The organism is Maribacter sp. MMG018 (assembly GCF_018100785.1).
Classification (GTDB): Bacteria; Bacteroidota; Bacteroidia; order Flavobacteriales; family Flavobacteriaceae; genus Maribacter.
Map to the genome: position 1 here is coordinate 115,344 of NZ_JAGJEC010000002.1, position 115,343 is coordinate 230,686.

General features: G+C 38.8%; 94 protein-coding genes, 2 tRNA genes and 1 other RNA gene (2 of these 97 cut by a window edge). 56 read left to right on the forward strand and 41 right to left on the reverse strand.

The window, feature by feature from the left end:
• From J8L85_RS08745 to ppk1, 10 genes are all read left to right on the forward strand, one after another.
• Window positions 1-40, forward strand: partial view of a DUF4907 domain-containing protein gene (locus J8L85_RS08745; RefSeq protein ID WP_211016531.1) — the final stretch only. Its footprint begins 323 nt before the window's first position; only the last 40 of its 363 coding nucleotides appear in the window; the start codon falls outside the window, past its left edge; it ends in the stop codon at window positions 38-40.
• Entirely contained in the window at window positions 27-1,124 is a 1,098-nt protein-coding gene (locus tag J8L85_RS08750; RefSeq protein ID WP_211016532.1) for a histidine kinase, read from the forward strand. The genes J8L85_RS08745 and J8L85_RS08750 overlap by 14 nt, the downstream gene beginning before the upstream one ends.
• Window positions 1,121-1,846: a LytTR family DNA-binding domain-containing protein gene (locus J8L85_RS08755; RefSeq protein WP_211016533.1), complete on the forward strand. Its 726-nt coding sequence runs from the start codon at window positions 1,121-1,123 to the stop codon at window positions 1,844-1,846. Before J8L85_RS08750 ends, J8L85_RS08755 begins: the two co-directional genes overlap by 4 nt.
• A 107-nt stretch (window positions 1,847-1,953) precedes the next feature.
• On the forward strand, window positions 1,954-2,493 hold the full coding sequence (gene pyrR / locus J8L85_RS08760) for a bifunctional pyr operon transcriptional regulator/uracil phosphoribosyltransferase PyrR (RefSeq protein ID WP_211016535.1): 540 nt from the start codon (window positions 1,954-1,956) through the stop codon (window positions 2,491-2,493).
• 3 nt (window positions 2,494-2,496) lie between these two features.
• On the forward strand, window positions 2,497-3,426 hold the full coding sequence (locus J8L85_RS08765) for an aspartate carbamoyltransferase catalytic subunit (protein ID WP_211016537.1): 930 nt from the start codon (window positions 2,497-2,499) through the stop codon (window positions 3,424-3,426).
• A gap of 4 nt (window positions 3,427-3,430) precedes the next feature.
• Complete coding sequence (locus J8L85_RS08770; protein WP_211016539.1) at window positions 3,431-3,763, forward strand: ribonuclease Z; 333 nt, start codon at window positions 3,431-3,433, stop codon at window positions 3,761-3,763.
• On the forward strand, window positions 3,760-4,665 hold the full coding sequence (locus tag J8L85_RS08775) for a ribonuclease Z (RefSeq protein ID WP_211016541.1): 906 nt from the start codon (window positions 3,760-3,762) through the stop codon (window positions 4,663-4,665). Before J8L85_RS08770 ends, J8L85_RS08775 begins: the two co-directional genes overlap by 4 nt.
• A gap of 122 nt (window positions 4,666-4,787) precedes the next feature.
• Window positions 4,788-5,435, forward strand: a complete 648-nt coding sequence (gene pdxH / locus J8L85_RS08780; protein ID WP_211018215.1) for a pyridoxamine 5'-phosphate oxidase — start codon at window positions 4,788-4,790, stop codon at window positions 5,433-5,435.
• Window positions 5,436-5,447: 12 nt separating this feature from the next.
• Window positions 5,448-5,933, forward strand: coding sequence for a histidine phosphatase family protein (locus J8L85_RS08785; RefSeq protein WP_211016543.1), 486 nt, complete (start codon window positions 5,448-5,450; stop codon window positions 5,931-5,933).
• Between the two features lie 3 nt (window positions 5,934-5,936).
• The gene (ppk1, locus tag J8L85_RS08790; protein WP_211016546.1) at window positions 5,937-8,003 is read left to right on the forward strand and encodes a polyphosphate kinase 1; all 2,067 of its coding nucleotides are present in this window, start codon (window positions 5,937-5,939) and stop codon (window positions 8,001-8,003) included.
• 116 nt (window positions 8,004-8,119) lie between these two features.
• On the opposite strand, the gene J8L85_RS08795 is transcribed toward ppk1, so the two are convergent.
• The gene (locus J8L85_RS08795) at window positions 8,120-8,701 is read right to left on the reverse strand and encodes a tRNA-(ms[2]io[6]A)-hydroxylase (RefSeq protein ID WP_211018217.1); all 582 of its coding nucleotides are present in this window, start codon (window positions 8,699-8,701) and stop codon (window positions 8,120-8,122) included.
• Window positions 8,702-8,807: 106 nt separating this feature from the next.
• On the opposite strand from J8L85_RS08795, the gene J8L85_RS08800 reads away from it, so the two are divergent.
• From J8L85_RS08800 to J8L85_RS08830, 7 genes are read left to right on the forward strand one after another with little or no spacing between them, the layout of a single operon-like run.
• On the forward strand, window positions 8,808-9,656 hold the full coding sequence (locus J8L85_RS08800) for an EboA domain-containing protein (RefSeq protein WP_211016548.1): 849 nt from the start codon (window positions 8,808-8,810) through the stop codon (window positions 9,654-9,656).
• Window positions 9,657-9,659: 3 nt separating this feature from the next.
• Window positions 9,660-10,568 carry a TatD family hydrolase gene (locus tag J8L85_RS08805; protein ID WP_211016549.1) on the forward strand — a complete coding sequence of 303 codons (909 nt, stop codon included), beginning with the start codon at window positions 9,660-9,662 and terminating at the stop codon, window positions 10,566-10,568.
• Between the two features lies 1 nt (window position 10,569).
• A complete protein-coding gene (gene eboC / locus J8L85_RS08810) occupies window positions 10,570-11,469 on the forward strand; it encodes a UbiA-like protein EboC (protein WP_211016550.1) in 900 nt (299 codons plus the stop codon).
• A 4-nt stretch (window positions 11,470-11,473) separates the two neighbouring features.
• The gene (locus tag J8L85_RS08815) at window positions 11,474-12,634 is read left to right on the forward strand and encodes a 3-dehydroquinate synthase (RefSeq protein ID WP_211016551.1); all 1,161 of its coding nucleotides are present in this window, start codon (window positions 11,474-11,476) and stop codon (window positions 12,632-12,634) included.
• Window positions 12,635-12,641: 7 nt separating this feature from the next.
• Window positions 12,642-13,835: a metabolite traffic protein EboE gene (gene eboE, locus J8L85_RS08820; protein WP_211016552.1), complete on the forward strand. Its 1,194-nt coding sequence runs from the start codon at window positions 12,642-12,644 to the stop codon at window positions 13,833-13,835.
• Between the two features lies 1 nt (window position 13,836).
• Entirely contained in the window at window positions 13,837-15,210 is a 1,374-nt protein-coding gene (locus tag J8L85_RS08825) for a nucleotide pyrophosphatase/phosphodiesterase family protein (protein WP_211016553.1), read from the forward strand.
• Between the two features lie 6 nt (window positions 15,211-15,216).
• A complete protein-coding gene (locus J8L85_RS08830; RefSeq protein ID WP_211016554.1) occupies window positions 15,217-15,570 on the forward strand; it encodes a transmembrane 220 family protein in 354 nt (117 codons plus the stop codon).
• On the opposite strand, the gene J8L85_RS08835 is transcribed toward J8L85_RS08830, so the two are convergent.
• Window positions 15,559-17,433, reverse strand: coding sequence for a DNA polymerase III subunit gamma/tau (locus J8L85_RS08835; RefSeq protein WP_211018219.1), 1,875 nt, complete (start codon window positions 17,431-17,433; stop codon window positions 15,559-15,561). The genes J8L85_RS08830 and J8L85_RS08835 overlap by 12 nt on opposite strands.
• A gap of 110 nt (window positions 17,434-17,543) precedes the next feature.
• On the opposite strand from J8L85_RS08835, the gene rnpB reads away from it, so the two are divergent.
• Window positions 17,544-17,857: RNase P RNA component class A (gene rnpB, locus J8L85_RS08840), an RNA gene on the forward strand.
• Here rnpB and J8L85_RS08845 read toward each other — a convergent pair.
• Genes J8L85_RS08845 through J8L85_RS08855 form a run of 3 tightly spaced genes read right to left on the reverse strand, consistent with a single transcriptional unit; the run spans window position 17,854 to window position 19,854 of the window.
• Window positions 17,854-18,390 carry an RsmD family RNA methyltransferase gene (locus J8L85_RS08845; protein WP_211016555.1) on the reverse strand — a complete coding sequence of 179 codons (537 nt, stop codon included), beginning with the start codon at window positions 18,388-18,390 and terminating at the stop codon, window positions 17,854-17,856. The genes rnpB and J8L85_RS08845 overlap by 4 nt on opposite strands.
• A complete protein-coding gene (locus J8L85_RS08850) occupies window positions 18,390-19,226 on the reverse strand; it encodes a DUF3822 family protein (protein WP_211016556.1) in 837 nt (278 codons plus the stop codon). Before J8L85_RS08850 ends, J8L85_RS08845 begins: the two co-directional genes overlap by 1 nt.
• Window positions 19,204-19,854 (reverse strand): hypothetical protein, encoded by a 651-nt coding sequence (locus tag J8L85_RS08855; RefSeq protein WP_211016559.1) that lies wholly within the window; start codon window positions 19,852-19,854, stop codon window positions 19,204-19,206. Before J8L85_RS08855 ends, J8L85_RS08850 begins: the two co-directional genes overlap by 23 nt.
• 101 nt (window positions 19,855-19,955) lie before the next feature.
• On the opposite strand from J8L85_RS08855, the gene J8L85_RS08860 reads away from it, so the two are divergent.
• The 6 genes from J8L85_RS08860 to J8L85_RS08885 all read left to right on the forward strand — a co-directional run bounded on the left by J8L85_RS08860 (window position 19,956) and on the right by J8L85_RS08885 (window position 25,208).
• Complete coding sequence (locus J8L85_RS08860; protein ID WP_211016561.1) at window positions 19,956-21,389, forward strand: ATP-binding domain-containing protein; 1,434 nt, start codon at window positions 19,956-19,958, stop codon at window positions 21,387-21,389.
• 88 nt (window positions 21,390-21,477) lie between these two features.
• Window positions 21,478-22,047, forward strand: a complete 570-nt coding sequence (locus J8L85_RS08865) for a DUF4126 domain-containing protein (protein ID WP_211016563.1) — start codon at window positions 21,478-21,480, stop codon at window positions 22,045-22,047.
• 25 nt (window positions 22,048-22,072) lie between these two features.
• A complete protein-coding gene (gene kdsB / locus J8L85_RS08870) occupies window positions 22,073-22,786 on the forward strand; it encodes a 3-deoxy-manno-octulosonate cytidylyltransferase (RefSeq protein ID WP_211018221.1) in 714 nt (237 codons plus the stop codon).
• Window positions 22,777-23,475: an HAD family hydrolase gene (locus J8L85_RS08875; RefSeq protein WP_211016565.1), complete on the forward strand. Its 699-nt coding sequence runs from the start codon at window positions 22,777-22,779 to the stop codon at window positions 23,473-23,475. Before kdsB ends, J8L85_RS08875 begins: the two co-directional genes overlap by 10 nt.
• Before the next feature lie 8 nt (window positions 23,476-23,483).
• Window positions 23,484-24,611, forward strand: coding sequence for an iron-containing alcohol dehydrogenase family protein (locus tag J8L85_RS08880; RefSeq protein ID WP_211016567.1), 1,128 nt, complete (start codon window positions 23,484-23,486; stop codon window positions 24,609-24,611).
• A 57-nt stretch (window positions 24,612-24,668) separates the two neighbouring features.
• The gene (locus J8L85_RS08885) at window positions 24,669-25,208 is read left to right on the forward strand and encodes a 1-acyl-sn-glycerol-3-phosphate acyltransferase (RefSeq protein ID WP_211016569.1); all 540 of its coding nucleotides are present in this window, start codon (window positions 24,669-24,671) and stop codon (window positions 25,206-25,208) included.
• A 100-nt stretch (window positions 25,209-25,308) separates the two neighbouring features.
• On the opposite strand, the gene J8L85_RS08890 is transcribed toward J8L85_RS08885, so the two are convergent.
• The 5 genes from J8L85_RS08890 to gcvT form a co-directional block, all read right to left on the reverse strand.
• Window positions 25,309-26,019, reverse strand: coding sequence for a YebC/PmpR family DNA-binding transcriptional regulator (locus J8L85_RS08890; protein ID WP_047244833.1), 711 nt, complete (start codon window positions 26,017-26,019; stop codon window positions 25,309-25,311).
• Between the two features lie 78 nt (window positions 26,020-26,097).
• The gene (locus J8L85_RS08895) at window positions 26,098-26,385 is read right to left on the reverse strand and encodes a 4a-hydroxytetrahydrobiopterin dehydratase (protein WP_211016572.1); all 288 of its coding nucleotides are present in this window, start codon (window positions 26,383-26,385) and stop codon (window positions 26,098-26,100) included.
• A 21-nt stretch (window positions 26,386-26,406) separates the two neighbouring features.
• Window positions 26,407-27,228, reverse strand: a complete 822-nt coding sequence (locus J8L85_RS08900; protein WP_211016574.1) for a sugar nucleotide-binding protein — start codon at window positions 27,226-27,228, stop codon at window positions 26,407-26,409.
• A gap of 1 nt (window position 27,229) precedes the next feature.
• Complete coding sequence (locus J8L85_RS08905; RefSeq protein ID WP_211016576.1) at window positions 27,230-28,144, reverse strand: glutaminase; 915 nt, start codon at window positions 28,142-28,144, stop codon at window positions 27,230-27,232.
• On the reverse strand, window positions 28,145-29,230 hold the full coding sequence (gene gcvT, locus J8L85_RS08910) for a glycine cleavage system aminomethyltransferase GcvT (protein WP_211016578.1): 1,086 nt from the start codon (window positions 29,228-29,230) through the stop codon (window positions 28,145-28,147).
• 269 nt (window positions 29,231-29,499) lie between these two features.
• Here gcvT and J8L85_RS18065 point away from each other — a divergent pair, with 269 nt between their 5' ends.
• A complete protein-coding gene (locus J8L85_RS18065; RefSeq protein WP_282103028.1) occupies window positions 29,500-29,625 on the forward strand; it encodes a hypothetical protein in 126 nt (41 codons plus the stop codon).
• 21 nt (window positions 29,626-29,646) lie between these two features.
• On the opposite strand, the gene thrC is transcribed toward J8L85_RS18065, so the two are convergent.
• Genes thrC through thrA form a run of 3 tightly spaced genes read right to left on the reverse strand, consistent with a single transcriptional unit; the run spans window position 29,647 to window position 34,354 of the window.
• Window positions 29,647-30,942, reverse strand: coding sequence for a threonine synthase (thrC, locus tag J8L85_RS08915; RefSeq protein WP_211016580.1), 1,296 nt, complete (start codon window positions 30,940-30,942; stop codon window positions 29,647-29,649).
• A 47-nt stretch (window positions 30,943-30,989) separates the two neighbouring features.
• Window positions 30,990-31,910, reverse strand: coding sequence for a homoserine kinase (locus J8L85_RS08920; RefSeq protein ID WP_211016582.1), 921 nt, complete (start codon window positions 31,908-31,910; stop codon window positions 30,990-30,992).
• Window positions 31,911-31,912: 2 nt separating this feature from the next.
• On the reverse strand, window positions 31,913-34,354 hold the full coding sequence (gene thrA / locus J8L85_RS08925; RefSeq protein WP_211016584.1) for a bifunctional aspartate kinase/homoserine dehydrogenase I: 2,442 nt from the start codon (window positions 34,352-34,354) through the stop codon (window positions 31,913-31,915).
• Between the two features lie 269 nt (window positions 34,355-34,623).
• On the opposite strand from thrA, the gene J8L85_RS08930 reads away from it, so the two are divergent.
• Window positions 34,624-36,174 carry an NAD(P)H-hydrate dehydratase gene (locus J8L85_RS08930; RefSeq protein WP_211016586.1) on the forward strand — a complete coding sequence of 517 codons (1,551 nt, stop codon included), beginning with the start codon at window positions 34,624-34,626 and terminating at the stop codon, window positions 36,172-36,174.
• A 40-nt stretch (window positions 36,175-36,214) separates the two neighbouring features.
• Here the strand turns inward: J8L85_RS08930 and J8L85_RS08935 are convergent, their stop codons facing one another.
• Window positions 36,215-36,616, reverse strand: coding sequence for an STAS/SEC14 domain-containing protein (locus J8L85_RS08935; RefSeq protein WP_211016588.1), 402 nt, complete (start codon window positions 36,614-36,616; stop codon window positions 36,215-36,217).
• Between the two features lie 206 nt (window positions 36,617-36,822).
• Window positions 36,823-39,375: an ATP-dependent Clp protease ATP-binding subunit gene (locus tag J8L85_RS08940; protein WP_211016590.1), complete on the reverse strand. Its 2,553-nt coding sequence runs from the start codon at window positions 39,373-39,375 to the stop codon at window positions 36,823-36,825.
• A 258-nt stretch (window positions 39,376-39,633) separates the two neighbouring features.
• Here J8L85_RS08940 and gyrA point away from each other — a divergent pair, with 258 nt between their 5' ends.
• Window positions 39,634-42,174 (forward strand): DNA gyrase subunit A, encoded by a 2,541-nt coding sequence (gyrA, locus tag J8L85_RS08945; protein ID WP_211016593.1) that lies wholly within the window; start codon window positions 39,634-39,636, stop codon window positions 42,172-42,174.
• 24 nt (window positions 42,175-42,198) lie between these two features.
• Window positions 42,199-43,461 carry a tetratricopeptide repeat protein gene (locus J8L85_RS08950; RefSeq protein ID WP_211016594.1) on the forward strand — a complete coding sequence of 421 codons (1,263 nt, stop codon included), beginning with the start codon at window positions 42,199-42,201 and terminating at the stop codon, window positions 43,459-43,461.
• Window positions 43,462-43,518: 57 nt separating this feature from the next.
• Here J8L85_RS08950 and J8L85_RS08955 read toward each other — a convergent pair whose 3' ends face one another.
• Window positions 43,519-44,268 (reverse strand): NlpC/P60 family protein, encoded by a 750-nt coding sequence (locus J8L85_RS08955; protein WP_211016597.1) that lies wholly within the window; start codon window positions 44,266-44,268, stop codon window positions 43,519-43,521.
• A 17-nt stretch (window positions 44,269-44,285) separates the two neighbouring features.
• On the reverse strand, window positions 44,286-45,461 hold the full coding sequence (locus tag J8L85_RS08960; protein ID WP_211016599.1) for an acetyl-CoA C-acyltransferase: 1,176 nt from the start codon (window positions 45,459-45,461) through the stop codon (window positions 44,286-44,288).
• 97 nt (window positions 45,462-45,558) lie between these two features.
• On the opposite strand from J8L85_RS08960, the gene J8L85_RS08965 reads away from it, so the two are divergent.
• The 3 genes from J8L85_RS08965 (at window position 45,559) to J8L85_RS08975 (ending at window position 47,926) form a co-directional block, all read left to right on the forward strand.
• A complete protein-coding gene (locus J8L85_RS08965; RefSeq protein WP_247656616.1) occupies window positions 45,559-47,625 on the forward strand; it encodes an HDIG domain-containing metalloprotein in 2,067 nt (688 codons plus the stop codon).
• A gap of 111 nt (window positions 47,626-47,736) precedes the next feature.
• Window positions 47,737-47,820 (forward strand) — tRNA-Ser (locus J8L85_RS08970).
• Window positions 47,821-47,851: 31 nt separating this feature from the next.
• A tRNA-Pro gene (locus J8L85_RS08975) sits at window positions 47,852-47,926 on the forward strand.
• Between the two features lie 87 nt (window positions 47,927-48,013).
• Here the strand turns inward: J8L85_RS08975 and J8L85_RS08980 are convergent.
• Together J8L85_RS08980 and J8L85_RS08985 are read right to left on the reverse strand one after the other, a co-directional pair.
• Window positions 48,014-48,514, reverse strand: a complete 501-nt coding sequence (locus tag J8L85_RS08980; RefSeq protein ID WP_211016601.1) for an MFS transporter — start codon at window positions 48,512-48,514, stop codon at window positions 48,014-48,016.
• A 12-nt stretch (window positions 48,515-48,526) separates the two neighbouring features.
• Window positions 48,527-49,363, reverse strand: coding sequence for an MBL fold metallo-hydrolase (locus J8L85_RS08985; protein WP_211016603.1), 837 nt, complete (start codon window positions 49,361-49,363; stop codon window positions 48,527-48,529).
• A 261-nt stretch (window positions 49,364-49,624) separates the two neighbouring features.
• Between J8L85_RS08985 and J8L85_RS08990 the strand changes: the two genes are divergently transcribed.
• From J8L85_RS08990 to J8L85_RS09035, 10 genes are all read left to right on the forward strand, one after another.
• A complete protein-coding gene (locus J8L85_RS08990; RefSeq protein WP_211016605.1) occupies window positions 49,625-51,901 on the forward strand; it encodes a patatin-like phospholipase family protein in 2,277 nt (758 codons plus the stop codon).
• A 212-nt stretch (window positions 51,902-52,113) separates the two neighbouring features.
• Window positions 52,114-52,644: a lipid-binding SYLF domain-containing protein gene (locus J8L85_RS08995; RefSeq protein ID WP_211016606.1), complete on the forward strand. Its 531-nt coding sequence runs from the start codon at window positions 52,114-52,116 to the stop codon at window positions 52,642-52,644.
• A gap of 217 nt (window positions 52,645-52,861) precedes the next feature.
• Window positions 52,862-55,240 (forward strand): TonB-dependent receptor, encoded by a 2,379-nt coding sequence (locus J8L85_RS09000; protein WP_211016608.1) that lies wholly within the window; start codon window positions 52,862-52,864, stop codon window positions 55,238-55,240.
• Window positions 55,241-55,260: 20 nt separating this feature from the next.
• Window positions 55,261-56,139: a DUF4249 family protein gene (locus J8L85_RS09005; protein WP_211016611.1), complete on the forward strand. Its 879-nt coding sequence runs from the start codon at window positions 55,261-55,263 to the stop codon at window positions 56,137-56,139.
• Complete coding sequence (locus tag J8L85_RS09010; RefSeq protein WP_211016612.1) at window positions 56,132-57,199, forward strand: histidine kinase; 1,068 nt, start codon at window positions 56,132-56,134, stop codon at window positions 57,197-57,199. Before J8L85_RS09005 ends, J8L85_RS09010 begins: the two co-directional genes overlap by 8 nt.
• A complete protein-coding gene (locus tag J8L85_RS09015; protein WP_247656617.1) occupies window positions 57,199-57,942 on the forward strand; it encodes a LytTR family DNA-binding domain-containing protein in 744 nt (247 codons plus the stop codon). Before J8L85_RS09010 ends, J8L85_RS09015 begins: the two co-directional genes overlap by 1 nt.
• A gap of 282 nt (window positions 57,943-58,224) precedes the next feature.
• Entirely contained in the window at window positions 58,225-58,929 is a 705-nt protein-coding gene (locus J8L85_RS09020) for a hypothetical protein (RefSeq protein WP_211016613.1), read from the forward strand.
• 38 nt (window positions 58,930-58,967) lie between these two features.
• Complete coding sequence (locus J8L85_RS09025; protein WP_211016614.1) at window positions 58,968-59,147, forward strand: hypothetical protein; 180 nt, start codon at window positions 58,968-58,970, stop codon at window positions 59,145-59,147.
• A gap of 18 nt (window positions 59,148-59,165) precedes the next feature.
• A complete protein-coding gene (locus tag J8L85_RS09030; RefSeq protein WP_211016615.1) occupies window positions 59,166-59,561 on the forward strand; it encodes a DoxX family protein in 396 nt (131 codons plus the stop codon).
• Window positions 59,562-59,569: 8 nt separating this feature from the next.
• Window positions 59,570-60,163: a hypothetical protein gene (locus J8L85_RS09035; protein ID WP_211016616.1), complete on the forward strand. Its 594-nt coding sequence runs from the start codon at window positions 59,570-59,572 to the stop codon at window positions 60,161-60,163.
• Window positions 60,164-60,852: 689 nt separating this feature from the next.
• Here the strand turns inward: J8L85_RS09035 and J8L85_RS09040 are convergent.
• A complete protein-coding gene (locus J8L85_RS09040; protein WP_211016617.1) occupies window positions 60,853-62,220 on the reverse strand; it encodes a Gfo/Idh/MocA family oxidoreductase in 1,368 nt (455 codons plus the stop codon).
• Window positions 62,221-62,609: 389 nt separating this feature from the next.
• Between J8L85_RS09040 and J8L85_RS09045 the strand changes: the two genes are divergently transcribed.
• The 4 genes from J8L85_RS09045 to J8L85_RS09060 all read left to right on the forward strand — a co-directional run bounded on the left by J8L85_RS09045 (window position 62,610) and on the right by J8L85_RS09060 (window position 73,394).
• Window positions 62,610-66,656: an ATP-binding protein gene (locus J8L85_RS09045; protein WP_211016618.1), complete on the forward strand. Its 4,047-nt coding sequence runs from the start codon at window positions 62,610-62,612 to the stop codon at window positions 66,654-66,656.
• A gap of 307 nt (window positions 66,657-66,963) precedes the next feature.
• Entirely contained in the window at window positions 66,964-69,906 is a 2,943-nt protein-coding gene (locus tag J8L85_RS09050) for a TonB-dependent receptor (protein ID WP_247656618.1), read from the forward strand.
• Window positions 69,907-69,923: 17 nt separating this feature from the next.
• On the forward strand, window positions 69,924-71,573 hold the full coding sequence (locus tag J8L85_RS09055) for a RagB/SusD family nutrient uptake outer membrane protein (RefSeq protein ID WP_211016619.1): 1,650 nt from the start codon (window positions 69,924-69,926) through the stop codon (window positions 71,571-71,573).
• A 24-nt stretch (window positions 71,574-71,597) separates the two neighbouring features.
• Window positions 71,598-73,394: a DUF3472 domain-containing protein gene (locus J8L85_RS09060; RefSeq protein ID WP_211016620.1), complete on the forward strand. Its 1,797-nt coding sequence runs from the start codon at window positions 71,598-71,600 to the stop codon at window positions 73,392-73,394.
• 246 nt (window positions 73,395-73,640) lie between these two features.
• On the opposite strand, the gene J8L85_RS09065 is transcribed toward J8L85_RS09060, so the two are convergent.
• The 19 genes from J8L85_RS09065 to J8L85_RS09155 form a co-directional block, all read right to left on the reverse strand.
• A complete protein-coding gene (locus tag J8L85_RS09065; RefSeq protein ID WP_211016622.1) occupies window positions 73,641-74,519 on the reverse strand; it encodes a glycoside hydrolase family 16 protein in 879 nt (292 codons plus the stop codon).
• Between the two features lie 76 nt (window positions 74,520-74,595).
• Window positions 74,596-75,387 (reverse strand): glycerophosphodiester phosphodiesterase family protein, encoded by a 792-nt coding sequence (locus tag J8L85_RS09070; RefSeq protein ID WP_211016624.1) that lies wholly within the window; start codon window positions 75,385-75,387, stop codon window positions 74,596-74,598.
• 101 nt (window positions 75,388-75,488) lie between these two features.
• Complete coding sequence (locus J8L85_RS09075; protein ID WP_211016626.1) at window positions 75,489-77,093, reverse strand: RagB/SusD family nutrient uptake outer membrane protein; 1,605 nt, start codon at window positions 77,091-77,093, stop codon at window positions 75,489-75,491.
• 11 nt (window positions 77,094-77,104) lie between these two features.
• Entirely contained in the window at window positions 77,105-80,179 is a 3,075-nt protein-coding gene (locus J8L85_RS09080) for a TonB-dependent receptor (protein ID WP_211016627.1), read from the reverse strand.
• 299 nt (window positions 80,180-80,478) lie between these two features.
• The gene (locus J8L85_RS09085) at window positions 80,479-83,253 is read right to left on the reverse strand and encodes a triple tyrosine motif-containing protein (RefSeq protein WP_211016629.1); all 2,775 of its coding nucleotides are present in this window, start codon (window positions 83,251-83,253) and stop codon (window positions 80,479-80,481) included.
• A 311-nt stretch (window positions 83,254-83,564) separates the two neighbouring features.
• Window positions 83,565-84,644 carry an adenylate/guanylate cyclase domain-containing protein gene (locus J8L85_RS09090; protein ID WP_211016631.1) on the reverse strand — a complete coding sequence of 360 codons (1,080 nt, stop codon included), beginning with the start codon at window positions 84,642-84,644 and terminating at the stop codon, window positions 83,565-83,567.
• 73 nt (window positions 84,645-84,717) lie between these two features.
• A complete protein-coding gene (locus J8L85_RS09095) occupies window positions 84,718-87,993 on the reverse strand; it encodes a glycosyl hydrolase (RefSeq protein ID WP_211016633.1) in 3,276 nt (1,091 codons plus the stop codon).
• A gap of 207 nt (window positions 87,994-88,200) precedes the next feature.
• Window positions 88,201-88,842 carry a DUF2238 domain-containing protein gene (locus tag J8L85_RS09100; protein ID WP_211016636.1) on the reverse strand — a complete coding sequence of 214 codons (642 nt, stop codon included), beginning with the start codon at window positions 88,840-88,842 and terminating at the stop codon, window positions 88,201-88,203.
• Between the two features lie 38 nt (window positions 88,843-88,880).
• A complete protein-coding gene (locus tag J8L85_RS09105) occupies window positions 88,881-89,450 on the reverse strand; it encodes a DUF308 domain-containing protein (RefSeq protein WP_247656619.1) in 570 nt (189 codons plus the stop codon).
• A gap of 125 nt (window positions 89,451-89,575) precedes the next feature.
• Window positions 89,576-90,472, reverse strand: a complete 897-nt coding sequence (locus J8L85_RS09110) for a 3-hydroxyacyl-CoA dehydrogenase (RefSeq protein WP_211016638.1) — start codon at window positions 90,470-90,472, stop codon at window positions 89,576-89,578.
• Between the two features lie 65 nt (window positions 90,473-90,537).
• The gene (locus J8L85_RS09115) at window positions 90,538-91,014 is read right to left on the reverse strand and encodes a DNA starvation/stationary phase protection protein (RefSeq protein ID WP_211016640.1); all 477 of its coding nucleotides are present in this window, start codon (window positions 91,012-91,014) and stop codon (window positions 90,538-90,540) included.
• Window positions 91,015-91,222: 208 nt separating this feature from the next.
• Window positions 91,223-92,494, reverse strand: coding sequence for an MgtC/SapB family protein (locus J8L85_RS09120; RefSeq protein WP_211016642.1), 1,272 nt, complete (start codon window positions 92,492-92,494; stop codon window positions 91,223-91,225).
• 29 nt (window positions 92,495-92,523) lie between these two features.
• Window positions 92,524-94,206: an AarF/ABC1/UbiB kinase family protein gene (locus J8L85_RS09125; RefSeq protein ID WP_211016644.1), complete on the reverse strand. Its 1,683-nt coding sequence runs from the start codon at window positions 94,204-94,206 to the stop codon at window positions 92,524-92,526.
• A gap of 14 nt (window positions 94,207-94,220) precedes the next feature.
• Window positions 94,221-94,595: a hypothetical protein gene (locus J8L85_RS09130; protein ID WP_211016646.1), complete on the reverse strand. Its 375-nt coding sequence runs from the start codon at window positions 94,593-94,595 to the stop codon at window positions 94,221-94,223.
• A 64-nt stretch (window positions 94,596-94,659) separates the two neighbouring features.
• Window positions 94,660-96,645: an ATP-dependent zinc metalloprotease FtsH gene (gene ftsH, locus J8L85_RS09135; protein ID WP_211016649.1), complete on the reverse strand. Its 1,986-nt coding sequence runs from the start codon at window positions 96,643-96,645 to the stop codon at window positions 94,660-94,662.
• Window position 96,646: 1 nt separating this feature from the next.
• Window positions 96,647-96,994, reverse strand: coding sequence for a carboxymuconolactone decarboxylase family protein (locus J8L85_RS09140; RefSeq protein ID WP_211016650.1), 348 nt, complete (start codon window positions 96,992-96,994; stop codon window positions 96,647-96,649).
• 262 nt (window positions 96,995-97,256) lie between these two features.
• The gene (locus tag J8L85_RS09145) at window positions 97,257-97,475 is read right to left on the reverse strand and encodes a hypothetical protein (protein WP_211016652.1); all 219 of its coding nucleotides are present in this window, start codon (window positions 97,473-97,475) and stop codon (window positions 97,257-97,259) included.
• Window positions 97,476-97,544: 69 nt separating this feature from the next.
• Complete coding sequence (locus J8L85_RS09150; RefSeq protein WP_211016654.1) at window positions 97,545-98,354, reverse strand: universal stress protein; 810 nt, start codon at window positions 98,352-98,354, stop codon at window positions 97,545-97,547.
• 47 nt (window positions 98,355-98,401) lie between these two features.
• Window positions 98,402-98,872: a hypothetical protein gene (locus J8L85_RS09155; protein WP_047244868.1), complete on the reverse strand. Its 471-nt coding sequence runs from the start codon at window positions 98,870-98,872 to the stop codon at window positions 98,402-98,404.
• A gap of 485 nt (window positions 98,873-99,357) precedes the next feature.
• On the opposite strand from J8L85_RS09155, the gene J8L85_RS09160 reads away from it, so the two are divergent.
• From J8L85_RS09160 to J8L85_RS09200, 9 genes are all read left to right on the forward strand, one after another.
• Window positions 99,358-100,632 (forward strand): ribonucleotide-diphosphate reductase subunit beta, encoded by a 1,275-nt coding sequence (locus J8L85_RS09160; protein WP_211016656.1) that lies wholly within the window; start codon window positions 99,358-99,360, stop codon window positions 100,630-100,632.
• Window positions 100,633-102,429, forward strand: coding sequence for a ribonucleoside-diphosphate reductase subunit alpha (locus J8L85_RS09165; RefSeq protein ID WP_211016658.1), 1,797 nt, complete (start codon window positions 100,633-100,635; stop codon window positions 102,427-102,429).
• A gap of 236 nt (window positions 102,430-102,665) precedes the next feature.
• Window positions 102,666-104,525, forward strand: coding sequence for a feruloyl-CoA synthase (locus tag J8L85_RS09170; protein ID WP_211016660.1), 1,860 nt, complete (start codon window positions 102,666-102,668; stop codon window positions 104,523-104,525).
• A gap of 144 nt (window positions 104,526-104,669) precedes the next feature.
• A complete protein-coding gene (locus J8L85_RS09175; protein ID WP_047244872.1) occupies window positions 104,670-105,263 on the forward strand; it encodes a Crp/Fnr family transcriptional regulator in 594 nt (197 codons plus the stop codon).
• A 68-nt stretch (window positions 105,264-105,331) separates the two neighbouring features.
• Window positions 105,332-106,210 (forward strand): pirin family protein, encoded by an 879-nt coding sequence (locus J8L85_RS09180; RefSeq protein ID WP_211016662.1) that lies wholly within the window; start codon window positions 105,332-105,334, stop codon window positions 106,208-106,210.
• 555 nt (window positions 106,211-106,765) lie between these two features.
• On the forward strand, window positions 106,766-107,029 hold the full coding sequence (locus J8L85_RS09185) for a hypothetical protein (protein WP_211016664.1): 264 nt from the start codon (window positions 106,766-106,768) through the stop codon (window positions 107,027-107,029).
• A 57-nt stretch (window positions 107,030-107,086) separates the two neighbouring features.
• Window positions 107,087-107,875 (forward strand): GLPGLI family protein, encoded by a 789-nt coding sequence (locus J8L85_RS09190; RefSeq protein WP_211016665.1) that lies wholly within the window; start codon window positions 107,087-107,089, stop codon window positions 107,873-107,875.
• 248 nt (window positions 107,876-108,123) lie between these two features.
• Window positions 108,124-110,583 carry a TonB-dependent receptor gene (locus J8L85_RS09195; RefSeq protein WP_247656620.1) on the forward strand — a complete coding sequence of 820 codons (2,460 nt, stop codon included), beginning with the start codon at window positions 108,124-108,126 and terminating at the stop codon, window positions 110,581-110,583.
• A 53-nt stretch (window positions 110,584-110,636) separates the two neighbouring features.
• Complete coding sequence (locus tag J8L85_RS09200; protein WP_157491538.1) at window positions 110,637-110,945, forward strand: hypothetical protein; 309 nt, start codon at window positions 110,637-110,639, stop codon at window positions 110,943-110,945.
• A 173-nt stretch (window positions 110,946-111,118) separates the two neighbouring features.
• On the opposite strand, the gene J8L85_RS09205 is transcribed toward J8L85_RS09200, so the two are convergent.
• On the reverse strand, window positions 111,119-111,595 hold the full coding sequence (locus tag J8L85_RS09205; RefSeq protein WP_211016666.1) for a Dps family protein: 477 nt from the start codon (window positions 111,593-111,595) through the stop codon (window positions 111,119-111,121).
• Between the two features lie 558 nt (window positions 111,596-112,153).
• Here J8L85_RS09205 and J8L85_RS09210 point away from each other — a divergent pair.
• Entirely contained in the window at window positions 112,154-114,253 is a 2,100-nt protein-coding gene (locus tag J8L85_RS09210) for a HAMP domain-containing sensor histidine kinase (protein WP_211016667.1), read from the forward strand.
• 133 nt (window positions 114,254-114,386) lie between these two features.
• Window positions 114,387-115,217, forward strand: a complete 831-nt coding sequence (locus tag J8L85_RS09215; protein WP_247656621.1) for a DMT family transporter — start codon at window positions 114,387-114,389, stop codon at window positions 115,215-115,217.
• Between the two features lie 4 nt (window positions 115,218-115,221).
• On the opposite strand, the gene J8L85_RS09220 is transcribed toward J8L85_RS09215, so the two are convergent.
• A protein-coding gene (locus J8L85_RS09220) for a hypothetical protein (RefSeq protein WP_211016668.1) crosses the window boundary here: on the reverse strand, window positions 115,222-115,343 show its 3' portion. It continues 73 nt past the right edge of the window; the window shows 122 of its 195 coding nt (coding positions 74-195); its start codon lies beyond the right edge, outside the window; the stop codon is at window positions 115,222-115,224.

Sequence of the window (115,343 nt, forward strand, 5' to 3'; positions counted from 1 at the left end):
TGGTATGGAGGGTAACAAAGTGTCGAATGGTGTTCAATAGGTCTACCTATACCAATCTATTCGTTCATATAATCGTTTGGATTTTATTTTATAGTATTTTAAGCTACCCTTTTCTTTCTGAAGGAGGTTCTTTCCCATTGTTCATGTTGCCCAGAATGGTTTCAATAATTATCCTTTTCTATATAAACTACTTTTATTTTGTGCCTAGGTTTTTACTTAATAAAGGAGTTCTTTTTTATTTGGTCCTGTCTTTGGTGTGTATCACTTTGGTGGTGATCCTTGAAAATATTCTATTGTCTCAACCACCTCCAAGGGTATTTGGTCCAATGGGCCTTAATGGTGTAGGGGCAAGATATAGGCCTTCTTCTGTTTCAAGGGCCGTTGAGCTTATAGATATGCCAAGGGGAGATTTTAGGTTTAGACCTTTCTTTGCCTCTTTTGTGCGTTTGGGTATCCCGTATTCCATTAGTTCCATATTACGTATTTATTTAGAATGGAAGAAAAATAATAATCTGCGCGAAGAGATAGAAAAAGAGAATATTAAGTCAGAACTACAGCTTTTAAAAAATCAACTGGATCCCCATTTTTTGTTTAATTCCCTAAACACCATTTATGCACTTTCGGTAAAAAAATCATTGGATACCTCGCAGGCCGTGGTTAATCTATCGGAACTGATGCGGTATATGATCTATGAGGCGGATAAGGACATGGTTCCTTTGACAAAAGAATTGGATTATATAAAAAGCTATGTGCAGTTGCAGCTTTTACGGCTGTCCGATAGTGAAAATGTGACCCTTAAGATATCGGGCGAAGATAAGGGCAGGGCCATACCTCCGCTAATATTTATTTCGTTTATAGAAAATGCCTTTAAGTACGGAACCGATTATAATGGCAAGACCTCCATTAGAATAGAACTATGTATTAGCAATGAGTCTATTCGTTTTTTTATAGACAATAAAATAGGAGTGATAAGAAAATCTGCCAAAAGCTCTGGAATCGGTCTGGAAAACGTACGAAACCGATTAAATCTTTTATACCCCAACATGCATACTCTAAATGTGTTTAACAACGGTGTCAATTATCGGGTAGAATTGGAATTAAAAAATTTAAAAACCGCAGGATGAAGTGTATATTTATAGATGATGAACCTTTGGCAATAGAAATATTGGTAGACTATTGCTCTAAGTTAGATTTCATAGAGGTTGTAGGTACCTATAGCAACCCTTTGGATGCCATTACGGAAATCCGCAAAAAAAATGTAGACCTTATTTTTTGTGATATTGAGATGCCCCAAATAAATGGTATAGATTTTATAAATTCATTGGACAATAGACCCTTGTTTATATTCACCACGGCCTATTCGCAATATGCGGTCGAAGGGTTTAATCTTAATGCGATAGATTATTTGGTAAAACCGATTCCTTATCATAGGTTTATTAAGGCAATTGCCAGGGCCCAAGAACTATTGTCCAACAAGAATGTCCCCACTACCGGAAACGTGTTTTCTAGCCATGGCGATACCAATGAATCTCAAAAATTTGTTTTCGTAAAATCTGAATACGAAAGTGTTAAGATAAATTTAGATTCGATAGAATATATACAGGGCCTTAAAGATTACCTTAAAATTCATGTTCAGGATACCAATAAGGCAATTTTGACATTGATGAGTTTTAGGGAGTTGATGAGCAAATTGCCGCCGAACCAATTTTTACGTGTGCATAAGTCTTATGTGGTGAACGTGAACCATATAAAAAAGGTGCAACGGAATAGAATCGTCATCAACGACTTTCGTATTCCGATAGGGGAGAGCCATAAAGAGGCGTTCTTCTCTATTTTGGGTATTTAGGGCCTTCGGTTTGCGGACATATTTTTTTTAAGCCTTGTGGCTTCGATATTGAGTAATTTGTTTTGAATTTCATATTTTTGTGAAGCTAAAAGCACGGATGACATACTATGGGTCAAAAAGTCTTACTCTCTTCAAAGGAAATAAATATCATCCTACATCGTTTGGCTTGTCAGCTTCTTGAAAATCACGAGGACTTTAAAAATACCGTACTTATAGGCATACAGCCTAGAGGTATCTATGTGGCACAGAGACTCGCAAAAATTCTTTCAGAGGAATACAAGGTAAAGCATATTGATCTAGGTTTTCTGGATATCACTTTTTATAGAGACGATTTTAGAAGGGGGGACAAACCCTTAGAGGCTACAAAGACCAAGATCAATTTTTTGGTAGAGGACAAGAAAGTTGTTTTAATCGACGATGTGCTGTATACCGGTCGTAGTATCAATGCCGCCTTAACGGCATTACAATCTTTTGGCCGACCTTCAGAAGTAGAACTTTTAACCTTGATAGACAGGAGGTTTAGCAGGCATTTGCCTATACAGCCCAATTATAGGGGGCGACAAGTAGATGCCATTGATGATGAGAAAGTGAAAGTAATGTGGGAAGAAAACGATGGAGAGGATATAATTTATTTGATTAATAGATAAAAAATGGGCGAACTGAGTGTAAATCACTTGCTAGGGATTAAATATTTAAAAGAGTCGGATATTCAACTCATTTTTGAAACAGCAGATCATTTTAAAGAAGTTATCAATCGCTCCATTAAAAAAGTTCCTTCGTTAAGAGATATTACCATAGCCAACATATTTTTTGAAAATAGTACCCGTACCAAACTTTCATTTGAACTTGCGGAAAAGAGACTCTCTGCCGATGTATTAAACTTTTCGGCAAGTCAATCTTCCGTAAAAAAAGGAGAGACACTAATAGATACGGTGAACAATATTCTCTCTATGAAAGTAGATATGGTGGTAATGAGGCATCCAAATCCGGGTGCCGGCATATTTCTGTCAAAACATGTGAAGGCTTCTATTGTAAATGCTGGCGATGGGGCTCATGAACACCCTACACAAGCATTGTTGGATTCCTATTCCATAAGAGAAAAATTAGGGGATGTAGCTGGTAAAAATGTGGTCATAGTCGGCGATATTTTACATTCGAGAGTAGCTCTTTCAAATATATTTGCCTTAAAACTACAAGGAGCGAACGTAAAGGTTTGTGGTCCTAAAACGTTGATTCCAAAACATATAGAATCATTAGGGGTGCAGGTTGAAATGAACTTGAGAAAAGCATTGGAATGGTGCGATGTGGCAAATATGTTGAGAATACAAAACGAACGATTGGATATTAGTTATTTTCCTACTACAAGAGAGTATACACAACAATTTGGAGTAAATAAAAACCTTTTGGACAGCCTTGGTAAAGAAATTGTAATCATGCACCCGGGTCCTATAAACAGGGGGGTGGAAATTACGAGTGATGTTGCCGACTCAAAACAGTCCATTATTTTGAATCAGGTAGAGAACGGAGTGGCAATTCGTATGGCGGTAATTTATTTATTGGCTTCAAAGATTAAACAGTAAGAAGATGATTTTTGATAAAGAAGGAACCACTACCATTGTAGACCAAGAAAAGAAAGTCATTACTACTTTTCTAAAAAATTTAGAAGACCGTTATTCAGAGGTTGAAAACGACAATCTGATTGTGAACCTTTTTTCTTTTGAAAAATTATCTGCGGGTGATGTATTGGAGTTTCTTGAGATTTCCAATAGGCATAAAGATTCGGGAAAATCGTTCGTAATAGTTACCGATAAGGTAAGTTATGATGAAGTGCCGGAAGAAATTATGGTAGTACCTACACTACAAGAGGCCAAAGATATTGTAGAAATGGAAGAAATAGAAAGGGACCTAGGCCTGTGAAATTAACGATACTTGGTTGTTATGCGGCCACTCCACGAACTTTAACGAACCCGACATCACAAGTTTTGGAAATCAAGAACCACATGTTCTTGATAGATTGTGGCGAGGGTACGCAGGTACAGTTACGGAAGCATAAGATCAAGTTCTCTAGAATTAACCATATATTTATTTCCCACTTACATGGTGACCATTTTTTTGGTCTTCCTGGACTTGTTTCAACTTTTAGATTATTGGGAAGGGATAAGGAAATGCACATATACGGACCCAAAGGAATAAAGGAGGCCGTAACACTTCTGCTGAAACTGGGAGATTCTTGGACCAATTATCAACTCTATTTTCATGAATTGACTTCTACTGAGAAAGAATTGATATTTGAAGATGAAAAAGTAACGGTCGAGACCATACCGTTAAACCATAGGGTCTATACCAATGGTTTTTTGTTCAGAGAGAAATTGGGCGAACGCAAGCTAAATGTCGATGCCGTAAAATACCACGAAATAGACAAGGCCTACTTTCAAAATATTAAAAAGGGGAAAGATGTGGTTACAGAAATCGGAGAGATAATAGCGAATTCTGAGCTTAGTTTTGATCCCGTTAAACCAAAATCATATGCTTTTTGTAGTGATACCGCCTACAGGCCAGAAATAATTCCGCAGATTAAAGAAGTGGACGTTCTGTACCATGAATCCACTTTTCTGGAATCGGAAAAACATTTGGCGGAAAAGACGAAACATGCTACGGCAAAAGAAGCCGCTGAAATAGCAAAAGAAGCCAATGTTGGCACCTTGATATTGGGGCACTATTCTACACGGTACAAATCAATATCCTTATTTAAGAAGCAGGCAGAAGAAGTTTTTGGCAATGTGCTTTTGGCCGATGATGGCAAGCATTTTGAATTTTAGATTCACCTGCACTGCAGATAGATAAAATAATCTTCGTTCCATCGAACAAAAGAGCAAGACTTGCTTTAAAAAATGAGATCTTTTCATGATCTTTGAGTATATTGTTTTTTTAAGTTTTAATGATGCAGAAAGATCTAGGGGATTACAGAAAATCATATGAAAAAAGTGCGTTGATGGAAAACAATATTTCCGACAATCCAATGCAGCTTTTTCAAACTTGGTTTTATGAAGTGGAACAATCTAACGGAGTAGATGAGCCCAATGCAATGACGGTTTCTACGATTGGTTTAGATGGTTTTCCAAAAAGCAGGGTAGTGCTGTTAAAAAAATATACCCATGAGGGATTTATTTTTTATACCAACTATAAAAGTGAAAAAGGAAGGGCTATTGCCAATAACCCGAACGTGTGCGTGTCTTTCTTTTGGCCTAACCTCGAAAGGCAGGTGATTATTAAGGGAAAAGCGGAAAAAATAGCAGAAAACCTTTCTGATGGGTATTTTGAATCAAGACCCCATGGCAGTAAACTTGGTGCCTTGGTTTCTAACCAGAGCAATGTTATTGCCTCTCGGGACGAACTGGAAGATGAACTAAAAAGACTGGAGAAAGAATTTGAGGGAAAAGAAGTGCAAAGACCAAAACATTGGGGAGGTTATATAGTAAAACCTATTTCGGTAGAGTTTTGGCAAGGAAGACCCAATAGGTTGCACGATAGAATCCGTTATAGGTTAGAAAATGGTTTAGATTGGGTAGTGGAACGTTTGGCGCCATAAAACTGGATAGGTATGAAAAATTTATTGCTTATGCGCCATGGAAAATCTTCCTGGGAACTTAATGTTGGAGATCAAGATAGAGCTTTGTTGCAACGGGGTATAATGGATGCCCATTTGGTAGGCGCTAAATTGGCGGAAGAAAACATGGCTATCGATTATGTGTTTTCGAGCCCGGCGAACCGAGCGTTGCATACGGCGATAATCTGCCTAAGAAGTTTAAAGTATCCTTTAAATAGATTAAAGATCGTTCCAGATTTGTACGACTTCTCGGGCAATGGCGTATTGGATTTTTTGAAAAGCCTAGATGATGGGTTGGATACCGTCTTGCTATTTGGTCATAACCATGCTTTTACCCATTTGGTAAATTCTTTGGGAGACAGGCATATCGATAATCTTCCTACGAGTGGTTTTGCCCATATACAATTCAATGAAGGGTCATGGAAAGATATTTCACGGGGCTCTACGATTAAAACAATATTTCCAAAGCAGTTAAAATAAATTATGGTGAAGTATAATAATCAGTACGTAAATAGAGAAATAAGTTGGTTGTGGTTCAACGAGCGTGTGTTGCAAGAGAGTGCCGATACCAAGGTGCCCTTAATAGAAAGGTTAAGGTTTTTGGGTATTTTCTCTAATAATTTGGATGAGTTTTTTAAAGTACGTTATGCCACCGTAAAAAGAATAGTAGAGGCCGGTAAAACGGGTAAAAGTGTTTTGGGAGGTGAAAAGGCCAAAGACCTGTTAGAGGAAATTACAGAGATCGTTATTAACCAACAGGCCAAAAGCTTGGTTATTTTAAAACGGATAGAGAAAGAACTGGAAAATCAGAATATATTCATTATCAAAGAGACCGAACTTAATGATAATCAGAAGGAATTTGTTAAGCGATATTTTCTTCAGAATGTGAGTCCGCAGTTAATGACAATCATACTTAACGACCTTACCCGTTTTCCGACCCTAAAGGATACAGCAGCTTATTTGGCGGTAAAGATGATTATTAAAAGTGATAAGACGAAAAAAGAAAAAAGATTTGCGCTGATAGAAATTCCAAAAGGTATTGATCGTTTTGTGGTATTGCCCAAAGAAGGTGATAAAGATTATATTATAATTCTCGATGATGTGATCAGGTATTGTCTGGACAGTATTTTTACCATGTTCGAATACGAGTCCATTTCTGCCCATATGATAAAGATTACCAGAGATGCGGAATTGGATATCGATAATGATTTGAGCAAAAGCTTTATCGAGAAAATTTCCTCTAGCGTAGAACATAGAAAAATCAGTGATCCGGTACGTTTTGTATATGATAAAAGTATTGCTAAGGATACCCTCGCCTTTTTAAAGGAGAAGATGAACATAGAGGAAACCGACAGTGTAATACCCGGTGGAAGATATCATAACAAAAGGGATTATATGGGTTTTCCCAGTCTTAATAGAAAAGATTTGTTGTATGATAGAATTACACCTTTACCTGTTAAGGGTTTAAGTATAGAAGGCAGTATTCTTGAAAGTATCGCTAAAAAAGATTATTTACAATATACTCCATACCACACCTTTACTTACATTTTAAAATTTTTGAGGGAAGCCGCTCTGGACCCAAAAGTGCGTACCATTAAGATTACGGTATATAGGTTGGCAAACAATTCGCAGGTGGCCGCATCTTTGATTAATGCCGTGAAAAATGGAAAGCAGGTAACCGTACAGATAGAGCTGCAGGCGCGTTTTGATGAGCAGGCGAATATTGAATATGCGGAACAATTACAGGCAGAAGGGGTTAAGTTGATCTTTGGGGTACCCGGGTTAAAGGTGCATAGTAAAATTTGTTTAATAGAAAGGGAAGAAGAGCAAGGCTTAAAAAGATACGGTTTTATTAGTACGGGTAATTTTAATGAGGATACGGCCAGAATTTATACCGATTATACATTGTTTACCGCCCATGAAGCAATTTTAAAAGAGCTGAATAAAGTTTTCGACTTTTTTGAGACTACTTATAAAATCAATAAGTACAAGCATCTTATCGTATCTCCACACTATACCAAGAGTATCTTTTCGAAGTTGATAGACAATGAGATCAAAAATGCCATTGCGGGAAAAGAAGCCTATATAAAAATTAAAATGAACAGTTTTACCTCTTATAAAATGGTAGATAAACTGTATAAGGCGAGTAGGGCAGGTGTTAAGATTCAATTGATTATTCGTGGTATTTGTTGTTTGGTGCCAGGTGTAAAAGGTATGAGTGAGAACATTGAGGCTATTAGTGTGGTAGACAAGTTTTTAGAACATACCCGGTTATTCGTTTTTGCCAATGGAGGTAACCCGAAAGTATATATATCTTCGGCCGATTGGATGACCAGAAACCTAGATTATAGGGTAGAGGTAGGTTGTCCTATTTATGATGAGGATATTAAACAAGAGCTTATGGATACCTTTGAAATTTGTTGGAGAGACAACCTTAAAGCGCGCGTATTTACAGAAAAACAAGACAACGCCTATCGTGAAACAACCGTACCAGAATGTAGGTCACAGTTTGAGACATATGATTATTATTTGAAAAAATTAAAATCATAGCCCGTTTTACTTATAAAAACAGAAATCGATTTTATAAAAAAACCATGGAACCTATAGCTTTTTAAGACAAGGTTCCATGGTTTTTCTTTTGTAAATGTATTTGGTCGGTTAAAAAATTAACCGTGTACCTTTTCCGATTTGCTAAGGTTTTCCATAATTTTTGCCTCATAGGTAAGAAGGTCTTGCCATTTTTTGTCCACTTCTTCGCGGTCACCGTATTGTCTGGCAAATTTTAAGAACATGGTATAATGGCCAGCTTCGCTGATCATTAGTTTATGGTAGAAATCAGCCAATTTTTTGTCCGTTAATTCTTCTGAGAGTAATCTAAAACGTTCACAACTTCTAGCTTCTATAAGGGCGGCGTACAAGAGTCTATGAACCAGTTGGGTTGTTCTGCTGCCTCCTTTAGGAAAAAACTTTACGAGCTCTAATACATATTCATCTTTGCGGTCACGTCCCAATTTTTTGCCACGGGCAATAATTAGGTCATGTACCATTTTAAAATGCCCCATTTCTTCTCTAGAAAGGGCTACCATTTCTTCAACCAGTTCTGTGTATTCAGGAAATGAGACTATTAACGAAATAGCGGTACTTGCCGCCTTTTGTTCGCAATAGGCATGGTCGGTAAGTATTTCATCAATGTTTTTTTCTACGATATTTACCCATCTTGGGTCCGTGGGAAGTTTTAGGCCTAACATCATTATTGCAACTTTAGTTTTTTAACTCTTGTTTAAAGTTGTAAAAATAAGGCTTTGTGGGTTTTAATAATTATTTTTGAAAAGGAGATTATATAATAGATACTTAATGCAGGTTAGCGAACAGATAAAAGAAGCCATAGGGTCACAGTCAAATGAGGATGCCATATTATGGTTAGATGAGAAAACTTCTAAATTGGAAACCGATAAGAACGTAAGGGATCTTTACATGTCTTACAGTTTGTTGGCATCTAAATTCGATAAAAACATACCATTAAAATTTGAGGGGGAGGTAAGTGGGGCGTTGTCCTATTTAGATTCCCATAATGCAAATTTATTGGAGGCTGCCAGAATTTATCTTCTTGCAAAAGTATTGGAGATCGATGATGGGTTTTATGGCCCTAAGGTTGCCAATATTATTCAAGTAGCAGATACTACAGAACTAGAAACATTTTTAAAGTTCTTGGTGCTTTTACCAGAACCCGAAACGTATAAATCTACGGCGGTGGAGGCGCTTAGAACCAATATTTCTGTAATTTTTGATGCCATTACCTTGAACAATCCATATCCGGCGAAGTATTTTAATGATCAGCAATGGAACCAAATGTATTTAAAGGCGGCCTTCATGGAAAGGGATCTTTCACAGATCCAATCGGTCGACGAAAGGGCTAATGCCGATCTGGCGCGTATTATTTCTGATTACGCACATGAAAGGTGGGCGGCTTCAAGAAAGATAGACCCCATGTTCTGGAGACCGGTATCTAAATTTTTGAACGATACCCTGTTAAAGGATATGCAAAGGTTATTGGGTAGCGAAGATGTATATGAGAATAGGGCGGGGGTCTTGTGCTGTTATTATTCAGAGAATAAAGAAGCATTAAAATTATTGGAACCCTACAATAATTTAAAGACAGAAATAGAAACAAACAAGTTAACTTGGAACACCTTAAAGAAATAAATAATGGAAGATAAGATGATGATAATTGATCCACACGTTCATATGACATCAAGAACGACCGATGACTATGAAGCTATGCAAAAAGCTGGTGTGGTAGCTGTAATAGAACCTTCTTTTTGGCTTGGCCAGCCAAGAACACAAGTAGGGTCTTTCCAAGATTACTTTAGTAGTTTGGTAGGTTGGGAGCCTTTTAGGGCCAGTCAATTTGGTATTAAGCATTACTGCACGATTGGTTTAAACTCTAAAGAAGCCAATAACGAAGCTTTGGCAGAGCAGGTGGTAGAGTTGTTGCCCCTGTATTTGCATAAAGAAAATGTAGTGGCCATTGGTGAGATCGGTTATGATGATCAAACACCTGCAGAAGACAAATATTTTAGAATGCAGTTAGATTTGGCCAAAGAGCTGAATATGACGGTACAGGTACATACACCTCACAGGGATAAAAAAGCGGGAACCATCAAAAGTATGGAGGTTTGTTTAGAACATGGTCTTGACCCCTCGAATGTAATTATTGACCATAACAATGAAGAAACGGTAAAAGAAGTTCTGGACCGTGGATTTATTGCGGCGTTTACCATATATCCAAAAACAAAAATGGGGAACGAACGTATGGTCGAAGTGGTAAAAAAATTCGGTAGCACCAATATTATCGTTGATAGTTCGGCAGATTGGGGAGTTAGTGATCCATTGGCAGTACCAAAAACAGCCTCTTTAATGTTGAAAAGGGGAATTGCGAAAGAAGATGTTGTAAAAACATGTTACCAAAATGCATTGGATGCCTTTAGTAAAAATGGGAAAATGAAAGAGGAACATTGGTTGAATCCAGGTGGCATAGACCAATCACAATTATTTAATGATAATAGCGTTTTAAGAGGGCAAACACCTCGAATTGATTCCGACCAAATCACCTAACATGATGAAAAAAATCATGGGTTTTGCTAGACTGGCAAGACCTGCGAACCTGCCAACGGCGGCTGCCGATATTTTGGCAGGTATCACTATATCATTATTTTTTTTGAACATAGAAGCATCCGCTTTTTTTATGGAAAGAAGTTGGAATGTTTTACTCTTGGTGTTTTCATCTGTTTTTCTTTACGCCGGGGGTGTCGTCTTTAACGATGTGTTCGATGCTGAATTAGATGCGGTAGAACGTCCGGAAAGAGCTATTCCTAGTGGTTTAATAAGCGTGCCGCAAGCAATTGTGTGGGGTGTTTTGCTAATGGCTGTTGGGCTTTTTTTGGCATATGCTACAAGTGTGCCGAGTGGTAATCTGGCCCTTGTTTTGGTAGTTGCAATACTGGTATATGACGGGGTGGCCAAGAAACATTCCTTTTTCGGGCCCTTGGTCATGGGAATATGTCGTGGACTAAATTTGTTGCTGGGTATGTCCATTTTATCGCAGATAAACCCTTGGTGGGTCGCCTTGGTACCGGTGTTGTATATTTTTGCGATTACCTTGATCAGTAGGGGCGAGGTACATGGGAACAATAAGAAACATATTCTTATATCCGGAATATTGTACGGTATTGTAATCATTTCCATTACCGGCACTATTTTTATGTTTTCAGACAATCTATATATCTCCTTGCCTTTTATAATTTTATTTTCATTTTTGGTATTTCGTCCTTTGTTAAGGGCTTATAAAGACAATTCTCCCGCCAATATTAAAAAAGCGGTAATGGCAGGTGTCTTGTCTTTGGTGGTGATGGATGCATGTTGGACGGCCGGGTTCTCCAACTGGTATATAGCACTGGGCGTTTTATTACTTTTACCGTTATCTTTAATACTTTCTAGAATTTTTGCCGTTACATAGTTATATGATATTAAAACCTATAAAACAGTCTTTCACGGTTCAGTATGATTATCAACTCCATTTCACAAGAGATTTGTTCGGTTTGGACAATCACCTTTTTGTTGATATCATTAAGAACTATAAAGATTACGAACCTGTAAAACTATTATTTGTAGTCGATAAAGGGGTGGCAGGAAGCCATCCACAATTGCTTGAAAAAATATCGAATTATTGTGCTTCGAATTCTGGGAATATAAAACATACCGAGAGTTTGGTCATCGATGGTGGGGAGCAGGCTAAAAATAGGGCTGAATATATAGATTTGGTGCTTAAGGCAATTAATAACAATGCTATTTGTAGGCATTCGTTCGTGGTAGCTTTAGGAGGAGGAGCAATAATAGATATGGTAGGTTATGCAGCGGCTATTGCCCATAGGGGCGTAAAATTGATTCGTATACCAACAACGGTGTTGTCACAGAACGATTCTGCCGTTGGTGTTAAGAACAGCGTAAACATATTTAATAAAAAGAACTTCTTGGGCACCTTTGCCCCACCGTATGCAATTATTAACGATAGTGATTTTCTTGCTACATTAGAACAAAGAGATTGGATTTCCGGCATCGCAGAGGCAATAAAAGTAGCGCTTATAAAAGATAGGTCGTTTTTTGAATATATTTCAGAAAATGCCGATGCTTTAAGAAAAAGGGAACTTGATCCCATGCAATACGTAATCTATAAATGTGCGGAAATGCACATGCACCATATTTCCCAAGGAGGAGATCCGTTTGAATCTGGATCTTCTAGACCTTTGGATTTCGGTCACTGGGCCGCCCATAAATTGGAGTATATGACCAATTATGAATTGCGACATGGGGAGGCAGTTGCAAAAGGCATTGCATTAGACGTTACCTATGCCCAGTTAATGGGGCTTATTACAGATGCAGAGTTAAGTGTTATTTTAGAGACCATGACTTCTATTGGGTTTAATTTGACCCTTCCGCTGCAAACGCAAAGTAGAGTACAAGAGCTTTTAAAAGGTATAGAGGAGTTTAGGGAACATCTTGGGGGACAGTTGACCATTACCCTTATTTCCGGAATAGGAAAAAAACACGATGTGCATGAAATTGATATGAAAATAATGGAGCGGGCAATAGAGCGATTAAATCATCAATTTACCTTTAAATAGTAAGTTTATGTTGATCGATAAAAAGTTTCACGTTTCCTATTGTACCAACATTCATCCTGGGCAAGATTGGAACAGTACTTTTCAAAGCCTTAAAGATTATGTGCCTAGCATAAAGAAAGAAGTGTCACCAGACCTTTCTTTTGGTCTTGGGCTTAGATTGTCCAATAAGGCAAGTGAAGAATTGGATGAAGGTTCGGCGATGACCGATTTTAAAGAGTGGTTAAAGGCGAACGACATCTATATTTTTACCATGAACGGTTTTCCGTACGGTAATTTTCATGATGAACGTGTTAAGGATGATGTGCATAGCCCTGATTGGACTACCAATGATAGGCTTGTTTATACAAAAAGACTTTTTAGGCAATTGGCCTCGTTGATACCTTTTGGGCTCAATGGAGGAATATCCACTTCGCCCGTTAGTTACAAATATTGGCATAAAACGGACGAAGACAAGCATAAGGCTTTTAAAAAAGGGGCAGAGCATATGGTGCTGGTTGCCCAACAGCTTTTTGAACTGGAAAAATCTACCGGTACTTATTTGCATTTGGATATTGAACCTGAACCAGACGGTCTGTTGGAAAATAGTGATGAGGTATTGTCTTTTTATAAAGAATATCTGGTTCCGGCAGGGGAGGTGTTGTTGCAGAATCAATTAGGACTGAACAGCAAAGAAATTGAAAAGCTTGTAAAGAGATATATCACCGTATGTTACGATATATGTCATTTCTCGTTGGCGTACGAGGAGCCCGAAGATACATTTGCCAAGTTTAAAAATTCGAATATTGTTGTTGGAAAGATACAGGTGAGTGCCGCATTAAAGATATTGTTCAATGCTTCCAACAGTAATGATATTTGGCACATATTGGAAAAATTTAACGAACCTACGTATTTGCATCAGGTTACGGAAAAGGTTGGGGCATTGGTAAAGACCTATAATGATTTGCCTGTAGTTTTGGATCAAAAAGGCGATTTTGAAGAATTGAGGGCCCATTTTCATGTTCCCATATTTTTGGAAGAATTTGGGGCACTGCATTCTACACAAGATCATATTCTAAAGACTTTGCAGTATCTTAAGACCGATCCCATATCAGAACATTTAGAAATAGAAACATATACATGGGATGTGCTTCCAAAAGACCTTAAAGAAGATTTGACGGTCTCTATTATTAGAGAGATAAAATGGCTTAAAGATCGTATGTAACATGCAAAAAACAGTTGTCATAAATGTGGTGGGGCTGACAAAAAGGCTTATAGGTAAGCATACACCTTTTATAGCCTCTTTTTTAGAGCAAGGTAAATCAGCCTATATAAAACCGGTTTTGCCCGCAGTAACATGTTCGGTACAATCTACTTATTTAACGGGTAAATGGCCTTCTGAACATGGTATTGTTGGTAATGGTTGGTATTTTAAAGACGAGTGCGAGGTTAAGTTTTGGAGGCAATCCAACAAATTGGTGCAACAACCAAAAATTTGGGATACCTTAAAAAGCATGGATTCCAATTTTACTTGTGCCAATCATTTTTGGTGGTATAATATGTATTCCAATGTTGATTATAGTCTAACACCCAGGCCTAATTATTTGGCAGATGGCAGAAAAATTCCAGATGTATATTCGCACCCTGCGGAATTACGAGATGAAATGCAGGCCAGTTTAGGAACGTTTCCCTTGTTTGAATTTTGGGGGCCAAGAACCACCATCAACTCATCAAAGTGGATCGCGGATGCCGCTATTCGAACGGATGAAAAACATGATCCGACGTTAACATTGATCTACCTTCCCCATTTAGATTACAACCTTCAGCGTCATGGATTGAATTTTGATATTATTTCTAAAGATTTAAATGAGATAGATGCTGTTGTTAAGCAGTTGGTGACGCATTATCAAGAGCTAAATGCCAACATTGTTCTATTGTCCGAATATGGTATTACAGACGTAAACAGGCCCGTTCATTTAAATAGGATTCTGCGTAATAAGGGGTATATAAATGTTCGTGTAGAAAGAGGGTTAGAGTTATTGGATGCAGGGGCGAGCGAAGCTTTTGCCGTTGCAGATCATCAAATAGCCCATGTTTATATTAAAAAGCAAGAGAATATTAACCAAGTTAAGGCTCTTTTAAATGTTGTACCCGGAGTTGAACGGGTATTGTCAAAGGACGAATTGGAAAAAGAACATTTAATTCACGATAGATGTGGAGACCTTGTGGTGGTTGCCGATAAAGATTCGTGGTTTACGTATTATTTTTGGTTAGATGACGCCTTGGCGCCCGACTATGCCAGAATGGTTGATATTCATAAAAAGCCGGGCTACGATCCTGTTGAAATGATGACAGACCCCAAAGATAAATTGGTGACGGCCAAGGTTATAGGGAAGTTGATAAAGAAAAAACTTGGATTTAGGACCGTTATGGACATTATTCCGTTGAACGCCAATTTAATCAAAGGTTCCCATGGCAGAATACCTGAAGACACAGAAGATTACCCCATTTTTATTAGTAATATGGGGCATTTGGTACAAAAGGAAAAAATGGAGGGGATTGAAGTTTGCGACTTAATTAAAAATCATGTTTTAAATTAATTTCAAATGAGACTTTTATATAAAATTATTGGCTTCTTGTTTACGTTATTTTTTGCTTGGGGGGCAATTGTACAATATAACGATCCCGATGCTTTTATATGGATCGCGGTGTATGTTTTTGCGGCAATTATTTCTTTACTCTTTGCACTTGATAGGGTAAAATATATAATTCCATTAATTTTGGGAGTAGTTTGTTTTATTGGATTTGTGTACCTGTACCCATCCGATTTTCAAGGTTTTGATTTAGATGATGGAGATATAAAGACAGTAGAATTGGGCCGTGAAGCTTTTGGTCTTTTAATAATTGCGATAGTAATGTTTTTCTATAGTTTTCGTCTAGGGAAAAAACTAAAGGTCTAGGTCAAACTCTTGGCGCAACAAATCTATTGCCGGGTTTTTCTCCCTTAATTTTTGGTACTTTTCCTCTGGGGTAAAAGCGAACTTTTTGGCGCTGGATTCGTTCACTTTTATATCAAGTTGAATAAAGTGGTTGTTTAATTTACTTCTTAAATACCCCATTAGTTCAAAACTTTCCCTTTCTATTTCTTTTTTCATCGTGCTATTCGGAAGCTCAATGCTAATGGTGAAATTTTCTTTTAGTTTCGGAACATCGGTATTTAGGTTCGAAGCCAATATCTTTTGGCCCTTCGCATCTATTTGTTCAACAAAATCGGACCAGTGACGTTGAAGGTCCTCTTCTGTAAAAGGATCTCTGGGTAAATCATCTTCGTCTACAACGACCTCTATTTTATTGAGTTCGTGTTCTTTTTTCGCTTTTAAACTGGATAAAGATAATGCCGAAACACGTTTTGCCGGAGGCGCAATGTTCAGCTTCTTGGCAACAGGCTCTTTCTCTTTAACTGTCGTGTTGGTCTCATCAGTACTTTTTTCTACCTGGGGAGTTGTTTCGACGTTGGTGTTGTCTATATGAGATGGTGGTGGGGTAGAAACAATTTCTTTTTCCGTAGTATTCGCTACAATTTCTTTGGCCGTAGCCGCTTCAACGGTTTTAATTGTTTCGGGATTAGAATCCTCTTGTTCGTTCGTTTCTTTTTGTTCGTTTGCCTCTTTTGGTTTTTTTGGAAAATTTTTATAAAACGACGCAGGAGCTATAAAATCAACAGTACTGTTATGAAGAGCTACGGATTCAGGATTTTTTTTTTCTCCATCAAAATCGATGGAGGCAAGCTTCATTAAGGTAAGTTCGACCAAGAGTCGCTGGTTCTTACTGGTTTTATATTTTAGATCACAATCATTGGCCAGATTAAGTGCTTGCAGCAAAAAATTTCTAGAGGTTTTCTGTGATTGTTCTTTATATTTTTCTTGAGCACTTTCCCCTACTTCTAAAAGAGCTATCGTGTCTTGGTGCTGACATACCATTAGATCCCTAAAATGAGAAGCAAGGCCCGCTATAAAATGATGGCCGTCAAAACCTAGCGATAATGTTTTGTTGAACAACACCAACAATTGCGGTATGTTATGCTCTAAGATGAGGTCTGTTGCCTGAAAATAAGTATCGTAATCTAGTACATTCAGGTTTTCGGTTACCGCTTTTCTGGTAAGCTCTTTTCCCGAAAAACTTACGACCCTATCAAAAATAGATAAGGCATCGCGCATTGCTCCGTCCGCTTTTTGGGCGATTATATGTAGTGCATCTTCCTCAGCGTTTATACCTTGGCTTTCCGCAATATATTTTAAGTATTCGGCAGCATCTTTTACCGTAATCCTCTTAAAGTCAAAAATTTGACATCTAGATAATATGGTAGGTATAATTTTATGTTTTTCGGTAGTCGCTAAAATAAATATAGCATGTTTAGGAGGTTCTTCAAGGGTCTTTAAAAAAGCGTTAAAGGCCGAAGAAGAGAGCATGTGAACCTCATCTATGATGTATACCTTGTATTTGCCTACCTGTGGGGGAATACGAACCTGGTCTATCAGATTTCTTATATCGTCCACCGAGTTATTGGAAGCGGCATCTAGTTCAAAAACGTTAAAAGCAAAATCTTCATCTTCACTTTCACTACCGTCAGAGTTGATTTGCTTTGCCAATATACGGGCACAAGTTGTTTTTCCTACCCCCCTCGGACCGCAGAATAGAAGGGCCTGGGCGAGATGGTTGTTGTCTATCGCATTTTGGAGGGTATTTGTAATAGCTTGTTGCCCCACAACGTCTTTAAACGTTTGGGGTCTGTACTTACGGGCCGAAACAATAAAAGGTTCCAAAATCTTAATAGCTTTTTGTGCAGATACAAATATAAAAATAGCCATTAATTTGACTAGGTATTTAAAGCATATATCATCTTTAGTTATCAACAATTGCAGTACATTTGCGCTTAGCAGGCCACCTTATCGCTTAATGCTAACAAGTTTAGTGTTCAGAGGAAAGTCCGGACACCATAGTGCAGTATAGCGGGTAACGCCCGTCCGTCGAGAGACGAGGACCAGTGCAACAGAAAGCAAGTACAGTTCGGCTGTAGTGAAATCAGGTAAACTCTATACGGTGAAACGTCATGTAAATCGGTGTTTGAGGGTTGCACGCCCGAGCCGAAGGGTAGGCGGTTGGAATCTTTGGGCAACCTTAGATCTAGATAAATGATAAGGGCCCGTTTTTACGGGAACAGAATCCGGCTTATGGCCTGCTTTTTATTTTTTAAAAAAACTAAAGACACTATTTCCGTATTTTCTTGAGCTATCAAAATGGGGAAGATGGTCTAGAACGGTCTGTTTAGAGTGTTCAATTATAAGTAGGCCATTTTCCAATAACATATTATTTTCAAATACTTTTTTGGGAATGTTTTCAAAATCCTCGATTTCCATACTATAAAAGGGGTCTGCAAATATGATATCGAAAGGTTCTTTGTTTCGTTCCAAAAAAGCAAATACTTCGCTTTTTAGGGTCTTAATGCCCATTTCCAATTCATTGGAGGTCTTGTTGATGTAAGTGATGCATCCCATATCAGAATCAACCGACAAAATATCTTCAACACCTCTTGATGCAAATTCATAGCTGATATTACCGGTACCGGCAAAGAGGTCCAAAACTTTTAGATCAGGGAAATAGTAGTAATTGTTCAAAATATTGAACAGAGCTTCTTTCGCCATATCTTTTGTAGGTCGTACGGGTAATTTTTTTGGGGCTATTAGGTTTCGACCCTTATGTTTTCCTGAAATAATTCGCATTAAATTGCATTTATTAAGGTAAAGTCAATGGATTCGACTTCCGGTTCCCCTAGGTCTAAATGATGGGGTGATGCCGGAGCAAAAATAGATAGGTTTTCTATGTAAGAATAGCAAAGTTGATAAACTTCATCATCTTCTTCTACGGTGCCGAAAAGTTTAACCGAAACAGAATCGGTATCAAGCTCCAATTGCTCTAAAACAAACAAAAGGTAATAAGCGAAATCCTCTTTTGTTTCGTATAAAAAGCTATTGTACAGAAGTAGTTTTTTTTGTTTTACAACTGTAATATCCATTTGTTTTTTACCAACATGAACATAGCAGACCGCTTCTTTATGGTTTCCATAATTGTTAAGTAAAGATTGTATAAGAACCGTGCCGTTATGCATATAGGTAAACTCTCCAAAAATGTCGTAGATATAGTTGTTGATGTTCATGTAAGGAACATAAATATTAACAATGTCCAGATTTTCCAACTCGTCATATGCGAGAACATCCGATGACAATACCTTGGTGTTAAACTTAAGGTAATTAGTGAGTTCATCTTTGTTGAACAGCGGTTTGGGTACTAGTCCGAAAAGGGTATTGCTATGTATTGCGACTACTTCGTCAAAAGTACCTTTGTCCAAGTTATGTTCATGAAATAATTTTTCCAATTCTTTTAATAAAGTCATTGGGTTGTGTTCTTCATGAAACAACTTACGGTCCGCTTTAATTACTTTGTGTGAAACAGTATCCGCTACACAAAAAGAAAGTCCATTCAAGCTAACTTGAATGGACAATTTTTTAAAATTTTTATCGGCTATATCTAAACCTTTATTGGTCGTTTTTTTTGTCATAAATTGGAGGCCAGTTACCACTGGTACTAACTTCTGTTAAAGAACCTACTTTTATTTCCGATCCATTGATTTCTTCTACACTGACCTGTACATTTTCACGGGCCAATAAATCTTTAGGCTGATCATAAAGCACGACACTTTTAGCAACTTTAGCTTCGAATACAGGGGCTTTGTAGCCACTCTTTTCGATAATATCTGCCTTCATGGTAAACTTCTCTCCATTTGGAGCTGTCGGCACAATGGCCAAATCTTTGTACCTGTTGTCATTTTTAAATAAAGAATCACGTACCGAAACGAAACCTAACGTATCTATGATTTTTACCTCTTTCAATAAATCGATTTGATATGTTTTATCAAACTCCATGAAAGAAGAATCTCTTTGTTGCGTAATAACATATTTTCCGGTATCAATAAATTTTATCAAGCTCGGAAAGTCATTGGCATATTTTCCGTTTACGGCCTTATACGCTTCTTGAGAATTTCTGATATCCTTTAATCTGGATACTACTTTCGCAAATCGCTCTTGTTTGGCTTCGTTAAATTTAATAGGTCCGGTTACGGAATTATAGATTAAATATCCCAAACCAATACAAGCAATCCAAAGTACAATCTGTATTACGGTCTTCATTTCGTAGAGTGTTAATTTAATTTAGTGGTTGTCACAAATCTACAATTTTTTTTTAATCGCAAAAGTTTTTCCCCTAAAAATCCTGTTATATTTGGGGTTACATGAAAGTACTAACAGCTATAGAGTTTTATAAAGAGTTGGAAACCAAGTTTCCACATAAACCAACGCTTAAACAAGAAATAGCCTTAGAAAAATTATCGGCGTTTATTCTTTCTAAAAATAAGGACGAGGTTTTTCTTTTAAAAGGCTTTGCTGGGACGGGTAAAACGACACTTATAGGTACCTTGGTAAACAGTTTGTGGAAGACGCGGATGAAATCGGTTTTAATGGCACCTACCGGAAGGGCCGCCAAAGTAATGTCCAATTATTCCAATACACAGGCCTTTACCATTCATAGAAAAATATATTTTCCTAAAAAACAGAGCGGGGGAGGGGTGCAGTTCGTATTGGCTCCCAATAAACATAGAGATACCTTGTTCATAATAGATGAGGCGTCTATGATACCCGATACACCGGCAGACTCGAAACTTTTTGAGAATGGGTCTTTATTAGACGATTTAATGATGTTCGTATATTCCGGACATAACTGTAAATTGTTGTTAATAGGCGATACGGCACAGTTACCACCGGTGCATTTGTTGTTGAGTCCTGCTTTAGATGCCGATAAACTTTCTTTGAACTATAATAAGGAAGTGGAGAGGATAGAGTTGGATGAAGTTGTGCGCCAGGCTGAGGATTCGGGTATTTTGGTAAATGCCACTATGTTGCGAGAGCAATTACAAGGAGACTATTTTGACAGATTCCAGTTTGATCTAAATGGTTTTACCGACATCGTCCGCTTAATCGATGGGCACGAAATACAGGAGGCGATCGATGAGTCGTACTCGCAAAACGGCAAAGAGGAAACGGCCATTATTGTAAGGTCTAACAAAAGGGCCAATTTATATAATCTAAATATTAGGGAACGTATTCTTTTTTTAGAAAACGATTTGGCTCCCGGTGACTTTATGATGGTCGTAAAGAATAATTATTTCTGGTTAAAACCGAATTCTGAAGCAGGCTTTATTGCCAATGGCGACATTATCGAGATTCTTGAGATCTATGCCTTCAAAGATCTTTATGGGTTTAAATTTGCGGAAGTAAAGGTGAAAATGGTAGATTACCCGAATATGAAACCATTTGAAACGGTGTTGTTGTTAGATACCATAAAAGCGGAATCACCCTCTCTTTCGTATGAGGACGGTAATCGTCTGTACCAAGAGGTAATGAAAGATTACGCGCATGAAAAGTCGAAATACAAGAAGTTTCTTGGGGTAAAGAACAACAAATACTTTAACGGCCTGCAAGTAAAGTTTTCTTATGCCATCACATGCCATAAATCGCAAGGTGGACAATGGAACACGGTTTTTGTGGAGCAACCATATCTTCCAAACGGAATAGATAAGGAATATCTTCGTTGGCTTTATACAGCAGTTACCAGGGCTAAGGAAAAATTGTACCTTATTGGTTTTAAAAGCGATTTTTTTGTTGAATAGGAAAAAACTAATTTAGTTCTTTTAAATCTAGAACCAGAATAGATTTGCCTACCCTCTGATCGGGCTATCAACTGTAAACATATTTTCAATGACATCGGAAACCATCATTAGTATATTTTTAGGTGTAGGCCTTGCGGCCTCTGTAGGCTTTCGGGTGTTTTTACCATTGTTTGCATTGAGTCTCGCCGCATATTTTAATGTTTGGGACTTAAATGACGACTGGAAATGGATAGGTAGTTTGGCTGCTTTGATAACATTGGGCGTGGCTACCTTAGTTGAAATTTTCGCCTATTTTATTCCTTGGGTAGATAATTTATTGGATAGCTTTGCCATACCATTGGCCGCTATTGCCGGTACGGCCGTAATGGTTTCGACCATAGCGGACCTTGACCCTGTCGTAACATGGTCTTTGGCTATAATTGCCGGAGGTGGTACCGCCACTGCTATTAAGGGGGCCGGAGCGACGGGAAGGTTGGCCTCTTCTGCCACTACGGGAGGTTTGGGCAATCCGGTCTTGGCAACAGTGGAAACGGGTACGGCAACGGTAGTAACAGTAGCCTCCATATTCGCTCCCATACTTGCGGCAGTATTGGTGATTATTATTTTAATTGTCATCTTTAGAATATATAGAAGCCTTAGGCCAAAATCAAAAACATAAAAACTATTAAGTGAAAATAATTGCAATGATACCGGCCCGTTACGCGGCTTCAAGATTTCCTGCAAAATTAATGCAAGACCTATCAGGGAAACCTGTAATTGTCCGTACCTATGAAGCTGCGGTAAAAACAGGCCTTTTTGACAAGGTGTACGTAGTAACCGATAGTAATACCATTTACGATACGATAACTGCAGAAGGTGGTGAAGCGATCATGAGCAAAAAAGAACATGATTGCGGAAGTGACCGCATTGCGGAAGCTGTTACCGAAATGGATGTTGACATAATAGTAAATGTTCAGGGAGACGAACCTTTTACGGATCGTGAGAGTCTGGCCCAAGTAATAGAGGTATTTAAAAGTGATACCGAAAAAGAAATAGATTTGGCCTCTTTAATGGTACGGATCACTGATGAGGAAGAAATAAACAATCCGAACACGGTTAAGGTAATTGTTGATAATAGAAGCTTTGCACTATATTTCTCCAGGTCGCCAATACCTTATCCAAGGGCCAAAAATGAAAAAACCGTCTATTATAAGCACAAAGGTATTTACGCTTTTAGAAAAGAGGCCTTAATGGATTTTCAACGCTTGCCCATGTTACAATTGGAGTCAACTGAAAAAATAGAGGCCATACGATATCTGGAATATGGTAAAAAAATTAAAATGGTAGAAACGACCGTTACGGGTATTGAAATTGATACTCCAGAAGATTTAGAGAAAGCGCAAGCTGCATGGAGATAAATTTTGAAAATATAAAGGTAATCGGTTTTGATGCCGATGATACATTGTGGGTGAACGAGACCTATTTTAGAGAGGCCGAAGAGCAGTTTACTTCTCTTTTAGAGCAATATGAAACCAAGAACAAGATCGATCAAGAGCTCTTTAGAATGGAAATTAAAAACTTAGAGCTCTATGGATATGGTATAAAGGGTTTTATGCTCTCAATGATAGAAGCTGCATTAGAGTTATCCAACGGCGAAGTTTCCCAGAAAACGATTTCCGAAATTTTAGAAATTGGAAAAGAGATGATTTCCCGTCCCGTCGAAATATTGGATGGGGTAGTGGAAGTACTTGAGAGTTTGGAAGGCAATTATAGATTGATAGTGTTGACCAAGGGTGATTTACTTGATCAAGAAAGAAAACTGGCCAGATCTAACTTATCCCGGTATTTTCACCATGTAGAAGTATTGAGCGATAAAAAAGAAAAAAATTATCAAGACCTATTAAATCATTTAGAAATAGGGGTAGATGAATTTTTAATGATAGGCAATTCATTGAAATCTGATGTATTGCCTATAGTCAATATTGGTGCAAAAGCGGTACATGTTCCTTTTCATACCACTTGGCAACATGAAGAGGTAGAGGAGCCTCGAGAAAAGACTGGTTATATAACCGTTCAAAAGTTGACGGATGTATTGCAGTACCTTTAAAATTATAAATGGAGATAAAAAAAGAAATAGCATTGAAAAAGATACCTACTAGAGCTTCGGAGAAATATAGAAATTTTCCGATGGTTCCCAGAGTGGTTTTTGGTAATGGAAGTTTTGATCAATTGGGAGAGATACTTCTTTCAAAAAGAAAACATTCGGAAGCTCCTGTAATTTTTTTGGTCGATGATGTTTTTGAAGGCACAGAACTTGTTTCACGTATTCCGCAAATATTCTGTGATCAGATCATTTTTGTATCGGCAGAGGAAGAACCTAAAACACAACAGGTAGATGCCTTGGTAGATTTGATAAAGAAAGAATACCAAGAATTACCATCGGGAGTTGTGGGCATAGGAGGAGGAACCCTTTTGGACTTGGCCAAGGCGGTCGCCATCTTGTTAACGAACAATGGTAGTGCCCAAGATTATCAGGGGTGGGATTTGGTACGAAAAAAAGCGGTTTACCATGTTGGTGTTCCTACTATTAGTGGTACTGGAGCTGAAGTTTCAAGAACTACCGTGTTATTGGGCCCAGAGAAAAAATTGGGCATTAATTCTGATTATACCACTTTCGATCAAGTAATCTTAGATCCTGAATTAACACAAGGTGTGGCCAAAGAGCAATGGTTTTATACTGGAATGGATTGTTATATTCATTGTATAGAGAGCTTAAATGGAACGTACTTAAATGCCTTTAGTCAAAGCTATGGGGAAAAAGCATTGGATCTTTGTAAAGAAGTTTTTTTAACCGATCTATCCGATGCCGATTCAAGAGATAAGTTGATGATGGCCTCTTGGCATGGTGGAATGAGTATAGCCTATTCGCAAGTAGGGGTAGCGCATGCTCTAAGTTACGGATTGGGGTACCGGTTGGGAGTTAAGCACGGTATAGGTAATTGTTTGGTTTTTCAACATTTGGAAGAATTTTATCCAGAAGGGGTAGCTCTTTTTCACAAAATGAAAGAGAGACACAAAATAAATCTGCCTAAAGGAATATGTAAAGAGCTTTCTGAAGAAGATTTGAATGTGATGGTTTCCGTGGCTATGGGAATGGAACCCTTATGGGAAAACGCCCTTGGTGAAAATTGGAAATCTGTCATCACTCCAGAAAAGATCAAATCGATTTATAAAAAAATATAAATTATAACTCTATAGTTAAAAGAGTAGGGTGCAACATCTTACAGAGAATTAAAATTAATGCAGAAGCTTGCCCGTTTTATATATTTTAAGATATTAAGATGGTCCGTTAAAGGAGAATTTCCTTCTTATTTGGACAAGTTCGTTATTATTGTAGTTCCACATACCAGTTGGTGGGATTTTTTATTGGGATTATTGATACGAAAGGTGTTGAATGAAGAAATCAATTATATAGGAAAGAAAAGTCTTTTCGACTCCCCGATAGGTTGGTTTTTCAGATGGACGGGCGGAGCACCAATTGATCGATCTAAAAGTAGTGATACCGTAAGTGCTACTGCCAAAATATTTGATGAGCGAAAAAAGTTTCGGTTGGCTCTTTCTCCTGAAGGTACACGAAAAAAAGTAAAAAAATGGAAGACGGGCTTCTACTACATTGCAAAAAAGGCAAATGTGCCCATTGTTTTGGTGGCATTCGATTACGGTAAAAAGGAAATAAAATTTTCTGAACCATATACTCCGACGGATGATAAGGAAATGGATTTTGAAAAATACAGATCATTTTTTAAAGGAGTAAAAGGAAAAGTGCCAGAATTCAGTTAATCGATCTGATCCCAGAATACAAGGTGATAAGAAAGTAACCGGACAAACAAAAAGGAAGCCAATTGGCCTCCTTTTTGTTTGTCTGCGAGAAATAATAACTTTATTCTTGCATGGTATGATATACGTTCTGTACATCATCGTCTTCTTCTATTTTCTCCAATAGCTTTTCAACATCCGCAGCTTCTTCTTCGCTTAAAGCTTTTGTTACTTGTGGAATGCGCTCAAATCCAGAAGATAGTATTTCAATATTTCTATTTTCCAATTCTTTCTGTATAGCGCCAAAACTCTCGAAAGGTGCATAGATAAGGATACCGTCATCATCCACAAAAACCTCTTCCGCACCAAAATCTATCATTTCAAGCTCTAATTCTTCAGGGTCTACGCCGTCTGCCGGAATTCGGAAGTTACAGGTATGGTCGAACATAAATTCTACAGATCCAGAGGTGCCTAAACTTCCATTACATTTGTTAAAGTAACTTCTGATATTGGCAACGGTTCTAGTATTGTTATCCGTGGCTGTTTCTATTAAAACCGCGATTCCGTGCGGGGCGTAGCCTTCAAAAAGAACTTCTTTATAATCTCCTAAACTTTTGTCGCTAGCTCTTTTAATGGCTCTTTCGATATTGTCTTTTGGCATGTTAACTGCCTTGGCGTTCTGGATGACCGCCCTTAAGCGAGCATTTGAATCAGGATCAGGGCCTCCTTCTTTTACCGCTATAACAATATCTTTTCCAATTCGTGTAAAAGCTTTGGACATTGCTGCCCATCTTTTCATTTTACGTGCTTTTCTAAACTCAAAAGCTCTTCCCATGGTTTATTTTTTTAATGCTTGCAAATTTAACAAAATTCGGAAAGGTTGAAGGGCGAATGCTATATTTTACTAGTGTTTTTATTCACTTTCTACAATTTCCTCAATACTTCTGGCCAGTTCAAAATCTTTCTCGGTCACCCCGTTGGCATCATGGGTACTCAAACGAATGTTTACCGTTTTGTATACATTGCTCCAATCTGGATGATGGCCTTGGGCCTCGCATTCAAAAGCGATTCGGGTCATTACCGAAAAGGCTTCCTTGAAATCTTTAAACTCAAAAGTGGTTTCTATTGCTCCGTCTACATACTCCCAACCGTCTAATTGCCCTAGATAATCATGTATCTGTTCATCGGTGAATTTTTCCATAGTCTTTCTATTTTAAATAAATCATTTTAGAATATGATGGTCTATAATCTCTTGATAGGTATATCTTAGGTTTTTTGGTAACATGTTTGTTTTTGGTAAAACGGCCAAATAGCGATCTTCATTTGTGGTGTAAACTCTTTTTATGATCGGATTAAAACTTCCCACACGCTCTAATACTTCTTTTATAAAATCTTCGTGGTGTGTAAGATCGGTGCTACCAAGATGATAGATCCCAGTTTTATTTCTATTGATAAGATAATGAATTTGTTGCGTTAGTTTGTCGTCGTTCGTAACATTTAATATTAGATTGGGAAAAACTTCTACAGGTTCATTGTTTAAGATCTTATTTTTCATATCCTTTATTCTGGGAGAGCTATTCCCAAAAACCATCGGAACCCTTAGAATTCCCATTTTATCTTTGGGCAAACGTAAAAGCATGTTCTCTATCTTAATTTTAAGTCGGCCGTAAACACTTTCAGAAAGTGTTTTGTCGTATTCATAAGAGGGGTATTTGCTATAAGCATCGAATACATTGGCTGAAGAAAGAAAATAGATCCTACAGTTATTTTGTAAGACGTATTCTGCTAGATGTTGGTGGGTAATTATTTGTGCGGCAAAATTTCCGCGCAGGGCAGAAATTATAACCTGTGGTTTAACGTGTTCTAGAATTTCAAAAATATCATCTTCTTCCAAATTAAAATGAAAGAACTGTTTGTTGTCGGCAAAGCTACCCGCAGCATTACAGTAGGTGCCGTAGGTGTCAAAATAGTTGCAAAGTTCTTTGTAGATGGCATTTCCTAGAAACCCGCTTGCCCCTAATATTAAGATTTTCTTGTTTTCCAAATTAGAATATTGATAATTCGGATTCCGAGGTTAAATTTTCTAACGCGGCCATGCCACGGGTAGAATTCCCCTTTTTATTTAGGCCTGGAGACCAAGTGGTCACACAAAAGTTATTTGGAAGAAGAGCTACTATACCGCCCCCAACACCACTTTTACCCGGTAAACCTACCCTAAAGGCGAATTCTCCAGCTTCGTCATAAAAGCCGCAGGTAAGCATTAGTGCATTAATACGTTTTATTAATTGTTTATCAAGGTGCTTCTGATCGTTTTTACACTTTCCTTCGTTGATAAATAAATAAAAAGTATCGCACAATTGTGCACAGTTCATTGAGAGTGAGCATTGATGGAAGTAAAAATCCAATACTTCTATAACGTCATTTTGAAGGTTTCCGTAAGATTTTAAAAGATTTGCTGCCGCATAGTTTTTGTAACCTGTTTGTTTTTCTGAAAGAGCAACTTTTTCATCATAGTTTATGGTGTGGTCACCGGCAAGGTTTCTAACGAACTTCAAAAACTCTTTTTTAGGGTTCGTCAATTGACTAACGAGGATATCCGCTATTACAATAGCACCCGCATTGATCAACGGATTTCTGGGAATGCCATTTTCTTGCTCCAATAAAGATAAGTGGTTAAATGGGTCTCCCGAAGGTTCAACATCGATACGTTGCCATACCTCTTTTCCGATAAGGCTCATGGCCATCGAAAGGGTGAGTACTTTAGAGATACTTTGAACTGAAAAGTTTTCTTGGGTGTCTCCAATAGAGAATTCGTTTTTATCGATGTCCAATATGTGTATTCCATATTTTGTATTGCTTATTTCCGCGAGTTCTGGAATATAAGTGGCAACCTCCCCGATATCGGGGAGGTTGTATGTTTTGTTGTAAACGGACTCGATAATTTTTTGAAAATCTGGCATTTACGCTTTGTAGAATGGGAGCTTTACAACAGTGGCAGGAACTGCTTTTTTTCTTATTTGAATATGGATTTTACTTCCTATGTCAGAAAAAATAGTCGGTACATATCCCAAGCCTATTCCTTTTCCTAATGATGGGGACATGGTTCCAGAGGTAACAACCCCTATTTTTTTTCCTTCTCCATCTACGATATCGTAATCATGTCTAGGAATTCCGCGCTCGTCCAATTCAAAAGCTATTAATTTTTTTTCAGGACCGTGTTGCTTTTCTTTTTCTAGCGCTTCACTGTTTACAAAATCTTTGGTAAACTTGGTAATCCATCCCAAACCTGCTTCCAATGGAGAGGTTTCGTCGTTTATATCGTTGCCATAAAGACAATAGCCCATTTCCAATCTTAATGTGTCTCTGGCCGCAAGTCCAATAGGTTTGATGCCAAAGTCCGCTCCAGCCTCAAAAACTTTGTCCCATACTTGTTTTACCTCGTCGTTCTTACAATAGATTTCAAATCCTCCTGATCCAGTGTAACCTGTTGCCGAAATGATAACAGAATCTATTCCTGCAAAATCAGCTACTTCAAAGTGATAAAACTTAATGGCCGATAGGTCAATGGATGTTAACGACTGCATTGCCTCCACTGCTTTTGGCCCTTGAATGGCGAGTAGTGAATAATCATCCGATAGATTGCGCATCTCGGCATTGAAGGCGGTATTATATTTAGAAATATGGTTCCAATCTTTTTCGATATTAGAAGCGTTTACCACTAATAAATACTGTTCTTCCTTGATTTTATACACAATAAGGTCATCTACTATGCCTCCGGTTTCATTGGGCATACAGCTATATTGAGCCCGACCAATGCTTAATTTAGAAGCATCGTTAGAAGTAACTTTTTGTATAAGGTCTAGGGCAGTGGGGCCACTAATTAGAAATTCTCCCATATGGGATACATCAAAGACACCTACACCATTACGTACGGTTTCATGTTCGGCATTTACCCCTTCATACGATACGGGCATGTTGTAACCTGCAAAAGGAACCATTTTAGCTCCAAGTGCCTCATGGGTAGAGGAGAGTGCTGTGTTTTTCATAGATTTAGTTTATAATGTGCAAATTTATAGAATTAAATAAGGATAACATGAGAAGCCCTTCTTATGTTTTACATAATTTTTGGCTTGCTTAAAGTAATCTCTTCAAGACTATCGGCCTTTTAAAATTTCACAAATAAAATTTCGTATGCTTACAGTGCTATTGTTTATCTCAACGGTGCTCTAAGAACAAGAAATACCGACCAATTTTATCCTGTGAGTTTCATTGAGAGAGAGGAAAGAAAGTAGTAACTGTAAAAAAAGGAAGGGTATTGCCGTACGAAATAGCGGGCGATATGCTCATTACCAATAATGGTGCTGTACATATATTTCCAATGGTGCCCAGAACTACAGAGGCTATTGAGTCAATGATGAAACAGCCCTGGTCCTTTAGATAATTTTGTACGGCCTATACTTGATTAACGGTTTAATAAAAAAGTCTTTAGGTCTGAATAGGTCTTTATGTTAATGGATTTTTTATCCTTGTCCATAACTTTTTTTATCTGTGGCGGAATTGGCAATTGTTCGTCTATTGTTTCCTCTACGATATCGAGAAATTTTACTGGATGGGCGGTTTCTAAAAATATACCAAAAGTATTTGGGTGATCGGCTTGATACTTTTTTAGTCCCAAGTAACCTACGGCACCATGGGGATCTGCACAATATCCGTTAGAACGATATATATGCAGCAATGCATCCTTTGTTTCTTCGTCGTTAAACGAGAAAGAAGAAAGGTTTGATTTTAATTTGTCGAAATCATCATCGAACAGGTGTCTGATTCTAATGAAGTTACTAGGGTCTCCGACATCCATAGCGTTCGAAATGGTCGCAGTGGAAGGTTTGGGGCTGTACTGCTGAGTTGTCATATACTCGGGTACGGTATCGTTAACATTGGTAGCGGCAATAAAATGTTTTACGGGCATACCCAATCTTTGGGCTACCATTCCTGCACATATATTACCAAAATTACCGGAAGGAACAGAAAATACGACTTCTTTGCCTTTAGATTTTGCCTGTTTGTACGCAAAAAGGAAATAGAACATTTGTGGTAACCAACGGGCAACATTAATGGAGTTCGCCGAGGTCAGTTTCATTTTTTTCAGAAGATCGTCATCCAAAAAAGCATTTTTTACCATGGCTTGGCAATCATCAAAAGTACCGTCTACCTCCAAAGCGGTAATGTTTTGGCCTAAGGTAGTCAGTTGTCTTTCTTGAATGTCGCTTACTTTTCCGCTAGGGTAGAGTATTACGACCTTTACCCCGTTAACGCCTAAAAAACCATTGGCAACGGCACCACCGGTATCCCCCGAAGTGGCAACCAGAACAGTGACCTCATTGGTTTCGTCGGTAGAAAAATAACCTAGGCATTGAGCCATAAAACGTGCTCCAACATCTTTAAATGCCATTGTAGGACCATGAAATAATTCTAACGTGGCAACATTTTCCTCGATATCTACAACAGGAAAATCAAAGTCCAATGTATTGGCCAGTATTTTCCGCAAGGTATCATTGGGTATTTCATCGCTTACAAATTGATGAATGGCATTAAAGGCTATTTCATAATTTGAGAGATCTTCGATTTTTTCAAAAAAGCTTTTTGGAAGCGGTTCTATACTTTCTGGGAAATACAATCCTTTGTCCGGAGCTATGCCGTTGATGACCGCATTTTTAAAAGATACCGAAGGGGCTTGTTTATTTAGGCTATAGAAATTCAATGTAGTAGTTTTTTATGTTTTTAAATGGTTGTTACACCAACTTAAATTTAAAGTATTTTGATTCCCTGCTGGTTTATTTTGGAAACATGTATGTCGTAATCTATTCCGATTGTTTCGTAGACCCGTTTCATTTCGTTCCCTACAGCTATTGCACTTTTTTCACCTTTACTAAAGGTAAAAATAGAAGGTCCGGAGCCGGAAATACCACAGCCTAGAGCCCCTGCGTTGATAGAGGCCGATTTTACTTGATCAAAACCAGGGATTAGAATGGAGCGGATAGGTTCTACAATATGGTCTACCAAAGAACGGCCGATCAACTCATAATCCTCTTTTAGGAGTCCTGCCACAAGACCGCCCACATTGCCCCATTGTTTAATGGCGGTTTCCATAGAAATGGTGGTTCTAAGTATTTTTCTAGAATCCGACGTTTTTACTTCTATTTGCGGATGTATCACCGTTGTATATAATTCTTGAGGAGCGGCAATGGGTATAATATCAAGAGGAGTATAACTTCTTACCAAGGTAAAGTTGCCGAATAGGGCAGGGGCCACGTTATCTGCATGGGCTACATCACTGGCCAATCTTTCGCCTTCCATCGCAAACGTAACCAGCTTTGTGGGGGAAAAGGGGGTTCCCAATAAATGGTTCATGGCCCAAACGGCCCCTGCAGAGCTTGCTGCACTGCTGCCGATACCACTTCCAGGCTTTATTTTTTTGTTGATTTCGATTTCAAAACCACCTTCATATTCAGAAGCATTTAAAAGTGCAAGTCCGGCAACACCGGCAACATTTTTTTCGGTCTGTATTGGTAGGTCCTGTCCTTCGATTTTGGTAATTCTTATTCCCTTTTCTTTCGTTTTTCGAACCACCATTTCATCTCCGACCGCATCTAGGGCAACACCAAGCACATCAAAACCGCATGAGATGTTGGCTATGGTTGCAGGGCAAAATACTTTAACTTCGTTCATAATTAAAAATTACCAATTCTAATAATGTCGGCAAAAATACCGGATGCGGTAACATCGGCTCCAGCTCCAGCACCTTTAATGATCATGGGGAGATTTGGATATCTCTCTGTATAAAATAAAACAATATTGTCGCTTTCCTCTAGGTTATAAAAATCGTGCCCTTTTGGAATTTGTTCCAGTCCAACACTGGCTTCACCATTCTCGAATTTTGCGACATATTTTAATTTACTATTGTTTTTCTTGGCATCACCGAACATTTTTTGAAAATCGTCCTCATATTTTATCAATGACTTGAAAAAATCTTCGTTGTTATTTGTTTCCAAACTCTCTTTCGGTAAAAAAGGTTTGTTTTTTATGTCTTCTATTTCTAGGACATGACCACTTTCTCTAGCCAAGATCAAAATCTTTCGCATTACATCTATACCGCTAAGGTCTATTTTTGGGTCCGGCTCGGTATAACCTTCTTCCTGGGCTTGTTTTACGATATCATGAAAAGTGGTCGTATCATTAAAATTGTTGAATACAAAATTTAAGCTACCAGATAATACCGCCTGTATCTTCAATATTTTATCACCCGATGCGATAAGGTTTTTAAGGGTGTCTATTATGGGTAGGCCCGCCCCTACATTGGTTTCAAAGAGAAACGGTGCGTTATATGTGCGAGCCAAAGATTTTAGGTGGGCGTAATTACCATATTCAGAAGAGCACGCTATTTTGTTGCAGGTGACGACAGAAATGCTGTTGCTTAAAAAAGCACTGTATGTTTCGGCTATTTCATGGCTGGCAGTATTGTCTACGAATATGCTGTTTCGATAATTCATTTCGTTCACCTTTTTGATGAAAGATTCTTTGTTGGCCTTTTCACCAGTGGCCAATTGGTCGCTCCATGAATTAAGGTCTATGCCCTTTTCGTCAAAATACATATTACGTGAATTCGATATGCCGATTACACGTAGTTTTAGTTTCAAGTTTTTCTTTAGGTACTTGTTCTGTAACTTAATTTGGTTCAGAAATTTAGCGCCAACATTTCCGACTCCCATTACAAAGAGGTTCAACTGTTTTATATTCTCTTCAAAGAATTCTTCATGTAGGGCGTTCAACCCTTTTTTTACATCTTTCTCGTTGATTACACATGATATGTTTCTCTCCGATGCTCCTTGGGCTATTACTCTGATATTAACATTGTTCTTGCCTAATGTGCTGAACATTTTACCGCTAAGCCCTTGGTGGCTCTTCATATTATCGCCTACCAGTGCTACGATTGCAAGGTTCTCTTCTGGATGTACGGGTTTTATTCTGCCCCGTTCCATTTCGTAAGCAAAAGCCTCGTTCACCACCTCTACCGATTTTTCAACATCATCGGCGGAAATACCTACGCAAATAGAATGTTCTGAGGAAGCTTGGGTTATAAGTACCACACTTATATCTGCTTGTGACAGTACCTCGAAAAACCTTTTGGAAATACCGGGAATACCTACCATACCCGGACCTTCTAACGATAATAGGGCCATATTTCCGATATGGCTTATGCCCCTGACCGTTTTCCCTTTTTCATTTTTTGATTTTGTTATCAAGGTACCCGGTTCTTCGGGCTGAAAGGTGTTTTTGATATTTATGGATATGCCTTTTGCCAATACCGGTTGAATGGTGGGCGGATATAGGACCTTGGCTCCAAAATGGGATAGTTCCATGGCCTCTTCATATGAAATATGTGGTATTGCTTTTGCTTGCTTTACCATTTTTGGGTTTGCGGTATACATACCACTTACATCTGTCCATATTTCTAAAATATCGGCATCTACCGCTGCAGCATATATGGCCGCCGTATAATCCGATCCTCCTCTGCCCAATGTAGTAATGTCTTCATTGGCCGACGAAGCAATAAAACCGGGGCATACGATGATTTTTGCTTTGGCATTCTTAAAATAATTAGAGCAATTACTGTTCGTTTCTTTAAAATTAACAGTGTTCTTGCCTCCAATTTTATGCGTTTTTATAAGTTCTCTACTGTCTTTGTAAGAACAATCTAAACCTTCGGAAACAAAAAACTCACTAATTATATAAGAAGAAAGAAGTTCACCGAAACTTACAATTTTATCAGAAAGTTTGGGCGTTATTTCTCCTATAAAAAAAGCACCTTCTAAAAGTGTTTCCAATACGTTAAGCTCACTTTTTACTTTGCTCAAGACCCTACTTTGGTTGGTGATAGGGATAAGTTTCTTGATCGTATCTAAATGGCGGTTCTCAATTTCTTGAAATGTACTTTTATAGGAATTGTCTTGGTCGGCGGCTAAGTCACCGGCTTTAAGCAATTCGTCCGTAACCCCACCAAAGGCAGAAACTACCAGTATTATTTTGTCATTATAGGACGATAAAATATTTTTTATTCTACTAATATTCTCTGGACTGGCTACTGAAGAGCCGCCGAATTTTAAAACTTTCATTCTAATGTTATTGTATGTTGACTTATCGAGAAATATGTTGTGTTAAAGAACACGGGGACGGAGGTGCATAGTTTATTACCCCATTGGGGTGAACAATACCGTAATGGTAGGTAAACAGTTACTTACGGTATCGATTACGAATTTTATGTCAGTACTAATACAGTTCATAATAAAATGATGATGGTCAAAAGTAGTACATTTGGAGTGCTAATCAAATGATTCTACAAATTTTTGCAGAATCGTTACTTTTTAATACAATTACTTAGAGAATGAAACTTTTTAGTGCCGAACAAATTTATGCCGCTGATAAATTCACAATTGAGAAACAGCAGATTACGAGTGATGAACTTATGGAGAGAGCTGCCGTTCAAATTTTTAATTGGTTGCATATACGTATGCAGGGTGCACCTGTAAAGATCCATATATTATGTGGTATTGGAAATAATGGGGGTGACGGCATGGCGCTTGCCAGGCACTTAATGGAACATGGTTATAATATTCAGGTCTATGTGGTTAATTATAGTGAAAAGCGTTCAAAAGACTTTTTAATAAACTTAGATCGGTTAAAGGATAGGAAGATTTGGCCTACTTTTTTAGAGTCGGGCAGTGATTTGCCGGAAATAGGTAAAGATGATATTATCGTAGATGCCATTTTTGGTATCGGATTAAATAGAACACCCGATGATTGGGTTATAACATTAGTAGAACATTTAAACGCTTCAAGGGCTTTTATTCTTTCTGTGGATATTCCCTCGGGACTTTTTACGGATAAAGTTCCGGAAAATGAAAAATCGGTAATACAGTCAAATTATGTTTTAAGCTTCCAATTTCCGAAACTTGTATTTTTTCTACCTCAAACCGGGGTATTTATAGAACAATGGGAGGTGTTGGATATAGGACTGGACAATGAGTTTTTAATGCAAACGGAAACAACATATGAACTTGTTTCAAAAAACGAGGTTTTGCCGCTTTATCTTCCAAGAACTAAATTTTCCCACAAAGGAACTTATGGCCATGCTTTGTTGGTAGGTGGTAGTTATGGTAAAATAGGGGCGGTGAACCTGGCAGGTAAAGCCGCCTTGAAATCAGGAAGTGGATTGGTTACTTGTTTCTTGCCAAAGTGTGGGTATGGTGTTTTACAGACTTCTTTGCCCGAAGCTATGGTGTTGACAAGCGGGGAGTCTTCACTTGCCAAAATTGAGTACGATATATCGCCCAGTGTAATAGGTATAGGCATGGGTATGGGGGTGGCCGATAGTACGGTAAAGGTGTTTGGTGATTTTTTGAAGAAAAACCGGGTGCCATTGGTGATTGATGCCGATGCTTTGAACATTATTTCAAAAAACAAGGAATTAATGGATTTGCTGCCCAAGCAAGCGGTTTTAACGCCCCATCCCAAAGAGCTGGAAAGGCTTGTTGGAAAATGGGACGATGACTTTGATAAATTGAAAAAGACAAAAGAATTTTCAAAAAAATACGATTGTATAGTGGTTGTAAAGGGAGCTCATACCATTACGGTCTATGGTGACAGGGGGTACGTAAACACGACAGGCAACCCGGGCATGGGTACTGCCGGCAGTGGCGATGTGCTTACCGGAATAATTACAGGGTTGGTAGCGCAAGGGTATAATCCGTTGGATGCTGCCGTTTTTGGAGTTTACCTTCATGGTAGGTCTGCCGATTTGACAGTAGAAAGCACAGGATACCAAGCATTATTGGCCTCAGATATTATAGAAGGTCTAGGAAGTGCTTATCTGGATCTTTTTAAAGTTCCGGAACAAGTACAAAAAGAACCGGAATCTAATACCGGCAATGAGTAAATAAATGTCTTGATAGGTTTTTAAGGGGTGTTTGACAGGGTTATTTTGTCTTTACCCTTCGTTTGACCCATTTTAAGGCGTTTTCGTACTCTATGAAAAACTTCATAGGTTTTTTGTAGAAAAGTTTTTCGATCTTAAAGTTGTGCATATCTATTTCTTTGATGGAAACGATAGCGTAAGCTTTTAGATTGTCCAGTTCTTTTAGATAACTATAAATGGTAGGATCTATCGCGTAAGAATTCTTTCTTAGGCTTATATAACCAAAATTCTTGTTCCTGAAATGAATTTCCGAAATACCGATTATTTGGTAAGCTCTTTCCAATGTTAACGTGGCGCCTTCATCAAAAATAGCGACCATGTAATCTTCAAAAACTTGTATTTTTCCAACCTCTAGTTCATATTCTCGTACTATGACTTTTTTCTTCACAGATCCAACCTTCATTTTATTTGTATAATAGTGTCTGTAACGAAAGTAGGCGGATTGCTTCCCTTTTGATAACTTTTTAGATTAAAGGCGGAAATATCGTTCATACTGCGTTTGCCTATAAAACTTTGTATTTCTATTCTTACGCTTAAAGATGATTTGTATTAAAAAAGGGAGTCCGTATACGGACTCCCTTTTTTAATCTGTTTAATAAATTTTTGAACCTATTCTGTTTTAGAAGACTCTTCCGATTTTTCGATTTTGATAGTCAATTCGTTTTTCTCTTTGTCAAGAGCCATGCATATGGTGTCTCCTTCTTCTAAGTTCGAATTTACTATTTCCTCGGCCAAGGCGTCCTCTATATATTTCTGAATGGCTCTTTTTAAAGGTCTTGCGCCATATTGTTTGTCGAAACCTTTTTCGGCGATATAGTCTTTGGCGTCTTCAGAAAGTTTTAAGGTATAACCTATTCCTTTTATTCTCTTGTATAGTTTAGATAACTCAATATCAATAATCTGGTGTATGTGCTCCCTTTCTAGGGCATTAAATACGATGACATCATCGATCCTATTCAAGAATTCTGGGGCGAACGCTTTCTTAAGGGCATTTTCTATAACACCTTTTTGGTGTGCGCTGGCTTGTTCTTTTTTGGCTGCCGTACCAAAACCAACTCCCTGACCAAAGTCTTTTAGTTGTCGTGCGCCAATATTCGAGGTCATGATAATGATGGTGTTTCTAAAATCAATTTTTCTACCAAGACTATCTGTCAAATAACCATCGTCCAATACTTGCAGCAACATGTTAAAGACATCTGGGTGCGCTTTCTCAACTTCATCGAGCAAGATTACGGAATAAGGCTTTCTGCGAACTTTTTCAGTTAATTGTCCGCCTTCTTCGTATCCGACATATCCCGGAGGTGCACCTACCAATCTAGAAATGGCAAATTTCTCCATATACTCGCTCATGTCTATACGGATAAGGGCATCTTCAGAATCAAAAAGCTCTTTTGCCATTACTTTTGCCAGTTGCGTTTTACCAACACCTGTTTGGCCTAAGAAAATAAAGGATCCAATAGGTTTGTTGGGGTCTTTTAGACCGGCCCTGTTTCTTTGTATGGCTTTTGAGACTTTCGCTACCGCTTCGTCTTGCCCTATTACATTTGCTTTTATAAGATTTGGTAATTCTGCCAGCTTATTGCTTTCTGTTTGTGCGATCCTGTTTACAGGAATTCCGCTCATCATAGAAACAACGTCCGCAACATTGTCTTCGGTTACTGTTTCTTTGTTCAGCTTGCTTTCATCTTCCCATCTTTCTTGGGCAATGGCCAATTCTTTTTCAAGACTTTTTTCATCGTCCCTGAGCTTCGCGGCCTCCTCGTATTTTTGTTTTTTGACGACACTGTTTTTTAACTCCCTTACATCTTCTAGTTTTTTCTCTAATTCTAGAATTTGTTTAGGTACGTCCATATTTACAATGTGTACTCTTGACCCGGCTTCGTCTAAGGCATCTATGGCCTTGTCGGGCAAAAATCTATCGGTCATGTAACGATTGGTCAACTTAACGCAGGCCTCGATAGCTTCGTCCGTATAGCTTACGTTATGATGGTCTTCGTACTTTCCTTTTATGTTGTGTAATATTTCTATGGTTTCCTCAACACTTGTAGGCTCTACGATTACTTTTTGAAATCTTCTTTCCAGAGCACCGTCTTTTTCGATGTACTGTCGGTACTCATCTAAAGTAGTAGCTCCTATACATTGGATCTCTCCCCTGGCCAAGGCAGGTTTGAACATATTGGAGGCGTCTAAGCTTCCTGTGGCGCCACCTGCACCAACAATGGTATGGATTTCATCGATGAACAGGATGACATCGTCATTTTTTTCCAGCTCGTTCATTACGGCTTTCATCCGTTCTTCGAACTGGCCTCTGTATTTTGTGCCGGCGACCAAAGAAGCCAAGTCAAGGGTAACCACCCTTTTGTTATAAAGAATTCTGGAAACTTTTTTGTTGATGATGCGCAGGGCCAAACCTTCGGCGATGGCACTTTTACCAACACCTGGTTCCCCGATCAGTAACGGGTTGTTCTTTTTTCTTCTGCTCAATATCTGCGATACACGTTCAATTTCCTTTTCACGGCCTACAACGGGATCCAGCTTGTTTTCCTCTGCCATTTGTGTAAGGTCCCTACCAAAGTTATCCAACACAGGTGTTTTCGATTTTTTATTTCCTTTGGGACTTGGGGTAGAACCGAACGTACTTTCTTTTCCGTCGTTAGGGTCGTCCGAATCGCTAGGAAAAGATTCTGATGTTGGTGAATCTACTATATCGTCGTCGCTGGTAATCATAAACTTGAACTGTTCCTTTACACCATCGTAATCTACTTTGAGCTTATGTAGCAACTTGGTCGTAGGATCATTTTCGTTTCTTAAGATGCACAGTAATAAGTGTGCGGTGTTTATAGAAGAACTTTGAAAAAGCTTGGCTTCCAAGAACGTAGTTTTTAACGCTCTTTCCGCCTGTCTTGTTAGGTGTAGGTTCTTCTTATCTTTTTGTATGCCACTTGCGTTTGGGTTGGAAGGACTAAGAATTTCTACCTTTCTTCGTAAATGATCTAAATCTACGTCCAAGGCATCTAAAATACTTATAGCTTTGCCACTACCATCCCTGAGAAGCCCAAGCATTAGGTGCTCCGTGCCAATAAAATCATGGCCAAGCCGCAATGCTTCCTCCTTGCTGTAGGCAATTACGTCTTTTACTCTAGGTGAAAAATTATCATCCATATACTATATTATCAACTATAAAATTACTAAATCTCCTTCAATCATGGGCAAATACCGTACCTATATTCGTTAAAGTTATTCTAAATGACGAAAAAAGTAGCCTAATTCAAAGAGAATAGAAGAATAATTGTTAACCATTTTACCCTTGGGAGATGTTAATAAAATATTGAATAAATACGTTTTATCATTCTTTGAAGGCGTCGATTTTGCGTATATTGGCATGCTTTTTTACTAATAAAAAACAATTAAGATTTTACAATGGCGGAAGGTGAAAAATTGATTCCTATTAACATAGAAGAAGAAATGAAATCTGCCTACATTGATTATTCAATGTCGGTCATAGTGTCACGAGCACTGCCAGATGTGCGCGACGGATTAAAGCCTGTGCACAGGCGTGTACTCTACGGAATGCACGAACTTGGGGTTAGAAGTAGTAGTGCCCATAAGAAATCTGCCCGTATCGTGGGTGAGGTTTTGGGTAAATACCACCCTCATGGAGATACATCTGTATATGATACCATGGTGAGAATGGCCCAAGAGTGGAGTTTGCGATATATGCTTATAGACGGTCAGGGTAACTTTGGTTCGGTAGATGGCGATAGTCCTGCGGCAATGCGTTATACGGAGGCCCGTATGCGTAAGATTGCGGACGATATGTTGGCAGATATAGAAAAAGATACGGTTGATCATCAGTTGAATTTTGATGATTCTTTGAAAGAGCCGACCGTATTACCGACAAGAATCCCCAATCTTTTGGTAAACGGGGCATCGGGTATTGCGGTAGGTATGGCGACCAATATGCCACCACACAACCTTTCGGAGGTGGTAGATGGTACGGTTGCTTATATAGATAACCACGATATAGAGATCGATGAGCTGATGACGCACATCAAAGCTCCAGATTTTCCTACAGGGGGAATTATATATGGCTATGATGGTGTAAAAGAGGCTTTTCATACCGGAAGGGGAAGAATCGTAATGCGTGCAAAAGCTACTTTTGAAGAAGTTCAAGGTCGCGAATGTATTATTGTTACCGAAATTCCTTATCAAGTGAACAAGGCCGATATGATCAAGAAAACGGCCGACCTGATCAACGATAAAAAGATAGAGGGTATTTCTACCATACGTGACGAGTCTGACCGTAATGGTATGCGTATCGTTTATATCTTAAAAAGAGATGCTATTCCTAATATTGTATTGAACACCTTGTTCAAGTACACGGCATTGCAAACCTCTTTTAGTGTTAATAACATCGCTCTGGTAAACGGTAGGCCAGAATTGCTGAACATAAAGGAAATGATCCATCATTTCGTAGAGCATAGGCATGATGTTGTTGTAAGAAGAACAAAATTTGAGCTTAAAAAAGCGGAAGATAGGGCCCATATTCTTGAAGGTCTAATAATTGCCTCTGATAATATTGATGAGGTAATCGCTATAATCAGGGCTTCTTCCAATGCGGATGAAGCACGTGAGAATTTAATGGAGCGGTTTAAGTTGACCGAAATACAGGCGAAGGCGATCGTAGAAATGCGACTGCGTCAACTTACCGGACTGGAGCAAGATAAATTACGTACAGAGTACGATGAGGTAATAAAGACCATTGCCGACCTTAAAGATATTCTTGCTAGAAAGGAGCGTAGAATGGAAATTATTAAGGATGAGCTTCTTGAGGTAAAAGAAAAGTATGGTGATGAGCGCCGATCAGAGATCAATTTTGCCGGTGGTGATTTAAGTATGGAAGATATGATACCTAATGAGCAGGTAGTTATAACCATATCTCGTGCCGGGTATATCAAAAGAACACCTTTGAGCGAGTACAAGACCCAAAATAGGGGAGGTGTTGGCCAAAAGGCATCCTCTACCCGTAACGAAGACTTCTTGGAGCACTTGTTCGTAGGTACCAACCACCAATATATGTTGTTCTTTACCCAAAAGGGAAAATGTTTCTGGATGCGTGTATTCGAAATACCGGAAGGTAGCAGAACTTCTAAAGGTAGGGCCATTCAAAACCTTATCAATATAGAACAGGACGATATGGTCAAGGCCTTTATCTGTACCCAAGACCTTAAGGATGAAGATTACGTAAACAGTCATTATGTAATCATGGCCACCAAAAAAGGTACGGTTAAAAAGACCTCTTTAGAGCAATATTCCAGACCACGTCAAAATGGTATAAATGCCATTACGATCAAAGAGGGAGATGAGTTATTAGAGGCTAAATTAACCACAGGTACAAGTCAAATTTTCTTGGGTCTAAAATCTGGTAAAGCTATTAGGTTCGAAGAAAGTAAGACAAGGCCAATGGGTAGAAACGCTTCCGGTGTACGTGGTATTACCTTGGCAAATGACGAAGATGAGGTAATCGGAATGGTTTCGGTACATAATTTTGAAGATGAACTTTTAGTGGTATCCGAAAATGGTTATGGTAAAAGATCCAGTATAGATGACTATAGAATCACCAATAGGGGTGGTAAAGGTGTTAAGACCATTAGTATTACCGAGAAGACCGGAAATTTGGTTGCCATTAAAAATGTAACTGATTCAGATGATTTGATGATAATCAATAAATCTGGTATTGCCATTAGAATGAGTGTAGAGGACCTAAGGGTAATGGGAAGGGCAACACAAGGTGTTAAGCTTATCAATATTAAAGGTAATGACTCTATAGCCGCAGTCGCCAAGGTAATGAAAGATGAAGATGATTTGGATGAGGCCGATATAAACAATATTGAGGTCACCCCAGAAGATAATGGCACGGGTATTGATAATGGAAGCAACGAAGAAGAAACAGAATCATAAACACTAATAAATAAACAAGGAAAAATGAAAACTAAGATTTCGATAATAGCAGCGCTGTCATTCACGGTGATGGGGTTTTCGCAGAAAAATGAGATAAAGGCTGCGGAAAAAGCGCTAAAAGGAGGCGATGCCGCATCGGCAAAAACCTCTATAGAGGCGGCTTCCGGTATTATATCAAGTGCCGATGAAAAGTTGCAGGCACAATACTATTTTACCAAAGGTAAAATTTACAATGACTTGGCCAAAAAAGGAGATGATAGTGCTTTTGAAGAAGCGGTATCCTCTTTTAAAAAGGTTTTGGACATTGAAGAAAAAACAGGTAAGAAAAAGTATTCTAGCGAGACCAATGAATACATAGCGAGTTTGACCGCCGATTTGGTGAACTCTGCGGTAGCGGACAATGAAAAGAAGAACTTTAAAGAGGCTTCGGAAAAGTTGTATATGAGCTATAAGATTAGCCCAAAAGACACTTCTTATTTGTATTACGCGGCCAGTAGTGCTGTAAATGGTGGACATTATGAAGAGGCCCTAAAATATTATAACGAACTTCAAGAGATCGGTTATGATGGAAGTGGGGTTGTTTATAAAGCTACCAATGTTGCTACCGGAGAAGTTGAAACAATGGATAAGGTGCAAAGAGATTTGATGATCAAATCAGGTGCTTACAAAGATCCTATTGATGACAAGACACCTTCTAAAAAGGCCGAAATTGTTAAGAACACAGCTTTGATATACACCCAATTGGGGCAAGACGATAAAGCATTGGAAGCTTATAAGGCTGCCAGGGCAAATGACCCCAATGATGTAAACCTTATTTTGAACGAAGCTAATTTGTATTTTAAATTAGGGGATAAGGATAAGTTTAAGGAATTGATGTCGGAAGCTATTGCCTTGGCTCCAGATAATCCAGATTTACATTATAACGTTGGTGTGATAAATATGGAACAAGGAAATTATGAAGAAGCTAGGAAGTCATATAAAAAGGCAATAGAAATCAATCCTAGTTATACCAATGCTTATTTAAACCTTTCTACAACATACGTAAACGAAGGTAATAAGCTAATCGACGAAATGAATTCATTAGGTAATTCAAGAGCCGATATAGCCAGATATGACGAATTAAAGAACCAGAAAGATGACTTGTTCTTGCAAGGGGCCAATGTTTTGGAAGATGCTCTAAAAACAAATCCTGATAACCAGGGTATTTTAACACAGTTAAAAAATATCTATGGTGCTATGGGTGACAACGAGAACTTTATGCGAATCAAAAAGATATTGGGCGAGTAATAAACTCGTAAAACACATAGAATAAAAAAGGCCCTGAATTTCAGGGCCTTTTACTTTTTAGATTATTTTTTTTATAACCCTAAGTTTGTGGGAGTAGTTTCGCAAGTCGTTATTAAAAATACCTGTATGGTCTATACGGTCAATTCTAACCATACCATTTACATGTATTATATAATTATTGTCCATGATGATGCCTACGTGGTCTATAACTCCGTTGGCGTTGTCGAAAAAGGCTAAGTCACCAGCTTCACTTTCTTCCACAAAGCTCAAAGCTTCACCTTGGGTAGCTTGTTGTTCCGCATTTCTTAGTAACTCATATCCATTTATCTTGTACACCATTTGTGTTAGTCCTGAAGCGTCTATGCCAAAAGGTGTTCTACCACCGTTTAAATCGGGAGAGTTTAAGTATAGCAGGGCCGTTTTGATAAGGTTCTCCTTTTTTTGCATGCCCTGAAGTTTGTTTCCTTCAAAATTAACACATAAACTTTGGGTGTTGTTAATAGAAGAACCCAATAGAATAGGGGTTAACATGCTATTGTTGTGTTCAACATAACCGATTAGGTCAGAAGTATGGCATTTTACCTTTTTTTGAATGGCTTCATACTCTTCTTTGGGTATAAAAAGTAATTGATTGTTAGGTATCCATCCTTCACATTTGTCATAGGCCACCCTAATTTTTGACCAATATTTTCTGGATTCCAAAATTTTGAAATGCTCACCGAACAATAGCTGGCTCATCATCTCTGACGATTCTTCGGGGGAACATCTGAGAGGAACTATACTTAAAGGACAAATACCGTATTGCATATGCTTTCCGCAGGAAATTAAAGTTTTTCCAAAACTACGGCAGAAGCTCCACCACCACCATTACAAATTGCTGCAGCACCGATTTTTCCATTATTTTGGTCAAGAACGTTGATAAGGGTCACCAAAATACGTGCTCCGGAACAACCTAATGGATGCCCTAGCGAAACCGCACCTCCGTTCACGTTTACGTTTTTATCCGTTAAGCCCAAAAGTTTCATATTGGCAAGACCTACAACAGAGAAGGCTTCATTAAATTCAAAATAATCAACATCGTCTATTGTAATGTTGGCTTTATCCAAAGCTTTTGGAAGAGCCTTCGCGGGTGCCGTTGTAAACCATTTTGGCTCATGTGCGGCATCGGCATAACTTTTTATCTTGGCCAATGGCTCTAAACCTAATTCATTGGCCTTTTCGGCACTCATTAGTATCAATGCCGCTGCACCATCGTTTATAGTAGAGGCATTAGCGGCCGTAACCGTACCTTCTTTTGAGAAAGCGGGTCTTAGGCCCGGTATTTTTTCTAACTTAACGTTTTTATATTCCTCGTCTTCCGAAACCAAAACAGGTTCTCCCCTTCTTTGTGGAACAGATACAGGAACTACTTCATTTTTAAACTTTCCATTGCTCCACGCTTTAGCCGATCTTTCATAAGATTGTATGGCAAACTTGTCTTGGTCTTCTCTTGAAAATTCATATTCATCGGCACAGGTATCTGCACAAACACCCATGGCATTTTGGTCATAGGCATCTACCAATCCGTCTTTCTGCATTCCATCCAGCAAAGATGAAGGACCAAATTTTGTTGCGGACCTCAAATACGCGTAGTGGGGAATAAGGCTCATGTTTTCCATTCCTCCGGCCACTACAATAGAGGCGTCTCCTAAAGATATTGCTTGGGCGGCCTGCATAACGGCTTTCATACCGGATGCACAAACTTTGTTTATCGTGGTACAGGGTACCGTATTGGGGATTCCCGCGTAAATGGCGGCTTGCCTGGCGGGAGCCTGTCCGGTACCGGCCTGCACGACATTTCCCATTAACACTTCGTCGACGGACTCTGGTTTAAGATTAATTTTTTCTAAGGCTCCTTTAATAGCAGCTGCTCCCAGTTTAGGAGCGGTAACCGTTGAAAGTGCTCCCATAAAACTTCCTATGGGCGTACGTACGGCAGAAACAATAACAACCTCTTTCATAATATTAAAATCTTAAGTTTAGCGAAATTACTAAAATTCTTGGGCAACAGTATGCTTATTGCTCCAATTCCTGATCGTATGGTTATATTTTCTATTTTTGAAACTACATACTTTAAATATCTATCAATTGGACAATCTTTACAAAAAACAGTCTCTTATCTATAAGTATGTACTATATGTTATAGCCATCGGGTTTATTGTTTTTTTCTTTCCAAAGGGCGGTAAGTTCAAATATGAGTTTCAAAAAGGGAAACCATGGCAATTTGAAACCTTATATGCTCCTTTCGACTTTTCAATAAAGAAAACGGAAGAAGAGATTACTAAAGAAAAACAGGAAATAGAGAATACCAGTGGTCAATATTTTAGGTACAATCAGCAAGTAGTCGATGAGGTTTACGATAAGCTAAATCTGGAGTTCGAGGAAATTTTTGGGAATTACGGACTTTCAGATTTTCAAAAACGAAGTTTAAAAGCTACGGCAGAAGATTTATTGGAGGCCATTTACAAAAATGGAATAATTGGGAGCAGTGCCGAACATATAAATGGCTCCTTCATTTATTTATTGAAGAACAACGAAGCCGAACGAGTAAGGGTTTCTGATTTTTATAGGGTAACGGAAATTGATAATCTGGTTAAAAAGAAACTTATAGGAGAAGGATTGGAGGGGTTTAGCAAAGATTTTCAAACCCTCTTTTTTGACCTTATCGTACCCAATGTTAGCTATGATGCGGATTTAACTCAAAAAAGTAGGGAAGATGCCCTTTCTAAAATTAGCTATACCAGAGGTACCGTAGATGAGGGTAAACTGATTATAGCAAAAGGCGAGGTCGTTGAAGGGGAAAATTTAAAGATCTTGGAATCTTTAAAAGCGGAGTATGAATCTGAGCTGTGGACGGAAAACAATTACTACTTTATATTAATAGGTTACACCGTGTTGGTGGCCTTGGTGTTGATAATGCTGTATCTCTTTTTAAAGAGGTATAGGCCCTTTGTATATGAGAACAATACAAAGGTAACGTTCATAGTTTTCAATATTCTACTCATGGTATTTGTCACTACCATGGTAGTTAAATATGACGATACACTGGTGTTCGTAGTACCGCTCTGTATATTGCCCTTAATCTTAAAAACATTTTTCGACGCTAGGTTAGGGCTCTTTTCGCATGTGCTTACAGTGCTTATTTTAGGGTTTGTAGTACCTAATAGTTTCGAGTATATCTTTCTTCAGATTATAACGGGTATTGTTACGATCCTCACCGTTTCAGAATTGTATAAAAGGGCCAATCTTTTTATATCCGTAGGTCAGATTACGTTGATCTATATCGTGGCCTATCTGGCTTTTCATATTATCCACGAAGGTAATCTGGATAATATATCTTGGTTCTCGTTGGGGCTTTTTCTATTGAACGGAATGATCACCTTGTTCGTACAACCATTAATTTATATATATGAAAAGGTCTTTGGTCTTGTCTCGGATGTGTCTCTGTTAGAGTTATCGGATACCAATTCTAAATTATTAAAAGAGCTTTCGAATAAGGCACCGGGTACGTTTCACCACTCGTTACAGGTCGCTAATTTGGCCGAGGCCGCGGCAAACGAGATAGGGGCGAACGCTATGTTGGTAAGGGTAGGGGCCCTTTATCACGATATAGGTAAAATGAACAATCCTACTTATTTTACAGAGAATCAGATTACCAATGTAAATCCGCATGATGATATTACCCCGAAAGAAAGTGCAAGAATTATAATAGATCATGTAATAAACGGTATAGAGCTGGCAAGAAAAAATAATTTACCGGATAGGATCATAGATTTTATCAGGTCTCACCATGGTACTACGTTTGTGTATTATTTTTATAAAAAGCAAAAAGAGTTGGAAGAAGAGGTGAACGAGGAAGATTTTAGGTATCCCGGTCCGTTGCCTTTTTCTAAAGAAACCGCCATATTAATGATGGCAGATTCTGTTGAGGCGGCATCTAAAAGTCTAAAAGACCCAACATTCTCTATTATTGATGCGTTCGTTGATAAGATTATCTCTGGTCAAATGAAGGCAAACCAATTCGTAAATGCAGATATTACCTTTAAAGAAATAGAAATAATCAAGAAAATCTTCAAACAGAAGTTAACAAACATCTATCATTTACGCGTGGAATATCCTGAGTAATAAGAGTGTAGTAATAACTTAAAAAAAAATAAGCAAAATAGTTGTTTAATAATGCTGATAAATTTACATTTGCATCCGCATTTTAAGCGAAAGTTCATTGAAGAAATTATTGGAGAGGTGCCGGAGTGGTAACGGAGCAGATTGCTAATCTGTCGACGCGCAAGTGTCGCATGGGTTCGAGTCCCATTCTCTCCGCAATTTTCTTCAAAATTTAAGATAACCTTTTCGGGGTGTAGCGTAGCCCGGTTATCGCGCCGCGTTTGGGACGCGGAGGTCGCAGGTTCGAATCCTGCCACCCCGACATTATACTTTAAAACCCGACAATCGTAGATTGTCGGGTTTTTTGTTTTTATGGATTTTGTTTGATGCCAAATGAATCTATTTAAAACTAATAAACAGCCATAAAACTAAATAGCCAGCCGAAATTTATTCCGATAAACGTACCAAAGGGTACACCTATAGCTGTGGCAACTGCCACACCCGTAAAAACGATAGCGGAAATGCGCCCCTGTTCCTCTAGCCTTGCTATCGAAATACCCACTAATGCCGCCAAGGGAACGAAAACGGCAGAACCAATTGCGGAGATAACACGACCAATAAGCACAATAGTATAATTGGAGGCAATCCCGACCAAAACCGTTAACATACCTATAATTAGCACAGTACGACAATCAGTTTTACCGCGAAGAGCGGAAAAAAGAGGTGCGCCTATGGCATATGATAGTGCGAAAACGGTAACCAGCAGACCTATTTGGCCAACAGTCACGTCAAGGCCAGTGGCCATTTCGGTAGAAATTCCTGCAACTATAAGGGAACTTATACCCGCTGCAAAGTTACCAAAGGCCAATGCATTTAAAGTTAGAGTATTTCCCTTGGGTTTTATAGCCATAAATTATATGAACTAATTTACTTGGTGGTAGGCCCATTGGATTCCCGGAGCTATACGGACAACTTCAATTTTAACATCATTGATAAGAGCGGCCGCTTTATCAGCATCATCCCCTGAACTTTTGATATGTATCAGGCCTGGAATAACAGGATGAGCGTCGTGAATGACAAAAAGAGTATCTGCTCCAAGTAACCTAGCCCCTTGAACAGCTTGTTCTCCACTCATTACAAGTTGATATATTCCGAATAGATGAACAGCATTCACAGGAAAAATAGCCACATCCACTGGTCCGTTCTTTTTCCTATACTCGGATAAGGGCTTAAGGTCGCGGGCTTCACTACCGAAGAAAACGGTCATTTTTCCTGATCGCAGCACATAGTTGTTTACGCGCCACATCATCATTTTCTGTGCTTTTACCGCTTCAATGGTTAAATCGCCCGAAGTGCGCTGATTTCCCCATTGCAGAACTTCTGCATTGTTAAAACCATATTTATTTGCACTTCTGATCTGCGACTTCATCGCCACGAAGACCTGAACATTATCTTTATTGTGCGGATACTCTACCAGGCTTTGCATCTGCCAATGGTCTAAAAAGGCATGACATCCAATTATTGCGGTCAAAGGAGGGAGTTCTTTTGGGCTTATTGCCACTTCTTCCTTGATACCTATCCTTTTCCAATTTAAGAAAAACGGATCGGTAAGAATGGCATACTTACCCATTTGTATCAATACGCATGCATTACTAACACGCTTAATTCTAAGATTATCATTTTTATCTCTCATGATAGCTTGTTTATAGTTTTTATATGGATGGTTTTTTAATAAGAGCATCCCACTTATGCACTTCAAAAATCGGTTACAGTATGTGCTTTTCTAGATAAAATATGATGAATCAGGAATATTCTTGATAAGTCAGTTTTTTTTCAAAATCAAGGCAATGATTCTTCTTGATATGCTTTTCTTAATTCTTTTTTACAGGATTTGACTCATCACCAAAAACGAGGTTCCATTTAATTTTTCAAGGGCTCGTCAAGATTGTTAAGACACATTTTGGTACTTAAAACTAGTTTTGGGTTTTGAGAAATTACTGGACCAACTTATGATTATGTCATGCAAAAAACCGTTTTCATTTTAATAACTCTATGTATTACCTCATTCGGTATAGCCCAGAAAACTATAAAAGCTGATGATATTAAAGTGGGGTTGGTGCTAAGTGGTGGTGGTGCAAAAGGCTTGGCGCATATTGGGGCCCTAAAGGTAATAGATGATTTAGGTATTCAAATAGACTACATTGGCGGCACCAGTATGGGCGCCATTGTTGGAGCGTTGTATGCCGCCGGATATTCAGCAACCGAACTTGATTCTATTTTTAGAGCTACCGATTTCACTACACTCATCCAAGATCATATTCCTAGAAATGCCAAGACCTTTTACAAAAAAGAAAATTCTGAAAGATATGTTCTGACACTTCCTTTTGATAAGTTTAAAATTTCGACACCGGCCGCATATTCCGGAGGTCACAATATCTACAGTGAATTGGTAAGATTACTATATCATGTAAGAGACACCAAAAAATTTAGCCAATTGCCTATTCCTTTTTTGTGTATAGCCACCAATGTTGAAACAGGGGAAGAAATAGTACTAGAAAACGGGTATCTACCGGAAGCCGTAATGGCCAGTGGAACTCTACCCTCTCTTTTCGAATCAGCTGAAATAGATGGTAATATTTTAATTGACGGGGGCGTCGTGAACAATTACCCTTTGGAGGAAGTAAAGAAAATGGGAGCGGACATCATAATTGGCGTGGATGTACAACATGGCCTTTCGGACCGGAGTGAACTTACATCTGCAATGGAAATCCTTAACCAGATCAACAATTTCAGAACGGTAAATTACATGAAGGAGAAATCAAAAAAAACCAACATTTATATTAAGCCTAATATGGAAGAATTCTCGGTACTGGATTTTGCCAGGGGAGATACTATCATTAGTTTGGGAGAGGCGGCAGCGAATAAAAAATATAATGAACTAAAACTATTGCCAAAATCCAAAAACAACAGCAACAGGCTAATTAAAGGGTTAAGACCTAACGATGAAATTAATATAGTTCAATTATCAATTACGGGAAATAACAAAAACTATTCCAGAGGATATATAAAGGGTAAATTAAGGTTTGAGCTTGGTGAAAGTATCACATTTGCCCAATTACAACAGGGAATGAGCAACCTTGCCGCTACAGGAAATTTTAATAGCATTCGTTACAGGCTTGTGTCAAACGATGTAGGGGACAACCTCATCCTGAAACTAGAGGAAAACCAGAACAAGACCTTTATAAGGTTGAGTGCCCACTATGACGACTTGTACAAAAGTGGGGCCTTGGCCAACTTGACCCATAAGAATTTTTTAATGAAGGATGATGTAGCCTCTTTTGATTTTATCGTTGGTGATAGACTCAGGTACAAATTACAATATTATGTAGATAAGGGCTCTTATTTGAGTTATGGCTTCAATTCAAGCTTCAACGATTTTGAAAAAACAATAGGTTTTGATGTCATTCAAAGCAATTATGAAGGTGCCGAAATTGATGATGTTCAAAACATAAACTTAGGGGTTACCGATTTTACCAACCAATTATACTTTCAGACTGTTTGGCGAGAGGAATTCGCCTTTACCTTAGGTCTAGAACATAACTTTTTAAAGTTTAGCACGCCAACTTTATCCAAAATATTAAACGAAAATACAGAAGGACAGACACAGTTTCAAGTTGATTCTGACAATCGTGTTTTGTTCGAAAAAAGTAACTATTATAGTATTTTTGGAAATCTTACTTTTGACACTTTTGATGACAAATACTTCCCTGTTAAAGGGTTATATTTTAATAGTAATGCACATTTTTACTTACACTCTTCCGATTTCAATAACAACTTCTCAGAATTCGCCGTTGTAAAGGCAAAACTTGGTCTGGCCACACCACTAACCAAAAACCTTTCTGTCAACATTCAATTTGACAGTGGATTGAAATTGGGAACCTCTGATGTCACCTCTTTTGATTTTGTTCTGGGTGGCTATGGCGCCGACCTTATCAATAACTTTGTACCCTTTTTAGGCTATGATTTTTTATCTATTCCAGGGAACAGTTATATAAGATCAAAGGGAACAATAGACTACGAATTTACACCTAAGAACCATCTACTTTTTTCGGTAGACTATGCCAATGTCGGAGATGACCTGTTCCAAACCGGGGATTGGTTCACGAAACCATCATTTACCGGTTATGGTATTGGGTATGGTTTAGAATCTTTTCTCGGTCCTATCAAAATAATGTACTCGTGGTCCCCAGAGGTTAATGAAGGAGAACTTTTCTTTAGTATCGGTTACTGGTTTTAGTATTGGAACTAGAGACCTAAAACAAACCCTTACCATACTCTTTACTTACTCCATTTAACCCATTTTAGTAAAATCAAGATGCCATAGGCGTTTTGACTTATCTTATAAAAATCCAAGTCTGTCCACAATTTCCATAACCTATCTTTATCCTCTTCCGGTAGTAGGCACTTGATTCTACATTTGTTGCTTATTAATTATAAAATCATACAAAAATGAAAAAATTAAAATCCATTACAGTACTATCCATGGTATTGGCCGTATCAGTGGCAACTGCTCAAACAAAAAACGAATCAAGAATCGCCAAGGATGCTGTCAACGCAAAAAAAGAATTGATAGCGAACAATCCCAATTTCGAAAACCTCTTTAAGAGTGCTGTGGGCTTTGCCATATTTCCTAATGTGGGAAAGGGGGGACTTATAGTAGGGGGAGCATCAGGCAAAGGTGTCCTCGTTGAAAAAGGAATGTTAACCGGTATTTTGGATATGAAGAAATTGAACATCGGTATGCAAGCGGGCGCTCAATCAACTGTTGAAGTATTATTCTTTGAAACCCAGGACGACCTTGACAGTTTTAAGAAAGGTAATTATGAATTTGGGGCAGAAGCCTCTGCCATAGTACTAAAATCGGGTGTTGGGGTCAATGCCCAATTTAAAGACGGCATTGCGGCATTTATATATCCAAAAGCGGGCCTAATGGCCGATGCCTCCATCGGCGGGCAAAAATTTAGGTACAATGCGCTGTAATAAACTTCTAAATATAAATTATAAGACCGTCCATGCAGGCGGTCTTTTTTTATGACCTTTTTTGAATTACAACTCAAACGCCATTAGATAACTTGGATAGCGTTCATCCAATAATTTTAAGGCTCATCAGAAATTCTCCACGCTCATCGTAATGCCTCATACTATACATTGATCATACCATAGTTTTACCCCAGATTAATAATTTAAAAGTCACAAAATGAAAAGATTAGTTTTCTGTTTGTTCTGGTTTACTTCCTTAACGCTGTCTGCCCAGAAAGAGTATTCCATAAGTGGTTACGTTAAAGAGTTTACCAATGGTGAAGCTCTTTTTGGAGTTAACATTATTGTAGATGGAGATAAAGGTACTACCACTAATGATTACGGTTTCTTTTCCATCAGTTTAAAGGAAGGAACTCATAATGTAGTGGTTAGCTATTTAGGTTTTGAAACCTTGGAACAGGAAGTGGTTCTGAATGCCGATACGAAATTGAACTTTAAAATGATAGAAGAATCCAATGCTCTTGATGAAGTTGTGGTTACAACTAATACCACCACTAGAAATATTAAATCTACGGAAATGAGCGTGGCCACCTTGAAGACTTCTACCATAAAGAAATTGCCAACAGGTTTGGGCGAGGTAGATGTTCTCAAATCAATTCAATTGCTTCCCGGTGTATCCAGTGTTAGTGAAGGTTCCTCTGGATTCAATGTGAGAGGGGGTTCTGCCGATCAAAACCTAGTGTTACTAGATGATGCAACTATATTCAATGCTTCCCACTTGCTTGGTTTCTTTTCGGTATTCAATGCAGATGCCGTTAAGAGTGTAAAGCTTTACAAAGGAGGTATCCCCGCAAACTTTGGTGGGCGCTTGTCCTCTGTACTAGATATTAAACAACGGGAAGGTAACGTTAAAGAATTTGAAGGAGAATTGGGCATAGGTCTAATTTCAAGCAGAGCACTCATACAAGGGCCAATAGGAAAAGGTAATAAAGAAGAAGGAAAAGGAAGTTACTTACTTGCCGGTAGGCGTTCCTATTTAGATGTGTTCTCTCCTTTATTGGAAGATTTAGATGATACCAAACTCTATTTTTATGACGTAAACCTTAAGGTAAACTATAACCTTAATGAAAACAATAAGCTATTCCTATCTGGATATTTCGGACAAGATAAATTTGCCATCAAGAATATTTTTGGTAATACTTATGGAAACGGTTCGGCTACTTTGCGTTATACAAGCGTATTAAACGATAAGCTGTTCTTTCAAGCTTCGGCCATTTACAGTGATTATGCCTATGAGGTAGATGTGTTAACTTCCGGTTCTGAGTTTAAATGGTCATCTAATATTGTAAATTATAATTTTAAACCAAGATTAAACTGGTACATTAGTTCCGGTAACACACTAAAAACAGGGGCAGATTTTACCTATTATAACTTTAATCCCGGTAAAATTTCCGCTATCAACAATTCCAGCACCAGCCCACAGCAATTTCAGAAAAAATATGCTCTTGAATCAGCTCCCTATGTTGATTTTGAACACAAAGTTTCTGATAAATTAAGTTTTCAATACGGCCTTCGCTGGTCTAATTTCCAGCGTCTGGGCAATGAAACGGTATCCATTTACGAAAACGGTACTCCTCTTAGCTATAACCCAACGTTGGACCTTTTTGATGAAAACAACGTGGTGAGCGAAGTAGCTTACGATTCAGGAGATGTTATTGAGAGTTTTAATAATCTTGAACCAAGGGCTTCCGCAAGATTCCTTTGGAACGAAACTACCTCTTTAAAGGCTAGTTACAACAAGACGTACCAGTACCTTCATTTAATATCCAATTCTACATCGGCCACACCCTTGGACATTTGGGCACCTAGTGGCCCCTATCTAAAACCTCAATCTTCCGATCAGTTTGCCTTGGGATATTTTAAGACTTTAAAAAACAATGCCTATGACTTTAGTGTAGAAGCCTATTACAAAGACCTTAATGACGTTACCGATTTTGTGGATGGAGCCGATTTACTGTTTCAAGAACAAATAGAGACTCAAGTCGTACAAGGTAATGGCCGCGCTTATGGTATGGAGTTTCAATTGAACAAGAATTCAGGAAAGCTAACAGGATGGCTTAGTTATACATTGGCACGCACGGAACGAAAGATTCAAGGTATTAATAACAATACATTTTATCCGGCCAATAATGACCAGCTTCATGAGGTAAGCCTTGTAGGCCTTTATAAACTGAATAAACGTTGGGATTTGGGCGCCAACTTCATCTATGGCTCAGGAAAACCAGTTACCTACCCCACTGGCAAGTTTGTTCAGAACGGGCTTGTGGTTCCCGATTATGAGGGTAGAAACGGAAATAGATTGCCCGCATTTCACAGATTAGACCTTTCCGCCACTTTGAATCCTAAAGAAGGAAAAAACGGCACTTGGATTTTTAGCTTGGCCAATGCTTACAACAGACAGAATGCAGCTACCATTTACTTTAGGGAGCGGGTAGATGAAATTAATAATATAGACATTCCTTCCGGACAGACAGAAGCCAGTAAGTTTTCCTTTTTGGGAATAGTCCCCTCGGTAACCTACCAATTTAAATTTTAAATAAGAAAAGAAAGTAGACTATGAAAGCTATAATAAAAACAGTACAACGCATTACATACCTTTGTTTAAGCATCATGATTCTCTCTTGTGAGACCGATGTTACTAATGATATTGACCTCAAGCAGTCTCCACCAAAATTAATTATTAACGGAGGTTTGGAACGCAATAGTAAAAGCCCATTAAAATCACAGCAGTTTCAATTGACAACTACCAATGATTTTCTATCAAAAGACCCCAATCCTTTTGTTAGTGATGCTCAAGTTAGTGTCACCGACGGTACAACTAATTATATATTTGATTATTCTGGAGATGGTATTTACATAAATGACGAGCTAGAACCCACTACGGGTAGTACCTATACTGTGACTATTAAATGGAACGGTGAGGTTTATGAAGGATCGGATACCTTGAACGAGGTGGCCCCGTTTGATCGGTTTTTTGCCGAATTTCAAGAAGAAACAGTTTTCTCGGATGAAGGGTATACGTTAAAATGTGATACTACCGACCCTGCAAATGTGGACAACTACTATTACTATAGGGTTTATAGAAATGGTGAGTTTGTAATTAAACCAGACCCCGGTAATTCTCAAATACTCATAACTTCCGATGAATTTTTTGATGGACAAAAGCGTATCGGAGCAGAAATTAATGGAGAAGTCACATTTAAAGTAGGAGATGTAGCTACCGGACAACAACTGGCCATTTCCGAAGGATATTTTGACTATCTTTTCGAACTGTTTACTCAAACGGGAAATACAGGTATATCTTTTGGGGGCAACCCACCACCTGCAACGATTAGAAGTAATGTAATCAACATGACCAATCCAAGCAATCGTGCTGTAGGTTATTTTTATACTGTTGATGTGGCCGAGGATAAATTAACCATAACAGATGAATAATAAAAAAAATACCGGTTTAAGAAGAAATAGGTTCTTATTATATTTTCTTATTGGTTTTTTAGTAACCGCATTGGATTTCCTTGGGGAAATAAACAATGGTGATTATATACTGGAAGAAGAGATTTTCTTTGCGGTACTTACATTGCCTTCTATTGTAGTAGTGACCTATCTGTTTTACTATTTGAGAAAATGGATAATGAATACTGGCTATTATAGAAATATCCGTGTCAAAGGAGGGTATCATCAACGGTTGTTTTGGGGAGTGGTTATTCTGGCCAAAGTCATTGGTATTACCTTCTTTACAAGGTACCTGTCTACACTAATGCTTCCCGAATTTGATAGTGGAGATTTTTTTGACCTTCTTTTTCTAGGCATATTCATAGGGCTTTCTTTTGTTGCTCTCTTTGTACATGCTTTGGAATCGTTTTCTGAACTACAAAGAGAAAATCAGCAGGTTCAGATTCGCTTACGGGATATTGAAAATGAAAAATTGATAGCTAAATTTCTTAATCTAAAGAACCAACTGAACCCCCATTTTTTATTCAATAGTTTTAATAGCCTAAGTGGGCTTATCACACAAGATCCCGAAAAGGCGGAATATTTCTTAAATGAACTCTCTAAAGTATACCGTTATACCCTGGATCAGTCTGATGAACTCGTAGTGCCGCTATCAAAAGAACTAGAACTTATGCGCAGTTACGTGGCACTGCAACAAATTCGTTTCAACAAAAGCTTAGTCGTAGATTATAATGTAGCGGCCTCCGATCTGGATAAAATGGTACCCCCAATGACTTTGGAACTTTTGGTGGAAAATGCTATAAAACATAACATCGTAGAAAAAGAGCGCCCATTGGAAATTACCGTTCGTACTTTGGGTAATTATGTAATTGTTTCCAATAATTATCAACCCAGAAACGATTCGAACAAACATGGGGAATCAACCGGAAAGGGACTGATGAATTTAACCAATCAATATACAATGATCCACACCGAAAAGCCTAAATTTGAAATTAAGAACGGTAAGTATGTAGCTATTGTACCTCTAATAGAATCAACCTAATGATCAAGGCTATCATCATAGAAGACGAAGAAATAGCAGCTATCAGGCTTCAGAACATGGTTCAGGAAATTGATGGTTCTATCGTTATACATAAAGTAATTCAATCGGTAAAAAAGGCCGTTGAATATTTAACGTCCAACACCCCGGACCTTATTTTTTTGGACATCCACCTTTCCGATAGTAATTCGTTTGAAATCTTCAATCACCTAGAGATTAAAACTCCTATTATTTTTACTACCGCCTATTCCGAGTACGCCTTAAAGGCTTTTCAACAAAACAGTATTGATTATTTGCTAAAGCCCGTATCAAAAGACACCCTACAAAAAGCCATAGAAAAATTCAAAACATTCGGTGGATCGGAGGTTCCTAACTATAAAGCTATTTTTTCAAGTGAGCACCACTACAAAAAAAGGTTCTTGGTTAAAATGAACAACACACTTCAAAGTATTAATATTTCCGAAATAGCCTATTTCTATTCAGAAGATAAAGTAACTTTTTCAAAGCTGAAAAATGGCAGGAACATTCCTTTAGACGACACGCTAAATTTCCTGGAGAACCAACTTGATCCCAAGGATTTCTTTAGGGTCAACAGAAAGTACCTTGTGGGCATCAATTCCATTACAAAAATGTACTACGCCTCAAAATCACGGATACAAGTTAACCTAGAGCCCAAGCCGAATGATTTGAATGTTATGGTTTCCGTAGAACGAATGGGTAAATTTAAAATATGGCTTTCCTCCTAAACCGGTGAATACAAATTTTCCACTCCCACTGACTCTATTTTAAAAACACTTAAGTAATGATTTCCTATTAAAGGAAAGAATAAAAAGGAGAAGTCTAGAAGTCAAAATAAAATTTGAGCAACAAAATATACTCTTGGTTTTCACCTCAACTTTTTAAATTTCTATTAGGAATCTGCCTATAAGCCTGTCTCATCCAGAAAACAACCGACTCATCATTTTTTACGGGTATTTCAGTTACATGATAACTAGGTTTGACCATGTTTAACCAAAAACCTAAAAATCATGCACATTACAACTCCGCTTGTGAAAAAAGCACAAGAATATGTAGTCAATCTGTTCACCAATCATCTTTCCAAAAACCATCGTTTCCATAATTTGGACCACACCAAAAACGTGGTTCGGGCCGTGGGGATTATTTCAGATTATTTAGAATTGGATACTGTTGATCAAGAAATCTTGTTATTGGCTGCTTGGTTCCACAACACAGGATATTTAAGTAAGTCTATAAACAATAAACTTATCGCATCACTTATAGCAGAGAATTACCTTGAACCAACCGAACTATCGCAGAAAGCAATGAGCGCAATCAGTAACTGCATTCTAGCTACAAAAGATGATAGTGGCACTAAAAACATATTGGAAGAAATCATGCAGGACGCTAATTTATTTCATCTTTCACAAGACAACTATTGGTCAAAAAATTCATTGCTCCGTACCGAGTTGAAACTAACCTCAGAATTAACATATACGGATGGGCAATGGTACAACATCAATTTGAATCTTCTTAAAAACACTTCCTTCAAAACGCCCTACGGACAAAAGTATTTAGAACGGGCCAGAGTTACTCTAATCTATGAAAACGAAGCAATCCTAAAATCAATATCGGGAACAGATAAAGAAATTGGTAGCCCAACAGCTTCGTTCTTTCCTTCTATGGGGACAAAAGAAATAATCGTATTGGAAAGTGGATGTAAAATAGAAATTTAACACCCGTAAAACTTAATGTCTTCCAGATTGTACATGTGATGAAAGAAGAATTTATAGAAATGAACATCAATACCAACGAGCTAAAACATTTGAGTTTTAATAGAAAAGAAGGACAGTACATAGTATCGCTCTTGGATTCTGATAAATATGCAGTATTACGAGGATATGGAAAAACACCAACAGAAGCCATAAATGACCTGCACGCAGGTCTTCTTTAAAAAATAAATAAAGTAAAAATGAAGAAAGACAGATTAATTTATTGGATTACCACAGTAATTATTTTTTTATTGTTTGGAGTGGCAACGGCATTGACCTTCCAATCGGAAATGGCCAGACAGAGTATAGCCGATCTGGGCTATCCATCATATTTTGGAACCATGCTTAACATCTTCAAAATAATTGGCTCTTTAGCCTTAATCCTGCCCAAAGTACCCTCTAGAGTAAAGGAATGGGCGTACGCAGGGTTCGGCATTGATTTTACATCGGCCTTCATAAGTATGTGGGTAGTTGAGGGCATTAGCGCTCATCTATTGTTTCCGTTAACAATGTTGGTTATTCTATCATGTTCCTATGTTTTTTACCATAGAACAAATGCAACAATCGATTTGCCTTATAAGTTTCACCAAAACTAAAAAGGGACATGCAAAGCAATGATATTACCTATACCAATGGGCTTGGAGAACTATTAGCACCTCTTCTTAAAATTATAAGAGCTACAGGTTTCTTTGAAGCATTTGTGTTCATGCCCTTGATGACCATCCTTTCCGTCTTTGTTTTCATAAGACTAAAGCGTAGATTAAAAGGCAATGGGACTTTTAAGAATGGATTACAAAAAAAAATGAGGTTGACCCTTTTGGTATCTTATTATAGTCTGTGTTTTATGGTGACCAATGTCACGGCTGTTGCTTTCAAGACCTTGATTGTTCAGGAAATGGATTATAAGGGTACGCCTTGGTTTATTAATTTAGTAGCCCCTCTCCATTTTTATATTTTAAGTGTAGTACTGGCCTACTTATGGCTTATACGCAGAAACCTATCCGGGCTAACCGATCGCCTGTTATGTATGTACATTCAAGTTGGTTTAATAGGAGGTTATTACATTGGTATTTATCGCTTAATGAACGAGCCGTTCAACATTACGGACCCTACTACGGGTATGAGCGGAATTTTCTTTCTATTGTGGTTCGGGGTGTTGAACCTGGATATTGGTATTCGTCTTTTTAGACAAATCTAGAGGAAAGGGAGTCTATCAAGAAAATTCAACTGATTCGATAGAAATCTGAATCTAGCTTGTATGTCCGATACCCATGAAACTTTTTTATCCCTTATAACAATTAGGTCGTTTTTTATAACTAGTTGAGCTTAGAAATTAATATTTGACAAGATTTGATTTCGACAATTGGTTTTATTAACTTTAAGTAATAATGAATTATATCATTTGCCTCCATTTGTTGCAGAAATTGCAAAACGGAGTATAGCGTTATATTAGTAAGGTAAAATATTGAAAGTAAAAGTAGTATGATGAATTGTTTAACTCTGCCACCCCGACATTATACTTTAAAACCCGACAATCTATGATTGTCGGGTTTTTTGTTTTAAAGAAATACCAAGCTGTGATTTTTAACATTGGCTAATGATATATAGAACATTACTGTTTAATTTTCTATTATCAAATTAAGTATAGGAATAGGGGTTCTAAGTGGTTTAAGAACATTAAGGTACAGATAATGGGCTGCATTCTTGTAGTATGAATTCACTATAAGAACAAGTGAAGCGGTAGCCCATAATTCATATGGTTTTTGCTTAAAATTATGAACCCCCGACAATTATAAATTGTCGGGGGTTTAGTTTTACAACCAGTACAATAGGTTACAACCGCTTATACAGTATATTGCTATGTAAGGATTTGTAAAGACCTATTTGTTAAAAGGTCTCCTTTATCCAATTGTAAGGTTTTCTTTTGATCCACATACCTCTGGTGAAATCTGGTATTTCCTGTGGTTCCCCATTGTTTTCGATAGAGGCTTCCGATAACGGTGTTATAGAGCTCCATGCGGCGGCATCATAAGCATCCATTGGTGGTGCAATGTTTTGTTTAGCGGACTCTACAAAAGCGTTCATAACAAAGAAATCCATTCCTCCGTGGCCGGCATCCTTGGCGTAATCACCGTATTTCTTCCAAAGAGGGTGCTCGTATTTCTTTAACCAAGAATCTGCGGAATCCCAACGGTGTGGTTCCGATTTACCTTCTATGTACATTCTGTTACCATCTACTTCCCAGAGACCATTTACTCCTTGCACACGGAAACCTAGCGAGTAAGGTCTTGGAAGGTTACAATCGTGTGTAATTATGATCGTCTCTCCCTTGGCCGTCTCTACTGTTGTGGTGATGACATCCCCTTGTTTCCAATCAAGTTTGGCATTGGGGTGGTTTTCGCCTCCTTTTGGGTGTTTTACGATGTAATCGTGAAGCCCTCTTGGCTTACTGGCATGTGAAGTAAGGGAGACCAATCTGTTACCTCTGTTAATATCTGCCATTACGGCTACAGGGCCTAAACCATGGGTTGGGTATACATCGCCATTTCGTAATAAAGAGTGTTGGGTTCGCCATTTAGATTCGGAAATACCTTTTTCTCCAAATTCTACTCCTGGTCCATATGGGTCTATACCGTCATTGAATTTAACGCCTCTTAGGTCGTGCTGATATCCGCAACGGAAATGGGCCAACTCACCAAAAACATTTTGTTTTACCATGTTTAAAACGGCAAGCACATCTTGTCGGTAACAAACATTCTCCATAATCATTAGGTGAGTTCCCGTACGCTCGTGCGTATTTACCAGGTCCCAGCACTCTTCCAAAGTATTGGCCGCGGATACCTCCAATCCGGTATATTTTCCTGCTTCCATTGCATCTACTGCCATTCTTGTATGCCAAAGCCAAGGAGTAGATATTACTACCGCTTCAACATCGTCATGTTCCAACAGATTTTTATAATCGTGTTCGTTTTTATCAAAAACCAAGGGTTTCTTTTTGCCTTTCTCCGCTATTTTACTTTTTGCAAGTGCTATTCTCTTTGGGTCGATATCGCATATGGCGGTAACGGTCACATCGTCTCTTAATAAAAGATTGTTTAAGTGGTTGGTTCCCCTTAAACCTACCCCTATAACTCCGACTTTTAATTTTCTGCTATCCTTGCCAGTGGTAAACTCAAGGGCAGAGGTTGGTAAAATTGCCATGCCCAAACTGGCGGCAGATGTTTTTTTGATAAAATTTCTTCGATTATTCTGCATCACGTTCTTTTATATTTAGATCTTTACTCTTTTTCGTTTTCAGGTTCGTATTATTTGGTTTGGTGTAAATTTCAAACAATTAAGGGTTGTTCTTAGTTGACATAATAGTTAATCTTAGGGGGTTTTTTTATCGATTCTCAATAAATATGTTAATTGGCTCTTAATTTTATTGCACTGATAAAGTTTACTTATAAAATTTATCCAATTGTTACCAAATACTCATAGAACGATGATAGATTTGTTGTAGATAAGAGATGGGAATAAAAGTAGATTAGGGTAATAAAGATTAAAACAATATAGATATTAACTTCATTTTAAACAAAATACAAGTAGTATTTATGCATGGTTTGGGCACTTTGCTAATGTTAACATGTATACTTTTCTCCTATATGGGCGGCTTTGCCCAAAGTGAGCGCTCTAACTTTGTCCATTTATCCAGAAATTTTTTGGCGTATTCAGATATAACCTATGACGATTTTGGTTTTGTTTGGATCTCTGGGGCACAAGGTCTTTATAAGTATGATGGTTACGATTTTGAGCTAAAGCCCTATACATCTTATTTTGGCGATGGTTTTTCGTATAAATTCCCCGTACTTCTTCATCGAGATTCGAATAAGCGTTTATGGATCGCTTCAACCTTACAGGAGTTGTCTTATGTAGACGAGAAGGGAACGGTCGTTAAAATCGGCATAGATAATACTATAAGCGAAAGAATAGTAGCGGTCTCCTCTAACGATGAGGTTGTATGGTTCGGTACCGATACCGGTAAACTGTATTATTACGGAAACGGATCTGAAACTGTTGAATCTGTGGGTAAATCGCCTAACTCGCCTGCCGAGAAGGCAACTTCTATCGTAGATATAGCGGTCGATACTAAAAATAATGTTTGGGCCAGTTTTATGGATGGTACCATTCATCATTATAATGCGGATAAAAAACTATGGCATAAGGTAGAGGCTCCCGTAACTTCTTTTGGTACTGATCTGATCAAATTGGAAGTGGATAAAAATGACCATCTATGGATCGCTACCGAATTACATGGGCTGTTAAAACTCGACCCCGAAAAAAAGGAATTTATACAATTAGCGCAGAACATTGATCTTGCCGAAGATGGTAAATACCCGATGTTTATTACGTTGTATTGCGATAGTAGCGGAATTGTATGGGCGGGTACAGATGGTGATGGTTTTTTTAGAATAGACCCGAATACGGATCAAGTTGATAATTTTAAACCCGACCCACTTAACAAATTTTCCATTAGCAATGCTACCATTACCAATGTAGGTGAAGATGCAAGTCACAATATATGGGTGGTGACCAAAGAAGGCCAAATAGATATTTTGCCAAAGGTAAACCCTGCCATTAATTATTACAGTGGCAGTAAAGAAGGGGTACCCACCAAGACTTTGTCCATTATGCGGACACCTGATAGTATTCTTTGGTTCGGGAGCGATGGTAAGGGGCTCACGGCCATGCATGTTGATGGTACCAAGACATTATATTCTATGGATAAGGGCGCAGATATCCCTTTCAAGGGGAAGTTTGTGCAATCTATGGCGGTAGACTCACTCGGAAATTTATGGGTAGGCACCTATCAAAATGGACTGTGGGTCTTAAAAGGGGAGAGACATAACATACCCGTACAAGTAGAGGTGAGGGATGGCGCAGGACATAAAGTGACGGATATTAGAACCATTTTTGTGGATTCTAAGGGAAGGGTGTGGACGGCCTCCAGATCATCGTTGAATATATATAATGACCGTGGGGAGGTGTTGGCGATATACGACAATAATAAATACGGTTTGTCCGGAAAGGTTATAGATTGGTTGATAGAGGATAATAATGGGAATATATGGATAAGCCAAGAGCCTGGAATGTTTTTTAGGTTCGATGAAAGCATGGGGCTACAAAATCCCGTATTTGAACCTGTAGCTTATCATAAGTCGGTATTGGATAAAGAGGATTACTCCATAATAGCTATGGATAAGGATAGTGAAGGAAAACTTTGGCTTCTTACAAAATCCCGCTTTTTGATCAAGTTCGATCCAATAGATCGTTCGTATCTCTCTTTAAGGGAAGAAAAAGGATTAAGTGAAATAACAATAACATCTATATTGACCCCGTCCGACAATGAATTATGGTTGGGCAGTTCACAAGGAATACATCATTACGATCTTGAAACAAAAAATCTGGAATCATACTACCGTATAGATGGATTACAGGGCAATTCTTTTCTGACAAAAAGTGTCTATAGGTCCTCTGACGGACAATTGTATTTTGGAGGAGCCGATGGGGTCAGTGTCTTTAAACCGGAATCTATGGAAAAAAAAGATTCCAATGCCAAGTTGTACATTACCCAGATAGAGGTCTTGAACAAGCCCATTCAGCATTTTTATCCCTCGATGGAGAATAGTAGGGTAGAGTTTTTGGATGAATTAAAGTTAGAAGCCGGGCAAACATCATTTTCGTTTCAATTTACCGCTTTAGATAATGTTTTAGCGCCCAATTACCAATATGCCTATAGGTTAAAAGGGTTTGATGAGGATTGGATCGAACCTAAATCTAACCGGATCGCCACGTATACCAATATACCGTATGGCGACTATGTGTTTGAGGTGCGAGCTGGTTCTAAAAAAGGAATTTGGGATTTGGGCGAAAAGCAGATCAAATTATATATTGCCCCTCCTTGGTGGCAATCTAATTGGGCCTATCTGATATATGGGTTATTGGCGCTCGCTATATTTTATGGCGTTTATGAATGGTTGATCTTAAAATACAGACTACAGCAAGAGTCGTGGAAAGGAGCCAAAGAGAAGGAGATGTACGACATGAAGGTAGACTTTTTTGTAAAAATGTCGCATGAGGTACAAACACCTTTAACACTTATCTTGGCCCCCATAGATGATATGCTGAACAAGGCCATGGCCTCTGGCAATGATCTGCTAAAGAACAGGTTGCATTTGATTCGGAACAATGCCAAAAGACTTTCTCGCATAGCATCGGAACTTACCAATCTTAGGGATAAGGAAGTCAATAAATTGCAGATACGGGCTACAAAGAACAACTTTATTGCCAACGTAAGGTCGGTGGTGGTTTCCTTTGAAGAACAGGCGGCTTTTAAACAGCTCAATTTTAACCAACATTATCCTAAAGAAGACATTGTCTTTTGGTATGATAGGGATAAGATAGAGCATGTTATATATAACTTATTGTCCAATGCAATAAAATTTACCCCGAGCGGGGGAGAGGTATCCCTGGTTGTGGAATATAATAAGAAACAAGAGTTTGTAGCGCTACAGGTATCGGATTCTGGACCGGGTATCCCCGTAAAGGATCAAGAAAAAATATTCAAATTGTTTTACCGTTCTGATCTTGGAAAACAAAGTACGGATTCTTCGGGTATTGGATTGGCCTTGGCAAAAGAGTTGATAGAGCTTCATCATGGTGAAATCAGTGTTGATTCTAAGCAAGGGAAAGGTTCAACTTTTAGGGTGAAATTATTTACCCGAGATAACCTTTTATCATCAGAAGAAAAATTGTTCGAAGAATCGCGGGCGAATAAAGTTAAAGAGAATGAACATCTAGGAAATATACCAGTCGGGGATCGCTTGCCAGATGACAATGAAGAATCAAAAGGACCTACCATATTGGTAATAGAGGATCATGTAGAAATGCAAATGTTCTTAAAAGATGAATTAAGGAGTAAATATCAGGTACGTTTGGCTGATAATGGTAAAAAGGGAGTGGAATTGGCCAAAGAAATATTACCAGATCTTATTATATGCGATGTAATGATGCCAGAGATGAACGGTATCGAAGTCTGTGAACGTTTACAGGAAGAAAAATCGACAGCTACCATACCTATTATCTTGCTTACTGCCGTGGATGCACCGGAGACGAGAATTGCCGGGTATAAGTCCGGGGCTATCTCTTATGTTCAAAAACCTTTTAATTTCAGGGAGCTCTCTTTGGTCATACAGAATATAATGAGCGGTAGAGAAAAGGCTATGGAGCAATTAAAGGGTAAACTGGTGGGCACGCCTTTGCCCAATCAAATGCAGTCGAAAGAAGATGTCTTTATTTCTGAACTGGTGGCAGCGCTCAATGAACATTTGGAAGAACCCGATTTTCGTTTGGAAGATTTGGCCAATACGCTAAATATGAGTTATTCGGTAATCTATAGAAAATGCCATAAAATACTGGGTAAATCTTTGGTGGAACTACACAGGACCTTAAAATTGAAAAGAGCGGCACAACTTATTATAGAAAGTGGATATGGAGTCTCGGAGGCTGCCTTTATTGTAGGGTATAAAGATGCCAAATATTTTAGCCAATGCTTTAAAAAAGCATTTGGAAAATCACCTTCTGCCTTAAAAAAGGAAGTACTAAGGAAAGAGGGGGAAATTAACCTCGAAGACTTTGGAATCAAGATTTAAGACAGCCACAGATTACACTCATTGCCATCTTGTTTAAAATGATGTTTTTTGTCGAATTATTTGACTAAATATCAAAATTATATTCAAAAGGTTACAGAAAATCCTCTTTATTTTCAGTTTGCTTAAAAATTCTACCCTAAGCGATCAAAAACACCCCCTCTTTACCCCAGAGTGCTGATTAGATTTGAAACTACATTAAGAATGTGTTTACGTATCGTTAACAAAATGTTCAGATATTCTAGGTAGAGCATTTTACACAGCACATTCTTGATTAACAGTTAACTAGTACTAACTCAAAAAAATGAATATGGATAGATTTTCTAAGATGTTAAGGGGCTTTACCCTCTTACTCATTTTTGTTGCCGCGAATTTTACGGCCACTGCTCAAGAGAGCACATTAACCGGTGTCGTGACCGATGCCGATAACGAAATTCCTATTGCAGGGGCAAGTATCGTTATCCAAGGAAAGCAAAAAGGAACGGTAACCGATTTTGACGGTAATTTCACATTAAGTGTAAATGCCAATGACGTTATTTTGGTCAGTTATATAGGTTACGAAACAAAGGCCGTGTCGGTAAATGGTCGTTCTAGTTTGCAAATCTTCTTAAAAGAACAGGTATCGGAGTTGCAAGAAGTGATTGTAACCGGGTATACTTCAAAACGTAAATCGGAGGTAACATCGTCCGTAGCCACGGTAGATGCAGAAGAGCTTACCGATGTAGTCACCCCAAATGTTTCAACAATGTTACAAGGTAAGGCATCGGGTGTACAGGTTGTGCAGTCTAGTGGTCAACCAGGTTCTACACCGAGCATTAGTATAAGGGGCTTGTCTTCTATAAATGGTAATGTGGCGCCACTATGGGTGGTAGATGGTATGATTATGCATACAACACCTAATATTAACCCTGTAGAGATCAATTCTATTTCTGTATTAAAAGATGCATCTGCAACGGCATTGTACGGTTCTAGAGGTGCAAATGGGGTAATTGTGGTAACTACCAAACAAGGTGGGTCTGACAAGGCTACGTTTTCATTGTCCTCTAGGGTAGGTTATTCAAACTTAAACCAAGGAAACTTTGAAGTAATGAATTCAGATCAATTGTATGATCACTACCTGTCGTACAGCAATCAAGAGAATATTCCTGCTTGGTTTGACGAAAGTTTAAAGAATACCGATTATGATTGGTTTGATAATGGTACCCAAACGGGCATATTGCAAGATTACAGTATGGTCTTTACCGGCGGAACCGAAAAATCGAAAACATTTGCTTCGTTAGGGTATTATAACGAGACAGGAACTGTTAAGGGGTACGATTACGATCGTGTATCTTTTAGATTGAACCATAGTTACGATGTCAACGACCGTTTGACCTTAAAACCTAGGGTAGCTTTAAGTTATGAGAAGACCAATAGCCAACAACATTCGTTGTACGCTATGTACACCTACTTGCCATGGGACCAACCTTATGATGAAGAAGGTAATGTGATCAACCCTCAAGAAGCGGGCACTACATGGTATGGTAGAGACGCATCGAACTACCTGTACGACCTACAATGGAACTACAGTAAGAACAGAACATTGGAACTGTATACCAATTTCGATTTTGAGTACGACCTTTTTAAAAATGTGAAGTACATCTCTACCAACGGTGTTTCATTTTATTATACCAATGGTTTATCATATACCGATCCGTCGTCGAATTCAGGATTGGCCACCAATGGTGCCTTATATAAATCGAATGCCAAACGAGTTACCAATTTCACCAACCAAATGCTTAAATACTCCAATAGTTTTGGAAAGCATTATGTAAATGCCTTGGTTGCCTATGAGTATAATGATTATAAGTACGAAAGCGATTCGGCAACGGGTTATGGTATCGTAACAGGTACCGAAATATTAGGCAATGCCGCAACTCCAGCTGCGGTAGGAGGAATAACGAACGATTATGCATTACAGTCCTATTTCTTTAATGCTGACTATAGCTATGACTCAAAATACATGGCCCAAGTTTCTGTAAGAAGGGATGGGGCATCCAATTTTGGTGCCGATAACCAGTATGGTACCTTCTACTCGGGTAGTTTGGGTTGGAACGTTCACAACGAGGACTTTTTTAAAGCGGATTGGGTAGATCAATTAAAGCTAAGGGTCAGTTATGGATCTGTAGGTAACCGTCCAAGCTCTTTGTACCCACAGTACGACCTTTACAGCTTAACCAATGTGTATGATGGTTACACGGCCACTACACCTTCACAATTAGGAAACGATGACCTTTCTTGGGAAAAATCGTACCTGTCCAACTTTGGTATAGATACCAGGTTCTTTAACCGAATCAATTTCTCTGCGGAATACTATATCAAAGATACATCAGACCTATTGTATTATGTGACATTGCCTTCGACCAGTGGTTATACGGGTTACTGGGAGAATATTGGAGGCGTTAAGAACAAAGGTTTTGAAGCTTCTCTCTATGCCGATATCATTACCGGTGACGAAGGTAGCTTTACATGGTCCTTAGGTGGAAACATCGGATTTAATAAGAACGAAATAACAGAATTATACGAAGGTGCCGAAATAGATAGGGGAACCAAGGTATCACGAGAAGGAGAGGACTATAATTCATGGTTCATGAGAAAATGGATGGGAGTAGATCCAGAAAACGGCGATCCACTTTGGGAAGTAGTTGATAGTGAAACGGGAGAAAAATCGGTAACCAACGATTACAATGCCGCTACCAAACAGATCGTAGGTACATCATCTCCTGACTTTTATGGAGGCTTCACTAATTATTTTGATTATAAGGGCTTTAGCCTTTCTACAAATTTCAATTTTGTAAGCGGAGGAAAAATCTATAATTCCAGTCGAGAATTGTACGATTCCGATGGGGCTTACCCTACCTATAACCAACAAGTTTTGTTCGATGATTGGTCTAGATGGGAAGAGCCAGGAGATGTTGCCACCCACCCAAAACTTGTGTACGGAGGAAACAATCTTTCTAACAAAACATCTTCAAGGTATTTAGAAGACGCCAGTTATTTAAGGTTAAGAAATATACAGCTTGGGTATTCTTTACCTTCCAAGGCTATCGAATCTATGGGAATTACCCATTTAGGTTTCTATGTGTCCGGTGATAACCTATTCACGTTTACAGGTTTTTCAGGTATGGATCCAGAAGTGGGCTCAGATGGCTACTCTAGTTCTCTATACCCGGTATCAAAACGTTTTACTCTAGGGATCAACGTTTCATTTTAACATTAAAAAAAGATAACATGAAGAAAATTATATACAGCGCTTTATTGGCTTTAGTGGTTACGGGGTGTGAAATAGATAAGTTTCCGTATGATTCCATTGCTTCCGAAGAATTGTTCGAAGATGCGGAAGGACTCGAATCTGCTACGCTTGGAAATTATGCCTTGCTTAAAGGGGACGCCGATGGTAACGGATTTATGCCACAGTTGCACAGATTGGCAGAATATCCGGGAGACAACGTATCGTTGAGCGGTACTACCACAGATCCACTTTTCTATTCTTATAACTACAACAACCTTGCTACAGGTAGTAGATCTAATGATTTTTGGACTTCTGGTTACAAGGCGATCGTAGGTTGTAACCGTATTATAGAAATGGGTACGGAAGGGGATAGCCCTGAAATGGACCAGTTGATCGGTGAAAATTATTACTTAAGGGCCATGACCTATTTCCAATTGGTAAATATCTATGGTAGACCATATGCACAGGGGACTTCTAATTTAGGGGTACCTTTAAAATTAAGTTCAGATATATCCGATGCTCCCGACAGAAATACTGTTGGTGAAGTGTATGATCAAATTGTAGAAGATTTGTTGAAGGCCGAATCTTTAATGACCATAAATAAAACCAATAGCTATGCTACAAAAGAAGCGGCCCAGGCATTGCTTTCCAGAGTGTATCTATATATGGGTGAAAATCAGTTGGCGATAGACTATGCCGATGAGGTTATAGAGTCGGGAAGGTTTACCATGCTTTCTACGGATCAGCTTCCTTCATATATAACTTTGAATCCGGATGATAATAGTGAAACTATATTTTGTTTCAAGTATTTAGAGGAGTCCGACTATAACCATGGTTGGTACACTGTAGGTTCTCTATATGCCAACATACAAGGTTCTGGTTGGGGAGAAATGTATGCGTCCAGAACTTATTTGGATCTTCTACTTCAAAATCCTGAAGATAGTCGATTAGGGTTTATAGAGCCTCAGTACCTATACGATGCTAATGGAGATAGAACACCGGTGGTATTCTGGGTAAACGACGATTATCAGTATGTTTTTCAGTATACAACAGAAGATGGAGGTTCTGTTTCTTTTGAAATGGATGGCCAGACCTATGATGTTTTATCTGAAGAGAGCGATGGTAAAACCTTATACTATTTTATGGATGGTTCGGGTGCGAAACAATATGTTATCCGTGATTACGAAATGGCACAGAGAAACGGTTATCCAAAGTATTACATCTTAAAAACGTCGTTGCAAGAAGATGTACCTCACTTATGGTCACCTGTGGTTTCTAGATTGGCAGAAATGTATTTGAACAGGGCAGAGGCCTATGCCAAGATGGGGAATACAGGAGAAGCCCTAGCCAATATTAACGTTATTAGAGAGCGTGCAGGTATACCCACTTACCAAGATGCTACAGATTTTCCTGAGGGGCAATCTGTATTGGATGTGGTATTGGACGAACGTCGAATGGAATTGGCTTATGAAGGTCATAGAAAGTTCGATGTTTTTAGAAATGGAAGAACTATGGACAGACGATACCCGGGTACCCACTTGAACGGAAACAATCCGTACTATGAGGTTTCCCCAGATGATCCACGTGTTATAGAATATATTCCAGAATCTCAGATAGCGGCACAACCAACTTTGATTCAAAATAACTAGACTAGATATACAATCGTGAAAAAAATGAAAGTTCTATTTATCGTAATGATAATTGGCCTATTCGGTTGTGATCCCGATGTGGTTGTGTATAACCCAGAACCCGCCAGTACCGAAGAACCAGCGGAAGGACCCCTTGATTTTTCGGTAATCATTCCCCCGGGCGGGAATAGCTGGGTGGTTAACAATGTAGCGCAGAACAGTACAGTGATCTATGACTCTGGAATTCATAATTGGATAGAACTGGATGATGTGATACGCACCTATTTTAAGGTGTCTTCAGCAGGAACCTTGAACGTTGGTCTTAATATCAGTGCCCCAGAAGGTACCTCAAAGATCAGGGTAACGGTAGGTGACCAGACTGTTGAAAAGGAGATCACCAACACCGATTATGCCGATGTGGAAATTGGTCAGTTTGATCTAGAGAGTGCTGGGTACCATTATATAGAGATTCAAGGATTGGAAAAGGCCGCCACCTATATAGGTGATATAAACAATGTGCTTTTAGGTGGATCGGCGGTTACCAATGGAGTGGCCTTCGTAGAAAATGAGGAGGATTTCTATTTTGGAAGAAGAGGGCCTTCCGTTCATCTAAAATATACCACACCCGATTCTGATATTACGTGGTTTTATAATGAGGTAACCGTTCCGGAAGGTGAAGATGTGGTCGGTTCCTATTTTATGGCCAATGGTTTTGGTGAAGGTTATTTTGGTATGCAGGTGAACAGTGATAGCGAGCGTAGAATATTGTTTTCTGTTTGGAGCCCCTATGTGACCGATAATCCAGAAGAGATACCAGAAGACCAAAGAATTACACTACTTGGTAATGGAGAGGGTGTAACCGTTGGTGAGTTTGGCGCCGAGGGTTCTGGTGGACAGAGTTATATGACTTACCAATGGCAACCGGAAACTACCTATAAGTTTTTATTGAAAGGGGAGCCCAGTGGATCTAATTCAACAGACTATACGGCTTATTTTTATGCACCCGAACTTGGTGAATGGCACTTGATCGCATCTTTTAGAAGACCACAAACAAGTACTTATTTGACAAATTTCCATTCCTTTTTGGAAAATTTTGATACCAAGACCGGTTATATAACCAGAAAGGGAACCTATGGTAACCAGTGGGTACGTGATACTGCCGGAAATTGGCATGAGGTAACGGAAGCAACCTTCACGTATGATGCAACCGCCAATGCAGGTATTCGACAAGATTATCAAGGTGGAATAGATAATAACACCTTTTACCTAAAAAATTGTGGCTTCTTTAATGAAAACACGACGTATGGCAGTGTATTCTCTAGAACAGGAACCGGCAATGTCCCAAATATTGATTTTGGTGCACTTCCCGAAGTAACCGTACCCGAAGAAGAGGAAGTGGATTTCTACGACAAGAGTGCGTGGGAGGTATTGGAGTTTTCTTCACAAGAGGAAGTAGGAGAAGGTGATAATGGTTTTGCGGCCCTTATAATAGATGGTGATTCCGATACTTATTGGCATTCTTGTTGGAACAATTGTTCGGAAACCTTTGGTTATCCTCATACATTGGTCATTGATATGAAGGCTTCGAATACGGCCGATAGAATACAGGTCATTCAACGAAATGGGTCTAGAAAAGTAAAGACCCTTGGCATTGCAGTAAGTAGCGATGGTGTTACTTGGGAAGATTTGGGCGATTTTATATTGGAAAACAGTGCAAATGCACAAGTTCTTTCTTTGTCTGAGCCCGTGGCGTTCCGCTATTTAAAATTAACGGCTCTAGATGCCTTTGATGGAGATAGGTTTGCCGCTTTGGCAGAGGTTTCCGTAGGTATGGCCCAGTAATGTCAATAATAAAGTTTTTAAAATCTCATAGATGTTAACAAGAGGTTTGTTCCCTTAAGTTGATTTGAGTTAGTTTGAGAAAGGCACGGATTATTTCCGTGCCTTTTTTATTAAGTTAATTTCTTATTGATATCGTAAGTGCAAAATAAATTATGCTGGTATGGTTGTGTGCCATTTACAATCATTTATACTATGATCTGTGAGCTGTAAAGGGCAAAGACCAGGTTTATGGGGATCGTATAAAATTTATTGTAGTTGGTATACTCGTGCATAGTCGATTACCATTTGCTGTGGAAATATGCTTTCGTCAATTCCTTTTAGCCCTCCCCAACTTCCACCAATGGCGAGGTTCAATTTTAGGTGAAAAGCTTGGTCAAAAGGCCATTCGGCATCAGTTTTATTCAAGTTTTTAAATTGATGGTAAACGGTACCGTCTAAAATAAAATCAATTTTTTCTGGTGTCCATTCAATCGAATACTCATGAAAATCTTCATAAGGGTTTTCAATAAAAACGGCTTTGCCCACTTCGGTCCCCTTAATATGGTTAAAGGCTTCAGTATGCACCGTACCGTATATAGAATCTTTTTCATAACCAACATGTTCCATAATGTCTATTTCGCCACATGTGGGCCAACCAGCTTCTTTCCAGTTTTCGCCCAACATCCAAATAGCGGGCCATGTTCCGGTACCTTCGGGCAATTTGGCCCGAACGCTGACCTTGCCATATTTCCATTCGTTGAGGTCTTTGGTAGTGAGGCTGGCCGAGGTATATTCGCCAAAGGCTGTGTTTTTTATCCAGTTTTTGTCTTCTTCAGCAACAAAGGCCTCGTTCTTAACCTGTTCTTTATGGGCCTCTATGATAAGAAAACCGTCCTCTACGCGAACGTTTTTCGGATTGTTGGTATAGTATTGCGCTTCATTATTTCTAATAAATCCGGTTTCGTAGTTCCAATTTAAAGGGTCCGGTTTTCCGGTACCGTCAAATTCATCGGCCCATACCAAAACATATTCTTTTGTAGGTTCTTCACCTAATTGGTCTTTAGTGTTATTCGTATTGTTTTTGCAGCTACCGATACCAAGGCTTATACAAATAACAGGTATAAAATAGTTGAGGTTAAAGGACATGTGTATCTCGTATTTTTAGGGCGTAAAAAATAAAGGTTTTTTATAAAATGATAGATTATGGTCTATTAATAAATCCTTATTTTTTTAACGACTGTGTTGTTTTTTTAAGTAAAAGCTCTGGTTCGTTGGTGGTGATAAAATCAAAATCGTTTTTTAACAACCATTCCATGTCCTCCTCTTCATTTACCGTCCATGCATTTAGGGCGATATTGTTCTTTTTGGCACTCGTAATCCATTCCGGATGCTTTTTAAATACCGAAAAATGATAATCGGCACCATCGATACCATCTTGTTTCAACACTTCCGGGGCCTTGCTTCCGTCTAGGTACTGTGTATGTACGTCAGGGTTCAGTTCTTCCAATTTTTTTAACATGTCGTAGCTGAAACTAATATAGACGACCATGTCCTGTGCGTTAAGTTCGTTTATCAATTGGTACACTTTTTCAGCAATCAACAATCCTCTTTCCTTGTTTTTAGAAGGTTTGATCTCACAGACAAGACGGGTGGAGGTATTATTTTTTATACCGGCCAAAATATACTCTCTTAAAGTAGGAAGCACTTCTCCATTTTTTAAAGGAAATTTGCTCAGTTCCTGATAAGAGGTTTCCTCGATATTTAAATTGGCATACTCAGGATCATGGGTTATTATTAAAGAATCATTGGCCGTCATGCGAACATCAAATTCAGCACCGGCACATTGTAATCGAATAGCTTCTTTTAATGAGGCTATAGAGTTTTCGGGTAAATCTTTGGTTTTCCAGGCGCCTCTGTGGGCTACCACTTTGTTCTGGGCAAAATCCGGTGTCTTTTTTGTATTGGAACAAGAACCGATTACCAACGTGGTAATCAATAGGTAAATAAATCTCATACGTTACATTTTAAACATTAATATTTGGGCATAGGTTTTAGCCTATGCCCAAATTTCTCAACTAATTCAACTAACTCAACTAAATAGTACTTAAGATATTTTTAATTGTACCCGTCGTTTTGTGGGTAACCTGGACCCAATAGATCCAAATCTATCTGCGCTATGGGGAAGTTGATGTAGTGTGGCTTCCAATTGGTACGTGGGTCCTTAGAACCTAGGTTTGCCGGATAGTATTCCCCATCACCCGCATAACTTGTAATTTGCCTATCTATAACATCTTGTCCCATTCTTTTTAGGGTAAACCAACGTTCTCCCTCAAAGGCAAGTTCTCGGGCCCTTTCGTCTAAGATAGCCTGTTCGTCCACAGAAGAAAGGGGAGCGGCTCCTGCTCTTTCCCTTACGGCATTTATATAGGGTAGGCCATCTCCACCAGAGCGCATCATGGCCTCTGCAGCTATTAAATAGGTCTCTGCCAATCTATAGACCATTATGTTGCTTCTTTGTAGATAGGAGTTTGGATTGTCGTCTTCCTCCACAAACTTTATACAAGCCGGATGTAGTCGCTGATAGTATAAAGTATAGGTTTCACTGGGGTTTTCCAAATCTGTAATGGGCTGATAAATTTTAATCTCCTGGTTTATACTGTCACCGGAGGTATAGTAGTATTTAAGCCTAAAATAGGTGTCGTCGTCCCTGGTGTCATTAGGATCTTCGGCAAGAAGGTCCAACAAATAATTGTTCGGTAGTATTCTAGCGAATCCCCTGCCACCTTGGGCAATATTGGCCTCTATGCCCGAAATCTGAAAGTATTGGGCAACATAGTTGGCGCTCATCATGGTATTGTCTCCACCTCCCAATAGGTCGTCTTTAGATTGTACTACGAACAAGGATTCTGCATGGTTTTTATCTCCTGAAAAAACATCTGCCGTAGTGGGCATTAAACTATGTGGTCCTTCTTCTATAAGGGAAACGGCCTGGTATTTTGCTTCTTCCCAATCTTCCTGCCACATGGCCACTTTTGCCCTTAGATGTTTTGCCGTACCTTTTGTAACACGTCCAAAAGCATCGTTCCACTGCAAGTTTTCTACAGCAAAATCCAAATCGCTTTCCAAAAGGGCAAAAATCTCTTCTTCCGATGATTTGTCGTTTATAACATCAAAAGCATTGTCTACCGTAACCGTATTGGTGGTAACATAGATGTTATTGAACATTCTGTATAGATAGAAATAAGAGTTGGCCCTAAAAAATTTGGCCTCTGCCAAAATTTGGTTTCTTGCTTCATCGTCTATATCCTCCAATGCTTCGGCGGCATTTATAATTTCTGTTGCCTTGTTGGCAATGTTATAAAAGTGCTTCCAAAATAATGAAGAGACGAACTTAGCTCCTTGGTCTACTGGGGATACGCCTCTTTCGTATCTGCCCATTAATCCGGTATAACCCGTTCTGCTAAAGGCAAGATCGCTTCGCGACGACATTAGAACCGCTCCCATAAAATCTTCGGTGCCGTTGTCATATCTGTCCCTGTTAAACTTATATAAGCTCACCACACCCGATTTTAATCCGTCTTCCGTGGTATAGATATAATCTGAATCTATGAGGGTGCTAGGCTGTTCCTCTAAATAGTCTTCACAGGCCGTGGCTAAAAAGACTACGCTTAGTAGGGCAAAACCCTTTTTTAGTTTTATGTATAGTTTTTCGGTATTCATAATTTCTTTTTTTAAAATTTAACCCTTACACCAAAAGTGAAACTTCTTGCATCTGGATAGCCGGTATCGGCATTTGAATAGGTACTTCTTATGTTTACCTCGGGACTATAGCCTATATAGTCCGTATTTGTAAATAAGTTGGTCCCCGTAACATAAAACCTAATCTGTTCAAGGTTTAGGTCAGAGGTTATGGCACTTGGCAATGTATAGCCCAAACTAACGGTTCTTAGCCTCACATAAGACGCATCTTTCACCGCCAATGAATTTAAGTACAATGGGGTAGTGTCATAATTAGGTCTTGGAAATGATGTAGACGGATTTTCGGGAGTGTAATAATCTACCTTTACGCCATTTAACTTGCCCGAAAGTGTACCTCCGTTATTAAAATCCGATAAGAAAGGGTTTACCTTATTTACCCCTTGAACCGTATAAAAATCTACAAAGAGGTCAAAGCCTTTGTACGCTACCGAAGTGGACAATGAACCAAACCAATCTGGGTATGGGTTTTTAAACACCCTGTCTTCTGGGGTTATCTTTCCATCGGGTATTCCGGTCTCGTTTCCGTTTTCATCCACGCCGTTGGTATCTTTTATTTTGATGTCCCCGGCTCTTAGGTCTTCTTGGGGCAACGACGATTCTGGATTGGCCTGTGGGGCATTGGCAAAATCTTCGCCTTCTTGCCAAATACCGTCAAATTCGTATTGGTATATGACCCCAACAGGTTGTCCAACGTAGTAGCCATAAGTGTCGTCTTTGGTAATGGGGTTTCCGTCGCCATCATCATATAGCTCTAACAACTTGTTTTTGTTCTTGGACCAATTGGTAGAGATCGACCATTTAAAATCGTCCGTATTAATAATGTTGGCCGTTAGGTTCAATTCTACCCCTGTATTCTGAAGTTCCCCGGCATTAAAAAACGTGTACTGGTAACCCGTAATGGAAGGTACCCCCCTTCGGAGCAACAGATCGGTAGTTCTAGCATCGTAATAGTCTACGGTACCGGTCAAAAACCTGTTAAAGACAGAAAAGTCAAGACCAAGGTTCAAAGTGGTTATTCTCTCGAATTTTAAATCTGTATTAGGTAGAATAACCGATGGGGAATACCCTGAGGATGATTCCCCATCAAAAATATAGTTTTGCCCGTCAGCGGTAAAAAGGGAGGTATACGCACGTCCTAGATCATTCACCAGCGAACCGTAACTTGCCCTGAACTTTAACTCTTGAACCGCATTTACATCTTTTAAGAAATTCTCGTTATGGATCTTCCAGGCAAAAGAAGCCGCAGGGTTAAAGCTCCATTTATTGTCTTCTGAGTTAACAGAGGCCCCATCGGCCCTTGCAGTTGCCGTTAACAGGTATTTATTGTTAAGGTTATACCTTGCCCTGGCCATAAAAGAGGATAGGCGTTGTTGGTTTTTGTCGCGTTCAACGGTTACGTTTCCTACTGCGTTCGTAATACCGTCATAGCCTAAACTTTCGTTGCTAAAACCTTGTCCTTCGGTAAAGGTTCTACTGTATTTGTTTTCTTGAGCAGATTGAACCAAGGTTACATTTAACTTGTTGTTTTCGTTAAAGGCCTTGTCATAGGTTAATATGTTCTCTATCAAATAAGACTCCGTTAAAGTATTTTCTATTCTGGCTATGCCTCCAACATCGTCACCGGCAGAACTTAATGAGGATTGGTATTGTCCCCTTTCCGATGTTCTTCTGGTAAGGTTTGTTTTTAATTGATATTGTAGGTCTTTGGTAATCTGCCAAATAGGGGTAACGTTTATTACATAATCGTTTCCTTTTTCATCGTTGTCCTGTTCGCGCAGGTTCCAAATAGGGTTCACCGCCGACAACTCCTCACCGCTAGGAAATTGGGTCAAGTTGCCATCTTCGTCATAGGCCCTACCCAAAGGAGAAGTAGTGATTACGTTGACATTGGCAGCCCTTTCGGTATCATCGTTCAGAAGGTTAAGGTCAAAATTAACCGAAAACTTATCGCTGATCTTTTGATCTACGTTCAAGCGCAATGTTTTTCTGGTATAGCTAGAAGTAGGTATGATACCTTCTTCCTTAAAGTAATTAATACTACCAAAGACCTTAGTGAACTCAGAACCACCGCTTACGCTTACAGCCTGACTGTTTACATAACCGTTTCTAACCAGTTCGTCTTCCCAGTCAACAAATTCGTTGTTGGCGATCGAGGCCAGTTCTAGTTCCGAAAAGATTTCCTCATCGTTGGGGTAAGAGTCATCGGCAATATTAGACCTAACGGCCTCTCTTCGTAATTGGGCAAATTCTTGCCCGCTATAAACATCAAAGTTGCGCTCAATGGATTTTGAGGTTACATACCCATGATAGCTAACACTTACTTTACCTTTTTTACCTCTCTTGGTGGTGATCAAGACCACACCGTTGGCACCACGTGATCCGTAAATGGCCTGTGCCGAGGCATCTTTAAGGAACTCTACGGACTCAATGTCGTCAGAATCTATATCTTCGATGCCTCCATCCCTGATAATACCGTCAACAACATAAATAGCACTTACACTACCTTCAATGGAGCCTTGCCCCCTAAAGATGATATCGGAAGTACCTCCAGGTCTTAGGGTTCCGCCCCCTACATCTACCTGTAGACCGGCAATTCTACCCCTAAGCATTTCGTTAACATCCGCCGTTGGGGTTAATATGGCCTTTTCCATATCGGTTACGGCGACCGCGTTTACTACGTCACTTTTCTTTTGTGTACCATAACCGACTACCACAACTTCTTCTAACTGACTCGCATCTTCTTGTAATGTTATGGTTATTGGGCTGTTCGAAATAGGTACCTCCTTAGAGGTATAGCCTATGTAAGAAGCTACCAAAATGGTAGCATCCTTTGGGGCGTTCAGGGTAAAATTTCCATCAAAATCGGTAGATGTACCTACGGTTGTACCTTTTGCCACTATCGAAGCTCCGGGTAAAGGCACTCCGTTTTGATCAAGCACTGATCCTGTTACTTTTTGCCGATCCTGTGCATGCATGGTCACGGCAGAAAAGATAGCAAGCAATAGCCATAGTATCTTTTTCCTTGGTTTAAATAATTTGGTAATCATAGAGTGTTGATTTTGTTCAAATTAAAAGTTGATTTAATCGTTAATTATATTTCATGTAGCGGAAACATAAAGTTCCCGTTGTTGCAAATTAGATAGATTTCTCTGTTTATGTGAAAAATCTAACACTACAAAAACATACATCTTACAATGGGTCAATGGTATTCTTCGATACCTTGTGATATATAAGGTTTTTTGGTATTTAACATTTTGTTGGGAGTGGTCGTAAAAGCTTATAAAAGAGGGACTTTAACTTATTTGTAGTGGTATTGTAGGGGTGAAATTATGGTTCGATTAGCCATTTAGATAGATAAGATGTAATCTGTGAGTTTTGTTTCTCGTTTTAAATTCAGCTTTTTTCTCAACCTAGAACGTCGCACCTCTACACTTTTAACAGATATGTTAAGAAGCGGTGCTATTTCTTTTGAAGACAGGTTTAAGCGGAGGTAGACACAGAACTTTAAATCGTTGGATGATAAGTCTGGGTGTAGTTCCTTTGCCCTTGTCAAAAATTCCCTATCGGCATTGTTAAAGGCTTCCATGAACATTTTACGGTCCTTTGAGCTATTTAGGTTCTTGTCTATCAGTTTTATTACCGGGTGAGATTTGCTAAAGGTTTTGTCATTCTTCTTGAGTTCTTTTTTAACCCTTCTCAATAGCTCGTTCCTTTTTACCAAACTCATGGTCGATATGGCCAATTCCCTGTTCTTGCTTTCAATTTCCTGATTCAGTTTTTCGTTTTTTAGCCGAATCATTTCCTGTTCACTTTTAATGAATTTCAACTGCATCTCGCGTTGACTCTCCAGCATGGCCTTTTTGTTTTGGTTACGGTAGTATCTTTTGTACGATTTATGTACCAATAGGCCCAGGCCAAAGAAAGAAAGGGCATAGGCCAATAATGCTAGGTTAGATAGGTAGAATGGGCGGTCTATCGTAAAGCTATACTGTACCGTATTTATAGATTCTTGATTTCCGATTTTAGATCGGGCCTTGAACTTGTAGTCCCCAAAAGGTAATTTTTCAAAGGTTACGGATGTATTAGGGCTCCAATCGCTCCAAGAATCTTCCAATCCTTCCAACTGGTACTGGTAACTTATATTGGTGTATTTACTGTATTGGGGAACGCTGTAAGTGATATAAAAAGTTGATTCTTTATTGGAAAATTCGCCCCTATCCAATTTAGGTACTTCTGTAAATCCGTTCTCTTTGTCTATGACCTTTACCTTATCCAATAACAACTGATGCGGCTTGTTCTGTATTTTGTCCAAGTCTATCAATAAATATCCGTTGGTTTTACCTATCAGGTACTTGTTGTCATTCAAATAGGTGATGTTCTCAAAACTCAATGGCATTTTTCGGCTATTGTTTTCAATAGGTATATTGTTGATATCCACCATATTGGTCAGGGGACCTTTTTGTGCATAACCGATATTATTTAGGGTAAAGCTCCACAAGCGTTCCTTTTTTTTGTCATATATCAATTTTCCCGACAGGTATTCTTCGGGTGGCATAAGTTGCGCCAATATAGAATCTTTGATAAATTTAGTAGTATTTGGTTGAAGTTTAAATATTCCCTTTCGGTTAGAGTAGAGTAGATCATCACCCATTTTTACGAGTCCGGAGCCTTTACTTTTTTCAATATCGTTAAGAAGGGTTACAGAACCAAAAGACCTAAGGTCTTTGTTTAAAGACAAGCGATAAATCCCTTTGGTCTCATGGTTTACCCATATTTCATTGGTATTTATTATTTCAACAAAACGCGATGAAATCTCAAAACCATCTATTTTATGGCCCAGTTTCCAAAGGTTGTTGTTCTTTTTCAATATCGCCAGACCAGAATAATGACCTATTAATAGTTTGTCCGGTTGGTCGGGAATAGGCCTAAAATTCCAAACCCCATCAATATTGGCAATTAAGCTAGCCTTATTGCCGGTAATTGAAAAAACGCCATTGTTATGTCCACAGAGCAACTGGCCGTCCAACGAATATAGAGACCAAACTTGACCTTCGGTACCTTTAATGAAGGTAAGGGGTTCGTTAGAATCAATATTTTTATAAAAAAGGCCTTGGTTGGTACCGATGTATAGTTTTTTATCGTGGGCAATAGCCGTGTAGGTGGTTCCGAAGGTGCCGTCCCAGTCGTTATATTCCTTAATATACGACTGTCTGTTTATACAATTGATTCCGTTGTCCAAGGCGGCCCAAACATTGGCGTCAGCATCTTCGAACATGTTTAGTACCGTATTGTTGCTTAAGCCGTTAGATTGATTTATTATATTGGTTATTTCACCATCTTCCGAGATAGAAACAACACCCTTGGAAATGGTACCCAACATAAAGCTTTTATCCTCTAATTGAATACCACTGAAGACCCGCGATTTTTTTAGCAGGCTGTCGGCAGGTATATGCCATCTTTTAAGGGTTTGGTTTTCTATTTTGTACAATCCTTTGGTACGGGTCAAGACTACAAGTCCATCATTTACCATGAACATGCTAAGAAGAAATTTTACCTGTAAGTTCTCAGGTATTTTGGCAATCAGTTTTTCGGTGCCGTTTTCAAGGTTGAATATGTGGCCATCGTACTTCTGAATATAGATCTTTTGATCTACTTTAAACAACCTGTAATTGTTTTCCTTATCGGTGGTATAGTGTAATTCTTCAGAATCGGTATCGTAAAAGTAAATACGGTCGTATGATTGAAAGATTATATATTTATCGATCCACTCTATATTCCAGATAATCTCATCTTCGAACAGTTCTTCTTTAATGGATTCAGAGATGGAGTGGTAGTCCATTGACCCTTTGTTGTTTTTGGTCCAATAGCCAAACTCCATATAACTGCCGGTAAAAATTTTGTCCTTAAACGAAGAGATAGATCTGATGGCGGCGTTATGTAACGTAGGGTATAACGTCCATCTTGCACCGTCATACTCTAAAAGACCTTGATTATTGGCTACATAGATGTGGCCCTGAAAGTTTTGAGTTACTTCCCAGTTTTGGTTTTCGGCACCATATTCAGATGGAGAAAACTTAACGATCGGAGGTGTTTCTTGGGTGTATGCAAACGGGGTTCCCAATAGTAATACAATTGAAAGTTTGTATAGACACGAAAAAATAGTATTGGAGAAAGAATGCATGTCTTCAATGGTATTACCTATAATTTATATGCCGCAAATTTAGGAATATGTAAATAATTACTGCTGTTAAATATGATTTGTGTTGTTTCGGCGGTATTTATTTGTTGCGATGTTATTCTGTAATCTTCAAAACAGGTTTTGGGTCATTGTAAATGCGAAAAGGTAAGGTCGGTCAATAAAAAAAGGACTTTAAAGACATTGCAGGTTGATGGTATTAAATAAAACCATGGCACCTAATACAGAACCTCGCCTTATTTCTTATTTATAGCATAAATTTCTATTTTTTCGTGCTTTCCTTTTAACAAGATACTTCCCAAAGAGGTATAGGTGTAGGAAGTCTTGTTTTCGAGGTCGTTCAAAAGCGTTTCGGACACTAATAACGACGCATTGTACTTGTTGCATTCCTCTTGGATCCTGGCAGAGGTGTTAATAACGTCACCGTGGTATGCCAGTTCTTTTTTTACAACGCCTACTTCGGCCACCATTAAAATGCCACCATGCACACCTGCCTTAAACTTGGGGACTATGCCATATTCTTTAAGGTAATATCTTTCTCTTTTGGTCAAATTACTTTCAAAAGCAAAAAAGATCTCAATACAGTTTGCGTTGGCTATACCTTTGTCATAGGGCCAAGACAATACCGCTTCATCACCTACATATTGATATATTTCTGCGTCGTATTTAGCAACTATTTCGTTTAGGTCATAAAAAAAATCCTGGATAAATTGGCTGTATTTTAGATGCCCTAATTCCTCTGCCGTTCCCGTGGAATCCTTTAGGTCAAGAAACATAAAAATACGTTTTTCCTCTTGGGGTTTTTTATATTTTCCCAAAAGCATTTTCAGAAAAATACCCCTGCCAAATTTTTCTGTAGCTATTTTTAGGAAAGAGAAGACCAGCGAAGCGATAAAAACATATAACAAGTTAGAGTGTAAGACTTTGTTGTCTAGCCACCATCCAATGCTGTTATCTATGTCCAATTCGTAAGAATCGGAAATGAACTCCATTATGATGGTAAAAACTGCAATGGTAGATATAAAATAGGTGATGGTTCTGAGGCCGATAGACGGACCGATGGCCAATCTTTTAGAGCTATATTTTTCGTAAGCAAATTCGACGATAGCATAAATAAATCCCAATAGAATGCCTGTAAGAGCGTAATAACCATAAATCTCCGCCATAGATAAATTTGCCACGGCTCCCTTTAAAGAAATAGATATAATACTGTTAAGGCCATAGAATCTAAAAAAGGCAAAAAGGGCCATTGCACATACCCAAAACAATAATGTTTGCCATAAAAGCCTGTAAAAGTACCTTAGGTTTCTTTTCACGTTGGATTCTTAGAGATAATAGTGCACCTTTAAATAAAGATCACTATAATCGGATCAAAGTTAATGCCCTAATTTAAAATTTTCTGTTCGGGGTATAGGGGGCACCTGCCGACTCTATATCACTTTCAAAAGCTTCTATCGCAGCTATGTATGTTTTTAGTTCTTTCTGGAAAATAGAAAAATCATTAGTAGCGATATCTATATTCATTTTTTGCGTTTCTGTAGGCAATTGTGTCGTGTTCCAATGTGCACCTGCGACCTGTCCTACCCTTGATCTAATGGATGGTGGAACAGATTCATTCTTTGATTGTTGAACACGGTTTCCTGTTAAGCCCGTTCTAAGGTTGTTTAATGTAGTATTCAGCTCTTCCCATTTTGTAAATAGGTCGGCTCCGGCTTTTGGTGTATTTACCAAGGCTGTTTTTAAATAGCGAAGACGCTCGCTTACCTCTCCTAATTTTTTACTGGCCATAGCTACTTGTCTAGAAAGTTCTGCGGTTCTTTTTTGAAAAGATGCTATCGAAGTATAATCTACTGGAACGCTCGTTGTCTCTACAGGTTTTACCATAAAACTCTCAGGGTTTCCTTGGGCCTGTAGTTTGCCATCAAATAATATATATAATTGTACACTGTATTTTCCGGGTGCTGCCAATGGTCCTTGAGGGTCACCGGCCCATGGAGGTTTAAAATCTGGAACTTCGAGGTCTATCGGGCTTGGGGAAGAAAGTCGTAAATCCCAGTTTACCCTGTGCAATCCCTTTTTGTTATTACCTTCTACCCATCTCACTGGTTGATCTTTATCGTCCCTAACCAAAAGTAAAACTCTAGGTTCTTGTTCGTTGCCCTCGGATGTCAGTTGTTCCCAACCAGGAAAGGGAACGTTCATGTTTTTGGCCTCAAATGATTTTTCTTTTTCCTTACGGATAGTTTTAGAAGTCTTTGGAACATCATTTAAATAATAGGTGAAGAGAGCACCGAACGGCGGGTTGTCCGCAGCATAACTGGTCGTGCCTAGGGTAGGCATCCCTTTCGCCTGCATAGGAACATATGGTACGTACCACCAAGCATCCCGAAGCGAAAACAGTTTGTTTGTCTTAGAATTAATAGTGGTTGCTATTTCCCTAAGAGGGGTATAATCGTCCAAAACGTAAAAACCTCTACCAAAAGAAGCGCCTACCAGGTCATGGTCCCTGGCGTGTAATTCAAGGTCACGAAAGGGGATGGTGGGTACTCCGGATTTTAATGGAATCCAATTAACACCCTTATTTATAGAGAAATAGATGCCGTACTCGGTACCTATGAACAATAAGTTTTTATTGATAGGGTCTTGCTTGATTACCCATACGATCGTATTGTTGGGTAGGTCGCCTACAATGGACTTCCAAGAGCGGCCACGGTCGGTACTCATAAATAGGTAAGGGGTAAAATCACCAAATTTATGTGCATCGGCACTTACAAAAACGGTATTGGCATCGTGGTTAGAGGCTTCTACATCGTTTATGAAAGAAAACTTTGGCACTTTTGGCAATGCCCCGCTTTTTCTCCAATTGTCGCCGCCATCTTCACTTATATGTACTAAGCCATCATCAGAACCTACATATAAAAGACCTTCTACTTTAGGTGATTCGGATATCGACGTTAAGGTGGCATATTTAGACATGGCACCATTGTCGTACAAAGCATCGATGCTCCATACTTTGCCCATCATTTCCAGTTCGTACCTATTGGTATTGGTGGTAAGGTCGTCGCTTATGGGCTTCCAAGAATTACCTTGGTCATCACTTTTCCAAAGTCGTTGCGAACCATAATAGAGTCTATGATTGTTGTGCGGACTAATAAGAATGGGGCTGTCCCAATTCCATCTTTCCGCTATATCGCCAGAACTGGGTTGAGGTTGTATGTCCATACTTTCTTCGCTTCTTCTATCATAGCGTTGAAGGTTGCCTTCCTGTATTTCCATATAAACAATATTGGGGTCTTTGGGATCAAATGCATTATCATAGCCATCGGCTCCCAAGGGTACATACCAATCCCTATTTCTAACCCCCTCGGTATTCATGGTTCTAGAAGGACCTATCAAAGTACCAAGATCCTGGGCTCCACCCACGATATTATAAAAGGGCAGGGCATTGTCCAATGAGAGCTTGTAGAACTGAGAAACGGGCAGGTTTGGAAAATGACGCCATGTTGTGCCTTCGTCAAATGTCTCATAAAGTCCGGCATCAGATCCCGCCAACAGGTGCTTTCCGTTGTTAGGGTCTATCCACAGGGCATGGTTGTCGCTATGTTTTTCTCTACCTGTACCAAGTACCTTAAAATTCTTGCCGCCATCTCGCGTTACATGGAGGAAGACATCCATCTGATAAACAAGGTCGGGGTCTGTGTTGGATACTTCTATTTCTTGATAGTAATGCGGCCCGGTTCCACCAGAGATGTAGCTATTACGGCGTTCCCAACTTTCTCCCATATCCATAGATCTGTAAAATCCTTTCTCTGAATTTTCGGCTTCAATAGTTGCGTATACCAGATTGGGGTCTGCAGGAGTAACCCCAAGACCTATTTTTCCCATGTCTCCCTTGGGAAGTCCCGTACTTTTTTGGGTCCAAGTGTCCCCATTGTCGGTAGATTTATAAATGCCCGATTTTGGTCCCCCAGAAAGAAAACCCCACACATGCCTTCTTCTCTGATAGGCAGCGGCATACACTATGTCTGGATTCGAAGGGGCGAATTCAATATCGGTAACACCTGTATTTTCATCGATTTCCAATACAAGGTTCCATGTTTTTCCACCGTCAGAAGTCTTATATAGCCCACGGTTACCTCCAGAGGCCCATAGGGGGCCTTCGGCCGCTACAAAAACAACATCGCTATTTCTAGGGTCCACCAAAATTTTTCCGATATGTTCAGATTGTTCCAATCCCGTATTCGTCCATGTAGTGCCGCCATCCACACTTTTAAAAACACCATGTCCCCATCCTACATGCCTACCACTTACGTTTTCTCCGGTACCTACCCAAACAACTTGGGGGTTATTGGGGTCGATGGTTACAGAACCAATGGAATAGGAAGATTGATCGTCGAAAACAGGTTTCCAAGAAATACCACTATTTTCTGTTTTCCATAGACCTCCAGAACCTACGGCCACATACCAAGTACTGGGGTTGGCCGTACTAACGGCAATATCGGATATTCGACCTCCCATGAGTGCTGGCCCAATAGATCTAAGTTCCAATCCTTTTACGGCATTGGCAAGGGCAGCCTTATTCGTTTCTTGGGCGGTAAGCGTCAAAGAAATTAATAAGAAAGGTAAGTAAAGAAAGAAAATGGAGAGGTGATTTTTTCGCAACATAGGTAGACTGTTTGGTAGTTAGTTAGAAATTGAATATGCATCCAAAAGGTGTTATAAAAATAAATAACCAAGATGAAAAATGCTTAAAGAGAGGGCATTACTTTTAAAAAAGTTTACTTCTAGGTAAACTGATCTTTATAAACGGTGTTTTTGACCAGGTTTTGGCCAATATTCTTTCGGTTTATGAGGCTGTCCTGTAATTCAAATTCAAAGAACACTTTTATTGTCCCGTATCTTTAAATTTTTGTAGAGAGTACAAAAAATAAAAAAAGCCAAAATCGCTCCGAGAAAGGCCATAGCCATATCTTTTTGGGCATCCCAAATATCACCTTGTGTGCCCAAATATGAAATACCTTGTTCTACAAAGAAAACATCGGCCACCAGCCATTCTATGATTTCATATAGGCCACTAACCGAAAGGATCGTAACAATAGGCAACAAGAAGGCGATCCGTTGAGGATACTTTAACCAATTTAAGAAACATTCTTGCATAGGGTAATAAAGCAAAAAACCGAAGCTAAAGTGTACCAACCGGTCGTATTGGTTTCTTGGAGAGCCAAAAACATCTTGTAACCAAAACCCGAAAGTGTTTTCTGCATAGGTATATTTTGAACCATATACGTGCAGGCATAAAAAAATACAGATCAGCAAATAACTAAAGTTGCTGAATCTGTATTTTTTAAAAGAGAATATTAAAAAAAGTAGTGAAATCACCGTTAAGGTATTTTCAATGAGCCAATTGGATACATCTGTCGTTCCGATGAAGGAATTGGACCATACAATGACAAACAAAAGCATAAATATTGGCAACAATGCTTTCTTTGCGGTTATGGCATTCCTATTTGTCATGTATCCATGTTTTTAAAAAACATCCTTTTAAGCTTTCATTAATCCTTAAACAGTTTGTCGAGTTTTTTAAGGTTGATTCCCAAGAATATCCTGAAAATTCCAGCGGTTATAAGTGCAAAGGCCGTCATATATACAATGCTGAGACCGGCAAATAATGGATTTGCCAAGAGCAAAAAGGAAAACAACAGGGTGATGATGCTCCAAAACAGTAGCCAGCCCCATTGTGGTATTCCTGCAGATTTTAATTGAAATGAAAGCCCTATGGACAAGATGCTTTGAAACAACAGCCAAAAACCAACATATAAAGGTAAAATGGCCATGGTCATCAAAGGATGGGCCAAGAGCAATATGCCTATGACCAAATCTAGGATACCACCGGCCAAGTACCAGCCCCAATCTGTCATTTCGTTTTTGTTGGAAATGGAAAATGCAATTTGGGATATCCCTGATACAAAAATGAATACACTAAAAATGATACTTAGTGATATGTAGCTTTCCAAAGGGGTCCGCATTACCCAAACCCCTACAAATATGTACAATAGACCTATTAAGATTGATATCCACCAGTTTTTTATCGCTCTTTGCGATGAATCTAAAATTGTTATCATGATTTCTATTATTTAAGGGGTGTGTTCTACATTGTGTATTAGGGATAAACCAAACTTACCCGTACAAAGTGCTCTTTTAAAAACAGGATTTTATTCTAGTTTTTCTGCGTTTAAAATAGCTGTACTTATTTTAAAAACTCGGGGTCCTTATAAGCAGGGTTTGGGTACTTATAAAATCCCTCCCCTGTAGAAACACCTAATTTATTTTTATCTATAAAATGCTCTTTTAGGTAGTTGGCCGTTTTTATTTTTAACTCGTCTTGGGTTTTTTCCGCGGCCATTTTATCAATGTTATAAGCGGTCGTGATACCCACAACATCAAGAATACCGAAAGGTCCTGCAGGTGCTCCCGTTGCTTTCATCCAAGTTTTGTCTATCGTTTGTGGATCCGCAACTTCGGTAACCAATAAACGGGTAGCGGCACTTAATAACGGCACCAATAACGAGTTTAGAATATAACCGGGCTGCTCTTTGTGCAGGGGCAAGGCCAGCATACCGATGGCTTTTGCAAATTCTACAACATCCTCGAAAACCTTGGGGTCGGTCGTATCATGGCCCATAATTTCAGCGGTATTGTGAATCCAAATGTTATTGGCGAAATGTAGGGCCAAAAATTTTGAAGGTCTACCCGTAGATTCTGCAAATTGGCTAGGTAATAGCGTAGAAGAGTTGGTAGCGAACACCGTTTTTTCTGGTGCTACTTTCGCCAATTTTGTATAAAAATCCGTTTTAATGGCCGGATTTTCGGGAACGGCCTCAATGAGTAGATCCGCATCTTTAACCGCTTCTGCCAAATTGGAGGTATAACTTAAATTTTGACCTGCTTGGTCTATTTGTTGCTGCGAGGCGTTCAAATCTTTTTTGAAAGCCTCACTAAGAATGTTGAACTTGGCTTTTGCTTTTTCCAATACATCATCATTAATATCGTAAACAGTTACATGAAATCCGTGAAATGCGGATTGAAAAGCAATTTGATACCCTAGAACCCCGCTACCTGCAATGGTAATATTCTTATAGTTCATATCTAAGTTTTTTTATTTATTCTTCCTTGTTTTTCTATTCGCTAAGGAAGGATTAGAGTATTGTTTTATTGTAAATGCGAACGTAACATCCATGCGGTTTTCTCATGATGTTCCATTAATCCGGTAATATAATCGCTGATACCTTCTGCTTGCCATTTGTCCGCGATTGGCTTAATTTCTTCCCTTAAGAAAATAATAATGCTCTCATGGTCTTGCAACAGTTCGGCAAATATGCTTTGGCTGTCATTTTTACCTTTTGTCTTTTCGGTAAGATGGGTCAGCTCAGAATACATTTTTAAGGTAGCGGGTACATAATGGCCGACCGCACGTATTTTTTCTGCAACCGTGTCAACAATCTCTTGCTGTTCATTGTATAAGGTCTCTAAATAGACATGTACCGTATGAAAATCGGGACCTTCAACGTTCCAGTGAAAATTCAAGGTTTTTGAATAGAGTACAAACTCATCGGCCAATATCTTTGCCAATTGATCGGCAATGGCCTGCCTGTTTTCTGCTGAGATTCCAATGTTAGGTGTCTTCATCTTTATTGTTTTTTTGAATTGCCATATAAAGGTATTTCGGTCTATAATCAATTATTATGACCAAAGTCAGAAAACCTTCTTTTTAAGAAGAATTTAATGTTTGAAGAGGTTTGGTATGGTAGTTACATCTGTTTACAATGATGTCTTCCGGTGGCCATGTAAAAGTGGTTTATCGTAGAAAAACAAAGGGATGGTGGCATGCCTAGGCTTAAACATTGTTTATTAGGATGAACACAATGCCGACCACGATAATGGCCCCAAAAGAATACCCTACGAACTTGGCCGTGGTTTTTGAGCCTTTAAAAACGCTGATGCCCAGCTTTACGAGCATGTTGCTCAAAACGGCGGCAATGATCACCGAAGAGGCCGTTTTTATTTTATCTGAATCCAAAGAAAATTTGGCCATGCTTATGGTAATTGCATCTGTATCGGCCAATCCTGAAATAAGGGCCGAATAGTATAATCCGCTTTCACCAAAAAACTGGTTGCTGTAGAAAACCGCAAACAGGATAATGATGTAAATGGCTCCAAAACCAATGGCACTTAGTATGTTAAGTGGATTTCCCAGCTTTATATTGGTGTCCGTTTCTTTAGAGTCCCTTTGTATCAAGATTAGGGATACCACTAAACAAATTATGGTCAGTAGCGAAAAGGGGAGGGCCAAATAGGTTAAAAGTGAACTGTTGAAGATATATATCAAAAGGGCCAACCTAGGAAACATGATAGCCGAAGCGATTACAATACCGGCGGCATATTTTTTTGAGAGTTCCGGTGATTCCTCGCTTCGTGAGGCATAGCTCCAAGCTACTGCGGTACTGGAAATAAGACCACCAAGAATGGCGGTCAACAAAATACCTCTTTTTGAACCTACGAACTTGACCAAAAAGTAACCTATAAAATTCAAAAAGGATACGATTACCACTATAGAACCGATCTCGAACGGATTCAGAAGGTCATTGGGACCGTAATTCTTGTTGGGAAGAAAGGGCAATATCAAAAGCGCGATGATCGAAAATTTGATGAAGGCAAAAAGCTCCTCCGAGGTTATGTTACTGATTACGGAGCGGAACGTTGTCTTTAATGAAAGCAGCGTAACAACAATCACTGATGTGGCTACGGCATCTCTATAATATTCGGCGGAGACCATCACCCCCAAGATAAAAGTGGCGATCAATGCTAAATTAGTGGTCAGTCCTTGACTATATTCCTCTTGTTTCCGATAAATAGGGTTAAGGGCCAATAAGAGGATAAAGGCGGCCAAACCAATTATCAACAACCAAACGGTAAATTTATCTGTTAGGTTTTCTAAGGTAAACCCCAGTATGGCTACAATAGGAAACGTGCGGATACCAGCAAAACCTTGGCCCTTTAAACGGTCGTATTCCCTTTCAAGGCCAATGATCAGACCTATACCCATGCTTATGAGTATGCCTAGGATATAGCTTTCCGTAAATTCGTTGATGCCGTCGAAATTTATCATTTGATTGTTGGGTTACCGATGGTCGTTTCTTAAAATTGATCGTTTCTAAAGATAGATATTACAATGTAAAAGCCCAAGATGGCCGACAATACAAAACCGATGGCCCCCAATAAAGGAATGCCATTGATCAAGGGTGGCATTTGTGCCATAACCAATATCGATGATCCAATGGACAGGGCGGCAATGATAACGGCAAAGACCAAGCGGTTGACAGACTTGCTCGTTGCATCCTGAAATTCCTTTAGTCCCTTGTGCTCGTGCACTACGACCAGCTTTCCGTCCTTTATTTTTTTTAGGATGCTGTTAATATCATCGGGCAGGGTATCTACAAGGTTGTTGATGTCCTGAAGCCGGTTGAGGTTCTTTTTGAACAGTCGTTTTAGACTGAATCTTCTACTAATGACCTTTGAGGTATAAGGCTCTAGATTTGCTGTTATATTGAATTCAGGATCTAGTCTTCTTCCTACGCCCTCTATGATTATAATGCCCCTGATCAGCATATACATATAGTGGGGCAGAATAATTTTATTTTCGTACAGTACGGTTTTGAACCGGTTTAGTATGTGGCCTACTTTTATATTTTGAATGGCCGTATTACTAACACCATCGACTAGTTCGTATAAGTCCTGTTCCAATTTTTTTTGATCTGGAATGTCTGTTTTTACGGCAATTTTCTCAAGTAGGTGAATGATTTTTTTGACATCCTTGCGCATAAAATAGAGTAGGAGGTCGCCAAGGGCCTCTTTGTCGTTCGGAAGTACGGTGCCCATCATACCAAAATCTAAAAAACAGATCTGAGCCTCATCGGGAAGCACAAAAATATTTCCTGGGTGCGGATCGGCATGAAAGAAGCCATGGTCAAGAATTTGTTCTAGGTATAGATCTACGCCGAATTTAGCCACTGCTGAAGGGTCGATGTTGGCGGCCCTCAGCTGATCGGTTTCCGATACTTTAATGCCATCGATATATTCCATACAGATCAAGCGGTTCGTAGAAAATTGACGGTAGACCTTGGGAACATGGATCATATCGTTACCTTCAAAATTATGGGCAAATTTTTCCGTATTGTCCATTTCCCGCAAAAACTGAAGTTCTTCACCGATGCTTTGTTCAAAGGAGTCGATGATGCGCACTGGTTGAAAAGCTTGGGCTTGTGCACTGTGTTTTTCGAGTGCCTTGGCCACCTGTTTCATGATCAATAGGTCACTTTCGATAACTTCTTCGATATTGGGCCGTTGGATTTTAAGTACTACGTCCTCTCCGGTTAACAACCGTGCCCGGTGTACTTGCGCCAAGGAGGCTGCGGCCAATGGTTCAGGGTCGATAGATAGAAAACAATCGGACGGGTCCGTGTTCAGTTCGGCCTCGATCGCCTTTTGTACATCAAAGTTTTTTAGGTTGGGCGCATGGTCCTGCAACTTTTCCAGCTCTTTAACAAGTTCGGGGGGTAGCATATCCTCCCTATTACTGAAGACCTGACCTAGTTTTACATAACTTGGCCCCAATTCTTCGAGTACCATACGAATGCGCTCGTAAGTAGAAAAAGACAGGTTCTTTTTGGTGTCCGGATGTCCGCCCAAATAACTTTTCGGAATCACCTTGGCGATGCCGCTATTTACTAAAACGTCCTCAAAACCATATTTGGCGAGGACGTTGAACACGGTTGCATACCTTTTGATCTCTTTTTGTTTTGGAATCTTAAATGCGGCCATGAGCAATGATTTGGTTACATGTATTTGGATAGAAATTGGAAGAAATCCTTTTTCAGGTCAGCGTAAATTTGTCGCTGGGTCTCCATTTTTTCACGAATATCGGTATGGGTTTTTACCATCGGTACATCCATAGATTCGCTGTGCTGCGAAATATTCATTTCGTGCTTGTTGATGGTTTCCTGTATTTCTTCGATGACATTGCCATGGATCATAAACTGGTTTTGAAAATGCTCTAGTTGGGCAAGAACCTCCTTGTCGGTCCAGCGTGTAACCAGTTCGCTTAGCCTATTTTTAAAAGACTTGAGTTCATCGTTCCAAAAAGCAAGTTCGGACTCCCATAGTTTATGCTCAAAATGTAAATCGGAATTGTTGATAACTGTTGTTTCCATAATATATCTATTTATTAGGGTTATTATTATTTTTTGCCAAGTGCCCAATAAAAGGGCGAAACAACTATGCTTCGTTATCTATGACGGATAATTGGGGGTCGTCATATTTGTTCTCCTCCTCGGGCGTATGTGCCGTTCGTTTTCCTAAAATCCTTTCCAAATCTTCTTTCTCGGCCACTTCATGCTGTAATAGATGTTGAGCCAGTTCTTCCAGTTCATCCCTATGTTCTAGTAACAAGGCTTTGGTTTTTTCGTAGGCCGCATTAATGGTTGCCTGTACTTCGGTATCTATTAACTGGGCCATGGACTCGCTGTAGGGCTTGCCTATGATGCGGTCGTTTTGTCCAGAAGAGTCATAAAAACTAAGGGGACCTACTTTTTTGTTCAGTCCGTAGTACGATACCATGGCATAGGCCTGCTTGGTCGTTTTTTCAAGATCGTCCAAGGCCCCGGAAGAAATTTCGTTAAAGATAATTTCCTCAGCGGCCCGTCCGCCCAATGAGGCGCACATTTGGTCCAAAAACTGTGATTTGGTCACAATTTGTCTTTCTTCGGGTAAATACCAAGCGGCACCGAGCGATTTGCCCCGGGGAATAATAGAGACCTTTACCAACGAATCTACATTTTTAAGGTACCAGCTTACCACGGCGTGCCCGGCTTCATGGTGGGCTACGGTTTCTTTTTCTTTTTGGGATATAATTTTGCTTTTTCGCTCCATTCCTCCCACGATACGGTCTCTGGCCGCCATAAAATCACGAAAATGTATAAGGTCTTTTTTCTTACGGGCCGCGATCAAGGCCGCTTCGTTGCAGATGTTGGCAATATCGGCCCCCGAAAAACCGGGACTCAACTTGGCTAAGGCCGTAACATCCACATCTTTGGCGAGTTTAAGGGGCCTAAGGTGCACTTTGAATATTTCTTCGCGCTCTTCTTTGGTAGGCAGTTCTAGGTAAATGTGGCGATCGAACCGACCTGGCCTTAAAAGAGCTTTGTCCAGTATATCGGGGCGGTTGGTGGCGGCCAATACAATAACACCCGTATTGGGTCCAAAACCGTCCAATTCTGTCAATAGCTGGTTCAAGGTGCTTTCCCGTTCGTCGTTGGTCTGAAAGGAGTTGCCCTTACCTCGAGAACGACCTATGGCATCTATTTCATCTATAAAAACGATACTGGGTGTCTTCTCTTTTGCTCGTTTAAATAGGTCGCGAACCCTTGAAGCCCCGACCCCTACGAACATTTCAACAAACTCTGATCCAGACATGGTAAAGAAAGGTACTTGTGCCTCGCCGGCCACGGCCTTGGCAATCAAGGTCTTTCCCGTTCCTGGAGGGCCTACGAGCATAACCCCTTTCGGTATTTTAGCTCCTAATTTGGTATAGGTTTCCGGATGTTTTAGAAAGTCGACGACCTCCATGACCTCAGTCTTGGCTTCCTTTAAACCTGCGACATCGTCAAAGGTGACGGCACTTGTGGTACCCTTGTCCACCAATTTGGCGGTAGACTTGCCGATATTCATCATAGAACTGCCGATACCCCCGCTATTTCCCATTCGTTTAAACATATACAACCAGAACAAGATCAGTATGGCTATGGGCAAGATCCACGATATGGCCGTGAACCAACTGGTGCGGTTTTGGTATTGGATATCTATCCTGTCCGTAGGGGAAAAATCGCTTTGCGCTTTTTCCATTTTACTTTCAAAATTTTCTACGGAGCCGATGGTCATTCGGTATTGGGGGCTTTCGATGGTGCTGAACAGATTGGTGCCCGTATCATCGGTACTCTGGGTGTCTGACGTAGTTTTTTGAACATAAATTTCAGCAAACTCTCTGTTAACGACTATTATTTTAGAAATTTTGTTTTGGGTCAGAAGAGAGTCTTGAAGAAAGGACCAACTGACTTCTTTTGCCCCTGAAATAGGGCTTGAAAAAAATGAAAATGCTAATAAAAAGCCGAAAAACAACAAGTAGATCCAACTGTAATTGAATCCCCCCGAAGGGAATTTTTGTTTTTGGTCTTTTGAAGTGTCGTTGTTCTTTTTCTGTTCCATATTATTCCAATACGGTAAATTGGTTCAACGCTTCCAGGGCTTCACAGCCGTACATGAGGGCGGGGCCACCGCCCATCATTACGGCAACGCCAATGGTCTCTAATATCTCTGCAGAACTAGCGCCAGATTTTATGGCATCGTGAACGTGAAAGGCAATACAGCCATCACAGCGCACCGTAATGGCAATGCCCAGTGCAATGAGTTCCTTTGTTTTCGAAGAAAGCACCCCCTCGGCCGTACTGGCCTTATGTAAACTGTTAAAACCACTGATGGTTTCAGGTATGTTGCCTCCTAGTTCCTTTATTAATCTTGTAAGGTCGTTGTAGTGTTTAGAATAGTCTTTTATCATGGCTCAATAGTTTAGAAGTGTACTTTTATGAATACCGTAGTATATTCTTAAAGCATTCCAAAGCTATCTTAAATCATAAAGTCGTCATATGATTAAAATCAGTAAACAAAAGAATTTGCAGATGACCATCACTTAATAGACCAATACATTATATGGCTATGACGGTTTTTGGCCCATTGTCGTAGAAATGTAACGGGTTCCGTTATGGCTATACTTTCTTGTGAAAGAGGCAATGTTCTATTACACTGAACAATGTAGTGGGTTACGATTTTTCTGCTTTGTGTTCGTCTATATAATGCTCCAATAATTGTTTTAGGCTCTGTAGGTATTCTTGCATGACCACTTTATCCATATGTGGGTGCTTGCTTACCGGTAGGGTCATAGGGTTTTCGTCTAAAGAACGGTAGAGTTCCGGGTAATCTGTTTCTATACGGGTGGTAAGCTGAGTAATTTCATTTAATATTCGATGTAAATCTTTCATCTTGTTCTCTTTTGTTATAGGTTGATCGTTCCATGTTATTGTTCGGAACAATACGTTATAAAATATCTTTTAATGAGCTTGGGGCAATACCATTAATGGCTTCTCGGTGTTAAAGGCAACGCTTTTTATAATGTTCTGTCTTGTTAATTTTTTAAAGAAGCCATGTTCCGTCTTCAATAAGGCCATCATGCCCATGCTCTTATTGGTCTTTTCGATCTCTATTAGTGTATTGGCCACGGAATCACGTTGTTTTACCTCAAAAAATAAATATCTGGTATCTTTTAAGGTGTTTCTTAAAAGCTCTTTGTTCGTTTTTTGGGTATCGCTCAAAAGTTCTTCGGTTTTAATGTGAACAATGTTCAAAGTAGCGTCCCATAATTTGGCAATATCCGTAAACGGAGCAAGCTCTGTAGAATTATAGGCATGTTTAAAATCGGTGGCAAAAACCAGTTTTTTTAAATCCGTATATTCATAATCGCCAGGTACCATTATTATAGGGCAATTGTCTATATATTTGATGAGGTCCAAGGTGTTGCTGCCAACAAAAATTTCGCGTAGCTTAGAAAGCCCTCTGGTTCCCATAAAAATATAATCCCCACCTTTTTCTTTTAAGGTACGACTTGTTAAGCTAAGAAGCGAATCGGATTCCATTACGCCCTCAAAATAATGTTTGCCTTCCGTATGTTGCGATTGTAGTTTCTGTACAAGTTGATTTAAATCTTCTTGAAAGTCCGTCTTGGTTTTCTCTGCAGAAGGTACACTGTGGTATGCATGTAGTATATAAAAAGTACATACCTCGTTTTTGAAAAGCAAAAGGGCGTAGTCGATGGCCCTTTGGGCATTTTTAGAAAAATCGGTCGGTATTATTATTTTTTTCATTTCTTTTTTTGTTGGGTATTTTATTTTTAGTGCCTGGCACGGCGCTTTTACGGAGTATTGGATTTTTCCGACAGATGAAATTTTCTAGCCATTTCCTCGGTGTCTATAGTGTATTCCGTAACCTTGAAAACTTCTTTTCTGTTCTTTCTGAAATCTTTTACAAATGTTTCCAGTTCATCTTCCAGTTGCTCGTGCTCGGTTCTAAACTTATGGGAATCGTAGGCAAAGGGATTATCTATTAACTCGGATAAATGATGTAGGTGCTTGTTCACTTTTTGAAGTAATGTTGTAGATCGCTTATCCATGTCAAGTAGGCCTAACTCTATTTCTTGAACCATATCTATGTTCTCCTTTTTAGAAATCCACATAAAAAACTTGTCTATTAAACCATGCAAGAATTTAAGATCTTGGTTGTAAAATTCCAGGTCAGATTTCCAACGTTCGGTCAGAGAATAAAGGTTTTGCCAATCAGCTTCATGAATGTAACCATCTTTGGGTCTGTTTCTAAACTCTTTCATTTGATTGTAATTTTGTTCGTAATAAAGATAGAAGGGGGAAAAATTAAATACTATGACCTAAATCATATTCAAAACATGTTATGAACATATCTCTAAAATTATTGATTTAAACAAAAGCTTTGATAGCCCTTGTACGACTTATAAAACATGAAAAACGGAAGGTCTTTTATGGGGTGTCGTTGAAAAAATGTTAAAATTTTTCGAGGCAATTTATCGTTGTAAGAAAAAATAATTTTCTTGAGATGGAGCGAAAATAAATTTCCTCTTTTTGTCTGATTTTTGTCTTTATATAGTCGATTGTAAATAATTGAAAATCAATATTATGTAAAGGTGTTTTTTGATTTTAAAATCGATATTATTTTAGGGGGCGATTAGAATTGTTGATAAAAGTGTTGAAAAACTTCGGGCGATGAACTTACATTGAAGGCTATAAAATTTGACCTTTATACCTCTCTTAGTAAGAACATCATTAACTTTTTTTTAACATGGAAATAACCGAAGTCATTAAAAGGGACTTTACCACAAAACCCTTTCACTTACACAAGATCACAAATGCAATTCTCAAGGCTATGACCGCTGTTGAACACGGTAGCCCTGGAGAAGCGGAAGAAATTTCCAAAAACGTGTATGCGGCCCTTTTGGAAAGAAAGAAGGCGGATGCAGCGTATAAACCTACGGTTGAGGAGGTGCAAGATTTTGTGGAGAACAAGTTGATGGAAGGCGGTTTTTTCGATGTTGCAAAGGCGTATATACTGTATCGTAACGAACAGGCGCAAAAAAGAAAGCCGAATATTTTTGAAAAGCGTGTAAACCTAAAACCTTACGAATATCCGGCCTTATATGAATATGTACCTGCGATAAGACATTCTTACTGGATCCATACGGAGTTCAATTTCACTAGTGACATACAGGACTTTAAGACGCGCTTGACGGATGTTGAACGCAGTGCCATCAAGAACACAATGTTGGCCATTTCACAAATAGAGGTAGCCGTAAAAAGCTTTTGGGGAGATATCTACCATAAGATGCCAAAACCAGAAATAGGTTCGGTAGGGGCCACCTTTGCCGAAAGTGAGGTAAGGCACCACGATGCGTACTCGCACTTGTTGGAGATATTGGGGCTGAACGAAGAGTTTAAGACCCTAAAGAAGAAACCTGTTATAATGAAAAGGGTGCATTATTTGGAAACGGCCCTTAAGAATGCTAAGAGTGAAGACAATCAAGAATATTCGGAATCTATTTTATTGTTCTCTTTGTTTATAGAGCACGTATCGTTGTTTTCCCAGTTCTTGATCATAATGGCCTTCAACAAATACAAGAATATGTTGAAGGGTATTTCCAATGTGGTGGAGGCCACTTCAAAAGAAGAGCAGATCCATGGTGATTTTGGTATCGACATCATCAACATTATAAAAGATGAAAATCCGGAGTGGTTCGATGCGGAATACCATAAAATGATCCAAGATATGTGTAAAGAGGCCTTTTCTTCTGAAAGCGATATCATAGATTGGATATTTGAGGCCGGGGAGCTCGACTTCTTGCCAAAAGTATTGGTGAAAGAATTTATTAAAAAGAGGTTCAACGATTCGTTGAACAGTATAGGTATCGATAAGATATTCGAAGTAGACGAGGGGCTGTTGGCCCAGACCGAATGGTTTGATGACGAAATCATCGGAACGAAACATGGCGATTTCTTCGTAAAACGCTCTATCAATTATAGTAAAAGAACACAAAGTATAACCAGCGACGACTTATTTTAAATGAACGATTCAAAATTAAATTTAGAAAACAGCCTACAAGAAGAAACCGTATTGAATGGTTCTGAACAACTAGTACAAGCTAGAAAAGAAGCCCTTAAAAACTTGGCTGGCGAAAAAGAGGAAGGCTTTAAATGGTTAAACGACCATAGCCGTAATTTCTTGGCCTCAGGTTACCTTACAAAAGGGGTTACCCCAGAGGAGCGTATTCGTGAAATTGCCGATAGGGCGGAGAGCATTTTAAATATCCCAGGATTTTCAGACAAGTTTTATGGTTATATGAGTGAAGGTTTCTACTCATTGGCTTCACCTGTCTGGTCCAATTTTGGAAAAGAAAGAGGATTGCCAATTAGCTGTTTTGGATCACATATAGACGATGATATGGGGAATATTCTATATACCCAATCAGAAGTCGGTATGATGTCTAAACTAGGTGGCGGTACCTCTGGGTATTTTGGTAAGATAAGACACCGTGGCGCCGAAGTAAAAAATAACGGTCAGGCATCGGGTGCCGTACATATCATGCAACTTTTTGAGTCTATGGTAGATGTCGTAAGCCAAGGGTCTGTACGTCGTGGACGTTTTTCACCATACTTGCCGGTAGAGCATCCGGATATTGAGGAATTCTTGGAAATCGGTACCGAAGGTAACCCGATACAAGAGCTTACCCATGGTGTTACCGTAACCAATGATTGGATGCAGGAAATGGTGGACGGTGATGTTAAAAAGAGATCTATCTGGGCCAAGGTATTACAACGTAGGGGAGAAATGGGATACCCATATATCTTCTTTAAAGATAACGCTAACAACGGTGCTGCCGATGTTTATAGAGATAAGGATCTTCCTATATATGCAAGTAACCTTTGTACAGAGATCATGTTGCCATCCAACGATAACTGGTCGTTCGTATGTGTACTATCTTCTGTAAACCTATTGCATTACGATAAATGGAAAGATACGGATGCCGTTGAGACCATGGTTTTCTTCTTGGATGCCGTTATTACCGAATTCTGTGAGAAATTGGAGGCCTATCGTGATTCGGACAACCGTGAAGACCGTCAGACCTTCTTGTTCATGGAGCGTGCCTATAACTTTGCAAAAGACAACCGTGCATTAGGATTGGGTGTTTTAGGATGGCACTCGTTGCTACAGTCAAAAATGTTGCCTTTTGACAGTCAGGAAGCCTATAACCTGAACAGTGAAATATTTAAGACCCTTAAGGAAAAATCGTACAGTGCTTCAGAAGATTTGGCAAAGCGGTTCGGAGAGCCAGAAGTTTTAAAAGGATATGGCAGACGTAACGCTACCTTGAACGCGATTGCACCGACCACATCATCGGCATTTATCTTAGGGCAGGTGTCACAGGGTATAGAGCCAATTTGGTCCAACACCTATGTTAAGGATATTGCCAAGGTGAAAACAACGATCAGAAACCCTTATTTGGAAGAGCTTTTAGAGAAAAAAGGAAAGAATACCACCGAGGTATGGAGAAGTATCCGTGATTTTGACGGTTCTGTACAGCACTTGGATTTCTTAACGGATGAAGAGAAAGATGTATTTAAGACCTACTCGGAAATAGACCAAATGGATATTATCTATCAGGCGGCCAACAGGCAAAACCACATAGACCAAGGTCAGTCCGTAAATATTATCATACATCCAGAAATGCCGGTAAAAGAGATCAATAAGATTCACGTAACCGCATGGAAGCTGGGATTAAAATCACTTTATTACCAGCACAGTATGAATGCGGCACAAAAATTCAAGCAAAAGAAAGATTGTGCAAGCTGCGAAGCTTAATCCCATAATAGTGGAACAATAATTAAAAAGTCCGGCCATTTCGCCGGACTTTTTTCTATTAGTGGTCAAAAAACTAAATATTCCATTAAATTTAGTCCTGCAAAGTATTTATCAAAAAAAGCCGAAGTCGTATTTTAAGAAAATTGGAGCAGCGGTACCCTTGTAGCAGAAGATGTAAACGGTAAAGATTGCCGAAATAAAGAAAGAGGTATTGTTTTGTCCGATAAATGAAACCCATGGAACAGCATAGACCAACGGCGTTGGAGACGCCTTTTGTACCGGTAACCACCATTCCCATAGCTATAGAAAAAAAGGTCGATGGCGAGGGCACCGTGTACCTAAGATGCAAAGAGGCATTGGAGCCACACCCAATAAAAATGACCGACCGTTTAAGGTATTGGGCAGAGAAAACACCAAAAACGGTGTTTTTGGCACAAAGGGGAAAAGACGGTACCTGGGAAAAACTGACCTATGCCGAAGCTTGGGAAAAAGTACAACACTTGGCACAATATATATTACAGGGCAATGCCTCTGTAGAGCGGCCCATTGCCATACTTTCCGGTAACAGTATAGAACATGCGCTATTGTCTATGGCGGCCATGCATGTGGGTATACCGTATGCACCTATCAGTCCGGCATATGCATTAAAATCTACCAGTTATGAGAAGCTGTCGCATTGTATAAAAAAGCTGACTCCGGGTCTTGTTTTTGTGCAGGACGGGGCCATTTTTGAAAAAGCGATACAGGCCGTAGCACCCGATATACCCTTGTTAACCGTAAAAAATGCCTTACCGGGCGCTACGAGCTTCGAAGCCATTTTAGATACCCCGGTCTCTAAAGATGTAGAGGCCGCGAACAAGAAAATCGGAAAGGATACCATTGCAAAAATTCTGTTTACCTCGGGGTCTACGGGGCTTCCCAAAGGGGTTATAAACACTCATGGCAATATTACCACCAACTGGCAGCAGATTACCCAAATATTTCCTTTTTTTAAGAACGGTGGCCTGCAGTTAATGGACTGGCTGCCATGGAACCATACCTTTGGCGGCAACCATAATTTTGGATTGATACTTCACAATGGCGGTACGTTGTACATAGATGAAGGCAATCCAACACCGCAAGGGGTTAAGCAGACTATAAAAAACCTAAAGGATTTTGCGCCAACGGTTTACTTCAATGTACCTAAAGGTTTTGAAGAGCTATTACCACATTTACAGGAAGATACGGAACTCAGGGAACTGTTCTTCTCAAGATTGAAAATGCTTTTTTATGGCGGTGCCAGTATGGAGCAGCATGTATGGGACAGGTTAGATGAATTGGCCTTGATGACCATTGGAAAAAAGATACTTATTTCCTCTGGATATGGAATGACCGAGGCAAGTCCGTCGGTGATGTTCAATATACGGTACCAGAGTATGTCCGGGGCCTTGGATGTTCCAGTTCCCGGTTTAGATCTAAAGCTGGTTCCCCACGGCGATAAGTACGAGGCAAGGTTCAAGGGGGGCAATTTAACGCCCGGTTATTGGCGAAACCAAGAAGCCACCAATGCGGCCTTTGATGAAGAGGGATTTTATAAAACCGGGGATGCCCTAAAATTTGTAGATGATGCCGACGCCAATGCAGGATTGCTCTTTAACGGTAGGATTACCGAAAATTTTAAACTGAGCACGGGCACATGGGTAAACGTGGGCATTTTAAGGTCTCATCTCATTACCATGGGCCAAGGGGTTATTAAAGATGCCGTAATCACCGGCCACGGTAAAGATTACCTAGGTGCCATATTGATTCCTGATTTCCATGGCTGTAAAAAATTGGTCAAGAATGGCGAGGAGCTGCCATTGGAGAAACTGATCTGTTGCAAAGAGGTAGAACTATTTTTACAACAATTGCTGGACACTATGGGCAAGAATAGTACCGGAAGCTCTACCAAGATAAAACGCGCGTTATTTGCCGATTTTGAACTATCTACCGATAAGGGCGAGGTGACGGACAAAGGTTCTATAAACCAAGCCTCCATTTTAACCCATAGAAAGGTATATGTAGAGAAAATATATAGTGAAACGCTGTTGCCGGGTGTGTTGGAGGCCCAACACTGATCGGCCGGATCATTAATATATTATTCGTCCATAGGTACAAGGGCGATAGGCAACTAGGGTAGTACAACTATAAAATACCTATTTTTAATAGCGACAACGAATGGCGTTTTATAGGCCTGGTAACAAAAAAATATAACTATTCACATGAACGGTCTTCACCTAAAGACATTTTTGACCTCTAACCTAGATGTAGACGAGGAAGAAATAGACTCGTTGGTAGCCAATTGCAGGGTAATGCAGGTAAATAAAGAGACCTTTCTATTGCAAAAGGGAGAGCATTGCAGGCATACGTTCTTTGTTGAAAAGGGGTTGTTGCGCCAATATTCCATTGATGAGCGTGGCAAGGAGCATATTTTATCCTTTGCACCCGAAAATTGGTTTGTGACCGATCGTGAAAGTGCCTATTTCAACCAACCTTCGGCTTATTATATACAGGCCTTGGAAGATAGTCATGTGGTGCTGATAGACGATGACTTTATACAGCGGCTATCACAGAAAATCCCCAAATTCACCGAATTTAATAATAGATTGCTCCACAATCACATACGGCAACAGCAGCATCGTATAAATCTATTGTTGAGTGCCGTTGCCGAAGACCGTTATTTACAGTTCGTGGCCATGTACCCCGATATACTTTTAAGGGTTCCGCAGGCAATGATAGCGTCATACTTGGGCATTACCCCCGAAAGCTTAAGCAGGGTACGCAAAGAATTGGCCCGTAAAAACAGTAAACGGTAGCTTCTTATCATACATCAATGCACGCCCGAAACCTGTACCGTATTTTTGGGGTATAAAATGATAAGGATATGAAAACTAGAACAGTAGAATTGGTCGCGGCCCCAAGAGAACCTCATTTTGTAGGTGATGGTTTTAGGGTACATAATTTTATTCCGAGCGGGTATCGGATGGATATGCAACGGATGAATCCGTTTATACTATTGGATTATAATGCCACCTATAAATTTCCACCTTCCCCCACACCCAAAGGAGTAGGGGTACACCCTCACAGGGGGTTCGAGACGGTTACCATCGCCTATAAAGGTAGGGTGGCACACCACGACAGTAGTGGAGGAGGCGGTGTGATCGGAGAAGGGGACGTACAGTGGATGACTGCGGCAAGTGGGGTATTGCACAAAGAATACCATGAAGAGGAATGGAGCAAGACCGGAGGAGACTTTCAGATGGTACAGTTATGGGTAAACCTACCCAAAAAGGATAAGATGAGTGCCCCAAAGTACCAAGCGATCAAAAATAGCGATATTGCCCGCCACCAATTGGCGAACAATGCGGGGTATATAGAGGTAATTGCGGGTGCTTTTGAAGATACAAAAGGAGTGGCCGCTACCTTTACCCCGATCCATATGTTCAATGCCAAGTTGAACAAGGGAGGCAAAGCTACTTTTAGCTTTCCGGCCCATTATAACACCGCTTTGCTGGTATTGGAAGGCGGTATTATGATCAATGGTGAAGAAGAGGTCCCCACGGACCATATGGCCCTTATGGCCAACGATGGCGAAACTTTTAAAATAGAGGCAAGCGATACAGCCGTGGTATTGGTGTTGAGCGGTGCCCCCCTAAATGAACCCATAGCGGCCCACGGCCCTTTTGTGATGAATACACGTGAAGAGTTGAAAGAAGCTTTTGAAGATTTTAATAATGGCAAATTTGGCTATTTAGAAGATTAATGATAAAAAAGGGTATGGCAAACAGGCTGTTACCGTAAGGGAAGGGCTGCTAAGTAAAATAGAAATGCGTAGGTTTTTGAGAGATCAAGACCTGCGCTTTTTTTTGTGGGATAGCATTGGGCAATATTTTGGATTTCTTTGAATCGTTCTTTTGTTCGGAACTATGTATGAATATTGAACTTATGTTTTTAAGAACAGTAATAAGAGCGTTGTTGTTTTCAAGTGATTAAGCATGGTATAGTTGAAAAAATAGCCTCTAAAAGGTGGACATAAGAGATAGCTTTTAGGAGGTATTCTGCTATTCTGTAAGAAAATTTTGTAGGAATTTTTATTTTTTTTGTAAGAATTTATATTTTTAAAGCATTGTATATGAATGGGTTATTGTTCATTTGGTCACTGAAGAGAGTAATTTATGACCATCCGACTTACGGAATACGATATAAACACTGAATTTGACTCTAATAAAGTGAATACTTGGAAATTGCCCGGTCGTACAAAGCTGAAACAGCGACTTAAAATTCTGAAAGTAGGCATAACCTAAAAATTTAGAATACTATGAAAAATGTATTTTTTGCTTTAGCCTTTGTGTTAGCGGGAACGTTTGCTTTTGCTTCAAATGGAAATACCTATGAAGACATAAGCTTTGAGAATGAGATTTTATTTGTAGGTGAAACAAATTATGATGCAAATGAATCTATTACTGTAGAATATGATTATAGCAAATGCTACTACCGTTTATGTGTTTATCTGGCTGATGGCAGCAAAGTGTGTTCCGAATGGAGGGAAATTGACTGTAATGTTGTAATTGAAAAAAAGTAAGACTAATTTAATTATAGCCCTTGCCATAAACTGATGGTGAGGGCTTTTTTGAAAGTTATGAAAGCAAAAATTATTTATTCGATTATTGTCACCTTGTTTTTAAACATTCTGGCTGCGCAAAATAAAAGTCAAATTAACGGAAAAATAACTTATGATTATATTCTAAAAACACCTGATGGTGATTTTGAAAGAAATTACAATTTATATTTTAACAGCAAAGAATCTTATTATGAGGAAATTGTGCCTTATGACCTTAAAAGATCTACAATCTCCAAAGATGATGGAACTGAAGTGATATATTCAAGAAACACGAAGATTCCCCAGTTCTATTATTTGAATAAAGATCAAGTAATGTTTTTCAGTGAAGTATTCGCAAACGAACATCTATTTACACAAGATGATGAAATAGATATAAAATGGACATTAATTGAAGAAACAAAAAAAATTGGTGGATTTGAATGTGCCAAAGCGAAAGGCGAATTTCGAGGTAGAACATATATCAGTTGGTACGCAATTGACTTAACAATGCCTTACGGGCCTTGGAAATTATATGGATTGCCGGGTATTGTTCTCGAGGCATATGAAGAGACTGGTATGGCATATTTTTATGCCAAAAAAGTACAAATCCAAACTAATTTTGATACAAACTCGAATTATATTAAAAATAAAACCAAAGATTTAAAATTTGATAAAGCGCTTTCATTAGAGCAATATATTGAAATGCAAAATAAGCTTACTATAGAATATTTTGAAAAACTCAGCAGTAGGCTTCCAAAGGGTTTTGGTCCTTTAAAGATTGATAAGGATTGTAAGGATTGTGGTCAAAAACTTGAAATATTCGATTAAAATAAAACACTTACAAATATGCTTTCATGCAAACAAATCAATTGGATACAACAAAATTATTTTTGTACATATTTTGCTTGTTACTTTCATTAACTATTAGTGCACAAACAAAAATTACTGGTCAAATTACCGATGATGAAGGAAATTTGATTGACATGGCTAGCGTTACCCTTTTGTGTCAAACGAATGATTCAATAGTCGATTTTACCCATTCAAAAAACGGGTTTTACGAATTGGAAACATCAATCATGGGTAGATTAAGATTAAGATTCTATCGTTTGGGGTATACAAAAGAAACAGTTGTGATTAACATTACCAATAACACCGATCAAATAACTAATAATGCGATTTTATATCAAAAGCCTCTTGAATTGGATGAAGTGATTGTCCAAGGTAATAACAAGCCATTTTCGGAAAGAAAAGATACTCTTAGGTTTAAAACAAAATATTATCTTAACGGAACCGAAAATAATATTGCGGATTTACTTCAAAAAATACCGGGTTTGCAAATTGATAATGAAGGTACAATCAAAGTAGGAAATCAGGAAATCGAGAAATTAATGGTGGATGGCGATGACCTATTTGAGAGAGGTTATAAAATACTTTCCAAAAATATGCCTGCCTACCCAATTGAGGAAGTTGAGATTTTAAAAAACTATTCAAACAACCGCCTTTTAAAAGGCGTTGAAGAAAGCGACAAAGTGGCTTTAAACCTAAAATTAATCGAAAAATCAAAACGCATTTGGTTCGGTAATATTGAAACTAGTTTAGGAAACGACAATTTTTATCAAGTTAAAGGAAACTTGATGAACTTTGGCAAAAAGAACAAATACTACTTTTTGACCAATCTCAACAATATAAGCTACGATGCTACTGGCGACATTGAAAATTTAGTAAGACCATTTAGAATTAATGAGCCAGCAAGCATAGGCGACAATCAAAACGTCAATTCTATTTTGAATCTATTACCAAACCAACTTAATTTTAAACGGAGTAGAACCAATTTCAACAAGGCAGAACTGGTCTCGCTCAACGCTATCTTCAACCCAACGGAAAAACTGAAAATAAAAACGCTTGGCTTTTTTAATTGGGACGAGACCGATTTTTATAGAAACAGCATGGAGGTTGTAGATGTCAATGGAACAAGTTTTACCAATAATGAAGATTATGAATTACGTAACAAAAAAAGAATGGCTTTTGGTAAGCTAGATGTTATCTACAACATCTCTAAAACCAAAATGCTAGAAGCCACAACAAAATATAACAATGGCGATTTTAACGATGGCTCTAACTTAGTGTTCAATGGCAATTCTACCATTGAAAATTTACAGCACCAAAACACGCTTTTTGACCAGAAGATAAGCTACACCAATAAATTTAAAGATAAAAAGGTTTTTTTATTGACTGGGCGATTCATTGATGAACAAACACCTCAAAACTATCGTTTAAATCAATTCTTTTACCAAGATTTGTTTCCCGATAGTGAAAATGCAAACAATGTTACGCAATTGAGCGAGAACCAAATGCAGTTTGCGGGCATCAATGCCCACTTACTGGACCGTAAGAAAAATGGGGACTTGTTGGAACTTCAATTAGGAAATGAATATAGAAGGGATGAATTATCCACTACGTTTTCATTATTGGAAGATGAAACTCTTTTAGAACGGCCCAACGGTTACCAAAATGAAACTAATTATCAAGTAAACGACTTATATTTCAAAAGCAAATACCGTTTAAAAATCAAAGACTTAGGGCTTACGGGAAAGTTGGGTTTTCATCAACTCTTCAACCAATTAAAGGACAATCAAATCTCGTCCAATCAAAATCCATTCTTTATCAACCCTAGTATAGGGCTTGACTGGGAAATAAACGAAAAGAACAAAATTATCACTTCCTATTCCTATAACACTACCAATGCAAAAATTCAGGATGTTTACAGCGATTTTGTGTTAACGGGATTTCGCTCGTTTTCAAAAGGTACGGGTGGTTTTAATCAACTTGATGCTTCAAGTTTATTCTTTAATTATCAATTGGGAAATTGGAGCGATAGGTTTTTTGCCAACACATTTATAGTTTACAGCAAAAACCACGATTTCTTCTCTACCAACACCTTGATTGCGCAAAACTACGCCCAAGCAGAAAAAATTCTGATCGAAGACCGTGAATTCGTTAACATCAATTCAAAACTCGATTACTATTTTAAGTTTATATCCTCAAATCTAAAATTGGATGTAGGCTATGCGCAAAGCGAATTTAAGAATATCGTAAATAGTTCTGACTTTCGTATAGTCACATCCAAAAATTACAATTATGGATTGGAAATGCGCTCTGGGTTTAAAGGTATCTTTAACTACCATATAGGCACAAAATGGACAACCACAGAAATAGAAACGACCATAAATAATTCTTTTACCGACAACATTAGCTTTTTGGACTTGTCTTTCGTTTTCAATAAAAAGTTTGATGTTCAAGTACAGTCAGAACGTTACTATTTTGGCAATTTACAAGCCGATAATACTTATTATTTTTTGGACTTTGATGCTAAATATAAACTCATTGAGAACAAACTGACTTTAGGGCTTACAGGTAAAAACCTCTTCAATACCGAAAGGTTCAGAAACTTTTCGGTCAGCGATATTGGAACATCAACGACAGAATATAGATTGTTGCCAAGGTTTGTACTTGTAAAAATGGAATACAGATTTTGATATGGGAATAGAAAAAAATGTATTTTAATAATTTGTATGTCAATAAGTTATGTTTGATTAAAACGAGTATAGATGAAAAGAATAGAATTCAATATACCTATGGTTATATCCTTTTAATACTCATATACGTATTTGTTGTAGGTATGATTATAGCAAAAGACACGGAGGTGAAAGGTGAAATATTGAGCATACTTCATTTTATGGCCAACGATGTATATGCCATTATTCTTGGGGTATTATTTATTTATCCGGTGCCTTTGTTAATTCTTTCGTGCATTAGAAAAAGAAAGGATTTGATCAAGGGACTATCTGTCGCAACATTGATCAGCATTTTACTCACAATCACAATAGCCATTTCTTGATGGGGAGAACTGTGCTATTTTAATATGATAGTACCATAGGCAATGGCCGTTCATGTATAATAAAGAGTATTGGTAGGTTACTTTGGTATTGGCCGGTTCACTTGTGGACAAAAAAAAAGCAGCGACATTTTTGGTATCGCTACTTTTTTTGATTTTTAATGTATTGTTACCCCTTATTGCAAAACGGAAGTAAGCATCCAGATGAGTTTTTCTTGTTTGCCGATCAGGTCGCTCATTAAAGAAGCCGTACCCTCATCGTTATTTTCGCCTGAAATTTCCAGTACGGTACGTTCGTGATCTAATAATACATTTAAGTTTTCTACGATCAATTGAACACCAGTTTTACCGTCAGCTACATCCTTAACGGTCATAATGGTCTTGTTTTCAAGATAATCCTCAAAAGTGTGCAACGGAGTTAACCCTAAAGAGAGAATACGTTCTGCGATTTCATCCACCATTTCACCGGCATCTGTATAAAGCTCTTCATATTTTTCGTGCAACATAAAAAAATTGCTTCCCTTAACGTTCCAGTGCAACCCTCTAAGGTTCATGTAATAGACCTGATAATCGGCCAAAAGAAGATTAAGCTTGTTGGTAATATCTATTTTATATGTTTGATCTAACCCGACTTGTAATGTTGTAGTTTCCATAATGTATGTGTTTAATTTTGTTCTGTAAAATTATTAAATAGCTCCCCACGGGACGGTAACATGTGTTACACAGTCCATTGATTTTATCTATTTTGATATTAGTAAAATCGAAGAGGGTTTTTTTAGCTTTTCTTCTTGGTTGTATAATTTGTTTCAACTAATAATACCCTCCTTAACTTACTTTAAGAAGCAGGGGGGATTTGTGGGCTATACCAACGTCTGGCATACAATGAAGGACAAAAACAGGACATGTAAAGCCTTAAAGACCAAAATAAAAGAGAATTTTTAGCATATAATGTCATATCTTTCGGACCCTCCCCCGAAACTGTTGGTATTCATATATGTTTTTTTGTGCTTGTTTCAAGGGCGGATTGTCTTTAAAAGTATTTAAGGGAATCCTTGGGTAGGCTATGGTCTTGAATGGGTGCGTAAAGCGTGAGGAAGTAAACTATAACCGATATGATAAAATAGTATAAACTACATTTTTGTAGGGTTTTGCCTACTTAAATAGGTATTTAACAACTAAATATATATTAAACAGGTAAGAACATTTAATTTGTGGAAAAGATTACGGATATCCTTAAATTAACAGTGAGTCGATTTTTTAGTATCAAAAAGACAAAATACCTAGAACCATTATTAATGGCCATGGGCCTATTTTTGTTCAATCTTACTTCTTTACCTGCCCAAAAAACGGAGCAAAAAGATTTATCAGTAAAACTTAAAGAATTAAAACAGCGTCCGAATTTTGAAAAGGATACCCTATATATAGACCTGCTTTTTGATATAGGCCGAGAAATTTGTTATTACGACCAAGATAGCTTGTTAAAGCTGTCTAAGGAGACCATTAAGCTCAGCAAAGCCATAGATTATAAGAAGGGGGAGGCAAAAGGCCTTATTAATTTGGGCAGTTATTTTTCCGATACCGGTAAACAAGAGGAAGCCATAACGCATTTTAAAGAAGCACTTTCCATATCTGAAAGTATTGGAGATTATGAGATACTGTTACGGGCCAAAAACTTTTTGGCCATAGAGTATGAATATGACGAACAGTATGCCAAGGCGATCAAGCAGTATTTGGATGGCATTGAAATAGCGAAACAACACCAATTAGATACGTGGCTGTCCACTTTTTATGTAAATACCTCTAACCACTACCACGAACAAAAAGAGTATGAGCAGGCCATTCATTTTTTGACCAAGGCCAAAGAGCTGAACGTAAAGGCAGGTAACGATAAAGTGACAGCGGTTACATTGGCCAATCTGGTTTCCGCTTATATAGAACAGGGCGATTTAAAAAAGGCTTCGGAAAATATAGGGGAGAGTATTCGGTTATTGGAGCAATTGGGATTGCGCGAATGGTTGACATATGCTTATGAGCTTAAAGCGAATATCTACTTAAAAAAAGAGCAGTACGGGTCGGCGCTTTCTTGGTTTAAGAAAAGTGAGAAGATTCATGACAGTATTGCTCAAATAAGGTATAAGATACCTTTGTTCAACGATATGGCCAGAACGTATCTGGGACTTAGGGACTATGAAAAATCAGAGACCTATGCCTTAAAAGCATTGGAGTTTGCCAAAGAATTGGACAATATAGAAGGAAAGGCAAAAAGTATAAAAATACTTTACGACATTAAAAAGGAGACCGAAGACCCCATACAGGCATTGGCGTACCTAGAAGCATATAAGCGCGTAGAGGATACCTTAAACAAAACAAAGAATGAAAAAGAGCTACGGATATTAAAGTCCAAGCTGGAATTTGATCAAGAGAAAGAAAGATATTTGGTAGAAAATGAAAAAAAGGTAACCAAACAAAAAGCATATTTCTATGGGGCCCTTTTTATTATCTTAACGTTCGGTATCATCATTTTTATACTTAGAAGAAACAATAAGGTCCAAGATCAATTAAACCAAAGATTAAAAACACAAAAGAGAGAATTACAAAGAAAAGAGAAGGACCTAAGAGCATCAAATAATACTAAAAGTAGGCTGTTCTCTATTATAGCCCATGATTTAAGAGGACCTATCAATTCTTTTAAGACCTTGTTCGACCTAATAGGGACCGGAGAAATAGACAAAGAAGAATTTATGGGATTCATGCCCAAGATCAGGGACGATATAAATAGTATAGCCTTTACCTTGAACAATCTTCTTTCTTGGGGGCAAACACAAATGAACGGAATGGTTACCAGACCTCAAATGACGAATTTACGGGGGTTGGTAAACGAAAATATAGATTTGCTCTCCGATATTGCGGAACAAAAATCGATTGCATTATATAATGAAGTGGACGAGTCTATACGGGTTTGGTGTGATTCGAACCAAATAGATATAGTCATCAGAAATTTGATGAGCAATGCCATTAAGTTTACATCCAAACACGGATCTGTTACCATAGGATCCAATGAAAAAGAAGATGTTTGGGAAATTTATGTCAAGGATACGGGCATAGGTATGAGCCAAGATGCTATGGCAAAAATATTTGATGCCCAAGAGACTTTCTCCACTTTTGGTACCAACCATGAAAAAGGCACTGGTATTGGTTTGGTGTTATGCAAGGAAATGGTGGAGAAAAACGATGGTGCCATATGGGTAGAAAGTACCTTAAACGAGGGTAGTTGTTTCTATTTCTCTATTCCGAAGGTAGGTCTTGCCTAAGAAGGGAATGCATTTTTCAATATTTAAATTTTTCATAACAAACCAAATAAACGGGGAAAAGGGAAGGCGTACTTTTACATTAACCCTAAATTTGCAGAAATTTTAGTGACTGCGGTCCGTCTTAAACTTTCTTTTGAAAAAAGCCATCCTCTTTATGACAATCAGTACGTTCTCGTTCACCTTAATGAATGCGTTCGTAAAGTATCTAAATCATTTTCCCACCTTTGAGATAGTCTTTTTTAGATCTATTGGCTCTCTGGTGCTGGCATCTAGCTATATTTTTATAAAGGGCATACCTATATTGGGGCATAACAGAAAATTGATGTTGTTGAGGTCTTTAGTAGGCCTAACGGCAATGAGCCTGTTTTTTATGTCCTTAAAATACTTATCGGTGGGTACGGCGGTTTCTTTGCGCTACATAGCGCCCATATTTGCAACTTTGTTCGCCGTAGTTTTATTAAAGGAAAGATTAAGGGCGGTACAGTGGTTATTGTTCATTATTGCCTTTTGCGGTGTGTTGGTAATCAAGGGTTTTGATAGTACCATAAATACCACAGGTTTATTATTGGCTCTTACGGCCTCTGTATTTAGCGGAATGGTATATGTGATCTTGAGAAGGATAGGGAAGGGGGATCACCCCATGGTGGTCGTCAATTACTTTATGTTTACGGGTACGGTAATTGCCGGGCTGTTAAGTATAAGCAGTTTTGAGATGCCCAGGGGCAATGATTGGTTTTTTCTGTTGAGTTTGGGGGTTTTTGGTTTTTTTGGTCAAATATTTATGACAAAGGCCTTTCAAACGGCAAAGACCACGGTGGTGGCACCATTAAAGTATATAGAAGTTATTTTTACGATTTCTTTAGGGGTCTTCTGGTTCGGTGATGTATATACTATTTGGAGCCTATTAGGTATTTCCATGATTATATTGGCACTTAGTGCCAATGTTTTAATCGGAAAAAGGTAAGTTGTTAAGTACCTACTCTTGTTTCGGCAATACTATTGTTAATATTATGGATAGAGTTAAGAACGGCGGTTGTAATTTCTTCTTCTATAGCGTCGTAATACTCAAAAAACAGTATGGTAAGTGCCA

What these genes read in the sequence shown, in the direction of transcription:
- J8L85_RS08750 (WP_211016532.1), top strand. Translation starts at nt 27, where the DNA reads ATGGTGTTCAATAGGTCTACCTATACCAATCTATTCGTTCATATAATC.
- J8L85_RS08755 (WP_211016533.1), top strand. Translation starts at nt 1,121, where the DNA reads ATGAAGTGTATATTTATAGATGATGAACCTTTGGCAATAGAAATATTG.
- pyrR (WP_211016535.1), top strand. Translation starts at nt 1,954, where the DNA reads ATGGGTCAAAAAGTCTTACTCTCTTCAAAGGAAATAAATATCATCCTA.
- J8L85_RS08765 (WP_211016537.1), top strand. Translation starts at nt 2,497, where the DNA reads ATGGGCGAACTGAGTGTAAATCACTTGCTAGGGATTAAATATTTAAAA.
- J8L85_RS08770 (WP_211016539.1), top strand. Translation starts at nt 3,431, where the DNA reads ATGATTTTTGATAAAGAAGGAACCACTACCATTGTAGACCAAGAAAAG.
- pdxH (WP_211018215.1), top strand. Translation starts at nt 4,788, where the DNA reads ATGCAGAAAGATCTAGGGGATTACAGAAAATCATATGAAAAAAGTGCG.
- J8L85_RS08785 (WP_211016543.1), top strand. Translation starts at nt 5,448, where the DNA reads ATGAAAAATTTATTGCTTATGCGCCATGGAAAATCTTCCTGGGAACTT.
- ppk1 (WP_211016546.1), top strand. Translation starts at nt 5,937, where the DNA reads ATGGTGAAGTATAATAATCAGTACGTAAATAGAGAAATAAGTTGGTTG.
- J8L85_RS08795 (WP_211018217.1), bottom strand. Translation starts at nt 8,701, where the DNA reads ATGTTAGGCCTAAAACTTCCCACGGACCCAAGATGGGTAAATATCGTA.
- J8L85_RS08800 (WP_211016548.1), top strand. Translation starts at nt 8,808, where the DNA reads ATGCAGGTTAGCGAACAGATAAAAGAAGCCATAGGGTCACAGTCAAAT.
- J8L85_RS08805 (WP_211016549.1), top strand. Translation starts at nt 9,660, where the DNA reads ATGGAAGATAAGATGATGATAATTGATCCACACGTTCATATGACATCA.
- eboC (WP_211016550.1), top strand. Translation starts at nt 10,570, where the DNA reads ATGATGAAAAAAATCATGGGTTTTGCTAGACTGGCAAGACCTGCGAAC.
- J8L85_RS08815 (WP_211016551.1), top strand. Translation starts at nt 11,474, where the DNA reads ATGATATTAAAACCTATAAAACAGTCTTTCACGGTTCAGTATGATTAT.
- eboE (WP_211016552.1), top strand. Translation starts at nt 12,642, where the DNA reads ATGTTGATCGATAAAAAGTTTCACGTTTCCTATTGTACCAACATTCAT.
- J8L85_RS08825 (WP_211016553.1), top strand. Translation starts at nt 13,837, where the DNA reads ATGCAAAAAACAGTTGTCATAAATGTGGTGGGGCTGACAAAAAGGCTT.
- J8L85_RS08830 (WP_211016554.1), top strand. Translation starts at nt 15,217, where the DNA reads ATGAGACTTTTATATAAAATTATTGGCTTCTTGTTTACGTTATTTTTT.
- J8L85_RS08845 (WP_211016555.1), bottom strand. Translation starts at nt 18,390, where the DNA reads ATGCGAATTATTTCAGGAAAACATAAGGGTCGAAACCTAATAGCCCCA.
- J8L85_RS08850 (WP_211016556.1), bottom strand. Translation starts at nt 19,226, where the DNA reads ATGACAAAAAAAACGACCAATAAAGGTTTAGATATAGCCGATAAAAAT.
- J8L85_RS08855 (WP_211016559.1), bottom strand. Translation starts at nt 19,854, where the DNA reads ATGAAGACCGTAATACAGATTGTACTTTGGATTGCTTGTATTGGTTTG.
- J8L85_RS08860 (WP_211016561.1), top strand. Translation starts at nt 19,956, where the DNA reads ATGAAAGTACTAACAGCTATAGAGTTTTATAAAGAGTTGGAAACCAAG.
- J8L85_RS08865 (WP_211016563.1), top strand. Translation starts at nt 21,478, where the DNA reads ATGACATCGGAAACCATCATTAGTATATTTTTAGGTGTAGGCCTTGCG.
- kdsB (WP_211018221.1), top strand. Translation starts at nt 22,073, where the DNA reads ATGATACCGGCCCGTTACGCGGCTTCAAGATTTCCTGCAAAATTAATG.
- J8L85_RS08875 (WP_211016565.1), top strand. Translation starts at nt 22,777, where the DNA reads ATGGAGATAAATTTTGAAAATATAAAGGTAATCGGTTTTGATGCCGAT.
- J8L85_RS08880 (WP_211016567.1), top strand. Translation starts at nt 23,484, where the DNA reads ATGGAGATAAAAAAAGAAATAGCATTGAAAAAGATACCTACTAGAGCT.
- J8L85_RS08885 (WP_211016569.1), top strand. Translation starts at nt 24,669, where the DNA reads ATGCAGAAGCTTGCCCGTTTTATATATTTTAAGATATTAAGATGGTCC.
- J8L85_RS08890 (WP_047244833.1), bottom strand. Translation starts at nt 26,019, where the DNA reads ATGGGAAGAGCTTTTGAGTTTAGAAAAGCACGTAAAATGAAAAGATGG.
- J8L85_RS08895 (WP_211016572.1), bottom strand. Translation starts at nt 26,385, where the DNA reads ATGGAAAAATTCACCGATGAACAGATACATGATTATCTAGGGCAATTA.
- J8L85_RS08905 (WP_211016576.1), bottom strand. Translation starts at nt 28,144, where the DNA reads ATGCCAGATTTTCAAAAAATTATCGAGTCCGTTTACAACAAAACATAC.
- gcvT (WP_211016578.1), bottom strand. Translation starts at nt 29,230, where the DNA reads ATGAAAAACACAGCACTCTCCTCTACCCATGAGGCACTTGGAGCTAAA.
- J8L85_RS08920 (WP_211016582.1), bottom strand. Translation starts at nt 31,910, where the DNA reads ATGAACGAAGTTAAAGTATTTTGCCCTGCAACCATAGCCAACATCTCA.
- thrA (WP_211016584.1), bottom strand. Translation starts at nt 34,354, where the DNA reads ATGAAAGTTTTAAAATTCGGCGGCTCTTCAGTAGCCAGTCCAGAGAAT.
- J8L85_RS08930 (WP_211016586.1), top strand. Translation starts at nt 34,624, where the DNA reads ATGAAACTTTTTAGTGCCGAACAAATTTATGCCGCTGATAAATTCACA.
- J8L85_RS08935 (WP_211016588.1), bottom strand. Translation starts at nt 36,616, where the DNA reads ATGAAGGTTGGATCTGTGAAGAAAAAAGTCATAGTACGAGAATATGAA.
- J8L85_RS08940 (WP_211016590.1), bottom strand. Translation starts at nt 39,375, where the DNA reads ATGGATGATAATTTTTCACCTAGAGTAAAAGACGTAATTGCCTACAGC.
- gyrA (WP_211016593.1), top strand. Translation starts at nt 39,634, where the DNA reads ATGGCGGAAGGTGAAAAATTGATTCCTATTAACATAGAAGAAGAAATG.
- J8L85_RS08950 (WP_211016594.1), top strand. Translation starts at nt 42,199, where the DNA reads ATGAAAACTAAGATTTCGATAATAGCAGCGCTGTCATTCACGGTGATG.
- J8L85_RS08955 (WP_211016597.1), bottom strand. Translation starts at nt 44,268, where the DNA reads ATGCAATACGGTATTTGTCCTTTAAGTATAGTTCCTCTCAGATGTTCC.
- J8L85_RS08960 (WP_211016599.1), bottom strand. Translation starts at nt 45,461, where the DNA reads ATGAAAGAGGTTGTTATTGTTTCTGCCGTACGTACGCCCATAGGAAGT.
- J8L85_RS08980 (WP_211016601.1), bottom strand. Translation starts at nt 48,514, where the DNA reads ATGGCTATAAAACCCAAGGGAAATACTCTAACTTTAAATGCATTGGCC.
- J8L85_RS08990 (WP_211016605.1), top strand. Translation starts at nt 49,625, where the DNA reads ATGCAAAAAACCGTTTTCATTTTAATAACTCTATGTATTACCTCATTC.
- J8L85_RS08995 (WP_211016606.1), top strand. Translation starts at nt 52,114, where the DNA reads ATGAAAAAATTAAAATCCATTACAGTACTATCCATGGTATTGGCCGTA.
- J8L85_RS09000 (WP_211016608.1), top strand. Translation starts at nt 52,862, where the DNA reads ATGAAAAGATTAGTTTTCTGTTTGTTCTGGTTTACTTCCTTAACGCTG.
- J8L85_RS09005 (WP_211016611.1), top strand. Translation starts at nt 55,261, where the DNA reads ATGAAAGCTATAATAAAAACAGTACAACGCATTACATACCTTTGTTTA.
- J8L85_RS09010 (WP_211016612.1), top strand. Translation starts at nt 56,132, where the DNA reads ATGAATAATAAAAAAAATACCGGTTTAAGAAGAAATAGGTTCTTATTA.
- J8L85_RS09015 (WP_247656617.1), top strand. Translation starts at nt 57,199, where the DNA reads ATGATCAAGGCTATCATCATAGAAGACGAAGAAATAGCAGCTATCAGG.
- J8L85_RS09020 (WP_211016613.1), top strand. Translation starts at nt 58,225, where the DNA reads ATGCACATTACAACTCCGCTTGTGAAAAAAGCACAAGAATATGTAGTC.
- J8L85_RS09025 (WP_211016614.1), top strand. Translation starts at nt 58,968, where the DNA reads ATGAAAGAAGAATTTATAGAAATGAACATCAATACCAACGAGCTAAAA.
- J8L85_RS09030 (WP_211016615.1), top strand. Translation starts at nt 59,166, where the DNA reads ATGAAGAAAGACAGATTAATTTATTGGATTACCACAGTAATTATTTTT.
- J8L85_RS09035 (WP_211016616.1), top strand. Translation starts at nt 59,570, where the DNA reads ATGCAAAGCAATGATATTACCTATACCAATGGGCTTGGAGAACTATTA.
- J8L85_RS09040 (WP_211016617.1), bottom strand. Translation starts at nt 62,220, where the DNA reads ATGCAGAATAATCGAAGAAATTTTATCAAAAAAACATCTGCCGCCAGT.
- J8L85_RS09045 (WP_211016618.1), top strand. Translation starts at nt 62,610, where the DNA reads ATGGGCGGCTTTGCCCAAAGTGAGCGCTCTAACTTTGTCCATTTATCC.
- J8L85_RS09050 (WP_247656618.1), top strand. Translation starts at nt 66,964, where the DNA reads ATGGATAGATTTTCTAAGATGTTAAGGGGCTTTACCCTCTTACTCATT.
- J8L85_RS09055 (WP_211016619.1), top strand. Translation starts at nt 69,924, where the DNA reads ATGAAGAAAATTATATACAGCGCTTTATTGGCTTTAGTGGTTACGGGG.
- J8L85_RS09060 (WP_211016620.1), top strand. Translation starts at nt 71,598, where the DNA reads ATGAAAGTTCTATTTATCGTAATGATAATTGGCCTATTCGGTTGTGAT.
- J8L85_RS09065 (WP_211016622.1), bottom strand. Translation starts at nt 74,519, where the DNA reads ATGTCCTTTAACCTCAACTATTTTATACCTGTTATTTGTATAAGCCTT.
- J8L85_RS09070 (WP_211016624.1), bottom strand. Translation starts at nt 75,387, where the DNA reads ATGAGATTTATTTACCTATTGATTACCACGTTGGTAATCGGTTCTTGT.
- J8L85_RS09075 (WP_211016626.1), bottom strand. Translation starts at nt 77,093, where the DNA reads ATGAATACCGAAAAACTATACATAAAACTAAAAAAGGGTTTTGCCCTA.
- J8L85_RS09080 (WP_211016627.1), bottom strand. Translation starts at nt 80,179, where the DNA reads ATGATTACCAAATTATTTAAACCAAGGAAAAAGATACTATGGCTATTG.
- J8L85_RS09095 (WP_211016633.1), bottom strand. Translation starts at nt 87,993, where the DNA reads ATGTTGCGAAAAAATCACCTCTCCATTTTCTTTCTTTACTTACCTTTC.
- J8L85_RS09100 (WP_211016636.1), bottom strand. Translation starts at nt 88,842, where the DNA reads ATGACAAATAGGAATGCCATAACCGCAAAGAAAGCATTGTTGCCAATA.
- J8L85_RS09105 (WP_247656619.1), bottom strand. Translation starts at nt 89,450, where the DNA reads ATGATAACAATTTTAGATTCATCGCAAAGAGCGATAAAAAACTGGTGG.
- J8L85_RS09110 (WP_211016638.1), bottom strand. Translation starts at nt 90,472, where the DNA reads ATGAACTATAAGAATATTACCATTGCAGGTAGCGGGGTTCTAGGGTAT.
- J8L85_RS09115 (WP_211016640.1), bottom strand. Translation starts at nt 91,014, where the DNA reads ATGAAGACACCTAACATTGGAATCTCAGCAGAAAACAGGCAGGCCATT.
- J8L85_RS09120 (WP_211016642.1), bottom strand. Translation starts at nt 92,494, where the DNA reads ATGATAAATTTCGACGGCATCAACGAATTTACGGAAAGCTATATCCTA.
- J8L85_RS09125 (WP_211016644.1), bottom strand. Translation starts at nt 94,206, where the DNA reads ATGGCCGCATTTAAGATTCCAAAACAAAAAGAGATCAAAAGGTATGCA.
- J8L85_RS09130 (WP_211016646.1), bottom strand. Translation starts at nt 94,595, where the DNA reads ATGGAAACAACAGTTATCAACAATTCCGATTTACATTTTGAGCATAAA.
- ftsH (WP_211016649.1), bottom strand. Translation starts at nt 96,645, where the DNA reads ATGGAACAGAAAAAGAACAACGACACTTCAAAAGACCAAAAACAAAAA.
- J8L85_RS09140 (WP_211016650.1), bottom strand. Translation starts at nt 96,994, where the DNA reads ATGATAAAAGACTATTCTAAACACTACAACGACCTTACAAGATTAATA.
- J8L85_RS09145 (WP_211016652.1), bottom strand. Translation starts at nt 97,475, where the DNA reads ATGAAAGATTTACATCGAATATTAAATGAAATTACTCAGCTTACCACC.
- J8L85_RS09150 (WP_211016654.1), bottom strand. Translation starts at nt 98,354, where the DNA reads ATGAAAAAAATAATAATACCGACCGATTTTTCTAAAAATGCCCAAAGG.
- J8L85_RS09155 (WP_047244868.1), bottom strand. Translation starts at nt 98,872, where the DNA reads ATGAAAGAGTTTAGAAACAGACCCAAAGATGGTTACATTCATGAAGCT.
- J8L85_RS09160 (WP_211016656.1), top strand. Translation starts at nt 99,358, where the DNA reads ATGGAAATAACCGAAGTCATTAAAAGGGACTTTACCACAAAACCCTTT.
- J8L85_RS09165 (WP_211016658.1), top strand. Translation starts at nt 100,633, where the DNA reads ATGAACGATTCAAAATTAAATTTAGAAAACAGCCTACAAGAAGAAACC.
- J8L85_RS09170 (WP_211016660.1), top strand. Translation starts at nt 102,666, where the DNA reads ATGGAACAGCATAGACCAACGGCGTTGGAGACGCCTTTTGTACCGGTA.
- J8L85_RS09175 (WP_047244872.1), top strand. Translation starts at nt 104,670, where the DNA reads ATGAACGGTCTTCACCTAAAGACATTTTTGACCTCTAACCTAGATGTA.
- J8L85_RS09180 (WP_211016662.1), top strand. Translation starts at nt 105,332, where the DNA reads ATGAAAACTAGAACAGTAGAATTGGTCGCGGCCCCAAGAGAACCTCAT.
- J8L85_RS09185 (WP_211016664.1), top strand. Translation starts at nt 106,766, where the DNA reads ATGAAAAATGTATTTTTTGCTTTAGCCTTTGTGTTAGCGGGAACGTTT.
- J8L85_RS09190 (WP_211016665.1), top strand. Translation starts at nt 107,087, where the DNA reads ATGAAAGCAAAAATTATTTATTCGATTATTGTCACCTTGTTTTTAAAC.
- J8L85_RS09195 (WP_247656620.1), top strand. Translation starts at nt 108,124, where the DNA reads ATGGGTAGATTAAGATTAAGATTCTATCGTTTGGGGTATACAAAAGAA.
- J8L85_RS09205 (WP_211016666.1), bottom strand. Translation starts at nt 111,595, where the DNA reads ATGGAAACTACAACATTACAAGTCGGGTTAGATCAAACATATAAAATA.